Source organism: Sphingobacterium siyangense (assembly GCF_023277505.1).
Taxonomy (GTDB): Bacteria; Bacteroidota; Bacteroidia; order Sphingobacteriales; family Sphingobacteriaceae; genus Sphingobacterium; species Sphingobacterium siyangense.
In genome coordinates, this window is record NZ_CP080574.1 from 2824107 (window position 1) to 2939449 (window position 115343).

Below are 115343 nucleotides of genomic sequence, written 5' to 3' on the forward strand. Positions count from 1 at the left end.
AGCAATCTGCGGGCTGGAGTTCCCTTTGGCAACCAAGGATACGATTTCCATCTCGCGCTTGGAAAGTTTAGGAATATCAAATTGTGGAAGCTGTTTAGATAGGTCGATCTGACAATAATCATCACGCGTACCAATACCGGTAACGAGCACAATTTTATTATTACTTTGGGTGATGTGCTGTACATCAGTATGAATATTCAATGCAGAGGTTAACCGTCCCGAATCATCCTTAGCCAGATGTATAGCCTGATGATGAAACAGATGATAATTACCCTTGGAAACACGCATTCGAAAGCAGTAAGACGTTTTCAAAAACAGTTGATGTTCAAATCCAATTTCCTTCATTTTGACTAATGTGGCTTCCTCAGCTTTCAGGACAAACTCCAGATCCTCCGGATGTATTTGGTCTATGATCTCTTTGATTGTGGTTGGTTGAGTAGGTATGCCATGAATACTTTTCGTATGTTCAGAAACATGAGAAAGCGAATAGTCTGCTAGATTGATGACATAATGGTAGTACGGCCCAACTGCCAAAATATCCGATAGGTGATTCACAATACCATACGGTTTTTCTGATTGAAAATCATTTGACAATGCATCAGGATAACTTTCCCAAAGGTCGGCAAGGAGGTGATGATGTTTCTTAGGTTCCATAGGCTTTCAATCTATAGTCAATAAAGTGGCTTGATAAATAGGTTATTTATTCTTACTAAAATAAAAAAAATATTTTAATATACCTCAATTGGGGTATATAGCTATCAAATGCTTTGCTGTAAATTAGTATTCGATATGATATATTAGTTTAATGAAAACTGAACGTTTTAATGATCAGAATAAGAGGTTGACAGATTTTCGGACAGAGGTATTGGTTGTTTGTCCGAAATGTCGAAGGCAAGCTGTGGCAAGCGTAGATTATACGAACAAAAAATCAAGGTTGCAGTGTATATCCTGTGGTTATAACAAAGAAAAAACAACAGAGACACGGGTGTTTGGAATTAAAGGACATATCGAGGTGGCAGCACACGTTTATTTTAGTGCAGAACTGTGGTTGGTACATACCTTTAAAGATGATGTTGTTTGGGCCTATAATTACGCGCATCTTGATTATTTAGAAAGTTATATTTCGGCCAAAATACGGGAGCATAAAGAACGAAGTCATTTTACCTTGCTCGAAAAGTTGCCTAAATTTTACCATGATGCAAAAAACCGAAGCGCATTGTTGAAATTGATCAACAAGATGCGAAAGCGTTAACGCTAGCCTTGGATTTATGAAACGATTGAATGTAATTTTCTTTATATCATTATTTGGTTGGGTTTATTCGGCGTCAGCCCAAACTACTCAACCCAAAGATAGCGTCCTGTTGGCAAAGATCTATCTGCTCGATATTCAGAGATCCTTTTCTAAGAAACAAGAAAGACAACAAAAGATCGTTATGCTTAAAAGCTTAATCAACAAAGGAAAAACGTTGGACAAGGTCTTTCACCGAAGTCAATTATCCCACCTATCACGCTCATTTCAATTTATATTACATTCTTTGGTACTATACACATCTGATCTCAAAATTGCTGCTGATAGCCCTATGGAAAGGCAGTATCTCGATAAGAACATCCCATTACTGCTCAAACAGATCGATAATTTTCGTGCTTCCAATCAATAGGAGTCCATTTTACTATTTATCCTCCAATCTCTTTTCTTAGAAGTGATGCAGATGAACAGCTATTTTAAAAATACCCCATTTGGGGTATTTACCTGCATGTATGAAATATAGAACTTAGCATTGCTGTATTAACTAAAAAATTGATTATGAAAACTATTGCAAAGATGGCGTGCATATTCCTGTTTATAGGCTTTGTAGCTAAGAGCCATGCACAGAAGAAGGAAGAAACGGTCTACGCTTTTTGTTATTCCTATAAAGCTGGGGATAAACTGCTCTATGTATCCAATATCATAAACGGTATTATAAATAGTGATATCTATTACGATGTCAATCGAGATGATTTGCAGATTCAATTTACGGCAAAGCTAAAGACGGTCGTTAATGACTATTACAATTGGTCAAATGCGTATAGAGGCTTTCATGGCAGTACACGTACGGATGGCTATGACAAAATTGATGAAGAGCGTACAGAGATCATAGGCAAATTTAAGCAAGAAGGGTATACAATTCGTTATGTGAATACTTTCTCCTACCGGAAAGGAAAAATAGCTGATGGTCATTAAAAAATAAGTCAACTAAATCTTTTAACCATTTAAAAATCTAGATTATGAAAAAATATTTAATTATACTTCTCCTATTTGGCTGGGTGGGAGTAGTTTGGGGGCAAGTAAATATAGATTATGGTAATTATACAATAGATATTACGGCGACTCCTCCTATAAATTATGAATCCGAGATCGATTACAGAAATGGTAAAGATACAAATGGTACTTTAAAATTTAAGTATAATATTAGGATACCTGAAAAATTTAATTTAACCATTACAAAAAACTCCGTTTCACAGCCTATTTTATCTGTCCCACAGGCCTTCACTCCATCACCTCTAGTTCTTTTTCAGGGTACTATGGTTTTTGATAGAAATACCGAATACTTAGTTACAATAACTGACGCGAACGGAGATAATAAAAAAGTGTATAAGCTTAGAACAAAATCGGACTGGAGTTGGACAACTACTTTTGGTGCAAATGCAATTTTCTTTACGAATAGAAATAAATTTATATCGAAAGTAAGCAGTGATAACAATCTAATTGTTGAAGAAGTCCAAGATAAAAAGCAGATGGAATTTATGCCTGCAATTATGTTTACTTTTATGAATAATCATAAGGATGTATCATTTGGATTTACTGGTGCATTAGGGGTAAATCTTGAGGAAATTGCTGTTTTTACCGGGGTCTCAATCGGGGTTGGACAAAATATTATTCTTACAGCAGGCGCAGCTGGACATAAGCAGACACGTCCAAAATCAGATTATTATATCGGTCAAGTTATCGAGAGTTCCACTACCTCAGATAATCTGAATGAATCGCAATATCGTTTTAATCCCTTTTTTGGTATTTCTTTCCGAATTGCAAAAAATCCTTTTGGAAAAAAATCGGAATAAATTATCTAGTGAAAAATTTATACATGGTGTTATCTATCATTTCTTTAAATTATAAATATGCTATGAAAAATCTACTTATACTTTTTACTTTTTTCCTAGGATTAGGACTAACAAATGCCCAGGAATCGAAGCCTACGAAGCAAGAAACCATTCAATTTATTATTGATAACTTTCAGAAAGATCAACCGATTTATTATGAAAAAGTTAAAGACCAGGATAATGGTTCCTTACGTTTTATTTTTACTAAGGTGCTTATTGAAAATATTTCTTTCAAAGGTTGTGATCTTCAAATAGATGTCTCAGAAATGAGAAATAACTCTTATGAAAGAAAAGATTGGAATAAATATGAATATTTTATTTTTTCACATACAAGGTAATTATTCCATTGAATAAAATTGAGTCGGTGAATGCAACGGATAAAGCAATTGCGTTCAATTCCATAAATGCTACGCAAATTATTTCAGTTGAAACAGATTCCTATATTAAAAACAAGCTAAGCAACGAAATCAGTGACAAAGAAAGTAAAAAGGAAAGTTTGAGTACATGGAATCTTCCTTTTAACATTAAGGAGTCAACAAAACTAACGAAAGCCTTTAACCACCTCCGTAAACTCTGTGGAGCACCAGAACCTATTTCTTTTGATTAAAAGATAATTTACTTGAATAGATAAAGTAAAAGATCGCCGGTTTATGGCGCTTGATATTATTGACTTCTGATATTAACTCAAATGGCACGCAACATGAAAAACCTATTTATACTTTTCGCATTATTCCTAGGGATAGGCGCGACGAAAGCACAGACCGCAGACCAAACCATAGAATGGCTTCAGGCAAAAGTGCCCCCATTGCAAAGGGAAAGTGATTTTGGTGCAACCATTAAATTTAAAGATGAATTCTGCGAAGCAGCCTCTTCTATAACCACCTCTTTTCCAATAAGGGTTGTTGAAGTTCATGTATTTAAGTATTCCAACATAAAAAGTATATCCTATCTCCAAAAGGAGCTTGCGGGTAAATTATATTATAAAATAATTATTACTGGTAATTTTCAAGCAAACAAAATTGGTTTTAACAACGAGGTTACAGAAACAAAAAACGTTGAAACAACAGATTTCATTTTCAATGCTAGTGTGGAAAAAGAAGAAATCTTACGGATTGTTAAGGCTTTAAAACATTTAGCCACGCTAAAGGGAGCTAAACTTATCAATGATAATTTATTCTAGCAATAGAAGTACAATCAATTACTTTTTGCTCTTACTCATGCATTACACCATCCTACTATACCTACTGTTATCTTTCCTGAGTCTATCCGCTCAGGAACAGGTAACACTTTACAAGGGCAAGAAAGCGCGAATTACTCCCATCGTTGAAACACATGATAGTAAGGGCTTTGAGCCTTTCAAGATAGCTGAACGCGTAGAACTATTATTCTACACCAGTAATCGTTTATTATGGCGCCCTAACGCTGAAAAAAATCCCAACGGACTGGTGACCAATGGCCAGTTAAATATTCCAGCCGATAGCGTTGCTGGGCGGGTACAATTGGATTCTGCGCAATGTTCCGATTGGCAGTATACCTTGTATCAAAGTCAGCTCTGTGAGGAGCTTATGGTCGCGGGATGTTATGAACCCCGACATCTGCTTGTCTTTTACGGCCATGACGACAAGCCGTTTGGCTTTATCGAAATTTGTGTCAGCTGTGCGGGTGCCTGGGTCAGCGAAGGACTCCGGACTTTTGTTGTCTGCCCCGAACGAATGGCTGTTCTTGGGAGTATGGTGAATCAGATCGCTGAGAAGAACAACATCAGCTCTACAGCAACTAGAACAAAAAGTGCTGAACAAAAACGAAAGTTCAGGTAAACAAACCTTTACTGCTATAGGAAAATATAAGCATTAGGATCATGGAAAATAAAGAAAACCAACTGGTGACTTCATGGGACAATTACCCTGAGCTATTTTCTCCCGAAAAAGGAGTTGAACAGCAGCTCAGTTTGGTTGACTTAATAGCAGATTTTCTATTCACAGGAAATTATTATTACTATATCATTGATATTGTTGGCAAGGTGCTTTCAAACCAGCATCCGAATATCCTCAAAACACATGGACTAACTGATATGCCTAAAACATTAAATGAAATAGTCGAATTGGTTCATCCAGATGATATAGATTTTGTGATTCGGGCAGAGGAAGCGGCGCATCGATATATTCTTAGTGTCGGAATTCAGCACATTCAATCGTTGAAATGCTGCTATTGTTTTCGTATGCGTGTGTCAAACGGTACATACCGATTATTTCATCACCAGTCTATTTCTATTGTAGTGGACAGTAAATTCCGAATAGTCAAAAGCCTCAATATTCATACGGATATAGAGCATATTACCAGCGTCAATAATCATATTGTAACTGTAATGGGAATCCGAGGAAATAATGAATTCCATCAGATATTCATAAACGACACTAAAATGTTTAGCTCCCCAGTTACGAAACTCACTATAAGGGAGTGCGAAATTCTACGATATATTGCCAAAGGATTTTCGAGCGAAAAAATTGCCGAAACTCTGGGTATTACAACCAATACCTGTAGAACACATCGTAAAAATCTATTTCGAAAAATAGGCTGTCATAGCGTTGCAAGTTTAATTAAAAAATCAACAGAATTAGGGCTGTTGTAAAAGTTGTTTACATGGCCGAGAAACGTCAATATTTAAAAAATACCCCATTTGTGGTATTTACCTTTATTTATCAAATATGTAAGTTAGCTTTACTATTTAACTGAAAAATTAGCTATGAAAACAATTGCAAAGATGATGTTTATGTTTATGTTTATCGGTTTGGTAAACAAAATGCAGGCTCAGACAAAAGAAGAAACGGTAAAGTGGCTCAGAGAAAAGATGACGAAAGAATGTTTTCTGGAAAACGATAAACTGAATAGGAAAGTTAGAATATTAGCTGTGAAACTCGATGATAATTTTTTGATGATAGATGTGGAAATTAAAAAAGAAAAAGATGATAATTTTGGAAAGGCTGGCCGTGCTTTACATCAAGTTAGCGTGGATTTAACCCATTTAGATTTAGATTTTATTACACGATACGGAGGATTAGCTACGAATGGGAAGTATGTAGAAGTATCTGAAGGACCGTTGAATAAAGGTCTTTTAGCGTCTTATTATTTTTTTCGAATAAATCCCTCTTGTGAACCAGATATAATCAATAGGTTTAGAAGGTCTATTGAGCATTATCTTTCACTGATACCCGCAAGAAAAGGCAACGAAATATTTTAATTTAAGTTAATAAACATCAACCTTATATTTGCAGCATACCGCCGACATAATCCTTATATTTCAAAAAGCCCTTTTATATACTTACTTAATCAAAGATAAATTGAGATAACATAAAACGTGAGCGACACAAAGAGAAAATGATAGGTGATCTACCTCAATTTGAAAATTAATTAGAATTTAGTTTTTAGAGATTTAATAATTTTTGCACCTTAAATATAAGCTAATAACCTATAAACTTGAGTATTATGAAGTCTGCCATAACTCTTAATTTACTCTTATTTTATTGCCTTATCATACGTGATGTTGGTGAATACCTATATTATATTTCCGATCAATTTTTGCAGAATATTACTTATTAACTCATGAACAGTTCGCGTATTCAACTTTAAGAATGTATCTCACACGTTACCGAAGAGAGTATTTGGTTGTTTACACGCATTATCTAGTCATATTTTTAATTAAAAACTATTATTATGGATTGTCAAAATCAACAGAATGCTTTTAACGAAGCAATGGAAAAAATTCAGGTACAACTGAAAGAGGAGCTAGCAGAGATCGCTAGAAAAACAGAGGAAAGAACCGAGGAGCTGAACGATGAATTTAAAAATGAAAATGATCTTGCTCAGGGTGTTGGTGCAGTTGCGGGAACAGTAATAGGAGGTGTGCTAGGTGGTCCTGTGGGGGGACTCGCTGGAGGACAGATCGGCAGGCAGATTGGTAGTTTTTTCACCATTGAAATAGGTACCCAACAGCACAAAATATCTTTTGATTTGCCGGAGATCGATATGAAAAATCAAGATTGGATCTTCAAGGTCCCTTCTGTAACCATGAAAAATACTGATATAATCTTTGATTTACCTACGCTTGTGATGAAGACTGTTGAAGGGCCTCCAATCTGGAAAACAAAGGTTGAGATGAAAACCGTCTGTCACAAAACACCATTTGGTAAAGTATGTTTTGATCAGCCCCAAGTGGTCGGGTGGTGGGATAAGACTTACATTGATGTGCCGACATGGGAAAACCGAGAGACACGGATTGTACTTGGAGTTCCAGAGATTACAAACAACGAGCAGCGAATTGTTATTGGTGTCCCTGAAGTCATGATGAAAACTAAAGAAATTGTCTTTAACCTGCCTACAATAAAAATTATGTTTATAAAAGATGCAGGGAGGGAGCTAGCAGGAGAACTGGAGAAGATTGCTTTGGCGGCACAGGAAGACGCAGCAGAAAAACAAGGAAATATGAAGGAGAGAATGAAACTGGAATTAGCTGAACCTGCAAATGCGATGTTTGATTGCTACCGAACACAGCTTTCGGAAGAAAGGATAAAATTTGCTGATAATTATGATGTTGAAATTAAAAAATTGTCAGATGCTCTGTTGATTCTGAAAGCTAATAAAGTACCTGAAACCGACAATGACTATGTAAGCCAGAAAACTCAACTTGATGCACAAATCGCTAACCGGAATTTGGCCTTACTCAAATTTGATGAGGCAATACAGAAATTTGACAATGAACGTCAGGACGCTATAAATAAAATGATAGGTTTATAATTACTTTAAATTGCTTGAAGATGGCTACAATAAAATTTAAATCGAGTGGCGAAAGCGAGTTTGTTTTGGAAATCAACACAGAAACCTCGCGGGAGGGGGCACATTTCAACTGTTATGCAGGCGGAAACGATTACAGAACAGCTCAAGGTATTTACGAAGCAGACAAAGGTTATGTTATTGTCGAATACATGCCCATTATGACTAGCCAGTGGGGAGAAAGTGGTTATTCGACCATGCTTATGGCAAGGGACGGAAATATTGAAAAGATGGAAAAGATAACTGAAAATATCGATGAGCTGCTTAAATACGACTCGGAACAAAATAATGAAAAAACAAAGGATGAGCTCAACTGGGTCCGGAAGTATTTTTTTGATTATTATTCTAAAATTACCACTACAAATTCTCATTTTGAAATCAACGCTTATGGAAAGTCAAGAGAGATCAAGGTCCTCGGCGTAGTCGTCGACACTAAAACAGCAAATATTGAAGGACATTTCGTTTTCAAAGTAATGAAATTGATATCACCTGAGGAATTGACTTTGCTGACGACATTCTTTGGTGATTGTATTCGCAAAAATGAATCAGTAACTCATATTTTTATGGATTAGAAAAGGTTTAAAGGATATGCATCACAAAGTATTAGTGTGATTTTAACCAGTAAAGGCGGTTTAAATATTTATTACCGCCTTTATCTTCTGTTCATATTAAAGCACCTGTATTTTAAGAATATGATCATAAACTCTGTTTTAATAAACTTGGCAAATTAGTTTGCGCCACTTTGATCAAGTTTGATGTAACCAAATATTAATGAATTGATTTACAGGTTATTTTTATATATTTATAGTAGCCATTTAGATTAACCATGAAACAGGATCAACTTAAAGATTTTTTTACTGTTCATAAATTTTATACAGTAGACGAAGCCGAATCAGCGAACTCTTTTTATGAATTGTTGATGAATAGTGCTGATATTCCTATTATAGAATATGAGCTTGGACATCTATTTTTTTTCAATACGGAGAAAATTTTAGAACTTTTTACAATATGGAATAGCGATAAAATCAACGCCACTGTCAACGATTTTGTTGATTACGCTGCGGGGGAAATGCTCGAGTTAATTTGGATTCCTTCCGATCTATCTATTAAAAATTTCTTCAACGAGGATAAAAAAAATCCAGATAACGTGATTAGATTAAATGATGAACAAATCACATCTCTTCTCAAAACCTGGGTTCCCGTTCAGTATGATCATCTTCAGAAGCGAGACCATATTTTAGATATTTGGCGGAAATATAGAAAGGACAAGTACCTGGGATTAGATTCGATATTGGGAAAATATGATACAGAAGATACGATTTTCTTTGATAGTCTAGGTGGTGGTGGGTTTAAAAGTGGGAGCGCCAGAATAGACAATATTTATGGACAAATAAGAGAGAAAATTACTGATGCTGATAACATACCGTTTGAAACTAAACCTGAGACCAAAGCCTATGACATTCAAATTGAATATCCAAGTGAGCTATTATTAGGTGCTGTTTTTGATGTAGCTTTTATTTTAGATCAGGTTGAAACACCCGGAGGTAGAGGCGACGTAATGTTAGCTGACGATTGGGTGATTGATATTTTTGTGAACGCAATATCGGGGCTAGATATTGAAGGAACAAGCTTTCAATCTTTAAAAGTTAATTCCGAAAATATTAATAAACCATTCATTTTTAAATTTCTTTCGAAGACTATAGGTGAAGGTAAATTTAGTGTGATGGTGCTACATGACGGACGGCCGATTTTTCGTGAGGTATACACCGTTTTGATTGACAAAGAGGATGCAGATATTGTTTCTAATATCGAAGTTTCTTCCGGAAAAATATCTCCGTCAGCTCTAACAAGCCCAGATCTAACATTATTCATAAACGAGTGTTTCGAAAACGGTAGATTCAAATTAAAATATTTACTCTTTTCGCCAAACGAAGAATTGGATATATGCTATAAAACTTTTGAAACACCATATTTTCAGCAGAGCGATCCAGCGGCGTATTTTTTAGATTTTTTCAACGGTATAGATCGTATTCCTTTGGACTCAAAGGAGCAGCGCCTTGCTGCAGTTAAAAGAATGGAAGCAAAAGGAGCAAATCTTTACAAATCGCTAATTCCTGAACCATTAAGAACTTTATTTTGGGAGATCAAAGATGAGGTAAGTACTGTCGTTATCAATTCTGACGAACCATGGATTCCATGGGAACTGTGTTATCTGTATTCTGAACAAGAAGGGAAAAATAGTGAGAGCTTTTTTCTCTGCGAAAAATATGATGTTGCACGTTGGATTCAAAGTACACCATTTACTACTTCATCGCTAAGCTTAGAAAATATGGCGGGTATTTTTCCTTCGGATTCAGGACTCGCTTTAGTGGAAAAAGAAAAAAATGAAATTCAGAAAATCGTAGGAGATGGTAAACTTAGTTTAATACCTGCTAATTATAGGGATGTTGTCGATAGTTTCGAAAGAGGAGGATTTAGTGCCTGGCACTTTTCAGGACATGGGACAGATGCTAATACCACAAATGTTGATCATTATTCGATTCTTTTGGAGAGCAACGAGCCCATTAGTGCGTATGATATTACTGGATTGAAAAATCTAGGAAAATCTAATCCCATAGTTTTTTTTAATGCTTGCCAAGCAGGGAAAGGCGGAATGGGTCTTACAGGGTTGAATGGTTGGCCAAAGCAATTTATAGATAATAATGCGAGCGCATTTATTGGTGCATATTGGTCGATTCATGATGAAAGTGCCATGAAATTTGCCATTTCATTTTATCGTTTTTTATCGACTGGAATGACTATTGGTCAAGCATTTCGTCAGGCGCGGTTAGCTATTAAAGAAGAAGGTAACCCTACTTGGCTGGCTTATACACTTTATGCCGATCCATTTGCCCGTTGTAAAAGTTCATAATTTTTAACCTATAATCCACATATTATGCACAATCAATTAATTGTTCAATTTAAAGTTTCTCCTGAAATTATGAGGACGAGAAACATCGATGGGGTGAAGGCAATTGCCACTGGTAGTGATACAGTTTTAGAGTTTTTGGACTCTGAGGATCCACAGTCTAATGAGTGGGACCAGGCACATGCTTTATTTGATAAGGATGATAATATAGCGTTCGCTGAACCTGACGTAAATGTGAGTTTACAGATTCCACCAGAATCGTTGGCCAATGAAAATGAAATTGATGGAATAAAATATGATGAATTTATTGCCGAATGGCCATTCCCAAAGGAATCAAAAAATGTATGGCATTTGGCGGAAAACTATTCCCAACTAAAAGCTGCTAGAGATGCGGTGTATTCGTTGCCTAAGAAGGCTAAAATTAGAATAGTTCATCTTGATACGGGCTACGATGAAGATCACGATTCCTTTCCCAAGGAACTTGTCAATATATCATTAAGTAGGAATTTTGTTGATGGGGAAGATCTTTTCGATGCGAGAGATCGATTCACAGAAGGCATGTTGAAAAATCCGGGTCACGGTACAGGTACATTGAGTATTTTGGCAGGACGCAAAATGCCAATTGCCGGAATAAGTACATTTGACGACTATATTGGTCTCAGCGAAGCTATTGAAATTATACCTATTAGGATCGCGAAATCAGTCGTGCTCTTTAAATCTTCAAGTTTTGTTAAAGCGCTCGATTATATTGTCAACGAATTAAATAGCAAAGAAGAAACAAGAGTTCATGTTGTGACTATGAGCATGGGTGGATTAGCATCCAAAGCATGGGCAGACCTTGTGAATAAAGCCTATGACCAAGGTGTATTTATTGTTACTGCAGCGGGAAATAATTACAATAAACTTCCTACACGTAGGCTTGTCTTCCCGGCGAGGTTTAATCGCGTTGTAGCAGCCTGTGGAGCTACTTATGATTATTCTCCATACGCAAAGCCAGATGGAGAGGGAAGTTTTTCTTTAATGGAAGGCAATCATGGTCCTAAATCACTCATGAGGACCGCCATTGCAGCATTTACACCAAATGTCCCGTGGGCAATATGGAAGAAAAAAGATCTCTTCGGTATCCGAGGTAACGGTACTTCTTCTGCGACTCCGCAGATTGCATCTGCTGCTGCACTATATTATTGTAAACATTATGAAGCATTGGAAAGTCTTCCAGATCGCTATATGATCGTGGAGGCTATTCGAAATGCGCTGTTTTCGACAGCACTAAAAAAGATGGATAAATTTGAGGGATCCTATGAATACTACTTTGGGAATGGTATACTTCAGGCTGCGGAAGCCTTAAAAGTTCCTGTTCCAGAAGTTGGATTTCTAAGAAATAAAAAAGAAAAGAAAGATTCGGTCTTTTTGCCTTTTATCCGTTTGATTTTAGGGCTCAGATCGGGAGTAGCTACAAACGAAGAAATGTTAGAAGCAGAGCTCATGCAATTGGCGCTATCTGATCCCGAAATCCAGCGTGTTATTGATAATCCTGATACAGATGATATTTCCGAGCTTAGTAATGAGCAACGTATTGAATTTGCTGCTCTGATTCGTGAAAATCCTCGTTCCTCAAAAGCGTTAAAGAGTGCGGCTGACCGAATAATCAGTAAATTGGAGTAAGATAATATTGAAGGATAATAACTGAAAAAATGAGGCTGTCTCAAAAGGATAGTCTCTTTTGCTTTTCGTATCCAGTGGCGGTACGATCTTAATTGTGAGTTAGCTCGCGTAAATCTTTTTTCGGCGGCTGGTTAGCAATTCGATTTTCCCTTCCAAAGTAAGGTGATAGAAGTTTTCGAAGCTATCCTGATAGATTACCCATAATACCTATCGTCAGTTTCCATTACATCGTCATCAAACCATTCATCATTTAGAGGTACTTGTAAAGGTTATTTAAGTCTGCTACATCCTGACTTGTTTGAAAACAAGGGTGAAACTAAATCCTAAAATTCTCTTGGTCTTTATAAGGATCGGGTAGTGGTACAATCACAGTACCACGGAATAAATCTCCAGGATGTTCTTTATACCTGAGGTGGGTGAACTTTTCGCTCAAATTTTTCATGACAGGCAAAGCCCTTAGTATTCTAGCCCATCTGGAAACCCCGTAGCGCCAAGAAAAAAAGCTAGATGAACAATTGTTATATGGAAACATAAAATTACAACTATAGTTAAAGGCCTAATGGTCTTTAAATCAATTCTAAGTAAAATAATTTGAGTAAGGTATTTATCGTAGTATATACCGTATGCTAGCGTAAAAATAGATTGTGGAATTAAGGAAATCCCTAACAGAACCTTTGTCAGTTGGCTATCTTGTAGTGAACCAATATTATTCAATATTACTATATCCGTTACTGTGAAAAGTATCGAACTAACAACCAAACACAAAAATAAGCCCCTCTTTCGGACGGTGTTTTTTTTAGTTGTATTACCATATCTCTTCAGATATTTTTCCAATCCAAAGTCTTCACCTGTCAGTCCACGTATTCCACCGTACATCATTATTAAATATACGATTATGCACGGAAGCAAGGGCATCAATATGAAGATCGTTTCGGTATTCATTTCCATAATAGGTTAGCTATTTTTAAATATTATGCTAAACTTCCTTTTACAAACATGCCTGTTAAACAAATTTACTGTTTTATCAACGCTCGGTATTTTTATTTCATTGCTAATATTGGTGAGGATACGTTTAAATCGAAATCATTAGAGAAACTTACGGCACCCGGTTTTAAGCCTGGCGGGTACTGATTGATCCGAAGGAAAAGTTATATCCAGTTCATTGGAAATAGGATAAGGGTAATTTTGAATTAAATATCATATCTATCCGTTTAGAAATGAATTATTACCATCCATTATAGGAATTATAGAATTTACTAATCTCATTTGCCAAGATTATACAATTTTTAAAAACTAAGACCTTCTGATCTACTTCTTTTGTTCTTTTTTCTAGTATTTCATTATCAGAAATTGTTTCCGTTAAGTTACTATTTAAATCATAACTAAAGTTTACAGATTCCCTATAATCCTTAATTAATTGTTTTTCGGCATAAAATTTAAACTTTTTTGTAATCTCAGTATGCATAATTCCATTTATAGCACCAGAAAGAATGGTGGTTGTGGTTTCATCTCCTTTTAAAATTTCGTAAAACTTTTTAAAGCAAATTTCAATTTCATCATTGATATTTGTTAAGAAAGCCCCATATAGAAGATTTTTATTTTTTTTGGATAAATTTGTGTTTTTAAAGAATGAATCACACAATTTAAGTTCCTTTTCATATGTCTCTAGAATTATATGGAGTCTAGAATAATGTGGAAAATAACCTTTCAAGTCTTTTGCAATAATATTCTTTACTTCTTTTTGAGCCAAATATTTTAACTTTTCCTTGCTATGATCCAGTTGTTTGTAAATTAAATCTAATATTCTATTGAACTCGATTTCCTTCTTCTGTATTTTAATTTCATTTTTTTGTGCTATAAAAGTTTTAACAACATAAAATACTGTTCCAAATGTAAATATTAAGCTAGAGATACCCGTGATTACTTCAAAGGCAATTCCATTTTTTTCATTTACCCTATCTAAAAATAGTGCTACGAAGATTGAATAAATTATCGCGAAACAACAAAATAACAGCAGAATAGCAATTCCATCCGTTAAATAAAATTTTTTGTTCTTATTTTTTTTCTTTTTCATTGTGTATAAAGCCAAAAGGCAGAAGTTTTAAATTTTACAGAGTGATTAAAGTAGATAAGCCCTATCTTTATTTAAGTAATAGATCTAATTCTAATGATATATCACGTTTTATTTTTCCTAAAGAGTATTTATTTATTAACTTCTTTTCGAGAGGGACGCCAAGTGCTTCTAGAAGACTATCTTCTTCTTTTATTTTTTCCGAATAAAGATCAGGGAATTGGGTCATATGGGATCGTGAGACCTTTGGAGTATAGTATTTGAAACATTTTAGAAAATTAAAAATTTGCAATTTATGATTCTGATTATATCGTTCAAGAATTTTGAAATCTTTAATCGCATTTTCAGGATAATTTCTTGCATTTTTTAAAGTAATTTCTATCGATTCTTTGTTATCAGGAAGCAATGTGTTGACTTTAAAACAAAAAAAATCGTCAAAGGATTTTTCAAATGGATTAAAATGTGTTGAGATTTTGAAATCTTTTTCGCGTTTTAACTGTGCATTACAAGGTGTACAGCCAGGTATTAAGTTAAAAAATGAAAGTGCCAAATACGGATATCGTACTTGTGGATAAAAGTGATCGAGCTGATGAAGTGCAAGTTGTTTTTCTTCGCTATTTAAATCTTTAGTAAATTTAATAATATCTACACTTAATATATTGCAATATGGACAAATTTGTAATTCCAATTCTTTACAATTATCAATACATATATCTTTAGAACGATATTGAGTTGAATAATTAAATACCTCTGACACAATTTTTCCAAAGGGGGTAAGTTCTGCCTCATCATAACTTATGTATTTAGATAAAAAGATCTTTCCAAACTTCTTATCAATAATATTAGTTATAAAATGTAAAACTCTTGGTCGACTGCAGATTATTGCTTTTAATAATTTGCAATCTTTTGCTAATAGGAAATCCCAAAAATCTATTTGATTTTGAATGCCTAAATTTACAGCATTTTGACGTTCAGAATTAATTCTACCCAATAACGATTTTTTATAGGGCTCATAAATTTTTTCTCGTTTTCCATTTGAATTTATTCTAGTTTTAGCTTTCTTTTTAAAAGGGGTTAAAAAAGCGTAGTATCCTTTAGCCATCTCATCGAGATCTTGAGACGTACAATTATCAATTCTTTCCATTTAATATCCGCTGTATCTCAAACTTTATTATTTTGTCACCTATCTGATTTAATAGTTTCTGATCTGTGCTAGTCCAACTTTCTTGGCTATTTTTTGCTTTTTGAATTAAGTTCTGAATTTTAATGGAAGCAAAATTGCTTATCAGGTTCCCCTTAAGGAAAAAAGTATTTAGATATAATTCACCGACATTTCCACCAAATGTATTTTCATCTATGGTTTCCTTTTCTAATATTTGGCATCCACTTAAGCTATTTTCTATATAAATCAGGTGACTTTTCGTTAGATCTGAAACTAAAAAAGGTGAATGAGTAGTTAATATCAACTGTATTCTTTGCGCAAATATTTTAGGTAATATTTGCATTAGAGAATAGAGATATTCTATTTGCCATTTCGGATGAAAGTATAGATCACCTTCATCTATTGTTATTAGTATATTTTCTTTATTGATCTTTTTTTGAACAGAATAAAGTCGACTATAGAGATTTAAAAATGCTTTCTGTCCTGAACTAATGCCTCCCCACTCTATGCTAAAGTTAGGCGTAAAGCCTGAACTAGATCCTATATATTGAATTACAAAATCTACAATTTCTTCAGTAAAGGGAGCTTCGAATTTAATGTTACGATTTGTATAGCTTCCTTCATTATTTTTATCAATCTCATAGTACTTTTGTATACCTAAGTTTAAGAGAAATTTGGTTTTTTTTTCACATTTGGGATAATCATTTGATATGAAATAAGCGACCTTATTTGTAATAAATTCATGAATCTCATTTATTCTCATTTCCGACATCCTTTCAATATTCAAGAATTGTAATGTTTCCTTTATTGCTTCAATTCTCAATTCTATAGGATGCCCCGGAGTACCTGGCACTTTTCTTTCCTTTGGGAGCATATCATTAAGGACAAAATCCAAAAACACCAAAAATGACGTAAAATAACTTAGCGATCTGCTTGATTCGGTTAAGGTGATTTTTTTACGAAATTTCGAACAAAATTTGCTTAGTTCGTTAGTTCTATAAATACCTAATTGTACAATTTTTTTATCGAAAGCTCGACATTTATTTAATAGAATATTCCAAGTAGGTGCGATTAAAATCACTGATGTCGGATGAATGTCTACAAAAGGTTTCTTTTGATTTGTATTTAGAATATCATTATTTAAAAATCTTAACTGATTTAGAATCTCTTCTTTTACTTTAATAATAGAAAAATCTCCGTATTCATTTTGATACAAATTATTGGTGGACAAATTAAAAACTTTTTTTCCGAAATTATATCGTCTTCCATCAAAAGTATTTGTGAAAAATATAGCAGACATTGGAGTTTTTATATTATTATAGTCTCGCATTTTAATTCTCTTTCCATTTCTAACACTATAGTGGATTTCCATTTTATTTTGGATTACTGTAAATTCTTCATTTTCTTCAAAAATTAGAAAAAAGGATTGGGAAATCTTAGTATTACCTTCATCCATCATAAAATTTATTAATTCTAAAATATTAGTTTTTCCGGTGCCATTTTCTCCAACAATTGCTGTTACATTTATAATTGAATTTGGGAAAAAATCGGATATATAGTCTTCATTATTTTTAATAGAGAGTTCTCCAGATATACTATCAAATTTGATAGTATATCTAGAGGAAATGTTAAATCCTTGATAGCTAATGTTTCTAAAATTTGAAACCCATATATAGACCAATTGCATACTATGATTTTTGAAATTAGATAAATTTAAGATCTTAGTTTTTTATTGTGTTTTAGAATTGATAATTGTCTCGTTATGAATGATACAAGAACATAATTCTTTATTTTGAAATATTTCAATTTCTTTTGAATTCCGTGCCACTCGGTAATCAGATATTTTTATCGTTTGTATTTTTTTAATAAAATTTTAGTGGTAGATATTTGATTATTATAGTTAAACATAATTATTAAAACATTTTTTTTTCTAACGTACTCTAAAGTTTTATGGCTTTTATTTGTGCCATTGGTAGTAAAAATTACGTCCGGTTTAATTTCGCTTAAAAAATAAAATGACGGTTTATTTTTTAAAAATACCCTATCAGAATTCCGCAAATGCTTCTTAATATTTAATATTCTTTTATTTTCAGATTGAGAAGGCCTGTTGGCTCCCTTACTTTCTCTCACCCTTGTATCTGATTCCACACCACAGAATAAAATTTCACAATTATCCACACATTTCTTGAGAAATTCTTTGTGTCCCTTGTGAAATAAATCAAAGACTCCCGAAATATAACCTGTATTATACATTCCAATTGTTTAATTCATTAGCAAATACTTTGGAAGAAAGTGCTTCATGTGAATCCTTATAAACTCCAAAATAGATTTCAAGTGATATATCTTGTCTTGATAACAATTGGAATGCAGGTCTAATTGTTTTTATAACATCGTCTTCTGAGGGATTTGTTTTTCCTATTCCTAAAATTGGTATAAATATTTTTGAGTATTTTTGATTTTCGCAGTAAGTAAATACTTTTGCTAAGCCTTCTTTAACGCTATTTTCATAAAAAATTTTCTTATCATCTTCATTTTTCTCAATTGATATAAGATGAGCTATCGCTGATACCCCATATTTCTTTAAATTGGGATTATTATTAAAGATTACCTCCCCTAATTTCAGCGGGGTTGAATGCGTTTCTTTCCATTTATTTATAAATTTATCAATTGGATCTTCTAAGATAACATTGTTTTCGTTTTTTTTCATTGCCATCTTTCTTAACCTACCACTTATCGAATTTCCATTGCTGTTACCTAAACTTAATTCATTATTTTCCGAGCTGACAATTAGATCTATTTCACCATCTATATTCAATATTGAACCATTATAAATAAAAAAATTGACTGTTTTAAATTTGCCAATGTTTTTCACTGATTTTCCGTGATTGAAATTCTCATTGTTTTCTTTTATACTTTGTTCTCCAATTTTTATGGAAGTATTTGTAAAATTAAATGTGTTATTATTTCCTTTAGTTTCCTCAATAAATTTTGTTGTAAACTGGAATAAATCAGATATTTCACTACCTTCAATCTCTTTATAGATGTTCTTTAGTTTTGTCAATGATTGGTTGTTGCTTTGATCGGGATTTTTTAAGAATTTTTTAATTTCATTTTTAACTTTCACAAATGTGTCAACATATTCTTTTGATGTGTTGAGTTCTAAAATAAATGGTGCTAAATCATCATAATTCTCGCCATAAACAACTATTTGAATATTAAATTCTCTTAAAAAGTTTCTAATAGAGTCAATATCTGCCTCTTCTTTCCGCAAAAGAATATAATGCTTGTGAGAAGTGCTGATAAAATTCTCACGGAATCTTTTAATCGTGATTATTAGATCTTCATCTAATACACCATCTCTACTACATCCTATAAAAATTAATGATTTGCTTAACCATACCAGGTTTAGGATGTCACGATATGCACTAGAATTCATAATAGATTTGTACCCCTTAGTTCCAAAAACTAAGTGATTGGGGTCAGTATATATCCCATGTAGGTGAAATACAAACTTCTCATTTTCTGTAATACATCTTCTTAATCTTTCTGGCTGATTCCAAGATAACTCTTTTGTGTATCTTATTGTACCATTACTGATTAAGGTATCATAATTAGTTGTAATTAAAAAAGGAGGAGAGAGTGATTCTATGTTATCAATAAGAGTCGTATTATGAATTGTTGGCGTATGTAGTTCATGGTTTATCCACTGAGCGAAATTATTTGAAGGAAATTTAAAAATCTGTTCTAATTCACCGGCGGCATTTATAAGTTGATTTTTATCAATCAAATTTTTAATAGAATCAGTTTCCTGTTGTTCAATAAGGTTATGATCTTGCAAATATTTTATTGCATTGTTAATCAAACCGGACCAATTAGGCAGTCCTGCAACGGTACGAGACACCCCGGCACCGATAACTGGGATAATCTCCTTATTTTGAAATTTTTCTTTAATTTCTTCGATAAGAATATTCATTATAATATTGGCTTTTAATATGACGTAAGGGTTATTTATATCTCATGTTAGATTCGATATAAATAGATTAAAGTTTAAATCAAAAATAATATTTTATTATTGAATTAAAATAAAATTTATTGTTATTTTATTGATATTAAAATTCTGAAAAAAAATAAAAGCTAAAATATTTAGTTTTTATTTGTAGCTTCGCTTAGTATTTCATACCGAAACTATTCTTTATCATTTACTACTATAATGCGGTTGATTGAGATTAAAGTGGAAAGTTCAAAACAGTCTGTAAAAAGTATAAATATTTAAAAAACCAATCCAGCCCTGTGACAGAAATATGCTGTGGAAGTAATTTAAGTAAAGAATTTTTTATTGCGATTTAGCGAAAAAACTGTCTTTCAAAGAGTTTGTGAAAACGGTAGTAAAACAAACTCCTCAAAGTATCATTTTGTGACAAATAGGTCTATTATAAAAGTTATATTTGTAAGCATAAGTATTAAAATTGACAATGCAAAACAACTTTATTTATCTTGATAATAATGCGACTACTCCATTGGATCCAAGAGTCCTCGAGGAAATGATGCCGTATTTGACGGATATGTTTGGTAATGCATCGAGTAGCCATAGAATGGGTAAACAGTTGAATGCCGTTGTAGAAAAGGGTAGGAGACAAATGGCTGATCTTATTGACGCCAATGAGGAAGATATTTTCTTTACTGCTGGAGCGACTGAGGCTATAAACATGGCATTACAAGGTTTTCCAAGAATAGCCGGTCGAACAATGCATATTATAACTGTTCAAACAGAACATCCAGCTGTTTTGGATACCTGCGGATATCTTGAATCTACAGGTGTTGAAGTTACCTATCTTCCCGTCGATGGAGATGGACTAATAAATTTTGACAAATTAAGGGCAGCTTTTAAAAGTAATACTGCTTTAGTGAGTGTCATGCATGTGAACAATGAGACTGGTGTAATCCAAGATATTGAACGTATTGCAGAAATCGCTCATGGATATGGAGCTCTTTTTATGAGTGATGGCACACAGTCCGTCGGTAAGCTTCCCGTTGATGCAAGTTCATTTATCGATATTCTTACTTTTTCGGCCCACAAGTTTTATGGGCCGAAAGGAATTGGCGGTGTTTATTTTAACCCTCGACTAATTATGAAACCATTAATTTATGGTGGCGGTCACGAAGGCGGTGCCAGGAGTGGTACACTAAATGTTCCCGGAATTGTCGGTATGGGAAAGGCCGCGGAACTTGCAGCTTTGCAAATGAACCAAGACAAAGAACGTATAGGGAAATTACGTGATTCATTAGAAGAACAATTATTAACAATAGAAGGAGCGAAGCTGAATGGATCTAGAGAACAACGAATCTATACTACAAGCAATATTTGTTTCGATGGTGTTGACAACGAAGCCGTTTTACTTGGGTTAAAAGATATTTGTGTATCGAATGGCTCCGCATGTCACTCTTTTGTTATGGAACCTTCTCATGTGTTGCAAGTGATGGGCTTAACTAAGGACGAAGCTAATAACTCCATCCGATTTAGCTTAGGACGATTCAATACGGAAGAAGAAATTAAACAAACCGTAGATGCGGTTAAACAAATCATAACTCGATTGAGAGCAATGGCTTTCTAAATAGAGGTGTAAGAATTATTAATGGCAAAATTATCATTTTCAGGACACGAAACCTTTTCGTGTAAAATATATTGGCTAAAGAAGGGCTATGACTTTGTGCGTGCCGGAAAGAGCTTTACGGACGACGATGCCGTGGTGGATCTCGGTGTCGGAAAAAACATGGTTACTTCAATCCGCTTTTGGCTAAAAGCTTTTGGTATTATAGATGAAACGGATCAAACAACGGAATTTGCGAATTTTATATTTGGGGATGATGGTGTGGATCCATTTCTAGAAGATCCTTTGACATTATGGCTGCTGCATTATCGTTTATTGAAAGTTGAAAAAGCATCTATTTATCCAATGATCTTCAACACACTGCGACGTGAAAGATCAGAATTCACAAAAGAACGTTTATTAGGCTTTTTAAAGCGACAGATAGAGGATGCAAAGGCGTCATTTAGTGATAAAACTTTGGACTCCGATATAAAGGTTTTTTTTGGTAATTATACAAGATTTGGTAGCAATGATGTTGAAGACGCTTATAGCACAATTTTACAGGAATTGGGACTAATAGATCATTACGAGCGATTGGATAATCAAGACAGATTAATAGACGTATATATTTTTAATATGAAACCCAAAAGTATTCCTCTGGAAGCTCTTTTATATGTAATATTAGATAGGGAAGGCTATGGAAACTCAATTAGTATAAATCATTTAGCAAATGATTATAATTCCTTGGGTAATATATTTTTAATGACAGAGAGCATTATAATTGATTATTTACGTAGTATTCCAGTGGAATATGGAACTTATTCCGAAACTGCTGGAAATCCAGTTCTACAATTAGCTCCAGGGTTAGAGAAGTATCAAATATTAAAAAATTATTATAATTCGACGTATGCAAGTATATAGTTATTCTCCATCCGTCAACATTATTCGCGACAAGAATCGTGAATTGAATTATATAAAAACTTTAAATGGACAACGAGCATTTGAACAAATTGTTAGTTCAGCAAATTTAGGCTACAGGACATTTTCCATCGTAGGAGCATACGGAACTGGTAAATCAACATTCTTATGGGCATTAGCTAATGCCGTACAAAATGAAAATAAATATTTTGATCACTTTGACTATTTCATAAAAGGATATGAAAAGTATGTAACACTAGATTTCGTTGGTGAGTTTAAATCTTTACAAGATCTTTTTGGTGAGAAACTTCAATGTGAACCTAAAGACGTACTTGTTTCTTTAAGATTATATACCGAAAAGTTAAAGAAAGAAGAAACAGCTTTAATTATAAGAATTGATGAGTTTGGTAAGTTTTTAGAATATGCCGCTCAAAATAACCCAGAGAAAAGTTTCTATTTTATTCAGGAATTATCTGAGTTCGTTAATGATGATAGTGGTAACACAATTATGTTGACGACCTTGCATCAGGATTTTTCAGCATATGCCTATCATTTAAGTGAAGCACAGAGAAAGGAATGGTTGAAAGTTAAGGGACGGTTACAGGAAATACCATTTAATGTACCTTCAGAACAATTGCTATTAATTGCAGCTGAGCGACTTAAGGACAGAGTCAATCATAACGATGATCAACAACTTTTAGAGTTGGCTGATATAATAGCAAAATCTAATGCTTTCCCTTCGCAGGGGTATTTTTCTCTAGAAGTTATAAAAGCCTTATATCCAATTGAATTGCTGTCTGGAAGCGTTCTTACTATGGCGCTTCAACGTTATGGACAGAATGACCGATCCCTATTCACTTTTTTGGACGCAGAGGATTATAAGGGTATTCAATATTTTCTGAAGGATAATAATAGTACTTTTTATAGTCTTGAAGATGTATATGATTATTTAATTTATCATTATAGTCAGCATCTACTTGTTAAACAAAATGCAGATTTCCAGGTATGGCGTTTAATGCATGATAGCATCGAAAAAGCTGAGGGTATTTTTATAGGTGATCAATTGACTAAAAGCATCTCTCTTATTAAAGTTATTGGCTTACTACAATTGTTCTCTCGTAAATCAATGTCAATTGACATTGAATTTTTAACTGCGTATGCAAGGATAGTATTAGGATATGGTATTATATCTGATGAGATCAGACGTTTAACACAACTTAGTATAATACGTTATCGGGATAAAAGTAAGAAGTTTGTCCTTGTAGAAGAAACGGATGTTGATATCGATTGGGAGATTGAACATGCTAAAAAATTTATCTCGGAAATTAGGAGCATAGGATCATATTTGGCAGATCATATCAAACTTCCTGCCTTACTAGCGAAGAGATTGTTATTAGAAAAAGGAACTCCTCGATATTTTGACTTTAAGTTTTCTGATCAGCCGCTTTCTTTAAAACCTAGTGGAGAGATTGATGGATATATTAATCTTGTATTTTCTGATACGATCAATGATGCTCGGAAACTAAGTGCCTCACAGGAAGAAGCCATACTCTATATCGTTTACAAGAATTCTACAGAAATTCTATCCAATATCACACTAGTCGAGCAAATTAAATATGCACGTGCGAGATTTGTAGAAGATAGTATTGCGAAAAAGGAATTTACAATTCAATTGGACCAAACATTAGAACTTCTAACAGATATGGTTTTAGAAGCTCTTTCTCATATTGATCCAAATAAGGTAAGTATCTTTTACCAAGGAATAGATTATACAGGGAGAATCACAACATGGCGTGAACTCAATGGTCTATTGAGCGATATCGCTGACAAAACGTATTTCGGGACACCTATCTTTAAGAATGAAATGGTTAATAAGACAAAATTGTCTTCACCAATTCTGACGGCAAGGAAAGCGTTGTTTAACTACATATGCGAATATATGGGGGAGGAGGATTTCGGATTTAAATCTAATCTTTATCCGCCGGAGAAAACCATATATTATTCTTTGATAAAAAACAATGGATTTTATAATAAAGGAGAATTCGGTACCCACGAATTAAATCCACCAAGTTCTGAGGGGTTTCGCTTAGTTTGGGAGATGTTTTTAGAATTCTTAGAAGAAGCTAGAGTATCAAAGATTGGTCTTCAAGAACTTGTAGAACAACTATTGGACCGTCCTTTTAAGCTAAAAAAAGGATTGATTGATTTTGTTCTGCCTTTATTCTTACTTGTTAAACAATCTGACTTTTCTCTTTTCAATAAGGATGGTTTTATACCTCAATTAAACGCGAACATACTAGACTTAATAATCAAAAACCCTGCGGAGTTTTCAATAAAGTCATTTTCTGCGACTGGAATCCATTTGTCAGTATTTAACAAGTATCGCGAATTACTAAACCAGAATAAGGTTGAGAAGAGCTCTAATAGCGGATTTATTGAGATGATCAGGCCTTTCTTGTCATTTTATTTGCAACTTCCAGAGTATGCAAAAAAAACGAATAAATTGACTAAGGAAGTATTGAGCCTCCGAAAAGCCATCGCTGAATCTACTGATCCTGAAAAAACTTTCTTTGAGGATTTTCCAAGTGCGATGGGTTATTCTTTAAAGGAGTTGGACCAAAGCCCTCAAAAGTTAGAGCGTTTTTTCGTAGAGTTAAGGCAATCAATTACTGATATTCGTTCATCATATAATGGACTAATTCAACGATTCGAAGAGTTTTTGCTGGAAGAAATTGTAGGTGGTGACTCTATTTTGGAGTTTGTAGATTGGAAAAAAGTGATTCAAGACCGCTTCAAGGGGCTTAAGTCTTATTTAGTGTCACCTCACTTAAAAGTATTTTTACAGCGGCTTAACTCAAATTTGGATGATAAGACTACATTTTTAAGTTCTCTATCTCATGCCATTATTGGTAAACAATTAGAGGATATCAATGATGAAGAAGAAGTTGTTCTTTTTGTGAAATTTAAAGAGTGGATTCATGAATTGGAAAATTTTACAGAGATCGAAAGTAAAGTCGCTAGTGAATATGTACATGACGCAGTCAAAATTGAAATTACTAGTCTAAAGGAAGGGCTAAATAAACAGGTTTTGAGTATTCCAAAGTCTAAGCAAAAGGAAGTTGAAAAGAAAAAGTCAGAATTCAGCCAATACTTGACAAATGATCGAGAAATGAATATATTTATATTGGCAAAATTATTAAAAGACCAAATGGATTGATATGGCTGGTAATAGAAAGGTGAGACACGTTTTAGGTATTTCTGGTGGTAAAGATAGTGCTGCTTTAGCTATCTATATGAAGGATAATTATCCAGAACTAGATATTGAATATTATACTGCGGATACAGGGAAGGAGCTTGAGGAGACTTACCAGCTCATTAGAAATCTTGAAGCATACCTTGGGAAAAAGATTATCAAGCTAAAAGCATTTGATGACAGTGTCGAAACGCCATTTGATCATAAAATGAAAACTCTTGGGGGATTTCTTCCAAGTACAAAAAATCGTTGGTGTACCAAAACTCTAAAATTGGATGTATTCGAAGAGTTTGTAGGTGACGATCCAGTGATCTCATATGTAGGAATAAGAGGAGACGAGTATAGAGAAGGATATATCTCTAGTAAATCGACAATACAATCCATTTATCCTTTTAGAGGAAATATTTGGAGTTCTGATCTTGTCGATAAGATCCTAAATAATGCCAAAATCAATGATAGACTGATTTGGGCCGAAGAAAATATTGAGCAAGGGAAATTACTACGCTATTTAGAAGTTTTAGGGCGTCCTCTTGATGATTTTTTAACAAAGGATCAAAAACTTGAGCAGCTTATCAACTTAGGTATGGAGGAATATAATAAGCTTGCACTCTATGTCGCCAAAATTGAAAAGTATCCCATTGGAAATATGAAAGAGTCTTTTCCATTAATTGATAATAGAGATGTTCTTGTACTAAAGGATATATTCGCTCTATTGGAAAATAGTGGTGTCGGTATTCCAGCTTATTACAAGGACATTGAGTTTGAAGTTGATGGGGAAAAAGCTACTTACAATAGGAGTCGCTCAGGATGTTATTTTTGTTTTTTTCAACAAAAAATAGAATGGGTATGGCTTCTTGAACAACATCCAAAATTATTTGCGGAAGCTATGGAATATGAGCGGGGTGATTTCTCTTGGAGTCAAGAAGAATCATTAGAACAACTCAGTCGTCCAGAACGTGTTCTTGAAATCAAACGAGAGTATATAAAACGTACAAAAAGAATTCAGAAACAGTTTAAGAGTTCAAAATTAATGGATATTCTCATGGATAGTGTTGACGAGGAAATCGGCTGTGCAAGCTGCTTTATTTAGCTAGAGTTATGTCAGATAATAATCTAAAAGTAGACAATTTATCATTCAATGTTGATGCAGGTTTAATTGACAGACTTGGTCGAGAACTGGTGGGTAGGGCTGAAACAGCTGTATCGGAATTGATAAAAAATGCATATGATGCTGATGCGACTCTAGTTAATGTAAAATATATAGATTCAAATCTAATAGGAGGAACACTTATAATTGAAGATAATGGCGTTGGAATGACTTTAGATCAATTAAAAAAGGGGTTTATGACCATTTCTTCAACAGATAAAATACATAATCCACGATCTATAAGATTTCAAAGAAGTAAAGCAGGACGTAAAGGTATTGGACGTTTTGCGACTCAAAGGTTGGGGCATAAGCTTATCATTATTACTCAGACAATTGATAATGATGAAGCTATTAAAATATCTATTGATTGGGATGATTATAAAATTGATTCCCAACTGAATGATATAAAAAATAAAGTGGAGTATCTACCAAATTTTAAAACAGAAGGCACTACATTAATTATCGAGAACTTAAGAGATAGTTGGTCAGAAGCAGATATAAAAAGAGTTTATCGTTATGTTTCAGACTTATTACAACCCGATTATCTTTCTGACAAAAGCCAAATACTAGGTTTTGCGAAACAATCCGAGGAATCATTTAAGGTAACTTTTACGCAAACGTTAAATAATCAAGAAAGAATTATTGCTGACACGAAATCATTTTTATTCGATAAAGCTCTAGCAATCATTGAAGGATATGTCGATAAATCGCATGATGGATATTGTTCAATTGAAAGTACAAGCCTGGATATTGATAATGATATAATTTTAGTTCCGCGGAAACAGGATAACCCAAAATTTCATCATCTAAGCGAGGTGCATTTTAAAGCTTATTATTTTATTTATAATCGCGACCAATACTATTCTGGTATCTCAAAAATGGAACTAGCGAGTATTCAAAAAATATCAAATGAGCAAGGAGGTATTAGATTGTATCGAAATGGTTTTCGAGTACTCCCATATGGAGAACCAAATGATGATTGGTTAAATATAGATCGTCGATATTATAATGAATCTGGAACAAATGCTCCTTTTGGAAATAGAAATTTATTTGGTTTTGTTGAAATTATCGACCCTAAGGGTATTCTTTTTGAAGAAACGGCAAGTAGAGAAGGTTTAATAGAAAATGAATCATTCAGAGAGCTGTCCGACTTTCTTCACAAAGCATTGGAGGTTGCTAGAAATAAAATCAGATATGCCGTTGAAAAAAAGAAAAATGAAAATAATAGAAATGAGAATATTTCAAACGATAATATACAACAAAAGACAACTCTTGAAAAATTAATAGACTTAAAGAGAAATGTCGAAGAGCTTACCAATTTTTCCAATGCGGATAAAGATATTGTTGAAAACATTAAGAAAGATACACAGAAGATATTTGATGATTTAAAAGGTGATTTCTTAAAATTAATAGATGAATTGGGAATGTTAAGAGTTCTTGCTGGCTTAGGACTTACTATTGGAGAATTTACTCATGAAGTTGTGCAATTTACACCATCAATAATGGGTGATTTAAGTGTGTTGGGCGCGCAAAATCTTAATACAGTTGGTATTAATTCTCTTGACAATCTTAAAAGGACTATTCAACTATTTATATCATACACGTCTTATTTCAATTCAACTGTTTCCGAAAATGTTAGTAGAGAACTGAAGGTCCAATCCCTAGATAGTGTTGTTTCTAACTTCCATAAAGTGATAAAATCGGATCTAAAAAACTTAAATATTGAGTTTAATATTGAAGAATATGGCTTCGACCTTAACGCTGTTCCAATGCATACTTCCGAATGGACTTCAATTTTGTTTAATTTGTATACAAATTCAAAAAAGGCTATAAGAAGGAGCAAAGTTCGCGGTAGTATAAAAGTTGTAATAGGTAAAGAAGAGAACAAAGTATATCTTGAATTTTCGGATAACGGTGATGGTATCCCCAACGAAAATAAGCATAGAATCTTTTTGCCTTTTTTTACAACATCTTCGCCTGTTGGCTTCGATGCTCCAGAGGATGAGAAAGTTACTGGAACTGGATTAGGGTTGAAAATTGTCAAGGATATAATTGTTGGCTATGGTGGAACTATAGAACTAATTAATCCTGAAGAGGGATTTTCGACTTGTTTTAGAATAGAACTTCCAATGGCAACTTCAAAACAAATTGAAAAATATGGCGTATAAGTTTATATATGTGGACGATGCTCAACATGAGCTTGAACAAGGGATGATTCATGCATTAGAAGCAGATGGTGATATAAAAATTACATTTAGTGGTCCGAGAAATTGGGAAGATCTTATCGATTTTTTAAAATCAGAACTACCTCGACATGATGGAATCATATTAGACTTAAGGCTTGATGATATACCTTTTGATGGTAAGAATGCTAGTTATAAAGGTAGTACTGTAGCACAAGAGCTTAGAAATCTAACAAAAGAAAATGCATTACCTGATTTTCCAATTTTACTTTTTTCAGGTACTGATAAGCTAGAACATTATTTAGATCAAACAAGTAAGGACTTATTCGATAAAATAATTGATAAAACCAAAATTGAAAGTGAGGAATATCTTAATTATTCGGATTTCAGAAATATATTGAGATGGTTAGCCGATGGTTACAAGTTTTTATCGAACGTAGATAGGAATGATCTCCTTTTAGTCTTAGCTATAGAAGATATAAGTCTTTTAGATACGAGATTTGTTGAGACATATAATTCGATAAAAAATAAGCCAATACATATAACTGCACAATTCTTTCTTAAAGAGGTGCTTGGCCGCCCTTCATTTTTAATTAACGAAGAAATCCTAGCTTCTCGTTTAGGGGTGGATCGTTCTTCACAAAATTGGAGTGATGTTTTAGAATGCTTTTCGGATTGTGTGTATAAGGGAGCTTTTGCGGGAAAATATAACATGTGGTGGATGCCTAAAATTAATCGATTGTGGAAAGAGAGGATTTCTAATGAAATCAATATTAGAAATATTTCAGCTAATAAAAGAGTTAGTTTGCTCAAAGAAGTTCTGAACCTTTCAGAATTAATATCAATAAAAAAGTCAGCTAGAAGTAAAAGTGATTCTTTTTGGACTATATGCAAAGTTAGGAAAATCGCTATTGATACCATTGATGGATTCGTAATCTCTGGACAAGACAACAAATTCCCGTGGCAAGAATTAGAATATATTAGTATTGACGAGGCTCTTCGCCCGTCTAAAGGAATTAATATATCATCTTTGGAAATATCAAGATTAAGTGAATTAAAGGCAATAATTGAGAATAATGAAAAACGCATCCGTCGATAATAAGAGTATTGGTCGAGATCTATGCACATTAGCAAGGCTTTTATTAGAATATCAACTATGCAAAGATGTGTCACCATTAGACAATGCGGGACAATGTTGTATGTATTTACCGGATACCGCGGTTTGGGAATACGATTTAGGCAAAATTAGCTTTAAGATAGATGAGGTTGGGGGGAAAATTCCTTTCAATGCAAGTGATATTTACGCATCTCTTTCAATAGGTATCAAAGGAGCAAAAAATTTAAGCACCCCACCTGTTAGTGACCCTTTAACACATCTTGTTTTTGATCTAGAGATCGAGGGGCTCCGAGAAAATAAAGAAAAAAGTGATTTTGACAGTTTATATTCTTCATGGCATCTTGACAGACATATTTTTGGTAGCGAAGACGGTAAAACAAAATATTCTCACCCCATATACCATTTTACTTTTGGAGGAAACAAAATGGAGGACAAAGGTAATATTTTTGGAGATTGTCTGATCCTCCCATCACCTAGAATTAGTTATCCACCAATGGACGCGATTCTTGGTATAGATTTTATATTACAGAATTATATAAATAAGAACAAAATTTCTGGAATAATCTCTGACCCAACATATATAGATATCGTAATTAGAGCACAAGAACGTGTGCAGAAACCTTATTTTCTTGCAATAGCTTCATATTGGAATAATGAACTAATTAGTAATAGCAATTTTCATATAAATACGGATAAAAAATTTGGTCATAAAGATTTATTTCCGTTATTGTATTAGATTTTGAGTATATTGATTTTACAATTGCTAGCCTTGATAAAATTTTACTATTCAAAAACTAAAATACAAATTTAAGGGAATGTAACACCAACTGTGTCATAGGATTAAAACTTAAAATTTATTGGTATCTTTTGAAATGAGACTGTAACGTAAACTGTGTCAGAGGAATAATTCAATAAGATTATTTATATTCAATTATTCAAACGACACGGTCATGAAAGAAAAAGACCCATTCGACTTTGAACGCTTCAAGACAGAAGCCATGCAAGGTCTTTACGAAGGTAAAAGTTTGTCTCCCAACGATGGCGTCCTAGCGCCGTTAATGAAGCATCTGTTGGAATCAATGATGGATGGAGAACTGGAAAACCATTTGAACGAAGAGAAAGCGTCGGGCAATAGTAACCGGCGAAATGGTAAGACAAAAAAGACTGTCCGAGGCCTTAATACTGGGACATTTGAACTGGAAACAGGTCGTGATAGATCCGGCACGTTTGAGCCGAAAGTAGTACCTAAAAGACAATTAATCATTACTGAACAGCTTGAGGGACACGTATTGAGCATGTATGCCAAAGGAATGAGCACACGGGCGATAAGTGAGTTTATCCGCGAAATGTATGCAATGGAGATCTCTGCCACAGAAATATCACGTATTACCGAAAGTGTACTTCCAGCGGTAAATGAGTGGCGTAGCAGGCCTCTTGAAGCTGTTTATCCCTTTGTTTTCCTGGATTGCATGCACATTAAAGTTCGCCAGAATGGAACTGTTGAATCAAGAGCTATTTATAACATACTGGGAGTTGGCATGGATGGTAGAAAAGATCTGATCGGTCTTTATAGCTCAGAAAATGAGGGAGCTAAGTTCTGGCTTTCAGTTCTTACGGATCTAAAGCAACGTGGTGTTGAAGACATCCTTATAGCTTGTATTGATGGTCTAAAAGGGTTTCCCGAGGCCATAGAAGCTATTTTTCCAAAAACAAAGATCCAACTGTGTATTGTTCATCAGATCAGAACAAGCATGCGCTATGTAACCGAAAAAGATAAGAAGGTAGTAATGGAGGATCTAAAGCCAATCTATAAGGCCGTGAACGAAGAAATGGGATATGAAAACCTACTGTCTTTCGAAGAAAAATGGGGTAAGAAATACCCTCTTGCCGCCAAATCCTGGATCGATAATTGGACTAATCTTTCCACTTTCTTTGAGTACGAAGAACAGGTTCGCAAGATTATATACACCACAAATCCGATTGAGGGAATACACCGTCAGATACGAAAGATTACTAAGTCCAAGGGAGCGTTTAGCTCTGAACAGGCTTTATTGAAGCTGATGTATCTGATTATTAAGGACATTTCTAAAAAATGGACGATGCCAATACATAACTGGGGCTTGACTATATCCCAACTATATATTAGATTTGGGGATAGACTCAAACTCGAAAGAGGTTTTTAAGTTTTTAATCCAATGACACAGTTGGTGTTACACTCCCTTTGAAATTAAACCTCTAGCAAGTCTATAAAGCAGTTATCATTATTATCAAAAAAGGAAGGATCCAAATCCAATTTAGCTCGTATTATATCAAAACCTCCATTTGCATATTCTTCCAATAGCTTTCTTAATTGAAGTATCTCTTTTTCAACTTTTAGTTCATCATAATTTTCAAAGTCATTAAAGTCTATTTCCGAATTTGCTAGTACAGCCATAATCAAATAATCAGTAAGATCTGAAGGATGCCAAGACCTCATTTCAATAAATTTTTCTTTTTTAGCGTTTTTGTCTACGGGAATTCTATAATTACTTTTCAATCCTAAGAAAGAAGCGTAAATATAAATTTCATACTTAGTGGAAAAAAATTTTCCTTGTTTCCATGCAGTGGCTTCTGTTGCTGTTCCTGCTCTGCCCCCCTGCATCAAAGTGAATTTTGCTATTAATTGCTCATATTTGGTATCGTATTCTGGGGCACGATCTTTTATTCTTTTTAATAGTTCCATAATTAATTTAGTAAGTCAATTTCCGTAGATAAATTGTTTCTGTCAATCCTCTCATTTTCAGAAACAGAGGGGGTTATAGTATATACTTTCCCAATTCTAATTTCAGGATTGGTTAAAAGCTCGTTTCTCAATTCATGGTTTTTATAGAACTCCTTGCTCATTATTATACTTTGTTTATACACTTTGCTTATCGTTTTACAAAAACCAATAGTATAATCCTCACCGAAAACTGAGGTAGGAGCATCAGTGATGAGTGTATAGATTTCTCCTGAATTCCCTTTTGCTGATATGATAGCCATAATTGCGGACAATTTTACCAGGATTAGATTACTAGTATTCAATCCTAACAACGGATTTCCGTTACTATCATTAATTTCGGGCATGTAATTTCCATTCGGCAATTTTCTAAGTTTAATTTTACCTTTTGAAGATTTATTCCCAGCCGTCATGTTTTGATAATGCGAATTTGCTTCCTCCTCCAACGTTGTAATGAGATTATTGAAAACTCTATCTCTAGTGGTATCTGTAATTTGCTCAAAATCGTTTAAAATATTCTTCTTTTCAATTAACCAACTAGCAATTTCACCTGTTATCAAAGACTCTAAATTTTCGTTTATATTTTTTAATATCCCTTTTTTATGTGCAATCTTTTGAACAACAATATTTAAATCTTCTTTGAAATCCTTAGCTTTTTGATTTTGAATAGAATATTCTTTCAAAATATTTTCTGCTTCTTCCTTGGTAAGTGATGTATCTACGAGCAATTTTTGAATATCAGATTCAATAATAAGCAATTGATTGTTCAATTCTCGCACTTTTCTATTCATCTCACTACTTTTTAAAAGAGTATCATTTATATCGTCATCAATTTCATTTATTCTATTACTTAGTGATAATCCATTTTGATATAAGCGTTTGAAATCATCTGAAAAATTATGTAAAGTGAGAGGTCTTTGCTTTTCATTCTTTTGCATTTTACTGGGTAGATCCAGCAACTCATTGATCTTTAGCCATGCAGCTGAATTTTTTATTGCTTCACGGTCACAAACTAAGCAACGCTGTTTTTCTAACATCCATTCCAAATAATTTGGTTCTGGAACATTTATAGGCAACCGTGTCTGTAAATTAGAAATTACTTCATCTTCTATTTTTTCCTGAAGATCTCTTTCTGTCTCAAGTTTAAGCTTCGTTTTTTCATAGTGAGAGAATCTATTTGCATATTTTTTTTGTAAATTTTCAGTTCCCTTTAATACCCATTTATTACGAAACATTTTTCTATGAAAATTATTCTGTTCAAAACTTAGAGATTGGTTTAATTCTTCCAGTTGCGTTATATACCCATTTCTTCTTTCTTGTAAAATACTTACCTTTTGGGCATCCACTTGTTTGTTTAGAAGGTCTTCAGAACGTGATTCTGCTCTTGATAAATTATTATTGATTTCTTCTTCTTCTAATAATAACTCTTTAAGTTCCTCCTCAATATTTTTCTTATCTAGCTCTAACTTTGAACTCTTAACAGTATCCTTACTTAATCTTTTAAGTTCTCTGTCATATTCATTATTAGCTGCTTTCGCTGCTATACTCGCAATGTTTTTCAATGCATCATAACGACTTATATTTGATAATACATTGATTGCCTTAGTTAGTGTGTCATGCTTATTAAAATCGATAATTGATTCAACTTGCTCTCCTTGAAACCACAAGTAATCTTTAATTTGTGAAGGTAAAATATTATTTAGAATACTTTTTCTCCGTTCATCATCAGTTACCATTCTGGCATTTAAATATGACAATTCCTTTTCCAGCAATGTGAATTCGCTGTCGTTATTTTCCTGGATTATTCCCTCTTTAGATAAAACAGAATATCGTCGTTCAAGAATATACATACTGTCCCTATCCAAATTATGGAAAGTAATTTTTACTGAAGCATTAATTTTTCCATTTTGCGTATCTGCTTTTATTTTATCAGAGATAATTGCTGATCTGACAGTTCGAGTATTTTGGAATTCTTTTTTTTCAGAAACAAAAACCTGGTCATACATTACCCAATAAAAAGCATCGTATAATTTAGATTTTCCATAACCATTATCTCCAATAACAACGTTAATTCCTTCAGAAAAGGTTATGCAATTTTTCCCAGAATAACACATGAAATTTTCTAGTTCTATTTTCCTAATAATCATAATCTGGTCTATTTAATTTCTGATTGATTTTTCGTACGGTTATTGATTCACTTTCTTCATCAATATTTCCGACAATCGCAATCTTAATTATCTCCAACAATTTGACTTCTGTAGATTCGTGAAATCGTAATCCTTCAACCTTTTCAGGATTAATATAATTATTTTCAGTTAAGAGAGGGTCTTCTAGAAAGCTTTTGTAGATTTTTTCTTTTGTCATAAGGTAGTAAGTTCAGACTGAATTGTATAAATATTTAAATTGTAATAATTACATATTTCCTTAAAAATATCCTCTGTATAATAAGGATTTTTGGAAAGAGAAGCAAAATACATAACTCGTTCTAATTCTTTGCGAACCAACCCTCTTTCCAATTCATGATTTTCCCGATTTTTCGTTTCATAATCGGGAACTACAACTAAGTCATGTATTATTGCATGTTTCTTTTCGGAATGTTTCCTTAAAATTCTCCCTCTTCGTTGAATGAATTGTCTTGGATTTCCAGTGCTACTGCAAAAAATTGCCATTTCAGCTCTCGGAATATCCACACCTTCGTCCAAACATTTCATTGATGCAATTACACTAATCTCACCATTTTGAAATTGGTTTAGAATTTCGTCTCTGTCATGCATTCCACTGATAAACTGATTAACTAAAATATTTTCATCTATTTTTGCGATTTCTCTAGTATATTGGTTAATTAATCGTATGCTTGCTTGAGAAGTTATATCTTCATCTCCAAAAGACTCATATGTATCACCTTCAGGTACATAGACGAATGTATATTTAAGGTTACCCATATTCTTGAAATGTTCTTTTAAAATTTCAATTGTAGTAGAAAGTTTATTCGCTGCTTTATGTATAATTCTTTTTCTTTTCAGTAATAGACGCTCGATCATACTCTCCCTATCTGGCTTTTTTTCGTATGAATATAACTTAGAAAGTTGCTTACTAATTTTACCATATTCGATTAGTTCATCTTCACTTAATTTAACGATATGTGGAAAGTAGTAATACTCACATAATACTTTATCTCGAATTGCTTTCTCCATCGAAAAAGAGAAAACGTAAGGTTCTTTATCAGAGAAAAATTCTTCCATTGCAGCAGTTCCTTCCAAATCATATACTCGTTTTGGTGTTGCTGACAACCCAATTCTTTTATCTAGATGAAGACTACTTAGTTTATCTAACACAATTTGAGAAGCTATATTATGTCCTTCGTCAGCAATGAAAATAGTGTCAGATTTCAAACTCTTGATTAAGTTTTGAAATTTACCCTTTATAAATGATGCATAGGTACAAATAAGAATGAAAGAAAGAGGAATTCTTTTAGCGCTGGATATCAATGTGGTAACGGTGTTTTGCCATTCATTCTTAGACGAGATCTTATAAATTTCATTGAAATTGAAAGATTGCACTTCTTTTTCCCATTGTTCAACTAATGTTATCGTAGGAACAAGAATAAGCGCGCGATATACAGTACTTCCATTTTTTCTGTATTCATTCAACAAACAATTCAAAGAAGTTATTGTCTTCCCGGTACCAGTAGCCATTGCAAAAATTCCTTTATAATTATTTTCTACCCAATTTTCATAAGCTCTGACCTGATAATCTCTAGGGCCTTCCTCATAGGGAAAATGTGGCTTCGTGTTCAATGTATCAAATTGATTATTAGAATTGCCTAGATCTTGAATAAAAGGTTCGGCTTTATTCAATTTTATATTTATTTCTAAATCTTTAATAATTTTTTCGATTCTTTCTTTAAATCCTGTTGACGAAGTAGGATGGTTCATCGCCTCCTTTGCCAGTTCACATTCGGTTTCTAATAGCTCTGTTAAAGTCTTTTTCTTTGGAAATTTATTATAAATTGCTGTTTTAACTTTCTCAATTGGTATAATTCGAACCGTTTTAGATTGACCTGACCACGTTTTTTCAAACAAGTTGACCATCGCGTCTATCCTTCCGTTAGTCGTGTTATTTTGCCACGAATATTCACACCAAATATTTTCAACATTGTAGTTTAAAGCATATTGAGAAAAATTAAGAGAGCCACTGAATGCTGCTTTATCACCATTCTCATCAGTAAATATTCCAAATTTATGATGTACGATTCCAATTTTGTTTCTATTTGGGGCTACGGCGATTAGTTGTAGTCTATCAGAGGAAATCAGCCAAGAAAGACATTCGAAGAAATGCTTATTTCGTTTTGTTAATATTTTAGATAGGTTATTTAAATCCTTTAACATTTCTTCTTCGTATTCTTCATTGGTTTTCTCTGATTGGCCTTGTATTATCGAATTTTTATCTTTATCAGCGAGACTGTCGTTAATGATAAACCTCATTAACCCACCATTCATTATAAACGTAGAAAAACCTAGAGCTAGAGTGCTAAATCCTGTTGATCGAAAGTAACCAAGAGCCAAGTCAAATTGTATACTATTTGATAATGCATCAAACATAAAGCAACTGGGTTCGTCATCTTCGCCAGAAGTATATAATAATTTGAAATCAGTGTCTTTAAGCATTCTTTTGTTATGTTTATATATTTTGGTAGTCAGACTTCCTAATATCAGTCTCCGTTTTTATCAACAATTACTTAATTTTCAGTTATAGTGATAAGCTCTTTATGGCTTTTACTGGATACAGATTTGACTCTCCTTTGTAATCATATATTTCAATCTTTCCTTCTTGCTCTAGCTTGTTTATTAATTCATAGCTTGATCTGTAGTCATAACCGATTGACCCTAGGTGGTTTACAACAAAGTGCTTTAACCCTACAAAATTATCGCGGGTGGTTAAGGCCCAGTCTTGTGATTCTTTTAGCTTTTTTATCAAATCATTTTCAGAAATGACGTTGTATGTATCTAACGATATTGCAATATTTTCCTTTAGAATATCCTTCTCGTCTAGATTAAATTCTACACTCTCTAAAGTGTCATTGGCTTTATTTAAAATCTCCAATAAACCGTCACATAATACTTCTGCATTCCTTAAGTCATCGATCGAGAATAGATTATTATGTGCAACTTTATGTCTAAGCTTTTCGAGTTCTTCCCACTTTTGTTGGAAATTGTTTGACTTAAAGTTATCCTTGAAAAATTTGGTGTAGTTGCTTTCCAATTCTGTTTTTAATTTTTTTATGGCTTCGCTTGTTTCGTCAAGATCTAGCACTTTATTTAGAATGTCTTCTCTACTAATAAAACCAGATGATTGAGAATGAACTATTTTGCCGAGCTCTCCGAAGTCAATTAAATAAGCTCTATTATCTGTGTATTGAGAAAATAAAGTTTCATTGTTTTTTCTTAATGTGACTTTCTTTTTCATCTCACTATCGGCTGTTACATTCCACCAAGAAGGTCCCAGTTTAGTTATAAAAAATTTAAGTATATATTTCCTTAACGAATTCTCGACAACATTGATGTTAGGATATATATCCTGTGCTATCTTTGCTGAAATTTCATCAGATAAAATATAGGTGTGATCAAAACCATTAAGATGTAAATGTCTGAGAAGTTTAATCCTAATGTTTTCAACACACTCAAAAGAGCCTTTAAGTTTGATCACAAATGTATTTTTTATACTATGATCATCTTCATGTTCCTGAGTTGTTTGATTAATTCCCAAGGTAATACCGAGATCTTTGTCATGAATTTTATTCTTTCCACGCAATTCAGGACTTTTCCAGATTTCAGAATTTGACATTAGAGAATATGATAGATGTTCATCACTCTTAATTGTAGTCCCGCCTGTTGAGACTAGTGTCATAATTTCAAAAGTATAGGTTGTGCTTTTCATCTGTAAAATTTTTGAGGCCTATTGTACATTAATACTCTAATTTCTGTTCAAATTCGACGACGTTAAGACCAATCTGCCCATTGCGTAGGATGAGTGACTGGTTCACCGCTTTCATGACTGAATGCTGCAACTCATCGTGCGTATTTTGTATACTGATGAATAATTTGTCGAATTTCATTATTATTATCAATTTACTTTGGTAAGAAAGATCGATAAATTTCTTTTTCCTCTAATAGAAGGCTTAGGAACGTATTCAGTATAGCGTTCTTGACATGCGATTCCAAAAGGATCTTCAGCTTTTCCACAATTAAAAGCTGTTCTACCTAATCTTTCATAAATCATTGCGATATCATCTTCTGTGTAAAGTAAAAAATTTTCTGCCATTTGTATATATTCTAATTTATTGTTTGTGTTATAGTTACCTTTTAGATGGGTTTATAAAGCTTTAAAAAATGTAGGATTTTGCGATATAAGGTCTTCGTAAAAGATTTAAGTTTACGTATTAAATTATCTCCAGTGATTCACCGTTTATATCATTTGATTCTCTAATAACGGCAGCGATTTCATTGAATGCATCGCTCTGAATGAGTAGGGCGGCAGTATGTTCACGTTTGCTGCTAGACTACGATTTTGGAGGATGGTCAATACCTTGTACAATCCGTAAAATATAGCTAGCATGAAAACACCATAAATTGGAGGGACGAGAATAAGTAACTCTTCCGTGTCTACAAATAATAGGTTCATAATTTTTGGTCATTTTTATTAACTGGTTGTTCTCATATTGAATCTTATGAATCAGAGGTTAAATCTATATCGCCATAGATTTCTTTAAATGTTTTTAATACATCTAAACCTAGGCTTTCGATGAAGCATATTAGTTCCACGGCTAATAGATCTTTAGTCTTCTCATTTACTAGCTTACCTATTTTGTTTTCCGCCATACCAATCTTTTCTTCGACTTCATTTTGCTTAAGTGTATGCATTTTTAGAAATCTTATCTCATTGGGCAGATGCTGGAAATCTTCTAAAAAATTGCCTCTTGATCTATTTGGATAAATAGCTTCAATCGCATTTTTAAATTCATCATCGTCATTGCCTGATAATTTTATTGCGATGTAAATTATTTTATAAAATTCTTCTGGAGAAGATTTTGATGTGAGCTTATTGTTTAAGTCGTTCATTCTTGGCTTCAGTATGCCCGCCAATTGTCTAACTTTCTCTTTCACAACACCTAAATTCTTTAAATATTCTCCTAATAATGTTGCCATGTTATATTTTTATATATGACTTTAAGTTGTTTTTACTTTTTAAAGTCATATTATTTACTTATATTTGTTTCATAGTTATATGCGACATAGCATAAAGGAAAACCTTTATCAACGATGTCACTCGTTCGAAATCCGCCAGATTTACCCGCGAGTTGACCTTGAAGTCGCCCTATGTGCTGGATTTTTATACCTTTGTATATATCCAGTGGGCGTCTTCCTGTCAGACTTTTGTGGGTAACTCTTTGAACTTCGAGTAAGTTTAAGAGGAGGCTTCTGGCGGAGCCACGAGCAAAAGCATGGAAGACGACCTATTGGTTTTTATACCAATTTGAGTTCTTGAAGCTTTCTGAGTGTCATCGTTTCATAAACTTTTAAAATTATGATGAAACGAACTAAAACCACCAAAATGAACAACCAAGACACGATCCAGGATCGCAGTCCTCGGTTTGCAAACACTATTCCCATAAAGTACGCTATTCGCGCGCCAGTATAGTTAATTAAATCATTAAAAACCGAAACAGGAGAGAGCTGCTATCGCAGGTTTGTAACATGCCGATAGGATACAAATAAGTACTCCCTTGTTCAGGGTTTTCCGATCTGTCTGTTTTTACAACATTCCCTTTAGATCAGGTTAATAATAAATTTAAATGCTCTATTCAAGCGTCAACAACTTAAAATTAGCATTTAAAATTTATTGTTCCAAACAAATCAAAGGAATTTAAGCATAGTTTTCTATTGCTTACAGATCGGTTTTTTATCTTTCCCGACAGGAAGCGCCATAATGTCCCCCTAATCAATGCTTTGTAACCGTATCGGGGCGCTTTGCGGGATTTTGTCATTTCTTAATTTGTGAAACCTGCAAGGATCTAAAATTCCCTGCAATGACACCTCTTTAGAATGCAAATTTTTTGCAATGGAGGAAGCTACGTCCAATTAAAAAGGATAGGACATAGCTAAGTCATCTTTATGAACCTTAAAAATGAATCAAAAATATTCAAGTGTGCTAGCGCTAGAACTGGCCATATATCAAGCACATGAACCTGCTTATGATCCGATTAAAAAAATCATAGAATTTTGGAATAAGTACGACATCAATACCATTCAGAATACGATCAATATGCTATTGAAAAAATCTGCCGAGAGATCGTCTGGCGAGAATGTTCTGGAAATCTGCCACAAGCAGGTATTTGCTGTGGAGGTGATGGCGCTGCTAATTGCCTACTTCCATATACATAAAGACTTTATGGATATCAGTAAAATTGATATTTCAGACGCAGAAACAACAGGTTTTAGTTTGGATGAGCTGGAGATCACCAAGCGGATACACGAGTTTTTTGGACGTATAGCAGACTAACCTTTAACAATAAGCAGATGAAACACGGATCAAATCTGATGGTTGCCTTATTGGATAAGGTAGCATATTTGGCAGCTATAAAGGATGCCGCAAATAATAATTTAAAAAAAATGCAATACGCATGGGGTAAAACGCACCCCTTCGATTGTATTGTATATAGCTTGAGGCAGATGATGTCGGCATGTACCCCTGTGCCGATGCCAAAGAGTGTAAAGGGAATGTTTAGCATAAGGACAATTCTAATCCTGTTCCTTATGATGTTCAGTTTTCATATGTTTAGTTTATCAGCTCAGACGCCCCGCAAGGACAGCGGGGCGGAAGGGTTGTTATCTGTCAGCGGTACTGTCGTATCCTCCAGTGACGGAAAACCCATCCAAGGAGTGTCCATTCAAGTGCAAGGTGAAAAGGGTAGGGCTTCGTCAAAAAATGACGGCTCCTTTTCGTTAGCAGTCTCCAATCCCAAAGGTACAGTTTCATTCTCCCACATGGGATTCAGGCGATTAGAACTGCCTTATGTTGCTGGGGTATCATTGCAGGTGAAATTGAAACCGATAGAGAATCAATTGGACGAGGTGGAGGTGGTCTCTACAGGGTACCAAAAGATCCCCAAAGAAAGAGCGACGGGGAGTTTTGTACAGGTGGATAATTCATTGTTGAATCGCACTGTTTCTGGGAATGTATTAGATCGTATGAAGGGCGTCACTAGTGGTGTGCTGTTTGATGCGACTACCGGAACCGATAATGGTTTTAGTGTACGCGGGCGTAGTACAATTTTTGCCAATACCGACCCGCTGATCGTATTGGATAATTTTGCTTATGATGGTGATATCAGTACCATCAATCCCAATGATATTGAGCGAATTGATGTCCTTCGTGACGCCGCTGCTGCTTCGATATGGGGTGTACGTGCAGGGAATGGCGTCATTGTGATCACGACCAAATCTGGACGTTATCGCCAGCCGTTAAAAATTGCGCTGAATGCAAACCATACCATAGGAGAGAGGCCAAGGCTTTTTGATACCAAAGAGCTTGGAACGGCTGATGTAATTGATTTAGAAGTAGATCTATACAATAAAGGATTCTACGCTAATGCACTGGCATCTCCGAGTGCCTATCTGTCTCCGTTAGTTAAGTTGCTTGCTGATAGGGATGCTGGTTTTATAACTGCTGATGCAGCAGCAGAAAAGATTTCAACATTAAGAACCCAGGATATCCGCAATGATTATCTAAAGTATTACTATAGAAAAAGCCAGCTCTCCCAATATGCTGCAAGCCTGAATGGTGGTGGAGAAAATAACCGATATTTTGTTTCGGTCGGGCATGATCGCAATCAAGATATTCTTGTCTCCGATCATTCGAAACGCTGGACATTAAATACGCAGAATTCATACCGTATGCTTAACGGCCGACTGGAAGCCTCGCTAGGCCTAAACTATTCTTCGACTGAAAAGCAGACTAACAGCGGAAATATTCTTAATCCTACATATCTAAAACCCTATGTTTCCATCGCGGATAATATGGGAAGTGCTTTGCCTGCTAACACATACAAGCAAGAGTTCTTGGACACTGCAGGGCGGGGACATTTGCTCGACTGGACATGGAAACCCTTAGAAGAACTGGGGAATAAGAATAAGTACGATAAATTGGACAACTACGGGGCTAATTTAGATGTTTCCTTTAAACTCTTTGATAACTGGACAATAAGCGCCAAATATCAATATGGTAAAGGAAGCACGACGACCGAAAATTTATTGGTTGCTGATTCCTACTATACGCGAGACTTAATAAACAAATATTCAAAAGTTAACTATACGACAGGGGAAGTAATTCGGCCCATTCCATTAGGTGATATCCTTGAGAAGGATCTGCTCCAGTATACTTCTAAAAATTTTCGTCTGCAAAGCAATTTTGCAAAGTCCTGGAAGGAGCATGATTTCTCGGCTATCGCAGGTTTAGAAACAAAGGATTATCAGATGGAAACAAACTCAGGTACGCTATACGGTTATGATCGCGATTTAGCTTACATTGCACCGATTGACTATCAGGCCTATTACGTCAACAACATTACAAGATCTAGCGTTCAGATTCCCGGAAGCCCTACACAATATCGTAGCACGGATCGTTATTTTTCCGTTTTTGCAAATGCTATTTATAGTTTTCGCAAGCTTTATAGTCTATCGGGCAGTCTGCGTCGTGATGAGTCGAATCTGTTTGGCGTGAAAGCTAATCAAAAAGGGGTTCCGCTATGGTCTTTAGGAGCTAGCTGGAATATAAAAGGGGAAACATTCTTCCATGTTCCGTGGGTGGATATGCTCAAACTCCGCTTGACCAATGGCTATAATGGAAACGTAAATAAGGAAGTTTCAGCCTTTGTAACTGCTCAAGTTGGGGCTAGCAACCGTTTTGGTGCACCAACAGCGACGATAGTCAATCCACCCAATCCCTCTTTGCGATGGGAAAAGATCAATATGACGAATCTAGGGCTCGACTTTGCTCTTTTCAATAAACGTATTTCAGGCAATGTGGAGTATTATTTCAAAAAAGGTAAAGATATAATCGGTTATAGTCCATTAGCACCATCCGCTGGTACAACCTCGTTTTTAGGTAATTCGGCTGATATTTCAGGTAGGGGATTTGATCTAAATATTCATGCTATGCTGTTGCATACAAGAGATTTTAACTGGAGCCTGGACTTTCTTTGGAGTCGTACCTTGGACCGCATTGAATCTTATAAAGTGAACAGCACACCATTAGGTTTCCATGTAGGATATCCTTTTAATGGTTTATTCAGCTATCGGTGGGCAGGATTGGATCCCGAAAACGGTGATCCTAGAGGATATTGGAATGGAAATGCAAGCATAGACTGGGGGAAGATTAACTCGGCGGATAGCATTGGCAGAACGACGATTTACAATGGTTCAGCTACACCGGTACACTTTGGTAGCGTACGGCCGACAGTTAGCTATAAGAAGCTCCGACTTTCAATGAATTTTATTTACAAAATGGGTTACTATTTTAGATCACCATCCGTCAACTATCAATCTCTGTATGCATTAAGCGCCAGTAACGCTACCCATACGGATTATTTGCTCCGTTGGCAGAAGCCGGGAGATGAGCTGAAGGCAAATGTGCCCTCTGCCCTCTATCCGGCTAATTATGCAAGGGATAATTTTTATCTAAACTCCGAAGTGCTGGTTGAACCAGGAGATCATATCCGTTTACAGGACATACGTTTAGATTATAGTTTCAATTTGTTGAGGGGAAAGAAAGGATTGCCCGTAGACCTCTATCTCTATGCAAACAACATTGGTATTATTTGGCGTAAGAATAAGAAAAACCTCGATCCCGAAAGTTTATTGTTGCCTATAAGGAGAACGCTATCCCTAGGTTTTAAAACTAATTTTTAATGTTTGTTATGAAAAGATATTTAACCTTATTGATTGTGCTGTTTCATGTAGCATGCAATAAAACAGACTTTTTAGATGATAAACCCCGCTCATCACTTATAGTACCCAAAACGTTGGATGACTTTACTAAGTTATTAGATAACTTCAACATCATCAATCTTTCTGGAAATACCTTGGCGGAAGTCTCTTCCGATGATTATTATTTGCCGGATTTGAAGACATGGGAAGGTATTTATGTGGCTGAAGAAAGAAATGCATATGTATGGAAAGCAGATCTTTATGAAGGGGTAGAGCAGATAAGGGACTGGGAAGATCCCTATAAGCAGATTTTATATGCCAATATTATATTGGAAGGATTGGAAAAAAATACGGAGAAAGACCAAAGAAGAGCTGCATGGCTTAAAGGATGGGCTTTATTTGTTCGCGGTTTCGCACTTTTTAACCTGACACAGCAATTTGCTATGCCTTATGATCAATCTCGCTCAGATCAGATCTTGGGAGTGCCGATGCGTTTGGAATCTGATGTAACTATCAAAGCAGTTAGGGCAAGCCTAAAAGAAAATATGGATCAAGTGCTGTCGGATCTCAAACAAGCGGAATCCTTGCTGCCGGACAAAAGTCCAGGCTTGGATAGAAACCGACCGTATAAATCTGCAGCGAATGCGCTTCTGGCACGGGTCTACTTAGCTATTGGCTCTTATCAGGAAGCACTGAATTATTCCACTAAATCATTGGGTTTGTATGATAAACTAATGGACTTTAGTTTGTTAAGTTCAACTGCCACGACTCCAATTGTACAGTACAATGATGAGGTTATCTATTCCTGCTATCCGTCCGCTGTCAGTTCACCTATTTTCGGAACATACCGAAGTGCAACGACGACATTGATCGACAGTGGCTTGTATTCTACTTACCACGATGACGACTTCCGTAAGTCAGTATTTTTTACAATTTCTACGATTTACAAAAAGCCGATGTACAAAGGAACGTATACGGGCACTACTCGACCTTTTACTGGCCTAGCTACCGATGAACAATATCTCATCAAAGCAGAGTGCCAAATACGGACTGGTGACTTTGAGGCCGGAATAGCCACTTTAAATAAATTACTGCTAAAAAGATATAAAACCGGATATAAACCTGTGGCTGCTGAGAGTAGGGATATAGCTTTGGTGATACTTAAGGCTGAGCGAAGGAAAGAGTTAGTATTTAGGGGATTGAGATGGCAGGATATACGTAGGTATAACAGGGAAGGTGACAAGATTACCCTGACAAGGAAAATTGGTGATAGGGAATATAGGCTCGAGCCAGGCAGTCCTTTATACGCACTGCCAATACCCGATAATGAAATTAGGATAAATGGTATGCAACAAAATATAAGATAATATGAAAAACGTCAATATAATAGTTTTAATCCTACTACTGTTTTGTGTGATAAAAAGCAACCGTGTGTTTGGAGATACTGAACGTAAAAATACAAGGATTACGGTTGAACTTGCCGATGGGCAGGAAATAGAAGAACTGCAACTGATCTTATTCAAAGAAGAATATATCGGTCCAGTCTCTTTTTCTAGTGAAGCTTTCGATCGCCATGTAGAAAGATCAAAAGGTAATCAATTTGTATTTCATTTAGATTTAAAAGGCTGTCAGTATTTTCAATTGAATTTAAATCAGGAAGACATTAGTGATGGACTTATTTTAGCAAAAAATATCGTAGAGCGTGGAGACGATGTTCATATAAAGATTGGTAAGAATAACCTTTCCTTTAAAGGAAAGGGGCATCAAAAAATGGAATTTTTAGCTGGTTCAGAAAAGGAATTTTCAGAGCTTAAAGACTCAGTAATGAAGTCTGTACCCTCGCCAGACGTTTATAATAAACAGATTGGATACCTATTGGTAAATTTTAAAAATTGGGCTGTCGTAAAACAAATAATGGTTGATAAAATAGAGGATAGAGATCTTAAATTCTCGGCAAATGCGCAACGTTATTTAAAAGCAGAGATATTAGGAAAAATAGATTACAACCTATACAATGGAGCTAACGCTACGCTGGCTCACAATAGGTTCTCTGCTTTAGAAATCGATACAATACAACAATTTTTAAAAGACAGCGATTTATATTATGGAAATTACGTCAATAAAGATGAATATTTAATCAGTACAAGTAGGATAGAAGCTGATGTTCAATATTATCGGTTTAGCTATCGACTAGAGAAACTTCATTTGAGGAATAATTCATTGACCTTGAGTGACTATTTAGAGAATATATCGACAAAGGGGGCAAGTTGGGAAAAAATGATGTGTTATTATACGTTACATACTTATGATCAAATGCTTGATCCTCAACGGCAGATTAGTGCAATATTGGCTTATATGAAAGATCCTAAGTATATTACTCGATTGCAAGGCTTGATTGATAATCAATACAAACAAAAAGATTTTGAGTTGTTTGATAAACAAGGGAATATAGTTAAGCTTTCTTCGCTTAGCGGCAAGCCGGTTTTTCTTGACTTTTGGTTTATAGGCTGTTCGGCTTGTGCTGATTATTTTTCAAGAAGTGTAGCAAAAGCAGAAACGGAGTTTGGAAAAGATGTTATGTTTATTTCTATCTGTGTTGAGAAAGATAAAAACAGATGGATGAAAGCTATAAAGAGTAATCAATATACATCAAGTAAGGTCTTGAACTTATATACCGGCGTGCGTGCCTGGAAACATCCTGTTATATCCGAGTTTGCGGTACTTAGTGCTCCGCGTCCGTTTTTGTTGGACAGCAACGCAAAAATTATTACTGTGAATCCTATTGATTTGGGAAGATCGAATTACGAAAAGTTGCGAGAGACGTTAAAAAAAGCATTGGGTAAATAGAAAAGTTGGAGGTCTCCTAATTGAATGGAGACCTCCATATGTTGGCCTAGTCTACGGTGTAGATAAGTCAACAAGGTGTTGATTTTGTGATTCAGAAGGTATATTTACCTGCGAATCATTGTATGATCCGTCGGGATTTGGTGTTGCTCCAGGTTTTAGATTGCTTGTACAAAAATCACCTGAAGGACGACACTCCCAAGTTGTACCTTCATCGGCTGGATTTACAATGCGCCAGTCGTTGGTACCATATTTTCCAACCATTGTAGTTTGTTTGGTTGCTAGTTTTGACGCTTTTTGCGCTTGAGCATATTGAGCCATCCCAGCTCCAGCTGCTATAGTTGCTACACCCAGTAGCAATTTCCCATATTTTTTAATTCTTACCATGGGTTTAAATTTTAGAATGTTTAACTTTTGTTCTTACCAGAGCAAAGATTCCCGCAATCAGCCAAATACTGTTAAAGACGATATGCGCTTCCCAGCCCATGGATTCGATCACACCCCCACAATCACAAAGCTTGTTCTCTGCAAACTTGACCATCAAACTGAGATAGATGATAAAAACAGCCATCAAAAGGGTCGATGTCCACAGTGCAAAGCGCTTGATCCGATATACAGGGATAACGAGCAGGATAGCCAGCACAATCTCTAGCGAGGGAATGCCATAGCCGATCAATTTCGCATACTGACCCAGATGGGGGATCTTACTATTTCCTCTGATAAAGGTAGATAGGTTCATAAACTTGGCCCATCCCGTGTACATGTATAGAAAGGCATAGCTATAAATGATCACATCATGTAAGCGACGGTAGATCCAGCGTGCACCCGAGCGGATTGAACTACCGCGTTTTGGGGAGCTTGCCGGCTGATCCTGTGGATACACTGTGTTATTGAAGCGCTTTTCCATAAGCTTGTTTATGTGGGTGTTGAATCTGTTTTGTTTTCTGCGGAGCCAACAGCATATCACTGCCGGATTTCCTGCTTGGATTTACATTCACCGACATCGCGGGAATAGGGCAAATTTTCTTTTGTGCTGTTTCATAACTTTGTTTTTTATTGGGCTTTTCGGATCAAGCTTCACCTGTACATATTACTTTCTTCGATTAAGCTGAATGGCATTGATTTGCTTTCTCCGAGCTGCTATTACAAAGTTCAAGCACAATCTATTGTCCATGTTGGGATTTTGAAGACTAAGTTTTTTGTTTACAACGACAATAGTTTTTGACGGGATGCCCAAAAAATTGGGCTATTAGCAATCATGATCCCGCAAAAGGCGGCGGAGCAGCTCGCTGCTGATTCCCATAAAACGGGCGAGTTCATGATGCTTCACATAACTTCTAAGATCGGGGTATTTGTCAAAGACAAAGTCGTATTTATCCTGATTGTTCAACGACAACAGCTTATGCCGATAGTCCAGATAGGTCTGCTGCTTGTCCCTGAGATTGGCATACAGGTGAAAGACTTTTGAGTTGCGCGCATTAATTTCTTCCAGTTGCCGGAGCGAGGTCCGGTAGGTGTGGCAATCACTCAGCGCGATAAACTGATAGCGGTGTTTATGATTGGGGATCATCAATGATTCGCCAGAAATGGCGTAGCGTACCGGACAGGTCTTCTCATATTTCCCAAAGATGCCATCAACGATCAAGTAGAGCTCGCCCCAGTCGTTGATGAGTCGTTCTCCTGGGCTAAAACGCTCTTCTTCAAATACAGCAGATAATTCAGGGATTTCAGCCTGCCATTGGGGATCAATGTCCCTAAAAAAGGGATCGAGCAGGTATTCTTTACTTTTCTTCATAATTAAGTATTTGGCAGTAATTGTTCGTTTAAAATAGGCCGACAATTTATTAAACTCAGCTGGCGATGTCAATTTTTGGGAAATAAAGGGTTTAATTAGGGATGAACGCTGCTATTGCAGGGACAAATTTAGCTTTTACCGTTTAATTGCTGCGCAAAATCCCTTTTATCCCAGAGAAAGACTTTATTTCCCATTTATTTTTTGTTTAAAAGGCAATTTTCATCTTTGTCACGCTGGCCGGCAAATGGAATAAGAAATGCTCTTAAAGGGGCAACGGGAATGACCTGACCCGGATGGTTACAGGTCGACAACAAAGGATAAAAATGGAAATAGAAACCGAAGTTGCGGAACCCATCGTCTTTGTCGGAAGCTCCATTATGGAATTCTTCTCCGAAGACCCGCCACTGATTGATCTGGGCGATGACAAATGTTGGCCCGAATCATTTTAAGCAGGTGGATATGCTAATCCTGCAGCAGGAAGGCCTACAGGCCTTCCTGATCTTAAAGTCTTCTATTTTAACTCCTTTAGATCAATCTTATGAATACCCAACAGACCAAAAACCTACACCGTCTCCTATGGCTGGCCAATGTACAGCAGTTTTTCCCGGATAAAGCACCTGAACAGTTATGGAAAAATTATACGAGCTGGCTTAAAAACAGAGATCAGTTTCAACGTCTATATAAACGCTATCCTCTTCATCAATTGCCTGATTTCGGTCCTTTGCCAATGGACATAAAACCTGAAGGGGGTATACTCATTTCCTTTCATTATGGCCCTTACAGATTATTACCTAAGTTTCTGGTCAAGTGCGGTTATCAGATTACGCTGCTTGCCGCGGCAGCTATTCTGGAGCGCGAAGCTGAATACTATGATGCCGAGCTCCGTAATGCGGGGCTGTCTAGCGAAATGCTGCAATGTATTGATGCCAATAACTCCTATTCGCTCAGAAAGATTTTGTCGGCAGTAAAGGAAAAACGGCTTGTACTTGTTTTTATGGATGCCAATGAAGGGCAGCGTATCGCTCACAGCGATAGCAATAAATTGCCCGTCCCTTTTGCTGCGCACTATTTCTGCTGGCGGACCAATATTTTAAAGCTCGCGACAAGATTCCGTATCCCGGTATACTGTACCTATATGGAACGCTGCAAAGAGGAGATACCCTGGGCTTTCCATCCATTTGTGCCTATTTTGACCGATACGAAACAACCTACTGCAGCGGAACTGATGTATGCTTTTTCAAGGCTTCAGCTCAGCTTTCAGCAGATGATGAACCAAGGGTGGATATATTGGGAGAATTGGGCTTTTATCCATCAGTACAATGGCGATAAAGCGAATACTAGCCGCGGGATAGCAGCGTCGGGAAGCTGGGTCTTACCCCTGGAATATCAACAGCAAAAATATCTGTTCGACACTCGGAATAGACAGTTTTTTCAGATTAAAGCTTGATTTCTTTAAAGTTAATTGTTAATTTAGAGGGAATAAAATGTTAATATATGAAACCTAACCCTACTTTAAATGCGATTCATAATAGTTTATGGATGCGATCGGCTATGGCCGCAGGGCTGATGATAATCGGTCTAACACTGATTAATGCCACAAAAATTCATCGTTTTACACCATTAAGCTACAGTGTGTTCTTATTTCCTTATTTGATTTATTTTTTACTGCTCTATTTAGGATATCGGACTGCCCTAGGAAAGCAGCGCCATCGCTGGCTCGGCTATGGGCTAATAATTCTTGCTGTTCTAACAGTCTATACCGTCGTTAAATTTTACTTTTATGGTCTGGTACCACAATTTATGGATGGTTTTTCGGCGCCATGGTTGCCCGCGCATAAACCGGTGCTGATCAGTAAGATCATTGGTGGACTGTTGTTTTTTGTCGCAATATACCTGACCGACTACCTCACTTGGGAAAGGTACTACACCGGCCTTAAATTTCGGCAGGCAGAAATGCAGATTAAAAATATATCGAATGTGCAATTGCTGTCGGGCCATTTTCTGGGCAACGTCTATGATCTGTTGCAGCCCAGGAGCAAGCGCATACGCAGCAGGAGCCTGGTGTTCTTCCAGTACGTTGGTAATAAAATCGCAAACCCAACGGTATTGGTACCTCTTGCGGAGGAATGGGCATACACGAAAATATTGATCTCTTATTCCAGCAACAGAAATTTTAAGATCGAAGGGGAGGAGCTTATGGATAAAAAGCTCTTGAACAGATCTGTCCCCACGCTCACCATCATGACCTGGATAGAGAATGCGGTGAAGTATAGCGCCGATGATCCACATGAATGGATCGAAGTAAAATGGATTAAGGTATCGGAAGGTATACAGCTGCAGATCCATAACCGTGTTGCGGCAGCTGATGTGAAAAAAGGAACGGGCAAGGGGCTGGAACTGGTCAACAGATTATTTGAATCGATGGAAAATCAGCTCATTGAGCTCGAGTATACGGTGGTATATCAGGAATATTTTATAGTGAAACTGACTTTCAAAAACCAATAATATGGCAAAATACGATGTGGTCATTATTGACGACAATGCATACGATATCCGTATGGCGGAAAGTGCATTTAGGGAAATCAGCCAGGTGGGAGATATCAGGAGTTTTACCAAGGCGATAGACGGCTTTAATAGTATTATTGATAATACGCCAGATGTGCTGCTATTGGATGTGGAGATGCCGCAGATGTCAGGACTGGATTTGTACCAGACGCTGCCCGGGGAGAAGCGCCCGCCCGTCATTTTGTATACCAAGTCTGCTCAATATGCGTACGAAGGGATTAAGATTGCCGTGGCCGACTACCTGATAAAACCGGTAAGCTTCTCGGATCTTTACCTGGCATTCAAGCGCGCCTTGGACCAGAAAAGTATCCACATTAAGATGGATTTCAATATTGAGCCCAGCGGAAAATGGTTTAGTTTCAAAAATATGGACAGGCTGGTCAAATTTCGCGATATTGTGGCGGTATCTTCCTGTAAAAACTATGCGGTATTTCATTTGCGGCAGTCAGCAGAAGATTTCAATTACCGACTGACGATGGATGAGGCGGAGGCCATGCTTCCTCAAAGTACTTTTGTGCGGGTACACCGCGGTTTTATTGTCAATGTCAATTTCGCTACTACCGTTGTCGATCGTAAGATTTCTCTCCCAGACCGTACCGATCTGGAGATCAGTGTAAGTGATATGGGGCTGATACGCTTACGTCAATATTGTTGATTGACCTATTTTTATGAACTTTTTATAAACCCTAAATAAATATGTATGCGTAAAAATCAGTACCTCAGGGGCTTTTCCATAAGTCCTGGGCATTCCTTTGCCCAAAAATTGATCTTGCTGGAACTATTGGTAGTCAAGCGTCAGCTTGCCAATTATCTCGACCTGCGGGAGCAGCTGGAAGCGGAAAATGTACTATTGCGTGATGCCGAATATGTCAAATCGCATGTCGGCATCTCTACCGAGACGCTCTATCGGCTGCAGCGGGACGGTTATATCTGCATCGCGAAGCGCGAGCGTAACAAACGCTTTTACCGTGATGTGGATGTAGAACGCCTGCGCAAGAGCTACCGCGGCCTTTAAACAGCTCGGTCAATCGATTTTTACCTGAATACGCATTACTTTCTTCGGGCGTCTCTCTAAATGGAGAGGCGTTTTTTTATCAATTTTTTTGCATCACGTAGTTTGTGAGCTCCACACCGTTTCGGCTGACCTGCTGCTCTTGGATGACCCGATATCCACGGCGCTCAAAAAAGGGCTTTGCCGTAATCGAAGCATGGGTTGTAAATAGATCGCTTGCGGCAGCATTTTCCAGTTTATTGCACAGTGCAGTGGCGATACCCTGTCCCTGATAGTCTTTGTGCACGTAAAGGCGGTCGAGGTAGCCTGCTGTAGTGATATCGCCAAATCCTACAAGCTGATTATTCACCACTGCAACGAAGGTATGGTGTGCCAAAAAGGATTCGTTCCAGGCCTGCAGGTCAAGCTGACCCGTTGCCCACACATCCAATTGCTCCTGGCTGTAATCTGCGGCATTGACCGTATGCACCGTATCGTAGAATAACTGACTGATCTGTGCCAGATCGGAGGGCTGATAGTGTCGTATTTCCATTGTTCTTTTTTAAGGGTTTCAAATTTAAGATTATTTGAACGATTGCCCAATTTTCTTCTCCCGTGCTCCCAACCAGCTCCTGCCTTTACAGCAATTTTCATCGAATTGGCATCGGGATTTCATCGGGATAATCCGATCAGCACCCGATGAAATCTCGATGAAAATACGATCAAAGGAGGTAGTTAATAAAGCATTAACTACCTGCAAATCCAAATAATACCATTATCCTAAGATGGCGAAGTCGTAGATAAATCCCTTGATTTTTTTAAACAGTCTGTATAATTTCTGCTAAACTCCTACGGCTTTTGGGGCGAAAGGCCAATTGATTGGCATTATCATCTGCCTTTTTACTTTTGATTTTCTTTGTCCTTTTAATCTTTATATCGATACTAAAACGTATGAGGACAGGTCTATGATCGGTCAGTTTTCCGATGCCTGTCGGTCAACGGTCGGTGTAACTTTGTGTGTCTATTTGCCATTGATTTAAAGTGTTTTATGTTTGTTATGTCAATCAAGTGTACCGGTACGAAACAGGATTGATTTTAACAAATGGGAACTATTGTAAACGGAGCAAATGGAGGCTTTAAGGGTAAAGCCGGCTCAGTAATCGGAAGTAGTTGGAAGAGCATCAACTACATCAAAGGGCTTTATAAAAAGAGATCGAAGCCCGCCTCAGAGGCACAGCTCATCCAGCAGGAAAAGTTCAGGACGCTGATGCGTTTTCTGCTACCGATCAATGTCTTTCTGAAAATCGGATTTGGCGGTAAAAACACCGAGAAAGTGACCCCGATGAATGCCGCATTTCAATTCAACCTCAAAAGAGCGATCACAGGGGCCTATCCCGATTTTTCGCTGGATTATTCCAACATCAGTATTTCGGATGGTGGCTTATATGGCGGTGGTACCGTCTCAGCCTCCTTTGACTCGGGTGAACTTATCTTTACCTGGTCGACAGGTGCCAGCGAAACGTTCGAAACCTTTGCGGATGACTTGGTCTACGTGCTGGCTTATCATCCCGAAAAAGATGAGTTTATTTCAACGCCGGCACCGAGCACGCGATCGTTGGGTGTGGTAACCTTTTTGGTGCCCGACCATCTGGCGAGCGGTTCAGTGCATACCTGGCTATTTTTATCCAATCGGTCCAAGACCCGGGTATCTAAAAGTGTGTATCTAGGCGAGATACAACTTATCTAATCAATTGTGGGCTGGGCCGATCGGGCTCAGCTCCTTTTTAACATTTTATTATGGCAAAAAAGACAATCAGCCCCGGGCAGCAGCGGGTGCGTGCGGCCTTTAAAGTGGGGGTGGCTTTTTTGAGGCCCTTAAATGGATTGGTCAAAAAGGGATTTTCCGAGACGGCCAAACGGAAAAATAGCCTAGCAGGGGGATTGGCCCTCGGCTATTTGCTAAAGATAGCCATCAGGTATGAAAATGGTGAACCCGTAGTAGATCCTGCTTTGGTACGCCTCAGTGAAGGGTCTCTGCCCGGTCTATATGGCATTAGCATAAATCATTATGCCGATTCTATTGAACTGACGCATGAGGTACGGTATTCGAGATTTCTTGAATCGGATGACCGGCTTATACTCTGTGCCTATCAGGTGGAGAAAGGCTATGCGTACGTCAATGAGCAAACTTGGCAACGCCGGGAAGGGCGCGTAATTGTGCCGATTCCGGAAGGATTCCGAGAGGATGGATTCCATCTTTATCTCTTGCTGTCAGACAGGAAGGGCGCAAAGTATTCGAGGTCAAAGTATCTAGGTTATTCAACGTTATGAAAACAAAACATATCCTGCTGCTCCAACGCAAATATGGAGTACAGGGAACTAATGGAACAATCACCTATCAGGGTGAAGAAATCTGCCATACAATCGAGCTGCCCGATCGAAATAATATTCCACGGATAAGCTGTATCCCTATTGGGCAGTATAAACTGGAAAAGAGGCGTTACCCCAAGCATGGCGAGCAGATTGGCATCCCGATGGTGCTTGGTCGGGAAGCAATTCTGATCCATGCGGCCAACAATGCTTTAAAAGAGCTGCAGGGCTGCATTGCCCCGGTAACGGTACTAACGGGGGAAGGGAGAGGAGATTACAGCGGCAAGGCCTTGGCAAAACTTAAGGCACTGGTGTACAGTCTTTGGGATATGGGGGATGAAGTGTATTTGAATATTCGATAGCAATTCTTTGTCCTCCTATATTGCTCGAATAAAGAAGAGGGAAGGATTGGATGAGGGTCTACCGCTCTATTCCTTGGTGCAATTGCTTTTGTCCAATGGCTATATGAATTCAAACTCACTTCGTTCAGACAAGAATTCATTTTTAACGCCTTTGGACTTCATCAATTTGCAGTCGGAATATTAGGCTTTGACCGTTCATCCAATCTATTATAGATAATTATGAAAAAGATATTAAACAAAATAGGAAAGGTGCTGCAGGTGGTTCTTGCGGCTCCCGTAAAATGGCCCGGAAAGGCGGGGAACATCTTGAAATATATCGCTGTGGGTCTGGGGATATTGGAAACAGTTATGGAAGAGGAGAAGCCGCCGCCTGAAAGTTCTACCGATGATGCCATTGGGCAAAAATCAAGCGACGAATCTTCCGCATTTTCGGATTCTCCGATCGAAAATTCCAAGGTGCAAAAGTTGCCCAAAGAAAGGAGTGCGCCTCATGAAAATCAATGATATCCGCATCTCGGCCCTGGGTGGCACGATATGCTCCATCTGGGCAAGTATCTCGCTGGGTGATGTGCTGCAAACGGCATTGACAGCCGCTTTAGGCACCTTGATCAGTTTTGCTACAAGTAGATTATTGGCGAAGTTAGGCAAACGAAAGCGGTGAACGAATGTAAATTAGGCGTATCTAGGGGTGCGCCTAACTTTTGTAAGGCTTCGACATATTGTACTGCTATCAATTTTGGTATTCGTTCGTGATCAGATGGAAACGAATTTTTGCATTATTACTGGCAGGTAGGCGGCAAAATTCAGCAGTTTATGAGGAAAAGAAATAAAGTTAACGATATAAGCTTGGGTTTTTACCAATAAATTTTTGTCTATATTTGAGTGACGGTGATCAATTATAATAACCAAGTGAAAGCGAAACAACTTATTCTTCTATGCATTTTTGCGATAGCTTACTGTACACCATTACAGGCAAGCAAAATAGATTCCTTACTGCAAGTCTTGGATAAAGCTATAAATAATCGGACAGTTTATTTAGATACCAAGATTCGTCAGATTGATTCAATCAAAGATCGGTTGAGAAATCACTCAGCAGCCAAAGATCGCTATGAGATCCAAAATCAGCTAATTTTTGAATATCAAACCTTAAACTGTGATTCTTCGCTCGCCTATATCGGTCGCAATATCGCAATAGCCAAACAATTGAACGATCAGAAGCTCATGACCGAAAGCCAAGTCAAATTGGCTTTTGTTCTTTCCATCTCTGGATTGTTTACCCAGGCATGGGAGGTACTAAAGCAAATCGATTATGATGGGCTGCCTCAGCACCTCAAGGTCATCTACCACTGGAGCTATATCCGTTATTATGAAAACTTGATCAAATATACTGACCACGATAATTACAATAGGCAGTACGAAAGCGAAATCGCCAAATCTCGGAATAGCCTCATGGGACTGCTTGACCCAAAATCGGATATGTACCTCAAGGAGAAAGCATTTAAACTCAAAGCAGCCGGTATGTTTAAAGAGTCTAGGGATATTCAGTTGCATTTATTTAAAAAGGAAAAGAGTGATACACACGGTTATGGAATGGCTGCCATGGGTCTTGCTATGATTGCTAGAGAACTCGGCGAAAGGCAGCTGGTAGAAGAATACCTGATCATGGCTGCAATAACAGATGTACGCCTGGCGATTAAGGAAAACGAGTCGTTATTGACTTTGGCGATTTACTTGAACAAAAAAGGTGATGTAAACAGAGCTTTTACCTATATTCAGGCTGCCCTGGACGATGCCAATTACTACAATTCGCGCTTCCGCAATACCGTGATTGCACGTACGCAGCCTATTATCGAAGCAACCTATCTGGCCAAAATCGATCAACAACGGAAAAACCTACGTCTGTATGCGATCGTAATCAGCATATTTGCGATTATTTTGATCCTCACACTCTATTTCTTATTTAAACAGATGAGGATCGTATCCCGTGCTCGAAAGAAACTCAATATGACCAATGAGCAACTGACGCTCGTCAACCATAAACTGGACGAGGCCAACCTCGTGCGTGAACGTTATATCGGCTATTACCTCAATCAGTGTGCGGTGTACCTAGACAAATTAGATGATTTCAGGAAAAATGTGTACCGTAAAGTCAAAAGCCGTCAGCTCGAGGACCTGCAGCAACTTACCTCCTCCAATGCATCACTTGAAAAATATGCGCAAGATCTTTATACTGATTTTGACCGTACGTTTCTAGAGGTATATCCCAATTTTGTCGATGAATTTAATAGCCTGCTCCGGCCAGATGAACAGTACCAGCTGAAAAAGGATAAACTCAATACCGAGCTCCGCATTTTTGCGCTGATTCGATTGGGAATATCTGATGTGAACCAGATCGCTATATTTCTACGTTATTCGATGCAAACCATCTATAACTATAAAAGCAAAGTAAAGAGTAAGGCGATCAATGATGCTGAACATTTCGAAGAAAAAGTACGAAAACTGGGTGCAGTATCCCCAAATCAATTCTAAATCATTTACCAAAATACTTTACTTGCTTATTTGTAAATTTTTGTTTTTCAGTGTTTTAGTTTGATTTCTATGTTTTAATCGTTTACTAAGAGCCCTACTTGCAGCTGCAAGTAGGGCTCTTGCGTTATACATTTGTTTCCAAGGGAATGCCGATAGAACCAATACCAATTTGATAAATCTATATTTACGTTTTACCTATCGTCAACCTGATACAATTTTAATCTTATGGGAAATTATTCTAGAAAAATCTTTTTGGCAGGATTCATCGTTCTCGTCTCTTTGGGAACAGCTCTCCGGACTGTTGCACAACAAATTTCGCCTTTTAAGGATGGCGATCGCGTGGTCTTTTTGGGAAATAGTATTACCGATGGTGGGCACTACCACGCCTATATCTGGCTGTATTACCTCACACGTTTTCCCGAAATGAAATTGAAGGTATTCAACGCCGGAATCGGGGGCGATCGCGTGGTGGATATGCTCAGAAGATTGGATGGCGATGTTTTCAGCAAGCAGCCTACGGTATTGATCACGACTTTCGGTATGAACGATTCAGGCTATTTTGAATATAACGGTGATCAGCCGGAGATTTTCGCTGATACCAAGGTAAAAGAGTCATACGATAGCTATAAAGAAATGGAAAAAAGATACAAAGGGTTGGTCGATACCCGTCTGGTATTGCTTGGAAGCACGCCTTATGATGAAAATGTGGTGATCAAGGATAATAAGCCCTTTAAAAATAAAAATAAGGCTATGAAACGCATTGTAGATTTTCAGCGTGAATCGGCCAAAAGCAATGGCTGGGAATTCTATGATTTTAATCAGTCCATCAGCGCAATCAATGCGAATTTTCAGCAAAAGGATCCAACCTTCACCATATCGGGTAGCGACCGCGTGCACCCGGATAATAATGGGCATATGGTCATGGCTTATTTATTTTTAAAAGCACAGGGATTTGCTGGTCAAGGGGTAGCTACAGTGGGCATTGACGCCTCGAAGCAAGGTGTGACAGAAGCAAAGAACTGTACGGTTGAAAATGTCAAAAAAGCTGGAAATAACCTCAGTTTTGATTATCTAGCGGCGGCATTGCCTTATCCTATGGATACAGTCGCTAGAGGCTGGGGGGCTAAATATAGTCAGCACGATGCCGTTAAGATCGTCCCTTTTATGGATGAAATGAATCAGGAAGTCTTGCAGGTAAAGGGACTTAAAGGAAACTACACCTTATGGATTGACGATCAGGAAATTGGTGAATGGTCTGCTGCGGATCTCGACAAAGGGATCAATCTGGCCAATCAGACACGGACACCACAATATCAGCAGGCCTTGAAAGTGATGTTCCTCAATGAAGAACGCTGGGAGATTGAACGCCGCTTCCGTGATCTGGCCTGGGTGCAGTATAATTTTTTTCTCCCAAAAGGATTGTTGAATGCCGACAATCGAAAGGCAATCGAGGTTATGGACCAACATGTGGCCACAGATGGTTGGTTGCGTGCAAAAAGAGATCTCTATGCCAAAGCGATGTATCCTGAAGTACGCGCGGCCTGGCAAAGCCAAATTGATGATCTACAGCAGCGCATGAATGAAGTAAATCAACCTGTTAAGCGTTCTGTGCGTCTTGTGCAGCTGAAAAAATAATGGCATGACCGGGTTGAAAAAAATAGCAGTTATTTTGCTCATTGTGTTGGTGTCAGCAGCTGGACTAAAGGGACAACAGCAAGCTTATTTTGTCGATGGTTATCACGGCGGGGTTTACGGACACTACCCATTTTGGGTAACGACATTTATGCTCGACCATCTGGAAGCGTCACCAAGCTGGCGAATTGGACTTGAGATCGAACCGGAGACCTGGGATACGGTCAAGGTTAAGGATCCTGCTGGCTATGCACGCATGAAGGAATGGGCGAAGGATTCACGTCTGGATTTCACAAATCCGACCTATGCGCAACCTTATCTGTATAATATCTCTGGTGAAAGTATTATTCGCCAATTTGCTTATGGTATGGCTAAATATCACGCGCATTTTCCAGAAATCAACTTTACAACTTATGCTGTGGAAGAGCCTTGTTTTACAAGCAGTCTACCCCAGATCCTTCGGCAATTCGGATTTCAGTATGCGGTACTTAAAACGCCAAATACCTGCTGGGGAGGCTACATCAGGGCACATGGTGGTCAATTTCTGAATTGGGAAGGGCCTGATGGTACGGCAATCCTTACGGTACCCCGTTATGCAAACGAGGCTTTTGAAAAAAACTCCACCTGGCAGACTACGGCTTGGGCCAATACAGTAGACTATTGGAAGAGTTGCTATGAAGCTGGAATTATGAATCCAGTCGGTATGTGCTATCAGGATGCAGGTTGGAAAAATGGTCCGTGGATGGGAACGGGCGAGCAGGTGAAAAATAAGGTGCTTTACACCACCTGGACGGAATATTTTCGGTCGGTCCCGGCTGGACGAGCTGTGCCCAGCTGGAAAATGGGGCAGGAGGACATTTTGGTTAATTTAATGTGGGGGAGCCAAGTGCTGCAACGTATTGCACAACAGGTGCGCAAAGCGGAAAACAGCATACTGCAAGCTGAAAAAATCGGTGCCATGGCTTTTATGGATCATGGTTTTGTACCAGATCATAAACGCCTTGACGAAGCTTGGCGAACCTTGATGATGGCCCAGCACCACGACTCGTGGATTGTGCCTTACAATAAGTTGCATCAGGACCAGACTTGGGCGCAGGCGATCGAGAAGTGGACAAACAATACCCTGAACATTGCGGACCAATTGATCCAGCAGGCAAATGCTTCTTATGCCTCTTCCACGCGGAGTACCAATTCGGAATTGGGCTATATCCGGGTTTATAATACGCTAGCCCGGCACCGAAAGGAATGGGTACAGGTGCGCTTACCTGCAGATGTGGATGATGTCACCGTGTGGACAGGAAAACAGCAGGTATTGCCTGTGCAGTGCCGTCAAACGGATCAGGGTAAGGTCGTGGAATTTGAAGCAGAGGTGAATGGCTTCGGTTATGCTACCTATCAGCTTAAGCCCGCTCAACCCATTAAGCCGGGACAATCTAAATCGCGTGAACGGCGAAAAATCGTCCGCTTTGATACCGAAGGCAATTGTATTCTCGAAAATGAATTGTACAAGATTGTGCTGGATAAAAAGCAGGGTGGAACAATCAAGAGTCTGATTGCCAAATATGCAAATCATAAGGAATTCGCTGCACAAGACGGGGCTTATCGGATGGGAGAAATCGCAGGGCATTTTTATGAGCAGGAGAAATTTTATTCTTCCAAGGAAAGCCCTGTAGTGTTTACTATTGTACAGGATGATGGGCTGAAAACAACGGTGGAGGTAAAAGGGAATATCAATGGGCATCCCTTTGTTCAGTTGCTGTCTCTAGTGGCAGGTCAACAACGCATCGATATGAACCTGACCATCGATTGGAAAGACAATGTGGGAATCGGTGAATATAAGCAACAAAAGAAATGGACTGATAACAGACGTGCTTTTACGGACGATCGCTATAAGTTGAAAGTCATGTTTCCTTCAACTTTGAAACAGGGGAAAATAGCCAAAAATGCACCTTTTGACGTCACCGAAAGTAGCTTAGAGGATACTTTTTTTGGCCAGTGGGATCAGATTAAGAACAACGTTGTGTTGAACTGGGTAGATCTCTATGATGAAAATAGCCAATATGGACTCGCCGTACTGACCGACCATACGGGATCATACGTCCATGGTAAAGCGTATCCATTGAGTCTGACGGCACAATACTCGGGTTTGGGATTGTGGGGGATGGATTATAAGATCACTGAACCATTACACATGCGCTATGCATTGATACCACATGAAAATAACTGGAATACAGCGCGTATCGCAGATCGAAGCAATGCCTGGAACGAACCCTTGCTGGCTTTCTATCATCCCCATTTGGAACTTAGCGATCGTCAACTGATCACAATCTCGGATAATAACCTGGAAATCTCGGCCTTGCAGCTGGACCATGGACAACTTAGCTTACGCCTCTTTAATACGGGCAATAAACAGGCCACATCATCTGTCGCCATAAACTCTCCTGCGGCTTCGCTGCAGGAAGTTCTGCTAAATGGTGAGCAAAAGGGGAATATTCCCCTGAGTAGGATAGATGACAAGAGGAAGGCTTTTGTGGTGCAGCTGCCAAAATTCGGAATCAGAACCTTTCAGATTAATAAATAGAACCTAAGAAACGATAAATCAATATGAACAAATTATATGGACTGCTATCTTGTTTTGTTATCGCGCTAATCCTGTCTTCGACATCGTGTGCTAGTCGCCGATATCATCCTGTTCCCAGTTTAGCAGACTATGTCAATCCATTTATTGGTGCGAGTACAAGTGTGGGCGCCGCAGGCACGTATCATGGTTTGGGAAAGACTTTTCCGGGGGCGACGACACCCTATGGCATGGTACAGGTGAGCCCTAACACGATTACAGGCGGTGATAACAGTCCTGGGTATAGTTACGAGCATCGCAGTATGGAAGGTTTTGCTTTCACGCAGATGAGTGGAGTAGGCTGGTATGGCGATCTCGGAAATTTTCTGGTGATGCCTACCACCGGTAGGTTGCATACCATTGCGGGTAAGGAGGATGGTACCGTGACCGGTTATAGGTCTCCCTACAACAAGTCCACTGAGATCGCCCAGGCTGGCTACTATGCGGTTGATCTCGAACGGTATAACATACGGGTGGAGGCTACCGCTGCCCCACATAGCGGTATGCTTCGTTTTACCTTTCCGCAAAATAAGGAATCACGTATCCAGATCGACCTGGCACGTCGCGTTGGCGGCACTGCAATACAGCAATATGTCCGGAAAGTCGATGACTATAGTATTCAGGGATGGATGCACTGTGCGCCGGAGGGCGGTGGCTGGGGCGATGGCGACGGTAAGGCAGATTATACCGTTTACTTTTATGCACGCTTTGATAAACCCTTAAAAAAATATGGTATCTGGTCGGCAGAAATCCCCGACAACTGGACGCGTAAGCGTGAGGATGTACAGTCCATCCCTTACCAAAATCGAATAGCCGAAGCGAAGGTATGGCCCGGAAAAAACGAAATGGAAGGCAAACACCTTGGCGTTTTCTCCGAATTTGAAACCCGACAGGGCGAGCAGGTCAATCTACAGGTCGGTATTTCCTTCGTCGATATGCAGGGCGCTGAAAATAATTTTAAAAAGGAAATCGCAGGCAAGAATTTCGATCAAGTCCGTCATGAAGCCAAAGAAATGTGGAATACACAGCTGTCAAAGATCGCTGTCAATGGTGGTACAGAGGATCAGAAAACGATCTTTTACACAGCATTGTACCATACCATGATTGATCCACGCATCTTTACGGACGTAGACGGACGTTATACGGGTGGTGACAATAGAATACACCGTAATGAGGGCTTTACCAAAAGGACCATTTTTAGTGGGTGGGATGTTTTTCGGTCACAATTTCCGTTGCAAACATTGATTAACCCCAGCTTAGTAAATGATGAGCTCAATTCATTGATCAGTCTGGCTGATGAATCTGGAAAGGGTTATTTTGAACGCTGGGAATTATTAAATGCGTATTCAGGCTGCATGATCGGTAATCCTGCGCTATCGGTACTGGCAGATGCCCATGCGAAAGGAATACGCAATTACGACGCACACAAAGCATTAACTTTTGCAATCAATACCTCCAAAAGATTTGGGAATGATTCTTTAGGTTACAGCCCCGGAGCATTAAGCATCTCAAATACGCTTGAATATGCATACACCGACTGGTGCATAGCACAACTGGCAAAAGGATTGAACAAGAGGGATACGGAACACGTTTATTTGGCCAAAAGTCAAGCTTATCGGAAGATATTCGATCCGGAAAAAGGCTGGTTCAGACCCCGAAAAAGCGATGGATCATGGGAAGAGTGGCCCGAAAATGCGCGAACCAAAGAATGGTATGGTACGATTGAAAGTAACCCATACCAGCAGGGGTGGTTTGTGCCACATGATATTCCAGGCATGATCCAGTTGATGGGCGGTAAAGAAAAGACCTTAGCTGATCTAACGGATTTTTTTGAGAAGACACCTGAAAATATGCGCTGGAACGATTATTATAATCACGCCAATGAGCCCGTGCATTTAGTTCCGTTTTTGTTCAATCATCTGGATGCGCCTTACCTTACCCAAAAATGGACCCGTTACATCTGCGACAAAGCGTATAGTAATACCGTAGAGGGAATTGTGGGAAATGAGGATGTAGGACAGATGTCGGCCTGGTATGTGCTGGCCGCCTCGGGGATACATCCCTCTTGTCCGGGGTCAACACGCTTTGAAATAACAAGTCCCATATTCCAGGAATTGTCTTTTCAGCTGGATCCTAATTATTTCTCGGGTAAAAGGTTTCGCATTGTCGCTCACGATAATTCGGCGGATAATATATATATCCAGCGGGCAGTCCTAAACGGAAAGCCTTATGCTAAAAATTACATTGACTTTAAAGATATGGTGGCTGGGGCAACTTTGGAACTCTATATGGGGCCTAATCCAAACAAAGACTGGGGGATCAAATGAAAAAAAGACTAGTATATATACTGCTATTCCTACAGCTTGCTCTTGTTGGCTATGGTCAAGTACGCGAGATTTCGCTCAATAGTGATAATCCTTCGATTCGTTGGGAAATAAAGCCGCAATCGGATCTGCCTTATTCAGGGCAGGAAATAGCACAACCCAATTTTCGGGTGAAAGACCCTGTGCGCGGTATTGTTCCGGGGGTCGTCTTCACAGCTTATGTGGATCAAGGACTGGTACCAGATCCCAATTTTTCAGACAACATCTACCGCGTGGATGAACAGTTATTCAACCGTCCGTTCTGGTACCGTACTTCCTTTCGCCTGCCTGCAGACTATAAAAAAGGGCAACGTGTGTGGATTCATTTTGACAATACCAACCGTTATGCCGATTTTTTCTGCAATGGCGTGAAATTATCGGGTACAGCTGGCTCTACCAAAGATGTCAGTGGCCATATGTTGCGCAGCAAATTTGATATCACAGATCTCGTGCGTGAGGGGCAGGAAAATGCAATCGCGGTGTTGATTACCGATGCCGACCAGAAAAAAACACGTACGGCAAAAGAACCTTTTGGCGTAACGTCAAGCCCCACGTACTTGGCTGCGGCTGGCTGGGACTGGATGCCTTATGTGCCGGGACGTTTGGCTGGGATTACTGGCAATGTATCGCTGCGCTTTGCTGGCGACGTCAGTATGGAAGATCCTTGGATGCGGTCCGACTTAGAAAGCAACGAGTTTGCCTACCTGGACTTTTCGACCGATCTAAAAAATGCAGGCGATCAGGCCAAAGAAATAACCCTGGAAGGAATCGTTATGCCCGGGGATATCCGATTTTCTAAAAAAGTGAGGGTCGAGGCACATAGCACCCAAAAGGTGTACATCACCCGCAAGGAAGTGAAGGAATTTTTGATCAAACAGCCGCTGCTATGGTGGCCAAATGGTTATGGCGATCCGAATCTGTACAGCTGTTCGCTTACCGCAAAAATTGGTGATGAGATCTCGGATCAGAAGCAGATCCAGTTTGGGATCCGTAAATATGAGTACCATTATGTACGTAATAAGGCGGGATGGCCAGTGCTGAATTTTTATGTCAACGGAAAAAAGATCTATCTCAAAGGTGGGAATTGGGGAATGAGCGAATACTTGCTCCGCTGCCAAGGGGAAGAGTACGGTCTCAAGATCAAGTTGCATAAGGATATGAACTATAATATGATCCGCTTGTGGACGGGCTCGATCACGGACGATGCTTTCTATGATTATTGCGATCGCTATGGGATGATGGTATGGGACGATTTTTGGCTTTATGTGGCGTATAACGATGTGGCCAATGATGATGATTTTAAAGCAAATGCGCTCGATAAAGTAAAACTACTGCGAAATCATGCCAGCATAGCGATCTGGTGCGGCGCCAATGAAACGCGTCCAAAACCTGAATTGGATAATTACCTGCGTGCTATTGTGGCGTCGGAAGACCACAATGATCGGCTGTATAAGTCCAGTTCCAATCAGGATGGTCTTTCGGGAAGCGGATGGTGGGGCAACCAGCCACCGCGGCACCATTTTGAAACTTCGGGAAGCAACCTAGCCTGGAACGATCCGCCTTACCCTTATAGCAGCGACTACGGTTATGGCCTACGTACGGAAATCGGAACGGCTACTTTTCCCAATTATGAAAGTATCGTGAAGTTTATCCCAAAGGACAAGCTCTGGCCATTACCTACGGACGAACAGCTCAAAACGGAAGATGACAATGTGTGGAATAGGCATTTTTTTGGTAAGGAAGCTTCGAACGCCAGTCCCATACAGTATAAAGATGCGGTCAACAACCAGTATGGGGAATCTACGAATTTAGCCGCATTTGCTGAAAAGGCACAATACCTTAACCTGGAAGTGATGAAGGGCATGTATGAAGCCTGGAACGACAAGCTCTGGAACGATGCAGCAGGTATGCTGATCTGGATGAGCCAGTCGGCCTACCCTTCATTTGTATGGCAGACCTATGACTATTATTACGATGCTACGGGTGCCTACTGGGGGGCGAAAAAGGCCTGCGAACCGGTACATGTACAATGGAATGCATCCAACAACAGTGTTAAGGTGATCAATACGAGCCTAAAGAACCTTGATTCGGTATGGATTTCGGCGCAGATCTTCGACATGGGCGGTCAGGAGATCAAAAAATATGGCCTGCAAACCAGTGCTACCGTACAGTCTAATATGGCGATGGAGGTCTTCCGTCTAAATTTTGGCGGCGAACAAGGAGCTACAGCCTTGTCGGATCTACACTTCATCAAGCTTACCCTGAAGGATAGAAAGGGCGTTTTGCTGTCTGAAAACTTTTATTGGCGAAATGGCCGAAAAGAGCTGGATTATACAAGCTTAACTAGTTTGCCGAAAGCCAAGCTTGAATTTGACTATAAAAAAGAAGCGGGGAGCGAAGGTATTATGCTTCGCATTGTTAACCGTGGAAAGTCAGTATCATTTGGTAATCGCTTACGCCTGGTGGATGCAGCAACTAATGAACGCATTTTGCCGCTCATGATTTCGGATAATTATTTTACCCTGATGCCGGGCGAGGAAAAGCATGTTCGGCTTACGGAATCCCATGCACAACAATTAAAAAATGTGAAGCTGCTATGGAAGCAATATGGTCATGCCGAAAAGGAAACATTGAAACTAAAGAACATTTTTTAAGATGATAGAAATTTAAATAACTGATTATGAAACAAAGATTATGTATTTATCTGACAGTGATTTTTGCGATGCTAAGCCAGGCGCAAGCGCAGCAGGTGGACCTGGTAAAGTACGTGAATACCCTTCAGGGAACCGATTCTGAATGGAGTCTGTCCTATGGAAATACTTATCCTACGGTAGGACTGCCATTTGCGGTGCATTTCTTTTCGGCACAAACGGGGAAAAATGGGGATGGCTGGAAATATCAATACAAAGCAAACAGCATACGCGGATTTCAGCAGGTTCACCAATGCAGTCCCTGGATGGGCGATTATATGGTTTTTTCGTTGATGCCGGGACTTGGGAAGTTGGAGGTCAATGAGGAACGTCGCGCGTTATCCTTTAAACATGAAAATGAGATCGCTAAGCCGCATTATTATGCCGTGAATTTTGATAACGGCATCAAGGCTGAACTGAGTCCAGTGGAAAGAGGGGCGCATATGCGCTTTAGCTTCCCGAAAAAGGAAAAAGCGTTCTTGCTATTGGATGGCTTTTTGGGCGATAGCGAGATTAAGATAATTCCTGAGGAACGCAAGATTGTCGGGTATGTGCATAATGGGCGTTTTGTGCCCGAGCATATGAAAAATTATTTTGTGCTTACCTTCGATCAGGATTTTAAAGCTTACGGCACCTGGGAAAATGTCAAGAGCACAATCCAGGCCGGGCAGCGCTATGATGCCGGGAAAGGTAAAGGTGGATATCTGGAATTCCGCCCTGGGGCAAAAGTGGAAGTGAAGATTGCTTCATCCTATATCAGTCCGCAGCAGGCAGATCTTAATTTTAAACGCGAACTGGGCGGACACAATACTTTTGAGGTGAGTAAAAAGAAAGCTTTTGATACTTGGAATGCATTGCTGAACCGCGTGCGCGTAGAAGGGGGGACGGAAGCGGAGATGGCAACATTTTATTCCTGCATGTTCAGGGCCAATTTATTTTCACGTAAGTTCTATGAAATGGATCCGGAGGGCAGTCCCTATTATTTCAGCCCTTATGATGGTAAGATTCATAAAGGGTACATGTTTACGGATAATGGTTTTTGGGATACTTTTCGTGGTCAATTTCCGTTAAGCAATCTCCTGCATCCAATCATGCAGGGACGTTATATGCAGTCCCTGCTGGATGCGCAAAAGCAGGCCGGATTTTTTCCGACCTGGTCCAATCCTGGAATGTCGGGCGTGATGATTGGCAATCATGCCATCTCGTTATTGGCAGATGCATGGGTGAAGGGGATCCGAACCTTCGATGCCGACAGTGCTTTGGCAGCCTATTACCATGAGGCGACCAATAAAGGATTGTGGGGTGGATCAAATGGGCGCGAAGGGTGGAAGGAGTATTTTACCAAGGGGTATGTTCCTTATGGCGATATTCACGAAAGTACGGCAAAGACATTGGAATATGCCTACGATGACTTTTGTGCTTATCAGCTGGCAAAGGCGACGGGCAACAAATTCTATGAAAATATCTTTGCCCGGCAGATGTACAACTATAGGAATGTATTTGATCCTCAGGTAAACTTTATGCGCGGCCGACTGGACAATGGGCAATGGCGTGAACCCTTTGATCCTGTAGAATGGGGTGGACCTTTTACCGAAGCAAATGCCTGGCAATATACCTGGTCGGTGATGCACGATGTGAATGGCTTGATCAACCTGATCGGTGGGGTGGATAAGTTTAATGCAAAACTGGATACGTTCTTCACCATGGAGCAACGTGTCAACTACGGTAGCTATAAGCAGGAAATCCATGAAATGCGTGAAATGTTGTTGTCAAAAATGGGGCAGTATGCGCATGGCAACCAGCCGACGCAGCACGTCCCGTATCTGTATAATTTCAGCGGTCAACCCTGGAAAGCACAAAAATATGCTCGTATGGTGACATCGCGCCTTTATAATGCGACGGAAAAGGGGTATCCGGGTGATGAGGACCAAGGGCAGATGTCTTCCTGGTATGTACTGAGTGCTATGGGGATCTATAGTGTCTGTCCCGGAACCGATGAATATGTGTTTGGGAGTCCAGTATTCAAAAAAGTGACCATCAGTCTCGATAATGGGAAAACATTTACCATCAAGGCGGATAACAATAGTCTGGAACATGTCTATATTCAATCAGCTACACTCAATGGAGCAGCCTACGACAAAAATTTTATTCGTTATGAAGATCTGCTGAAAGGGGGCGAGCTTCATTTTGTCATGGGGGATAAACCCAATTATGAAAGGGGGATTTCTACGGCTTCGAGGCCATTTTCCCTGAGTTCGATCGATTAGATCTTTTGAAAAAATTAATGTCAGCGGGCTAGGCTCGCTGACATCATGATAGCATAACCAATTATTTTACTGTTTTACAAAAAATTATGAACAAAAGCCAATTGACATTTTGCGCACTGGCCTTCCTGGTCTTTGCGGCTTGTAGTAAACAGGGATTTTTAGATCAGACGCAATCATCAGATCTGAATGAAGAGGTCGTTTTTTCAGATAGTACGTATACCATTAACTTCCTGTCGGGAATATATGGTGATATTGGATTTGCGACTTGGCCTAAGCGCTTTGGTGGGGGTGGGCTTGATGCCAGTACAGATGAAGCGGAAGGCGCTGGACTCGGCAGTATCAATACCTTTATCCAGTTTGCCACGGGTACCGTCAACTCCAATATTATCACCAATGATGCCTGGGCAAAACCCTATACTAATATTCGTAGGGCAAATATTATGCTTAAAAACCTTCATAGGGCACGCTTTGGTACGAATATTAAGGTGCGGGTAAAAGCCGAAACCCGCTTTCTAAGAGCTTATTATTACTTTATTTTATTGGAACATTATGGTGGTGTGCCACTGATGGGAGACAGTGTTTACGCAGCAAGTGATGTTATCCCAGCTAAGCGTAATACGTTCGATGAATGTGTGAGCTATATTGCAGCTGAATGCGATGCTGCCGCACAGGATCTCCCATGGGAACATGCAGGCGAAGATTATGGACGGATCAGTAAAGCAGCTTGTTATGGGTTGAAATCTCGCTTACTGCTTTATGCAGCGAGCCCGCTATTCAATGGCAGCCCAGTGACAACAGAGGGGGCGTTGAAGGATGTCGTTGCCTATTCCGTCGTGGATGAAACACGCTGGCAGCGGGCCGAAGCGGCAGCAGCGCAGGTCATTGAATCTGGACATTACAGTTTGTATGTCAACAACGATCCCGAACCTGGATTTGGCTTCTATCAGCTGTTTCAACTGCGCAAAAACTCAGAATATATCCTCGCCAGAATGCAAGATTCCAACCGGGATCTTGAAGGTATCTGGAATCCGCCAACTTTTGGCGTAAGCAACCCCGGCGCTTATCCGTATCTGGAAACGGTGGATGCTTTTGGGATGCGTAATGGTTTGCCTATTAACGATCCCAATGCTGGATATGATCCGAAAAACCCCTATAAAAACCGCGATCCCCGCTTAGCGAATACCGTAACCAGAGATCAGTCGATGGTCTTCCACCGGGATGGATTGGCCCGGAGACCAGTCAATATCTATATCGATAAGACCAATCCAAACAATGTGACTTCGGGGCAGGATGCCATTTACCGTGGCACGCCTACGGGGTATTATACCTATAAAATGGTCAATCGGGATGTAGCCGCGGATTGGTTCAATACCTACACGCCGCGCTGTCTGCCAATTATCCGATATGCGGAAATTTTGTTGAACTATGCTGAAGCACGCAACGAATCGCTCGGGATCCCGGATCTGAAGGTCTATGCAGCGGTGGAGGCTATCCGAGAAAGGGCAGGGTTGGATCCTTTTGTATTGCCGACTGGCCTAAACAAGGTCGCCATGCGTGAGATAATCCGGAATGAGCGACAAAAAGAACTGGCCTTTGAAGGACATCGTTTTTTTGACGTACGCCGTTGGAAGTTGGCTGAATCATTGGAAAATAAACAGCTGCACGGGACTGAACCCGTTCGTACAACAGCGGGAACAATCTACAATACCATCAACGTACGAAAACGTGTCTTTGACAAACGCATGTACCTCTGGCCCATCCCGCAATCTGAAGTAGCGAAGTCCTTAGACTTGATTCAAAATCCAGGATATTAAAAAAACTAAACGGATGAAAATATACAAGATACGCTCATGGTCCTTGATGCTGGTCCTATGTATGGGAATAAACTCCTGTAAAGATGAGCTCGGCAATATCCGCAAGGAGGAGGTGGAAAAAGATATTACTGGAAACTGGAAAGTAATACAGCTGACCCGAAATGGTGAAAACCTGAGTAAGCGTTTGAAATTGGAAGATTTTAAGATCGATTTCAATGCAGATGGAACCTATACCATTGCTGATAATCTACCTTTTGTAGTCAGCGGCTCGGGAAAGTACCGTCTGGATGATCCACAGTATCCCTTTAGTGTTGTGCTTAGTCCAACCGAGGGTAAAGAGGAGGTGGTCCTCAAATTTCAATTCCCTGTAGTCAAGGGCAAACGCCAGCTCAGCTTAGTGATGAGCCTGGGTTGCAGCAGCAACACCTATCAATATGATTGTGAACGTTTGAACGGTGGAATATGAAATATCTGGATATTCTATGTGGCCTTTAAAGAACAAATTATTTATACATGAAAAAGAACACACATTATTCAACATATATCTACTGGGCAATGGGGCTATTTTTGGCCATATTCTTAGCTCAATGCGGTCTTAAAGCCATCTCAGTAGCTGTGCCTACATCTGCAAAAGCAAATGAAAGGGTGACGTTCACAATGAAGTGCGGGGCCGAGCCCCGTATCCAGGGGGGAGGTAATTATAGCACCCAGCTAGTCGCGGGTATAATGGTACCCAAGGGATGGAATGCGCGTAAAAACCTGACCATGTCCTTTACCAGTCCAAAGGGAGATGGCACCATGCGTATTATTCCGGACAGCGAACTCGAACCTGTATCGGGACTGAGCTGGCATCAGGCGGCCAAGAAAATGTTCGGTATAGGCCCCAATCTGGTGGATGATATGGAATGGATTGTTTTTAGAAGTACGCAGGCCTATTCCTTTGTCAATAACGAAGATATCGATTTTACGGTGAAGGCCGAATGTAACGTGGGAGCCGAAAATATGTTGCTGTCTTTGGGATTCTATATCGGTTCTTCAATCGAAAATCTGCGTCCGGAGGATACAGATTATAAAAAGTTTACATTCTCAAATGCTTTCGAGGTAACCGATGGTGAGGGCGATCTGATCGATTTTATCAACCCACAGTTGGGTACGGTACAACCGGTCAAAAGTCTGGACAACGATATCATTACATTGACTTTTGATGGTGGGGTTACCAATACGGTGCTGGATCATGAGCCTGCCATCTATCTACATGTCAAGGCAATGGATGAGTCAGGAAAGCTAATTGCTGAAATCAGGAAACAGACAGCAGATACCAAACTGACGGACGTCGGTGGTAAAAAGTACCTTATTGATATCTGGCCACGTGGATTTTTTAAGGTCGATAAAGATATACATATCGCCCGGCTGGAATATTTCTATACGGACATTACGGGAACCAAAAGTGTCGGTTATGGCAATACGGATGAGCCTTTTAAATATACCTTCCGCTGTGAGTGATTGTTAACCTAATAAACGAATGACAAATGTTTAACCATTATATAAAATTAAGTGTTGTCGGTGTACTGTTGGTGATTGCCAATAAACAGACCGCACAGGCCAGCTGGTATCCACGGCTCCGCGAGACAGCCTCAGGGAATGAGAAGCGGGCGATAGGGAAATTTCCGAAAATTGTGGATGAATATGGTAAGCCGATTTCAGGTGCTAAGGTCTATGACGCCGGGCGGCAGCTTGTCGGTGAGACTGATGAAAATGGAGTTTTATCTTTGACAGACAATGCGATACATGAAGCCCTGTGGGTGGAGTATCCGGGATATTATAGAAAGAAGATAAAGGGAGGTTCCGAAAAATCGGTGTCGCTGGTGCCGGCCGTACTCCAGCACGCAGACTCCTTGCATATTGGCTATGACAAAAAGAAAAGCTCGGAGCTCCTGGGAGCCGTTTCGGTAGTCTACAACAGTCAGATCAAAGATGTGCTAACACCCTTATATTTGAATGCGCTCACAGGCCGCCTGCCGGGCCTATTCACGCAGGAAGTCAGCGGGTTTCGGTCGCCGAGCATGACAGCAATCACCGCTAATGATCTGGCGGGATCACTTCCCTCGGATGCCGTGAAATATCGTTCCAGCATCGGTGACAATACCGAAATTGGCTTTAATCTAAGGGGACAAAGTCCGGTAACCATGATCGACGGTGTACAGCGGGATATCTATTCCATAGATCCCGAAAACATCGAATCGGTGACCGTGGTCAAAGATGCACTTTCCAGCATTTTATTGGGACAACGGAGTTCCAGAGGGATATTGCAGGTAACGACGAAAAAGGGACAGGCAGGACCACCAAGGATCAGCTTTACAGCACAAACAGGAATCCAGCAATCGCTTAAAATGCCACAGCCGTTGAACGCCTATCAGTATGCCTATCTCTACAACGAAGCACTTCTCAATGCAGGGCGGCAACCTGTGTATAGTTCGGACGATTTTAAGGCCTTTAGGGATGGAACCAATCCACTGTTTTTCCCGGATGTCAACTGGTACGATGCCGTCGTAAGGGACAATAACCCGACCACCAAATATAACCTTGGTGTGAAGGGTGGAATCAAAAATGCACGGTATGCCCTTTCGCTAAATTACCTGAACCAATATGGTTTATTTAAATCGGATGATAAGTTTGACTATGAGACCAACGTACAGCATAAACGTTATCTCATCAATAGTGCCATTGATGTGGATGTAACTGATGACTTAACAATTGGACTACAGTTTTTTGGAAAGATACAGGATGGCAGACAGCCGGGGGCAAAAACAGGAACGATCTTATCGACCTTGTACAATACACCGAATAACGCGTATCCAATTTTTAATCCCGACCAATCTTATGGTGGTTCCTCCGTGTACCGGAGCAATTTGTACCAGCTTGCGACGGGATCAGGTTATCTGTTGGACAATACGAGGGACCTGCTGGCTAATCTGGATTTTAATTACAAGCTTGACAAATTTGTTCCCGGACTGTACGCAAAGGGTAAGCTAAATGTTTCATCAACTTCGTCGAGCCTCATTGACCGCAATCGCCAACAGCCGGTGTATGACTTAAGCTATAACGAGCAAAAAGAGCTCGTGTATGTACGGTATGGAACGATAGCTGACCAGCCTAATTCATTTGCGACCACATCGACAGCAAACTTTTTCTATTTCCAGGGGGCACTGGGGTATGATAGACAACTGAGTGGGAAACATCGTGTCGGCGCCAAATTGTTTATGGACAGGCAAACGGCCAATTATCAGTTTGACTTACCTGCGATCTACACCAACTTTGCAGCGACAGCAAACTATGTTTATCAGGATAAGTACTTTGCTGAAGTAGCCTTAAATTATTCAGGATTCAATCGTTTTATGCCGGGAAACCAATATGGCCTGTTTTATGCTTTTGGGTTGGGCTGGGATATGATGCAGGAAGACTTTCTGAAGGAAAAAGCGGATTGGCTTTCTCAACTGAAATGGCGCGCTACGTTTGGGCGGACGGGAAATACCAACGAAGCCGCCCTAGGTTATTACAGCTGGCGAGCTTCTTATGGACAGGACGGAGCGAACGGCTATGATTTCGGCTCAGAATACGCTTACACTAATAGCTTGATTGAAAAAGGGCTTGCCAACATTGAAGGAACCTGGGAAAAGGGAAATAAATTTAACATCGGTTTGGATGCTGCCTTTTGGCATTCAAGACTGAAATTGACAGCCGACTATTTTAGAGATACTTATTTTGACTTATTGCAACAGCGCGGATCGACCATTGACTTGATCGGTATTGGGTATCCCAATGAAAATATTGGTAAAAACCGTTATGAGGGGCAGGAAATCACTTTGACCTATCAAAATAATTTCGGTGAGTTTAACTATTTCATTACCGCTAATGCCTCACGGATGAAGACCCAAGTGCTGTATATGAACGAGGTCTTTCAGCAATATAATTGGAACAGGCGCACGGGGATGCCCATAGGCCAGACATTTGGTTACCGTGCGGATGGGCTAATCCAAACGCAGGAAGAAGCCGATAATGCACCTTTGTTATCGGGAAATAAGGTGTATCCTGGTGATGTAAAACTGGTGGACCTGAATGGAGACGGTATTATCAACCAGTACGATCAAACGGCCATTGGCAATACAAAACCACTCGTATATTTTGGCCCTACCTTAGGATTCAATGTCGCAGGCTTTGATTTTAGTGTATTGCTTCAGGGGGTATTAAACCGTAGTTACCAACAAACGGATTATTCCTTTGGGAATACTGGCGACGGACAGGGATTTGATTATATGCTGGGACGTTGGACACCGGAGACCGGTACTGCTGCAACTTATCCAAGGCTGACGCTGGGACCCGATCCGACCAATACACAAAATATTTCGAGCTACTGGACCCGTTCCGGCGAATATCTTCGGGTAAGGAATCTGGATGTCGGCTATACATTGCCCTTCAATTGGACAAAGCGCGCAAAGCTATCTTCGGTACGCGTCTTTGCAAACGCACAAAACCTGTTCACTTTTACCCCCTATGGCCGCTTGGATCCAGAAATCTCATCAGGTACAGCCTATCCAGCACAGCGGATCATAAGCTTTGGTGTAAACGTGAAATTATAAACCTTAGAAATCGACAATGATGAAATATTCCTATTCAAACCACATACATGCTGCGGAGCGTGAGGTATCTTGCAGAGCGTCTGAAATAAAACCTATTTCTAATATGGACCTGGGCTTCCGCATGGCCTTTAAATTACCAATCATTCTTATGAAATATGATCAGTTAAAATGGTTGCTTGTAGTCGGAGTTTCGATCGGGATCTTCTCCTGTAAAAGCGACCTAGAGGAAGAGCCTATCGAGCTGCAGACACTGGACCAGGTGTTTGACCGACGGGATTCGGCCGGTGTAAATGCAAACCGGTTTCTGACCGATTGCTACCGTTATCTGCCCAGCCTAGGAAATCGGGTCGGTGGAGATTTCCTGGACGCAGCCACGGATGATGCCGTTTCCTCCAATCCGACCAACACATCGGTACAGCAGTTGGCAACAGGTTCTTATACTTCGGATAATTATCAGGACAACCTTTGGGCATCTTGGTATCAGGGGATTCGAAAGACAAGCATTTTTATTCAAAATATCGATCGTGTACCAGTAAAGGGACAACTCGAAAATGGTACGCCCATGCCGCGGGTATGGAAAGCCGAAGCAAAATTTATGCGTGCCTTATTTTATTTTGAATTGGTCAAACGTTATGGCGGAGTGCCGCTGATGGGTGATAAGGTATACCAGCTGAACGATGATATTGAGTTACCGCGGGCAAGTTTCGAAGAATGTGTCAACTATATCGTAGGAGAATGTGATGCAATAAAAGATAGTTTACGTACTGATCCATTTAATCTTGCTTTTTATGGAAGGCCGACCAAGGCGGCTGCCATGGCATTAAAATCCCGGGTGCTCCTGTATGCTGCCAGTCCATTGTTCAACGGTGGAAATAGCAATGGGCAGAATGATCTCTCTGGGTATACCGCATTTTCAGCTTTGCGGTGGCAGTTGGCGGAGAATGCGGCCAAAGATCTGATGGACCTCAATCTCTTTAAGCTTGAACCACTGTTTAAAGATGTCTTTATCACACGCAACAATGAACGGATCTTTGCGAAGCAAGGTGGCAATAACACCAGCTTTGAAAATAACAATGGTCCCGTGGGCTATGCCAACGGGGTGAACAATGGCCGAACTAGTCCCACCCAGGAACTTGTAGACGCCTTTGGAATGAGCAACGGACTGAAAATTACGGACGCAAATTCAGGTTATGATCCAAATGATCCTTATGCTGGACGAGACAGCCGCTTCTACGCAACTGTTTTTTATAATGGGGCACCTTGGTTAAACCGGGCTGTACAAACCTTTGAGGGTGGATCCGATAAACCGGGCGGATCCAAACAGCAAACAAAAACGGGCTATTACCTCCGTAAATTTATGGGGAATTTTGAATCCCTGGCAAATTATAGTAATGTAAACCATGACTTTATTCTATTCCGTTATGCTGAAATATTGTTGAATTATGCTGAGGCACGAAATGAACGTCTGGACAGACCTGATGTCAATGTTTATCGTGCTGTTGAACAAATACGACAACGAGCAGGACTAAATCCATATCAGCTTCCTGAAGCATTGTCCAAAGCAGAAATGCGGAAACTGATCCACCTCGAACGGAGAAAAGAACTGGCTTTTGAAGAGCATCGCTTTTATGATGTTCGACGATGGAAAATAGCGGAAGAGGAATTTAACAAGGAGCTTCATGCCACCGTCATTTATCAAACGGGAACCGGGGTGATCAGGCAATCAGTTCCTATTCTGAAAATGACATTTGAAGCAAAAATGTATCTGGCTCCAATTCCATTCTCGGAAGTGATCAAAAACCCAAAAATGGTACAAAATCCAGGCTGGTAATTAGTCTATTTACGCAAACCGAAGCGGGCAGTGTGAATGGCTTTAATCATGAATAAATAAATATAAACGGATGAAAAATAGCATATATCTGTTAACAATAATGGTTTTGACGCCATTTATACTATTGGCGCAATCCATGGTGAATGGTATTGTCAAAAATAGTTCGGGTCCCTTGTTGGGGGTATCAGTGCAGGAGAAAGGCGGTGGAGCCACACAAACAGATCAAAATGGACGATTTAAATTGGCCTTACGTGGTACTAAGGTTTTGGTATTTACAAGTATAGGATATAATACCCAGCAACGTGATGTAAAGCAGGGGGAAAATATCGAAGTGATTATGCAATCAAGTAGCCAGGATATTGATGAAGTGGTGGTGGTGGGGTTTGGTACGACCAAAAAACTTACAAGTACAGGTGCAGTCAGTTCAATAAAAGGGGCGGATATCCGTCAGGTGCCAACGTCGAGTGTACAGAATGCATTGGCTGGAAGATTACCGGGATTTGTTTCGGTACAACGCTCCGGACAACCCGGTAAAGATGCTTCGGATTTTTATATCCGCGGTGTCAGTTCATTGAATCCAGAAGGAAACCAGCCCCTGATTATTGTTGATGATATTGAATATACATATGAACAACTTTCGCAGATCAACGTCAATGAAATCGAAAGTATTTCGATCTTAAAGGATGCATCGACGACGGCTGTTTTCGGTATCAAGGGGGCAAATGGTGTATTAGTTGTCAAAACGCGGCGGGGTGAATCGGGGCGGCCAAAGATCAATGCGCGTATCGAGTCAGGTATGCAGAGCCCAGTCACAAAATTGAAGTTTTTGAATGCCTATGAAAGTGCGCTCTTATGGAATGAAGCGATAGCAAATACGCTGGGCGACAATTCCAATCAACCTTTTAGTGAAGCAGATTTAGCACATTTCCGTTCCGGGGATGATCCTTATGGCCATCCGGATATCAATTGGTATGACCGGATCTTTAAACCGTCGAGCCAACAGTACAATACAAATATTGATATCACTGGTGGCGGCGAAAGTATTAAATATTTTGTATCAGGTGGGGCTTTCTCCCAAAATGGAAACCTTTACAATTTTGAGAATGAAGGTGACAAGGTCAACAATAACTATTATTATCGTCGTTTCAACTTGCGATCGAATCTAGATGTACAAGCAACGAAGACGCTCAAATTACGATTGGATTTCCGGGCAAACTTCAATCGTATCAATTCACCGCGGGCGGGAAATGTCGTTGGTGAGGTGTTCAATTTTAATAAGATAAGACCATGGTCGGCACCTTTTATAAACCCAGATGGTTCGTTCGCCTATGCCAGTGATACGCAGGAGTTGCTACCGACGATCAATGCACGCCTGGCAGCGTCTGGATATAGCTTGGATCGACGTAACGATATCAATATTTTATTTGGCGGGACTCAGGAACTGAATGCTTGGTTGAAGGGGCTTTCATTTTCTACCCGTGTAGCCTATGCCAGCGTGGAGTCGAATGGTCGAGAGCAGGCCCGCGATGAGATACCTGTGTATCGTTATGACCCGAGTTCGAACGGTTACCAGCTGAAAGGTGGGGCACCTTATGTGCTGGGCAATTATACCTTGCGGGCCTACCAGGGGGATTACAACAGTCGGGTGAATGTACAGGCCAATTTCAATTATGCGCGAACTTTTGGGGATCATGGGGTGACAGCACTCCTGCTGTATAATCGGGAATCCTATAAAACAAAGGGGGATAAGAAAACCAACTGGATTCCACAGAATTTTGAGGGCTATACCTTTCGCGCAGGGTACAACTTTAAAGAAAAGTTCTTATTGGATGCAACAGCAGCATACAATGGCTCGGATCGTTTTCAGGCGGCACAGCGTTATGGCCTTTTTCCGGCGGTGTCGGCAGGATACAATCTAGCAAAGGAATCGTTTTTCAAAGATGCATTTAACTTTGTAGAGTTATTCAAATTGCGGGCTTCCTATGGAATCGTGGGTTCTGACAAGGTCGCCGGTGACCGTTATCTTTACCAGCAGGTATACAACGAGGGTGGAAGCTATTCTTTTGGTGAAACCCATCAGCCTTCACTTATTATCACGGAAGGAAATCTGGGAAATAATAATGTCACTTGGGAAAAACAAAAGTCATTTGATGTAGGGCTTGATGTCAATCTATGGAAAAACAAATTTTCCATGACCTTTGACTATTTTAATAACCTGCGGTACGATCAGCTCGTCACTTCACAGTCACTTTTCCAGCACATCGGTGTAGGGGTCTCACCATCAAATATTGCGAAGGTACGGAACAGGGGTGTGGAGTTGGAACTGAATGTTAACAACAATATCGGTGCATTTAATTATAATATTAAAGGTGTATTGACGTATTTCAAAAATAAGATTTTGTTTCAGGATGAACCGGCACCAGCTTATCCTTGGTTGCGGCTGACAGGGCAGCAGATCAATCAACCATTGGGTTATCTGTACGATGGTTTTTATACCGAAGAAAATATCGGTGCAAGCCCAAAACCATCGGGAGGGTATGAGGTGCAGCCCGGCGATCTGCGGTATAAGGACCTCAATAACGATGGCGTGATTGATGACTATGATCGGACTGTGATCGGTAAACCCAATATACCGAATACCAGCTTTGGACTTACCTTGGGGGGAAGTTACAAAGGATTTAGTTTCAATGTGCTGCTACAGGGAACTACCGGGTACAGTTTTAGCGTTCAGGGAAGCGGTATTGAGCCCTTCCAGAGCCAGTTTCAACCGATCCATCAAGAGCGATGGACTGCGGAAACGGCCTCTACAGCTAAATTTCCACGCTTAACCACTAATCCGACAACGATTAATAGCCCGTCAACCTATATGTCTGACTTCTGGCTTATTGATGCGACCTATTTACGTTTGAAGACAATTGAACTGGGGTATCAATTACCCAATAAATGGCTGCCATTTAGGATTAACAATGCACGTTTATATCTGAGTGGGTATAATCTGCTGACCTGGACGAATTATTCCTTGTATCAGCAGGATCCTGAGGTGACGTCCAACAGTGCGGGCGATGCGTATCAGAATCAACGTGTTGTAAATCTCGGTATACAGATCGGACTTTAATCAGCCAGTGATGAGTTTTAAATAGTACAATTACAGGTTTAAATAATAAGCAGGGCCAAATCATTTGATCCTGCTTATTATTTTGAAGAAATTTGGACGATCCGTATCACTAGCTCAGTTTTTTGAGCAGTTAGATTATCGGTGGTAATTGATTGTACGGCGACAACGCATCGTTGGAGTTAGTATTCAGGAAATTGGCGAACTTGAATTGGCACTGATTGCAAATGCCAACTTGGAGCATGGCGGATAGCGGACTTTTACGTTACAAAGCGTAGTTAGAACATCAGGGGAATCCAGTTTGAATTTATAGTGGATTTCAACGATTCAAAACCCAAGAACAAGCGTCGTTAAATCGCTTATCCTAAGTTTCAATGTGAGGGTTACTTCTTTCGGCCGATTGAGGCTGCAGAATGGATATGTTGCCGTAAACAGGCGGCCGTTAGCGAGACAGTATCTTTGAGCAAATCGGCAACGGTACCTGTAAACACCACATTTCCGCCATACTTGCCCGCTCCGGGCCCAATATCGATAATCCAGTCTGCTTGGGCGATAACATCGAGGTTATGCTCGATAACGATCAATGTATTGCGGTTATCCACCAGGTTATTGATAAAGTTTAATAGCTTTTCGGTATCGTTTGGATGTAAGCCTGTGCTGGGTTCATCCAGCACGATAATCTTGTTGGAATTCTTAAGTTCTTTGGTCAGTTTGAGCCGTTGTCTTTCCCCACCCGAAAAACTGTCCGACCGTTGCCCCAAAGTAAGATAGCCCAGCCCCAGTTGGAGTAACATATCAAAAGACTGACGGTATAGTTTGTCCGGGAAAAAATCATAGGCTTCTGCTACAGTCATATCCATCACCGCAACAATATTTTTATCATGGTAATGATATGTTAAGACCGCTGGCTTAAAGCCAGAGCCGTCGCAGACCTCGCAGGTCTGTTCAATATCATCCATAAAGGCCAGATCAATTTTTTCGATACCGATACCTTTGCAGTTTTCACAGGCGCCGAGGCTATTTCGGCTAAAAAGCTTATCGGATACCTGATTTGCTTTTGAAAACAGGGTGCGTATCGCATCCGATAAACCCAGGTAGGTCAACAGATTGGAGCGTGCACCTGTTGAAAATAACGACTGGTCGATGATGGTGGCTTCGGGATAAAATTGGGGCAGCACTTTGTTGATCAGTGTACTCTTGCCCGAACCCGCCACGCCAGTAACCACGGTCATCACCTTTTGGGGAATGCTCACCTGGATGTCTTTCAGATTATGCAGATTAGCATGCTCGATTTCCAGGTAGCCCTTTGCCGATCGTGGTTTATGATTAATTTGAGGCCGTTTGGCAAAGTACAGGCCTGTTTTTCCTGTTGATGTTTTTAGTCCCGCAACCGTGCCGTTATAGACAATCTCGCCGCCGTTTTTTCCAGACGCTGGCCCCATATCGATTACATGGTCGGCTATGCGGATCAGATCGGGGTCGTGCTCAACAAGTAACACGGTATTGCCCTTATCGCGCAGCTGTTTAATAATTGCAGCGATATTTTGTAAATCAATGGGATGAAGTCCGATGCTGGGCTCGTCAAAAATATAGAGTAAATCCGTCAGGCTGCTCCCCAGGTTTCGGACCATTTTGATGCGTTGGCTTTCTCCGCCCGACAGCGTATCTGTCCTTCTGTCCAGGGTCAAATACTGTAAGCCGATGTTGACGATATGTTTAAGCTTATGTTTCAGTTCGGTCAGAATAACATCAAAAGCGTTGGATGGTAAAGAAGCAACAAATGCCAACAGCTCATCGATCGAAAGGGCCGTACAGTCGGCAATGTTTTTGCCCGCTATCTTACAGGACAGAATTGTATCATTCACCCGTTTTCCCTTACATACGGGACAAGTTTTGGTAACGATAATGGTATTTAAAGCCTCTTTTCGGCTCATGATTTCCTTAGACTGCTTTTTGAGGAATGCTTTTTCAATACGGGGGATAATGCCTTCATATTGGACCGTTTTTCCCCATTCCGGATCAGGATGTTTGGGTTTGTGTTCGGCTGCATACAAAAGGAGCTCCCATTCCTGTGGCGTATAGTCGTTCAGTTTTTTATTGTTGTCGAAATAGCCTGATTGGGTGTAGCGTGTCAGGCGCCAGCCCCCCGGTTGAAAGGTCGGAAATCGGATAGCCCCTTCGTTCAACGATTTTTGTCTGTCGATAAGGGAACCCACATCAATGGTCTGCACAATACCCAGCCCTTCACATGCCTTGCACATGCCCAAAGGATTATTGAATGAAAAAGCGCTTGAATAGCCTACAAAGGGTGTCCCCATGCGCGAGAAAAGCAGGCGCAGGGAAGCATATATGTCGGTAGCCGTTCCTACGGTCGAGCGTGCGTTACCGCCCAACCTTTTTTGATTGATAATAATAGGGACATTCAGGTTGTCGATTTTGTCCACATCGGGAACGCCGATGTGCTGCAGCCGGTTTCGGATAAAACTGCCCTGTGTTTCGCTGAACTGCCTTTGGGCTTCAGCACCTATCGTTTCAAAGACCAAAGACGACTTGCCCGATCCAGAGACCCCTGTAAAAACAGTAATCTTTTTCTTGGCGATCTGGAGAGAAATATTTTTGAGATTATTTTGTCGGGCATGTATGATGTGAATATGTTCCATAATCATTAACTTTGGTAATTATTAACTAAGTTAACTATTTTATTGGCGATGAACAAAACCGAACAGAAATTTTATGAAGTGTTTACCGATTTACAATGCTTCATCTTGGCAAATATGAATAGGGGCGACATCAATGGCGTTACGGCGACCCACTATAATATGATCGAATATATTTACCGCCACGATCATTGTATCGTCAAGCAGATTGCGCAGGCGTTTAATATAAGTCCGCCTGCTGTTTCCAAGCAGCTCAAATTTTTGATAGCGCATGATCTGGTCGAACAGCAACAGTCTGCTACCGACCGCAGGATTTTCAACCTAAGTGTAACGGAAAAAGGCCGTTTTATCATCGATAATTCGGAGAATTTTAGGGAAGCAGTGGCCAAAGAAGCTGCAAAAAGCTTGACGGAAGAGGATTTAAATAAGCTGACTGAATTGCTTAATAAGGTGTTGATGGCCTGCTCAACCCCCACATGCTGAGAAAATCATGAATCATTAACATCGTCTTTTTAACTTGCGTTTCAAGTATAGTCCCTTTTGAAGCGCTCTGTAGGTCAGGTATATTTTATGCTGTTTTAACTATTTTTTTTAACCACATCGACCATATGATCTAAATCAAATGGCTTTTCAATAAAGTCGTCGGCTTTACATTCTGCGGCGGTTTTTGCAATATCGCTATCTGTCGATGTCAGGACAGATGGAAGCTCTTCGGTATCTGGATCAGCTTTGAGTTCCTTGATCACTTCGGATCCTTTTTTACTTCCTTTAATATGGTCGTCCACAATAAGAATGTCGGGATCAATATCTGCAAGCTTTTCAATTGGTTCGGTCGTAAGCGATGGAATCACATCAAAACCCTCATCAACTAAGACCTCATCCATGATATTCAAGATATCTTCATTATCTTGAATAACTACAGCCTTCTTTTTTGTCATTTCTTTTGAAATTTATCGGATAAATATAGAAAAAAAAGCGAGTACAAAAAACAGGGGAACGCGCAATTTTCAGTTAGGAGAAACAGAACAAAAGACATGCTATCAGTGAGCTGATGGCAATGTAGGCTAGTAGTGGGCTTACGCCGTCATTTTTGCCTAATTTTTTAACAAAAAAAACAGATAACATGAATGTTATCTGCTGAACTTAACTTAATGAAGTTTTTAAACTTCCTACTTAATTATGCTATTCGCACATTAACTGCGTTAATGCCCTTTTTACCGTTCTCTAGATCGAATGTTACAGTATCGTTTTCACGTACATGATTGATTAAACCTGACGAGTGTACGAAAACATCTTGACCGCCATCTGTTGGTGTAATAAAACCAAAACCTTTGGTGTCATTAAAGAATTTTACTGTTCCTTGTTGCATTGTATATATGTATTAAATTATGTATTTATTAGAACGCTTTTGCAGCATACCTCTCCTTTAACCATACGCGTTGGTAAAGGATAAATCGATCTGTCAACAAAAAATGAAGTTTGTAATTTTTCGTATTGACACTATCAATCTGAAAAAAGGTAATTAACTTCATATGTTGATAACAAAATAGCAGCTGGAAAAACGAAGACTGAGAAGAAAGAGTAAACTCAAAAGTGTCAGAAGAAGTAATGGCAGAAGCCTGATTATTATTCAAATGTAGTTATAAATTATTGAAAAACAAAGTTTTTTATTTTCTTCTGCCAATGTCAGTAAGCGCTAGAGGGGAAAGAGTTGCCGTCGATGCGGAGCAGATGTTTTGCTGGCAGAGCCATTTCAACTTGATGATCGCAATGATTTAGTAGAGAAAGCGATCTAAGCTTAGTTTTGATTTTAAGGTTGAATCAAGCTACTAGGCGATTGAATGAGTTGGAAAAGCAGAAATAGGAAGCGGACCAAACTTAAGGATAGTTTGGTCCGCTAGGTTAAAAAAATATCATGCTTTAATAATTCTTACGCATGTTTCACAGTAATCCTCTTTGTTATGCATTAGCTCACCTACTTTATGAAACAATACATGCTGCTGATTGTGCATGGGATGATGTATTAATCAAGCGCTATGAATGGCTTAGCTGTAACTTTCCGATGAAAGGGCGATTATCAATCGTCAGAATAGCTTCTTTAATGGAATAGCATAGCTGGTAGCTTTCGCTCAGCGCTTTTTTGCTAGCTTCTATTTTGTCGTTTTCAACTTTATCGACAATCCAGGTTGGGTTTAACGGATCTGAACTAAATTTGGTGATTAATACGGTAAATCCTTCTTTCTGAGCACTGATTAAAGTGTCTTTTGTGATGTCTACTATTTTCATAGTGAGATAATATACGAAAAAAATACGAAAGAGGATGTACTAAGTTTAAATGATAACCTGGTCCACTTGCGGACAATTTTAATAGAAATGTAGCTTCTTTTATGGATCCGGCGCTAAAATTGAAAAGTTTAGAGCCGGGAATATCCGCTGTGATGCAGATTGCAAAAAAAAATAAATGTAACTAAACTTTTTATCTTAATCTTATTTTCCATTGAGATGGTCGCGCACAAAATCTAGCCAATTCGAAGGATCAATGGTTTTATCAATATATACGTCAGGTTGTAATCCGATGTCGTCTACAGGGAAGTCTGGAATACGATAACTTTTAGATAATCCATAGTACAGTTCAATATCGCCACAGGGTGATGTAACGATATTTACATTCGAGATATCAAGCATCCCTTTGGTTGTTCTACCGTACAATTTTACCTTTTTACTTTGCATGGCGGTCAATAGAAATTGCTCTGTCGTGCTCCCGTTATTTTCATTGATAACGATCCCTATGTTTTTGGGATAAGGCTGAATGGTATCCATCTTGGTTATGTTTACTTTTTTATTGAATAGATCGACATACTCACCTTTATTGGCCAGCAATTTTTCGTAGTAGTTTTTGAACGTTTTTTTAGACTCCTCGTCAAAATCGGGGTTTTGACTCAGCTCCAACATGCGTTGATTATTTAAATCTGTCGAATAAAATAATGCACCTACGGTTCTAATCGGCTGCGTGTATAAGAAGGGGATAAGGCTACTATAACTCGCATCACTTCCGCCTGGATTATTTCTGACATCAATAATAAAATTTTCGGTCGATAAGATGGTTGTTCGGTTGGCCAATATAAGGCTGTCAATTGCTTTTTTTTCGGATATTTCAAAATCAGGAATTCGGAGGTAAACCGTGTTTTCATTTATTTTTTCGAATAATGGCTTTGTGGCGTTTAATGGATTTAAGTCCTTTTCAATAGGCTGCTTATTTTGTTCGGTAACCTTTTCGGCCTTCTTTGTTTTTCCAATATAATTTACGCCGATATGTCCATTACGAAAGAAACGGATCCATTGATTGAGTAATGTAGCACATTCCTGATTATTGGACAAGTGTTTAACTTTTTCGAGATACATTTTATTGTGAAATTCATAGGCATCCTTGCCCTTCTTGCTGATGGTATATTGAAAACCGGCATCATTTTCTTCAAACGTTTTTTTTACCCACAAAAAATTGGATTCACAATTGCAGTTTTGAGCGAAATTTAGGATAGGTAAACTTAGCAATAGCCATAAAAATAGGACGCGTGTGTTCAGGTGCATAATCAAAATTGTTAATAATTGTCGATTGCACAAATATAGACTAAAAATGGAAAATACCTTCGTAACCGAACAAAAGAGTATTCAGGATGTCAAGGCCCCATTTTTTAGCTATGATGGTATTAGAAAGTTTCTTCTCCTTACTCATCCCTCAGGCTGACAGCCGGGTTGATCAAGGCTGCTTTGATCGCATGATAGCTGATCGTGAGCAACGCTATTATTAGCGTACCCATGCCGGCAGCAATGAAGATATCCCAGGTGATTTTAATACGGTAAGTATAGGCGCTGAGCATGTCATCGGCGATATAATAGGCTATCGGAAATGCGATCAGGCATGAGAAAAGGACCAGTAGCACAAAATCTTGAGACAGCATCCTCATGATCTTAAAAGTAGAGGCTCCCAGTACTTTGTGGATACCGATTTCCTTCGTCCGGTTCTCGGCTATATAGGCTATCAGGCCATATAAGCCAAGGCATGAAATAAAAATTGTCAATAGTGCAAAAAGACTCGAAAGTGTACCCAATTGTTGAAAATCTTTAAATTTTTCGGCGTACTTGCTGTCTACAAAGGAATATTCAAAAGGATAGTCGGGATTATATTCTTTAAAAATCTGCTCCATGGCAGCAAGTGCTTCTGATGTTTTCATATGATCGTTTATGCGTATGTTCGTAACCTGAGTACCTGCATAAGCGCCCTGAATGACCATTGGAGTAATGGGACTGAAAGGCGATTCCTGAATAAAATCCTTGATGACTCCGACGATATGCCAATTCCTGCCATCGACAACCGTTTTGCCGATCGGATCATCAAAATTAAATGCCTTGGCGGCGGATTCATTAATAATCATCGCGGCAGAATCAGTTGGAAATTTAGCTAAATCAAAATCCCGCCCTGCAACTAATTGCAGCTCTGCCGTGTTGACCAAATTTTCATCGGCACCAATTCTGGCAAAAATGGTGTTATTATCTTTGGGCTTCCCTGCCCAGTCCATGTAGTTGCTGCTTCTGTTCTCCGTAAGGGGGGACGAAGTCCTTGAAATCTGTGTGGCAATACCGGAAGACAATAATTTATTTTTTATGAGTAATCTATTTTTGCTGATTTCTCCCTGATCGATAATACTAACCAACCTTTCCTTGTTATATCCGATTTCTCTATTTTGAGCGTATCTGATTTGGCGCTGAATAGATAATGTTGTTATGGTCAGGATGATAGCAATACAGAATTGGGAAATGACGAGGATTTTCCGAGGGTTAAATTTCTGTTGAACATGAAGATATTTGCCTTTCAGTACTTTCGTCGGCAGGAAGGAAGACAGATAAAACGCAGGATAGCTCCCTGAAAGAATTCCGGTCACTAAAATAAATCCTGCAAACATTGCCCAGAAAAGGAGATCGTCAAATTGGATAGATAGCTTTCTGGAGACCAGATCATTAAAGTAGGGGAGCGCTATCAGTGTAATCAACAGGGATAATAGGCCAGAAATGCATGAAATCACCATGGATTCAGTCAGGAACTGGCCGACTAACATGTTTTTATTTGCACCGACGACTTTTCTGACACCTACTTCCTTCGCCCGTTTTTCGCTCTGAGCCGTACTTAGATTCATGAAATTTATGCAGGCAATAATAAGAATAAAACAAGCAATGGCGATAAATGATCGTACCATGCCAATTCGTTGCGAGCTCGGCTTTCCCTGCTCAGTAAAGTTGCTATAAAGCCATTTATCGCCGATAGGTTGAATAAAATTGGCTACTTTTGTATCGGTATGCTTTCTTAGGAAATATTTTATATTTGTTTCAAATTGATCGACATTCGCACTTTTATGCAGTTGTATGTAGGTCTGAACGGAATTATTTCCCCAATAGTCGTCTGAATAGCCTATTTTCTCCATTAATGTCCACGGTACGAGATAAGTGCTTCCTTTCATAAACGAATTATCTGGCAAGTCCTGAATAATCGCAGACACAGTTGAAATTTGGGAGCTGTCCACTCGGATGGTCTTGTTGATCGGGTCGGAATGCCCAAATAATCTTTCAGCCAAAGATTTCGTGAGAACGATCTGGTTGGGATTTTTTAATGCTTCGAGGGGATTGCCCGCTATAACTTTGTAATCAAATATTTTTAAGAATGTGCTGTCTACGAAAGCACCTTGTTCTTTTGCAAGTTTTTTTTCTTGATGGGTTAAAAGAAATCCAGTGCCCTTATCCACTCTTGTAATCTCATTTATCTCAGGAAAGTCGGTTTTTAAAGCCGCAGCCATTGGCTTAGGCGTATAAAAATGTTCGACGGCTTCGCCTTCCCACACATCTTTCATCCCGACTGCATAGATCTGATCGGTATTAGAATAAAAGCGGTCAAAGCTAAATTCGCTTTTTACCCATAGCATGATCAATATGGCAGCTGTCATTCCAGAAGCTAATCCTACAATGTTTATCGCTGTAAAACCTTTATTCTTTACTAAATGACGAAAGGCAGTTTGAAAATAATTCGTAAGCATATTAAATTGTTATGGATTAACGTTTACTAATTCATTGCCAATAAAATAAAGTGCTGAAAATAAGTGGTTAAAGCGTTTTTTATCATCAAATGCATGTTCGAAATCGAACGATCTTTGTTCGAATGCGGACAATTGAGGAAAGATTATTAAACCTATTGATAAACTCAAAATTTTACTAACATACAGGAGCATCTTCATTGCGTTATTTTACAGGTTTTATTAGAAATCCATCATAAATTGACTTTCCTAAAAATATAACCTAATTTTGACTGATCAACAATAACTAAACCAGCAGATGAGTGTTACACATGTCCGACAACTGTTTACCCAACTTTACGAAGAAAATTGGGTGAAGTTGTATGTGCATGTTTTCCGGATGCTAGACGATCGTGACGAAGCCCGTGACATTGTACAGGAAATTTTTACCAATCTCTGGGACCGCATGGAGCGGCTCGAAATTGAACATTCTTATCAGGCGTATCTTTTTCGTTCGGCCCGTAATCTGGTCATCAATCGTATCGCCAGCCAGGATGTGGGCCGAAAATATGAACATTACCTGGAGCATGCCGCATCAACTCCTGAAATTATGCCCGACGAGTTGCTGCGGGAGAAAGAATTGGCCCGGCAGATCGATCAAGCGATTGAAAAGCTGCCCCGCAAAATGGCTTTGATCTTCAAAAAAAGTCGTTTCGAGCAGCGGAGTTATCGGGAGATCGCCGCAGAACTTGATATCTCTGAACAGACGGTCAAAAAGCAGATTTACAATGCGTTGACGGTTTTGAGAAAAAAAATACGAACTATTTTCATTTTTTTCTACCACTAAAGGGGCACTTTCCTGTCTTCTAAACGGTAAACAGGATAGAACCTATGAAACAACGATTATCGAAACAATTACTGCAGAAGTATCAGCAGGGGAATTGCAGCGCCGAGGAAATTGCACTTGTCGAAAGTTGGTACAATCAGCTCAGTCGGAAAAATAACGAAAAAGACATCCCGGAACTGGATCTCGCTGCCGAAGACGGCTATTTCCAACAGCATATTTTTGAGCCCGAATTAAGGGCTAATCGCCACCGGAGTGCCTATTTGAAGGTGGCTGCCAGCATTGTATTCTTTTTGATGGCCGGTGCAGCGCTGTACTTCTTTTCCCAGCCCCAACAATCGCCACAGCCACTGCCTTTTAGTGTCGGTCAATTCCAGGCCGATCTACTGATCGGCAATGAAGTGGTTAGCCTGGACGAAAAGAAACCGTTTAGCCCGGCCTACATGGCGCAGGGGAAGGGGGATAACCTGGCGGTCAAGACCAAAAAGGGGCAAGAATTCAAAATGGAACTTCCCGATGGAACCACCGTATGGCTAAATGCAGACAGCAAACTGGAAATAGGACCGGGATACGACCTCAAGGAACGCTCGGTATTCCTGACGGGTGAAGCCTATTTTAAAGTGGCAAAAAATAAAGCCAAACCTTTTATTGTTCATGTCGGCAACACCAGCATTGAAGCCTTGGGAACCGCTTTCAACGTGAAGTTATACGCAAACGATAGCCAGCTCTTAACCACACAGCTCGACGAAGGTAAAATACGGGTCAGCAATGCGGGTCTTCAGGAGATTCTGCTACCGGGACAGTCGATCGAACTGAATGTGCTGAACGGTGCCTTCCAGCGAAAGCAGCAAAATATACAACAGGATGCTGCCAATTGGAAAGACGGTTACTTTGAATTTGACCAGACACCGCTTCCCGAGATTTTGGCCGATCTTTCCCGTTGGTACAATTTCACCTATAGCCTGGCGCCCGTCTATAAAAACAAAGTCCTTAGCGGGAAAATCAGCAAAAAAGAGTCCTTTGAAGAAGTACTCAAAATATTACGGTTCGCCGGCATAAACTATACCATCGACAAGGATCGACTTGTACTTGTTCCCTAACCAAACCCAAACAAACGCATTTTCAATCTAAATACCCTATGAAACAATCCGTAAAAACACTGCTATTGATGCTGATGCATGTCAATGGCTATGCCTTTAGCCAGCAGGGAGACAAGGCATCTGACCATGTTCAATTTAAACAGCTCGTTAAAGCCATTGAGCAGCGCAGCGATTACCGCTTTGTGTATGATCCCCATGAAATTAACCCCGACCTGAATATTGATGTCAATTTAAACAATGCCAATATCCCCGAGCTACTTAAACAGGCATTCTCGGCTAAGGGCATCCGCTATCAAATTGTCAAAAACACCATCGTGCTCCAGGGGAAGGGGGTAGCAAAGCCGCTCCAGATGACCATCTCCGGTCGGGTCAACAATGGGGCTGGTACAGCGCTTGAAGGGGTTAGTGTACGGGTTAAAAATAAGGTAGCCAGTACAGTGACCGATGCTAACGGTCGTTTTAGTTTAAATGGCCTGCAGCAGGATGATATCTTACTTTTGAGTTATGTGGGTTACCGCAGCAAGGAAGTCAAGGTCGCGGGCAAGGGCATCATGGACATCAGTCTTGAAGTAGATCCCGGTAACCTGGATGAAGTGGTGGTGATCGGTTACGGTACGTCTTCGATACGCAAAAATACGGGTTCGGTATCCAGTGTAACCGGCAGGGAAATAGAGACCCAACCGGTACTCGATCCCCTGGCTGCATTGCAGGGCCGCGTTGCCGGACTTAGTATCGCTTCTAATTCGGGCTTGCCGGGCAGTTCTTTTCAGGTGCAACTGCGGGGTGTCAACTCCCTGAGTAATGGCAGCAGCCCCCTTTACATTATCGACGGTATTCCATTTTCGGACGAAAGCATGAATCAGTTTACCGCGGCCAATGGCAATCAAAGCCCGCTCAGCCTAATCAATCCAAGGGATATTGAACGCATCGATGTGCTTAAAGATGCCGATGCGACAGCCATTTATGGCTCCCGGGGTGGGAATGGGGTGATCCTGATCACAACAAAAAAAGGAAATAAGGGCGGACTTAAAATAGACTTTAATGCCAATGTGGGCTCCGGTAAGGCCATCCGCAACTTGAAGATGCTCAATACGGAGCAATATTTGGAAATCCGGAAGGAAGGCTTTAAAAACGATAACTGGACAGCGACAGCAGATAATGCGCCGGATCTGCTCACCTGGGATCAGTCCGCCTACAGCGACTGGCAAAGGGAGTTTTATGGTGCATCGGCCCCTTTTTCAACCTATCAGCTGTCATTTTCAGGCGGAAATGAATATACCCAATACCTGGCCAGTACCAATTTCAATCGTCAGGGTGATCCCTTGCCCGGTAATAAAAATTATCAGCGTGGTGGTGCGTTGTTGAACTTGTCTACGCAGTCCAAAGATCAGCGATTTAAACTAAACAGCAGTTTCAACCTCAACCTGGACCGTAACAATACCGTGCCTACAGATATCGCACAGTTTTACAACCTGGCGCCCAATTATCCTTTATATGATGAAAAGGGAGACTATTATTGGTTTCAGCAGAGCTTACAGAACCCCGCCGCCTATATGGAGCGCTCGAGTGTTTCGAAATCAAAATCCCTGCTGGCCAACTTTTCTGCCGAATACGCGATCTTACCCGAACTGGTCGCAAAAGTCAATGTGGGCTACAACCTCAAAAGCATGGACCAGACGCGCTTGCTGCCCAATGCGGGATTTAATCCATTGACGAGCACGGGTTCCATGGCCTCTTACGGGAATTCGGATTATCAGTCCTATATCATTGAACCGCAATTAAACTACAGCAAAACAATTGGTAAACATGATTTTAAACTGCTTTTAGGCGGAACCTGGCAGCAGAGGGTCAGCGAAGGGAAATACTTCGATGGCAGCAGTTACCCGAGTGATTCGCAGCTAAACAATATCGGTGCTGCAGGTATCCTTGTGAACCGCAACAATCAGTATGCAGATTATCGTTACCAGTCTGCATTTGCACGTATCAATTATGCCTATGCCGATAAATATCTGTTGAATTTCAGTTACCGAAGAGATGGTTCGTCCCGCTTCGGTCCCAACAATAAGTACGGTAATTTTGGGTCGATCGGTGCAGCCTGGGTATTTAGTAGTGAAGAATTTTTACAGGATCAGTCTATCTTGAGCTTCGGGAAGCTTCGTGCGAGCTGGGGAGTGACGGGCAACGACCAGATCGGCGATTACCAATATCTGGATACCTGGGGCACAGGATTTGCCTACCAAGGCATCACGGGGCTTTATCCGACACGGGTGTTTAACCCCAATTTTGGATGGGAAGAAATTAAAAAGAAAGAACTGGGGCTCGACCTTGGTTTTTTCAGGGACCGTATCTTCCTTACTGCCAATTATTACAACAATAGATCGGATAATCAGCTGATCAATATCGTGCTCGCACCGCAGACGGGCTATAATTCTTATTTTGGTAATACCCCCGCACTGATCGAAAATAAGGGCTTGGAGTTAGAGCTGAGCAGCGTGAATATCCAAAAGGAAAAGTTCAGCTGGAAAACCAATTTCAATATCACTTTTCCATCCAATACCCTGCTGGAATATCCGGGGCTTGCAAGTAGCAGTGATGCGAGGCGATACATCATTGGCGAGTCTACCCGTATCGTCCGTGGATTTCAGTTTACGGGAGTGGACCCGCAAACTGGGGTTGCTCAATTCCGGGATGTGGATGGTGACGGGAAAATTACGGATTTCAACGATTACGTAACCTTGGGATCCCTGCTGCCCAAGTACTATGGTGGTATCGGCAATAATCTGAATTATGGCGATGTGAGCCTTGGATTCCTATTTCAGTTTGTCAAACAGGAGGGACCATCCATTGGTTACGGCCCACAGGCAACAACCATTGGCGGATTGGGCAATCTGGATGAATATATGTTGAGCCGTTGGCAGCAGCCCGGAGATGTGACCGATGTGCCACGCGCTACCGCCAATAGCGCCAACGAAGCCAACGTGGCCTTCCGCAATTACTACCGCTATTCTTCGGCCGTATGGGACGATGCTTCTTTTATCCGTTTGAAAAATATATCGCTTAGTTATGATATTTCCAAATGGACCAAGAAGATCAATATCAGCCGGGCGCTGGTACAGTTCAATGCCCAGAACCTCTTTACCTGGACAAGCTTCAGGGGAATGGATCCCGAGATGCCTGGTTTTGACCGTACCTATCTCTCGGATGTCAATCCCTTTGGTTCGGTACGGAACAGCGCCACACCATCCATGCGTACCTATACATTTGCGGTTCAGCTCACTTTTTAATGATCATAACACTAAAGACTTATCCCATGAACAAATATATCATCTACAGCCTTTTTGCGACACCACTGCTAAACATCTCCTGCAATAAATTTTTGGACGTGGACCCACCCAAGACGGAAGTGGCGGCAGCGTCGGCTTTCAGTGATGAAAAGACGGCCACAGCAACCGTAGGTGGGCTCTATACCAGCATGAACAATTACAACAACCAATTCGCCAGTGGATTGATGAGCATTGTATTGTCCAGTCTGGCCGACGATTATAACTCGGCTTTTACAAGCTACGACGAGTACAAATACAATAAACTGAGCCCGGCGACTTCTTACCTCGATAGGCTCTGGTCGCAACCCTATAGCTATATCAACCACAGCAATAAGATTATCGAGGGTGTTGAAGCCTCGGCGCTCAGCAGTACGGTAAAGGCACAGCTTTCGGCCGAGGCCCGTTTTACGCGGGTATTCAATTACTTTTACCTGAGCAACCTCTTCAATAAAGTGCCCCTCATCACCGATACCAAAGATCTGGAAGCCAACAACCGAAAAGGTCCGGCCTCCAGGGACGAGCTCTATGCGTTTATGGTGGACGATCTGCAGAAAGCTGCTGTCGATATTGCGGATGCCTATCAGGGCAATGAGCGTACCCGCCCCAATAGAAAAGCGGTTGATGCGCTATTGGCCAGGGTCTATCTGTATCATGGCGACTGGGCCAATGCCGAAGCAATGGCCGACAAAGTTATCGCCGATAATCGGTACGAACTGTCGCGCGACCTCAATACCGTTTTTTTGAAAACGAGCAAAGAGGCGATCTGGCAGCTGCAGAGCGTTAATCTTTCTACTGCCGGGGTCAACACCTGGGAAGGTTTCAGCATCGTTCCGGCAGTAGCTACAGCTCGGAGTTACTATCAGGTGTATGATGCCACGGTAGCGGCCTATGAAGAGAACGATTTACGCAAAACGATGTGGTTAAAGCCTTATGTGGTAAGTAATAAGACGCTTTATATGCCGTATAAGTATAAGCTGCGCACGGGCGCACCTGTGACCGAATACAATACTGTGCTGCGCCTTGCCGAGCAGTATCTGATCCGTGCAGAAGCGCGGCTAAACCAGAATAAGTTGCCGGCGGCACTACAGGATATCAATCAGATACGCGAACGTGCAGGCCTTGCTGCGCTGCCACAAACAATGGACAAGGCGGGCATTGCCCTGGCCCTCGAAAAAGAACGCCAGCTGGAGCTGCTCGGTGAATGGGGACATCGTTGGTTTGACCTGGTGCGCACAAACAGGGCCCTGCCTGTACTTTCAAAGGTCAAAACAGACTTTAGTGAAAGCGATATTAAAATACCGATCGCCAGTGCTATTTTAATTACCAATGCTAACCTCCAACAGAATGATTAAGCTATTCAAATACGCATTGCTGCTGTGCCTGCTACAGGCAAACCTGCTGTTGCAGGCACAAGTGAGCATTTTGCCGCACAAAGCAACGGCCGGTGATACCGTGACCATCAGCTTTGATCCAAGTAAATCTGCTGCTTCCCAGACGGAAGGGCCATTTTTCGTGGATTTCAACTATTCAAATTTTTACGAGTTCCCGAGCCGCATGCCCATGCAACAAGAAGGTGGAGTCTGGCGTGTGCGTTTTAAACTGCCCCCCTACGCCAACTTTTCCTGCTTTACGATCGCCGACAAAGACAAGAAATTCGTACAGCAGGCAAGCGATAGCAGTCAGTATGAGATCTACGTCTATAAGCAGGGGAAACTGATTGCCGGCAATTACCTTGGGAAATCATACAGTGTACCGGTTCAGGATAAAACCTCGGATCATATCCTTGCTACCCAGGAATATTACCTCAAAAAAGAGCTGAGTCTGTATCCCGACAATTACGAGGCACGGCTCCGGCTGATTGTGCTACAGATGAAAAACGCTGGTCCGGCCCAGCAGGGGCGGCTGTTGAACAAAGGCTTGGCCGTAGTGGAAAAGAAATTCAGAAGCAATCCGCTCTTTGAAGGAAACCTCAACAAGGTGACCATGGGCTATCTGATACTTGGCCAGAACCAAAAAGTGGATTCGATCCGCCAGGTGGTGATCAACGAGTTTCCCAACAAGAAGATCGGGATTAGTTATCGGCTCAATAAGCTGTTCCGCGAGCAGGATTCTACTGCCGTGGTCGCGAAAATAGGGCAGCTTCTTTCGTTAAAAACAGCCGATAATGAAGCGGCCTATGCCAGCGCTTACGAATATCTTTTTACCTACTATGTGCAGCACGGCGACAGCATACAGGCCAAGAAATACCTGCCGCTGATTACCCGTTGGGAGCAGGATCCCTACAAATGGCGTGCATACAATCAGTATGTGCAGCTGCTCTTGAATCATAAGCTGATGCTGGAGGAGGCATCCAAACTCAATTTGTATCTACTCGACAGTGTTGCGGCCTATCCCGTGAGTTTAATACGCTATTTCCCCGAAACGGGCTATCTGGTGGCCCATGATCCAGCCAAGGCCGACAAGCTTGCTGCGGTAAAAGCAGAAATTATGGCCAATCAGGGACTTATCGCCGCTCAGTTAAACCAGCCCGAAGCGGCCCGAGACTGGTTTGCCAAAAGCATCCCTACACTCAAATCGGCGGTATTGCTCCGGTCAGTGGCCATGCAGTATCAGCAGTGGAATGATCCAAACAGCGCTCTACCCGTATTGGAGGCAGCCTATCGGTATGCTCCTTTTGACCCAGCGATCAGGCAGCTTCTCGACAAAGTGATCCTTAAAAACGGAATGGACAATGCTGCCGAACGGCAGGCTTATTTTAGCAAGCTTGACAAGCAATGGAAACAAGGGTATTACCAGGAGTTTCAGAAAATCATCGGCAATACGCCATTTCCAGAAGACATCAGCATCGTCGATATGGACAAAAAACCTTTGCTCAAAGCGGATCTCCAGGACAAGATTGTCATCATTGATTTTTGGGCAACCTGGTGTAAGCCCTGCATCGCTTCATTTCCCTATTTGCATCAGGTGTACAAAAAATATGCGGATGATCCGCAGGTGAAGTTCGTGATGCTCAATTCGGGCAGTGGAAACAGCTGGGACGATGCGTACAAATGGGCAAAGGCCAATCCCGAATTTGACTTTCCATTTTATTACAACCAAGATAAAAAGCTCAGTAGTAAACTGGATATCACATCCATTCCGACAACATTGATCCTGGACAAAAAAGGGAACATCCGTTTTCGAAAGGTGGGATTTGAAGGTGAAAAGCTACTGCAGAGCCTCGATGCCATGATCGAATACCTGAAAGAACTGGAGCACTAATTTGTTGGATTCCATGTAGCTGTTCGCAAATGTGCTGTTTCATTGAGATAGTAATACGACAACATCAATGAAACAGCAATTGCTTATATCATATCGATCACAACCCCATAAATTTAAAAGGTTGTACTTTTTTTAGGTGTTCATTGCTCAATCCAGTATAGGTTTTGTTTTGTTCCACATCAAGTTTAAGAACCTGACCTTTTTCGCTCAGATCCAGATCTTTTAGATTGATCCAAAAAGTACCCGGTGTGGTTACTGTTTCAAAATAGTAAACCAAATCTTTATGATCTGCAACAGAACGCCAACGTGTCGTCGAGATATTGGGTTCTTCCTTGGAGGAAATTCCATAAGGAACAGAACAGTTGCGAATTACGCTAAACACACTTGCAACGGATTTCCTCACGTCATCGGTCTGTGGAATTGCATCAATATAAAAGGAAGCACGCACAAATCGGTCTGCCGCACGGTTGGTACCAGGCAACATGATGGTACCTGGAATTCCCCGCCAATAATTATTGAGTGCCAGCTGCTCTTCAAAGATCGGCGAGTTTGTCATCACGACGTATTTCGGGTCGTGGTGTATCACAAGCTTTCCGTTGATATATTCAAATATGGCGTTGTCGCCAGATTTATCGGATAATGATAAATGGAGTGTCGTAAACCGTTGTGTACCCGGAATATAGTCGCTGACTAAGACGAAAGGTTCGCTTTTAAGAGCATCTACCGCCTCTGCTACCGAAGCATAGTTATCTAATATATACTGTGCCCAAGCGGCAATGGTCAATCCGGGCTTCTGTCCTTTTGGATCGAATTTAGGATATTGGGATTCGGCTAGCCAAAGGACATTGGCTACAAGGCCAGCCTCATTCAAGCCATCTGTAGTGGCGATGTCCCAGGCACTCGCAATGACACTGCCATATTTTGAAGTCCATTTGACGGAAAGGGGACCCACTTCTCCATTTCGTTTCATCCCTTTTGGAAACACCCATAGATTAACGGGTATTTCATCCCGCCAGTCCATACTTCGGGCGGTAAGGACAGTTTGATTGGGCCCTTTATATACAACGCGTGTGCATGCATCGGTTTTGCGATAGACAAAACAAAAAAACAGCACTAAAACAATTAAGATTCTTTTCATTTTCTTAAATTTATATAATTAAAATATATTCCTATGTTGGTCCATAATCCCGTAGCTCAATTCGCCTGCTGCTACATTTAACTTATTTAAGTCTATTTTTGTTAATTAGGATAATTATCATTGCCATGATAACTAATTTTCCCCTCTTTTTGTTTGTCCTAACCGTCAAATTTTGGGTAGCTTAATATTAAATTAACACTGGAGAATAATAATCTTCGTAATTGTACTCTTGGCTGCCATTCGCGACGATAATAGGGCATGCCGAAGAAAATATAATCCTTTATTCGCCCGCTACAGCTTAAGTATATTTAATTTCATGTGGCTGGTCCTGAATGTGGAAGCACTCAATGGGATAGAAAACAGCAGTGGGATAAGAATTCTTAAGCAAATGAGCGATACAGCGTGGTTTTAAAGGAGGTGTGCAATTTCAACAAGGGGTTCTTTTGCCCCTAGGCGAATAAATTTAATAAAAAAATCGAAGTTTGAAAAGTATTGTCTTGGTAGTCACTTTGTTAATTTAGCTTAATTTTTGTTAAATCGAATCTTCCTGTAAGCTAACATAGTTAAATAATTCGTTATTTAGGTATAAAAGGAAACAGGATGATGTCCGATTTTAAAAAAAATATACACCTGGCAAATCGCGCCGGATTTGGGATGAGCCTAAAGCAGATTACCGTTTTTGAACAGCATTCTACCGCAGTCCTCTGGAAGCAATATGCCCAGGAACATGAATTTCATCCCATCAGTTTCAATACGGAGCAGACCAACGTCAACTACACGGCGCTTTCCAAGTTGAATGCCGCAGACAAAAAGCAGGTACAACAGCTCAATCGAAAGCGTAATATTGAGATCAACCTTAATTTCCTGAATGAAATGGTGCATAGCGAAGATCAGCTCAGGGAGAAGATGGCCTTTTTTTGGCACGGCCATTTTGCAAGCCGGGTTATCAACGCCAATTTTAGCGCCCATATCCTCAACGAAATCAGAAAAAATGCGCTTGGAAATTTCCGGGATCTGCTGTTCGCCGTTTCCAAAACTCCGGCTATGCTCAATTTTCTCAACAACCAGCAGAATAAAAAAGACCATCCCAATGAAAACTTTGCCCGGGAAGTGATGGAGCTCTTTACGATGGGGCGTGGCAACTATACGGAATCGGATGTGAAGGAAGCTGCGCGTGCATTTACGGGCTGGTCATACGATAAGGATGGCCAGTTCTTGGTGCGTAAAAAGTTTCATGACTCGGGCAGCAAAACATTTTTGGGGAAAACCGGAAGTTTCGACGGCAATGCTATCCTGGATATTATCTTGGAGCGGCCCGCTACGGCCCGTTTTATCACCGAAAAGCTCTACCGTTTTCTGGTCAACGAACAAGTGGATCAGGATATCGTCGACACGCTGAGTAAAGATTTCTTCGATTCAGGATATGATATCAGTCGGTTGCTAGACCGAGTATTTACTTCAGCCTGGTTTTACGACTCCAAAAATGTAGGCAACAAAATAAAGTCACCGGTGGAACTCATGGCCGGTATTATGCGCATGCTGCCCATGGAGATCGCGAACCCTGAAAACCTGATTGTTTATCAAAAATTACTGGGGCAGGTGCTTTTGTATCCGCCGAATGTGGCGGGATGGCCATCGGGAAAAGCCTGGATTGACAGCTCTACCTTGTTGCTCCGGATGCAGATACCGCAGATATGGACCGGCCTGCGGCCGCTGGACCTTGATGCGCAGAATGACGACGACCTTGATATGGGGATGAAGCAGTCGCGGGCCATGGCTAAAGCCTATAAAAACCCCAAAATTTCCATTGACTGGGCTGGTGTCGAGGCTGTATTTGCCGACCGGGATCCCTTTGAGCTCCTGCTGCTGCAGCAACCTTCCTTTGGTAAGGCACTGCGCGATAGCTACGCTGGCGGAAGCCGCCGTAGGACTATTATTGAAGTAATGAGTATCCCCGAATATCAACTCTGTTAATCGTAAATAGGAAGCCATGATCATCAAAAGACGCCAATTTCTCAAAGCAGGTTCACTTGCAACAGCATCGCTGCTGCTGCCCAATTTCTTAAAAGCCATGTCCTTGCCCGAAGCACTGGAAAGGGGACATAAGGTGTTGGTCATCTTGCAGCTCAGTGGTGGCAATGATGGGCTAAATACCATTGTTCCGATGCGCAATGATATCTATTTTCGGGAACGGCAGACGATTGCGGTCGATAATGCACTAACGCTCACAGATGAAGCGGGCATTCATCCGGCTTTACCTTTTTTTAAGACACTTTATGATCGTGGCGAACTGGCTGTACTCAACAATGTCGGCTATCCCGATCCCAATAAATCGCATTTCCGCAGCATGGATATATGGCATAGTGCGAGCCGAAGCGACGAATACCTGGAGAGCGGCTGGATAGGCCGCTACCTCGACCAGGCCTGTTACGATTGCGGTCATCCGACGCAGGCTCTCGAAGTGAATGATATGCTGAGCCTTGCCCTCAAAGGAAAACAGAAAAAAGCGTTCGCGTTTAAAGACCCCAAGAAGCTTTATCAGACCAGCCGTGAAGAATACTTTAATACACTCTATCAGGAACATAAGCATCAACATGAAGAGGAAACGGTAGCCTATCTGTATCAGACCCTGGGTGATACAATCAACAATGCCGACTATATTTTTGAACAGAGTAAAGCCAGGAAGACCGCGGCAGCGTACCCCGATTCGGTGCTTGGAAAGGATCTGAAGACGGTATCCTCGTTGATTAAATCAGATATCAATACACAGGTATATTATCTGCAGATCGGTAGTTTTGATACGCATATCAATCAGCAGCAGCGGCAGGACAGCCTATTCCACACCATCAACGATGCCGTGGAGGCTTTTGTGGACGACCTCAAGAAAAATGGCCTTTTTCAGCATGTCATGCTGATGACCTTTTCGGAGTTTGGTCGCAGGGTGGCCCAGAATGCCAGCAATGGTACTGACCATGGTACAGCCAACCAACTTTTTTTTCTATCCGGAGGCTTGAAAAAACAGGGCCTGCTCAACGCGCTGCCCGACCTGACCCAACTCAATGAGGGGGACCTCCAGTATACGGAAGATTTTCGAAAAGTATATGCTACATTATTGAAAAAATGGCTCGATGCAGATTCAGCCAAAATATTGGGTTGGAAAAATGGGATTTATGATTTTATTTAAAAAGCGCAGACTTATGGATAGGTATTTATACGTTTTTTTTTCTGATAAGCAGTTTTTTACCTGAATTGTGTGATGGGCTTTGATTTTCAGGATTTATTAGAGATATTAGTTCTATAAACTTAAAATTTGAGTCCATTACACAACCTTTCGGAAGAAACATTGATTCTTTTGCTTAAGAAAAAGAACCAGCAGGCCTTTAGCTATCTCTACGATAACTATGCGGACGCCTTGTATGGCGTAGTTTGCCGGATTGTAACTTCTGTTGAGCACGCAGAGGAAGTTATTCAGGATGTTTTTGTTAAGATCTGGAAACATGTTGATCATTTCGATGCAGAAAAAGGAAGGTTATATACATGGATGATCAATATTGCGCGTAACGCCGCACTGGACTACCGTAAATCAAAGGGTGCAAAGAATGAATTGAAAAACCAACCGCTCTCCAATATCGTAAATAGAGAAGAGGAGCTAGATGGAAGTCAGAATGAACGGAATGCACGGGTAGATTTTATTGGATTTAAGAATGTTTTAGATAACTTAAAGCCCGAATGCCGCATTTTGATTGAAATGGCCTACTATGAAGGATACACCCAACAGGAAATCGCGCAACAGCTCGATATTCCTTTGGGGACCATAAAAACACGGACTAAAGCTGCGTTTTTACTCTTAAAAAAAATATTAAAAGAATATCGTTAATTTTGGATATCGAAGCTTACATATCATCTGGGATTATTGAATCGTATGTATTAGGACTCGCTTCCGAAGAGGAAGTCAGTATCCTGAACTGTATTCGTAAAAATAATTCCGCAGTGGATGAAGCAGTAATCGAAGCTGAAAAAATGCTCGAGAACTTGGCTGAGATCCAGGCGGTGGCAATGCCTATTTCCCTGAAGGAAAAGATCTGGGCTAGGCTTGAAGATGAAAACCTCGTTGGGAAGAATGATGCAGCAGATCTTCCTCCCACGGTGATTACTTCATCGGATGAATATGATACGTCACTACCAAATTCCAGCACTGAAGAGCAGACGGCTCAGATGGCATCGCTAAGATCTTATGGGTGGGCAATCGCAGCAAGTGTTTTGCTTGCGCTTAGTGCTGGTGCAAATCTATTCTTTTATCAGCAGCAACAACAGGATAGACAGATGCTTGCTCAAACTAATACACAACTAAATTCGGAGCAAACTGCGTTAGCTGTATTGCAGGACAAATGGGCACTCATTCAGAATCCGGCCATTAAAACGATTTCTTTAAAAGGGGTTGAGACCAAACCAGATTTGCACGCACTAGTTTACTGGGACCAGCAATCTAAAGCAGTATACTTGAGTCTTGAACATATGCCCGTTCCTCCCAAGGGTAAACAGTATCAGCTCTGGGCCATGGTAGACGGACAGCCGGTCAGTGCTGGTGTATTTCCGGTGGCTGCCAGCAATCAGATGGCCAGTAAAATGCTTGATGTTGCCAAAGCGCAGGCCTTCGCCATTACGTTGGAGGATGAAGGTGGGAAACCTAGCCCTACGCTAACTGAGCTCTGCGTGATGGGAAATATTTAGCACCTTATTCTCTTAAATTTTTTACTGTGGGTCATGTTTTAATAGCACGAAAAAGCCCCAATTTGTAAACCAAACCGGGGCCGTTTTCACAGGTAGATTAAGACTTTTGTTAAGCTTTGATAAATAAACCTGCAATATTAAGTACAGCTTCTGCGGTTAATGGCTCATCAAAAGATTGTGTTGCTGCACTAGTTGAGATTTTGCCCATGGAGCCAGACAGCGAAGTTATGTCAACGCCTGCTTGCTTTACATTATCTTCACCTGCATAAATAGGATCTACGACGGCACCGATACCCGTATCGTTGGATCCCGTAATCCAAGGCTTTTGATTTGCAGCACCACCGCCGCGTGCGCGGCGCATCTGCCGGATATGGGAGGCATGCCTGGCTTCGACAGAGTGAATCTGTAATGCTGCAGTAAGAACAACGCGGTTGCCAAGCAAGATGCCTGCCTGTCCCTTATATGCTCTCACTCCGGTATCTTCAAATGCCTGAGCAACCGCTAAAAATGTATCATAATCGCTAAAGACATTTCCAAATGTGCCGCCAGCGGTGAAATCAAATGTCGGCTTTGAAACAGCCTTACTGCCCAATACCTGTTTTAGAAAGTTCACGTGAGCTACCTCATGATCCCGTATGGTCGTAATGGCTCCAAGCGGTTTGCCCGAGGGGATGAGTCCAGCTTTTGCAACTCCCATGGTATAATATTCTGCTTCTAAATATTCGAGGGTCAATGCATAATTTAGGACACCATTTACGTCCGTTGGAGCTGTGGCACCATAAGCTTTTTTGAAAAGTTCACTAACGAAAAAGGGTAGTGCTGCCAGCGTTACTTTTTTACTCATGGAAGCTAGATTTTTAATTGCTTCACGACGTGGGCTGATGCGATCGCTGAACTCAGGATCTACAGCATTTATTTGTTCAAAAACGTTTAAAAGATTCATGATAATTGAGTTTTGGGTGATTAATAAGTGGGTAGATCCGATACATCGATTTTCGATTTGATAAACGGTGCCGCAGCGCTCAGTACGACACTGGGGCTTTTGGCAACATCAAGACCATTGGAATCGACAACTTCCATATTGGCAAAACTGCCATTGTCTATCATGTCACGTACCCAAGCAGCATGCCGCGCTTCGACCGAAACGATCTTGCCTGCCAATAACAGGTAATTAGGATCTTTAATAAGCCATCCTGCACCGTTATATGCTGAAACGCCCAGATCCTCAAACGTTTTGGCCGTTGCCAGGACATTTTCCCGGCTATTGAAATTAATACCCGAAAGATTTAAATCAAGGCTGGAGATTGCTTTGGCACCCAGTGCAACTTTAAAAAATTCGCGATGGGCAATCTCATGATCACGGATATCGGTAAAGAATGCCTTTTCCATATCTGTCATGCCAGCGTAGGGGTTATTGACCAATTGAATATAAAAGGCGGCTTCAAGCTGTTCGAGTGCGTATGCGTAGTTGAGAATAGCAATATCGCCACTTCCAAAATATAGACCCTTACCACCATTATCCATATCGTCATCATGATCTTTTTTACAACTGGACATACCAAGGATGGCTAATGATGCAGCGCTAGCGCCTGCAAATTTTAGGAAATCCCTTCTGCGAAGATCCCTTTTTTCAATTTCGCTATTGGAATGCAATAGTGAATCATTGTGGGGCTTTGTTGTCTTTTCCATAACAAAAGTCTTTAAGTTTTATAATTTTCTGTACTTATAACCATTTACGACTTTTTGGATAGCTTGGATTTCATCATTCTATTTTTTTTTAATTTTTTTTTTTTTTGGATGTTTTAGCTGTTGTAAATAACGATCGTTTCACATGTAAGCCGATCGCTTATTACGGTACTGCTCGGGATAGCAGCGCACAAAAAAACTGATGCAGACTTGCATCAGTTTTTGCTAAGAACCATTTATGCCATACCATTTACTTCTTGGCTAGCAAGGGCAAATATTTTCCATAACCCTTGGCTTTCATTTCTTCTTTAGGCACAAATTGGAGAGAGGCACTATTGATGCAATAGCGCAGTCCCCCTTTGTCAGCAGGGCCGTCATCAAAGACATGTCCTAAGTGAGCGTCGCCAGTTTTACTACGTACTTCCGTGCGGCGCATGCCGTGAGAATTATCCGCGAATTCTTCGACTAAATCTGGATTGATCGGTTTGGAAAAGCTGGGCCATCCACAACCTGATTCAAACTTGTCGGTCGAGACAAATAGTGGTTCACCGGTAGTAATATCCACATAAATGCCATCTCTGAACTCATCATTGTATGCATTATCAAAGGCACGCTCGGTTGCCTGATGCTGCGTGACATCATATTGCAGTGGTGTAAGTTCTTTTTTTAATGTGCTTTGGTCTTTTCTTTTATAAGTTTGCTGCGAGGCTGAATCTTTGGCGGGAGAAGGATTGGCTTTTCGTGCCAACTCGAATAATTCCGGATCAATATGGCAGTAGCCGCCTGGATTTTTGTCGAGATATTTTTGATGGTATGTCTCAGCGTCGTAGTAATTTTGTAAGGGTTCCAGTTCAACAACTATTTTTGCCGGATATTTTTTGGCCAGTTCGGCAAGGCTTTCCTTGATAACCGGAATGGCTGAATCGCTTGTATAGTATATGCCGGTACGATATTGTGTTCCGATATCGTTTCCTTGCTTATTGAGCGAGGTCGGGTCAATAGTCTTTAGGAATAAATCTACGAGCAGCTTTAAGTCAACGACTTGTGGATCGTAAGTGACTTTGACAGTCTCGGCAAAGCCCGTTTTTCCTGTGGAAACCTGCTCATAGCTTGGGTTTTTTAGATTGCCATTGGCATAACCAACTTCGGTAGCGGTCACTCCACGGACCTGCTTAAGAAAATGCTCCGTACCCCAAAAACATCCCCCTGCAAAATAAATAACCTGATCTTTCTCGCCAGTAGGGTTCATAGCTTGTTTTTTAATTATTTTGGAATCATTAGTTTTCTGTGAAAAGCCAAATTTGCTGAGCATAAATAAGCCTAATCCTAGTAATAATAATAAAAATACCTGTTTCATAGCGTTTCTCCATTCTTGTTTTTTAATATACGATGTAAAGATCCAGATCGGTTTTAATCAATTTAAAATTGAGGATCTTTGCTTCGTTATTGATAAGATATGTCTAGAGATGGAATTCCATAAACATCGATAGAGAATTTTTAGACAGCGGTACTTTTTTACCTGAAGCAGACAATACAATACAGTTGCCGAAAGAAATCTATTGTTAAACTTAATTGGACGGTTATTGTTTCCTATTCGAGGTAATGCCCTTGGCGGATTAGCAGTGCCCGGTATTTATTGAATACACTAGATTTGGATACAAAGCCCAGATATTTTTGCTCAGGTCCAAGCACCGGAAGGATCCAGGTGTCTTCTTTGTTCATTTTTGACATCACAGATTCCATACTTTCATGAATAACAACGATATCATTGGGCTTTTGAGCCAATTTTTCAAATGCTGTATCCAGACCATCCAATTCGCTAAGTAGAATCGAGAATAAATATTCGCTGTTGACTAGTCCGATGAATTTGCCATCATGGCTCACAATGGGAAATATATTTCTTTTGCTATGAATAATATCGTGCTGCCTAGATTTAGGGGTTTCATCAGGACGCAGAATCACAAAGTTCGTTTCCAAAACGTATTTGATGCGCATCATGCTTAATACGGAACGATCTTTATCTTCATAAGAGATCAAATCACCTGATTCTGCGAGCACCTTGGTATAGATCGAATGCTTGAGCATTGTTCTATTGATGAGGTAAGATATCGAACAGACAAGCATCAAAGGGACCATCAATGTGTAGCCACCGGTCACCTCTGCAATAAGGAACATACCGGTCAAAGGCGCATGCATAATGCCGCTCAGGGCGCCGGCCATACCAGCTACAACAAAATTAGGAACGTTCAGCTCTGCAAGCCCTGTCAGATTGATCCCATAAGAAAATGCAAACCCCAAGAGTCCTCCCATTACCAAGCTTGGACCAAAAACGCCACCATTGCCACCTCCATTAAGAGTAAAGAGTGCGGCAAATGATTTTCCGAAGAGTGTCAATAGCGTGTATCCAAAAACAACGAAGCCGATATTATGGTATTCGGAGAATAAACTATTTTTGACAATTGCGTTGAACTGCCCATTCAAAATTTGCTGTATGGTCAGATAGCCCTCGCCGTATAGCGCAGGAAATATTAGGATCATCAGTCCCAAAGCAACACCGCTCACCCATACCTTGTTATAAGGATTTTTGATTTTCCGAAACCATTGGTTTACAATAACAGATACGCGCGCAAAATATACGGTGTATAAGCCTATCAGTACAGCCATTAGCAGGTAGAAGAATAAGGCGGATACCTGCCAGTAGGAATTAAAGTTCGTAAATAGGGGTTCACTGTAGAGCAGCCGCGAAACCACTGATGCCATTGCAGAGGAAATTAGCAGTGGAATAAAAACAGGAATGGAAAATTCGGGTAGCAGAATTTCAATGGCAAAGATCATTCCTGCCAAAGGACTATTAAATGCACCAGCAATACCTGCAGCTGCACCGCAGGCCAGTAGCATGGTCACTTCTTTATATTGTAATCCAAAAAAACGCGCAATGTTTGAACCAATAGAAGATCCGCCCAAGGCAACGGGAGCCTCCAAACCACAGGAACCTCCAAATCCGACAGTGATCGCTGAAGTCACCACCTGTGAATAAATATTACTGGGATCCAGTCGGCTTCCTTTTCGGCTGATCGCATAAATAATCGGCGTTATACCATGTTCTATCTTTTTGCCTTTGATAAATTTTCGGACAAATAATACACTCAGCAGAATACCGATCAACGGAAAAACCAGATACAAAGAATACTTTAGTTTCCAGTCAATATCGTTCTGGATACTTGTCGCAATAAAATGAGTCAGTCTTTTTAAAACGGATGCCATGAGCCCGCCAACAATACCGACCAAAAAGGCCAAGATGATGATAAAGTTCCGATTCGAAACTTTTCTCATACGCCATTGGTTGATATGGTCTATTTTTTTATAGAAAGTCTTTTTAAAATTTCCCATTTTTGAAATATTCAGCACACTAACTTACGGACAGATGAAGTAGCGTGCGCCAATATAGTCATTATTGCAAGCAAATAATTTGTATCGTCTTATAGTAGGTATTAATACTAACGTATTGTTACATAAATAGGCTTATACACGACTTTTTTTGCCGAACACCGACAATACCAAATAACCTAAAATTCCCGCCAGCAGTGAGGTCAGCAGAATCGATAACTTCGCTTCATTGATATGCAGCGCGTCGCTGAAGGACAGGATGGAAATAAATATAGACATCGTAAAGCCAATTCCAGCCAATAAGCCTACACCCAGGATATGTTTGAATGAGCTTCCTTCCGGGAGACTACTAATCCCCAGTTTAGAGCAGACAAAAGTCATGATTAAGATACCCAACGGCTTGCCTAGTAATAAGCCAAGGCTAATACCCAGGCCCATCGGAGCGACCAATCCTGTAAGCATCTCGCTTTCAATGCTGATATTGGTATTGGCAAATGCAAATAGGGGTATAATAAAAAAATTGACAGGCTTGACAAGCGCATGCTCCAGACGTTCTAAGGGCGACTCAACATCTGAATCATTGGTCGGGATAGTCATCGCCACCATCACACCAGCAATAGTTGCATGTATACCCGAATGATGAATAAAATACCAGATAAATACACCTGGTATCAGATACAGATAGGGGTTTTGTATATTCATGCGGTTCATGACAAACAGAATAACCATACCGATACCTGCATACAGTAAGTAGGTGGTTTCAATACCTGAAGAATAGAAAAAAGCAATCACCAAAATGGCGATCAGATCGTCCACGATAGCCAAAGCGGCCAAAAATACCTTTAAGCTTGCTGGAATCCGTTTACCTAGCATACCGATTACGGCCAATGCAAAGGCGATATCTGTCGCCATGGGTATGCCCCAGCCACCTGCTGTCGCCTGCCCTGAATTGAAGCTTAAAAAGATGAGCGCGGGTATAATGGCTCCACCTATAGCGCAGAGGATCGGGAGCGATGCTTGTTTGGGCGAGGAGAGTTCGCCTTCCACGATCTCACGCTTGATCTCCAGTCCCACGAGCAGAAAAAAGATAGCCATTAATCCATCATTGATCCAAAGCAGTGTGCTATATTTTAAATGTACAGTGTCAGAATCGAAACCAACGGGTGTATCCAAAAATGATTGCAGCCCAGGACCAGCTGCGGTATTGGCTACGATGAGGGATAAAATGACGCAGATAAATAATAAAATGCCGCCAGCGTTACTTGACTTGAAAAAATTTTTGAATACGGTAAGATTAATCAATTGGCTCATCGTGTTGCGTGTTCTTTTTGGACCATAGGTCCATGTTCGGAAATTGAAATTTGGAATTGTCGAATACAGGGTCTTTCTTGGACCTTTGCTGCTCTCGATAGTCTGTATAGATGGCGACAACTTTTTTGTGAAGCAGGAGTATTGCAATCAGGTTGAGCCAAGCCATGAGACCGACACCAATGTCGCCCAGGGTCCAGGCAGATTTGGCTGTACTGATACATCCGACATAGGTAGATCCTAATATGAGCAGTCGCAGAATCCAGATAAGTACGGTTTTATGTTGTTTTTTTCGGCTAACGAAGCTGATATTGGTTTCGGCAATATAGTAATAAGCCATAATAGTCGTGAACGCAAAAAAGGCCAATGCCAGCGCGACGAAAGCATTTCCAATGTTGGGGAAATGATGGGACACAGCCTGTTGGGTGAAAGCTGGTCCCATTTCCGTTGCCGGAAGATGTTGAACGAGAAATCCTCCGGCTGGATTTTCAACATTGTACTGGCCGGTAAAGAGAATCATTAAAGCTGTGGCGGTACATACAAACATGGTATCCACATACACCGAAAATCCTTGGACCAGGCCTTGCTTGATCGGATGGGATACTTCTGCAGCGGCTGCTGCATGTGGTGCTGTGCCCTGGCCGGCCTCGTTGCTGTAGATACCCCGTTTAACACCCCACGAAATTGCCATGCCGGCGATAGCGCCGAAAGTAGCTTCCATGTTCAAAGCCGATTTTACAATCAAGGCGATAACGCCAGGGATCTCCGTGAAGTTGAGGGCAATAATAACTAAAGCCATCAGAATATAGGCGCCCGCCATAAACGGCACAACATATTCGGCAACGGTGCTGATCCGCTTTACTCCACCGATGATAATAATCGCCAGTAGCCCGGCAATAGCCAATCCGGTGATACTCGGCGACACATGGAAAGCGGACTCTACCGCTGCGCTGATACTGTTGCTCTGCACACCGGGCAATAAAAATCCGGTACTGATGATCGTCACGATTGCAAAGGTCCAGGCAAAAGTCTTGGATCGTAATCCTTTCAGGATGTAGAATGCAGGTCCGCCCCGATATTCGCCATCGTTTACCTCCTTGTACATCTGACCAAGGGTAGCTTCGACAATGGCCGACGCACTACCTAAAAACGCAATTACCCACATCCAAAAAATAGCGCCCGGCCCGCCCATAGCAATCGCTGTAGCGACGCCAGCGATATTGCCTGTGCCAACGCGCCCCGAAATAGCAAGCGAAAAGGCCTGAAACGAAGAGATGCCTTTGTCGGAACTGCTTCCATTAAATAGCAATCGCACCATTTCTCTTATCTGCATAAGCTGCGGGCAGCGAAATCGTACCGTAAAGTAGATGCCCGTCAGCAGACAGAGGTAGACAAGAGCATCACTCCAGATGATATCATAAATTTTATTGATTATTACGTCCATGTTGTATAATTGAATTCGTAGGCTGGCTAAAAGTAGGGAAAACCAGCCAAGGCTGCTTTAAATATCGAATAGATTTTGTTTATCTATTATGAATGTGTTATATGTATTATTTATATACGTGTAGGATTGTGTGTTTAAGGTGTTTTCGTGTTTGAAATTTTTCCTTTAATGATCAATTTATGTCGGACAATTTTTTTTACGGATCACCAAAATCCACCGGTGGGAGTATAAAGACGAGTACTTTTGCACTTTCTCGCCCGGATAAGCAATTGCAGGAAGGAGATATTTTGGTAGTTTATGGTTACAACCATCATATCAAAGCGTTCCCCCTAATGCTATCTTTAATGATTTCGACACTGTTTTTGGAAAGCGTTTTTTAACAAACAATTAGGCAAACTAATTGTTGAAATTATAATCATTGGTATATTAATTTGTGATTATAACAATAAATAAATATATTAAGCCCTACGCCTTACAGTTTTAATAAAATATAACACTATGAACAATTTAGAATTGAACGACGTCCAGCAACATTGGAATAATTTTATTTCCTCAGCCATTGCCTGGGCACCACGTATTATTACTGCCGTAATTTCTGCTCTACTGATATATTTGATTGGATCATGGATCATTCGACTGGTCAAGCGCATGATTGATAAGGCTTTCGAACGCCGGCAGATGGATGTCTCCTTGCAGCGGTTTTTAAGTAATCTGATCAGCTGGATTTTAAATATATTGTTATTTATCGTTGTAGTCACACAGTTGGGCGTTCAAACCTCAGCATTTGTTGCCATTATTGGAGCTGCAGGTTTAGCCATAGGTTTGGCCCTGCAGGGATCTTTATCCAATTTTGCCGGTGGAATACTGATCTTATTATTGAAACCTTTCCGGGTAGGGGATTATATTACGTCTAGTTCAAATGTTTCGGGTACGGTCACCGAAATTGATATTTTCAATACCAAATTAAATACGCCTCAAAATCAGCAAGTGGTAGTTCCCAATGGGGTATTGTCTAATAGCAGCATTACAAATTTTACCCAGTTGGGCACACGCCGTACTTGGTTCGATATTGGTGTGGCTTACAACGCTGACTTAAAACAGGCGAAAGAAATTCTGATGGAAGTGGCTCGAAATAATGAATATGCTTTTAAGGAGCCAGCTCCGCAGGTTGTGGTAACCGAACTTGGCGACAGCGCAATTAATCTTTCGGTGCGTGTCACCACGTCAAACGAAAACTTTTGGACCATGCAGGAACAGTTGATTATTAATTGTAAAGAGGCATTGGATCAAGCTGGTATTGAAATACCATTTCCACAAAGGGATATCCATATTCGCAGTAATGCGTGATTTGTGCGTAATAATGCATACGATAAACGTAATAATTGGTCGAAAGACCATATTGTAAACCAAATTTAATTCAAGTGATCTTGTCAAAATCGACATTTAATAAAGGAATCATTATTCCAAGCCTGCTCTTCATTATAGGGGTTTGCCTGCTAGCTGTGTTTTTTCCAACGTTGACGGTAAGTATTCTAGATACAATAAAACAGCTTATCTTTGTGAACCTCAATTGGGTATATGTCTGGGCTGTGACACTTTTTGTCATTTTCCTGGTTTACCTCATGTTTAGCAAGTTTGGTAATATCAAGCTCGGAAGTAACGACAGTAAGCCAGAATATACCTTCTTTTCTTGGATTTCTATGTTATTTGCTGCAGGTATGGGAATCGGATTGATGTATTTCAGTGTCGCAGAGCCGATGCAACATTTTTCGACCGAGGCTTTTGCCGGTAATCACTATATTAATCGAGCCAAAAATGCGCAGCTGTATACTTTTTTTCATTGGGGTATACATGCTTGGGCAATTTATGGTGTGGTCGGTTTGGCATTATCATATTTTGCATACCGCTATCGGCTTCCGCTTTCACTTCGTAGTTGCTTCTATCCTTTATTGAAAAACAAAATCAATGGAAAATGGGGTAATGCGATTGATGTATTTGCACTTTGCAGTACATTTTTCGGTATCACGACCACGTTGGGGTTCGGAGTGGTTCAAGTAAATGCTGGCTTGCAGACCCTGGGTCTAGTACCCGATAATAATTTTACCTATCAGATCATGATTGTTGGCGTGTTAACGATGTTGTCTGTTTTATCTGCCACCTCAGGGGTCGATAAAGGTGTAAAGATATTAAGTAATATTAATATACTAACTGTTATTATCTTGTTGCTATTTGTTCTTTTCCTTGGACCTACGGTTTACCTTATTGGCAGTTTTACAGAAGGAATAGGCAATTATGTAAACAATTTCTTTAGTTTGACTTTTGATACACATGTTTATGACGAGGCAACATTACCCTGGTTTTATAACTGGACGATTCTATACTGGGCCTGGTGGATATCATGGTCTCCCTATGTGGGGCTGTTTATTGCTAAAATCTCCAAAGGGCGGACCATTCGTGAATTTATTGCTGCGGTACTTATTATTCCGACCATATTTAATTTTATTTGGATGTCTGTTTTTGGAAATAGTGCCATGTGGTTTGATATTAATATCGCTAAAGGCGCTTTGAGTTCTTTAGCAGATAATCCAGATGCCTTGATGTTTCGATTTTTAGACTACTTGCCTTTATCGGAAATTGTCAGTTATCTGGTTATCCTTATTATTATTATCTTTTTTGTGACCTCGGCTGATTCGGGTATATTTGTTATGAATAGTATTGCTACTAAAAATGCTCCAAAGTCTCCAAAATGGCAAATGGTTTTTTGGGGCGCTTTGTTGGCCATCTTAGCGCTCATGTTGTTGAACACGGGTGGACTGCAGGCATTACAAACTATGACACTTATAACAGCATTGCCATTTTCAATTATCATGTTGCTTTTTTGCGTCAGTTTGGTAAAAGCATTGACGATTGACCGAAGTTATTATGAGCGTGATTTTTCGGTGAGTACTGTGCCTTGGTCGGGCGAATTTTGGAAAGATCGCCTGCAACAGATTGTTTCTTTTAAAAGCCGTGAGTCGGTTGATGAATTTATGAGGAGTACAGTGAAGGCAGCGTTCGAAGATTTGCAGGCTGAGTTTAAGGAGAATGGTATTGAATCAAAGATTCATGAGTTGGATAAACCAAATCGGATAGCGATTGAAATTCGTCACGACCTAATCAACAATTTTATATACGGGGTAAAGAACCAGTTTAAAGTGGTGTCGGATTATGTCGTCGAAGAAGAAAATCTCCCTGATATAGCCGATAAGAAAACTTATTTTCCGAAAT

At 40.1% G+C, this 115343-nt stretch carries 90 protein-coding genes (2 of these 90 cut by a window edge); 59 read left to right on the forward strand and 31 right to left on the reverse strand.

The genetic code is table 11. The annotated features are described in order from the left end of the window. Positions 1–654, reverse strand: the 5' portion of a protein-coding gene (locus tag K2F45_RS11420; RefSeq protein ID WP_201670957.1) for a LuxR C-terminal-related transcriptional regulator. It extends 156 nt beyond the left edge of the window; the window shows 654 of its 810 coding nt (coding positions 1–654); its start codon is at positions 652–654; its stop codon lies off the left edge, out of view. A gap of 151 nt (positions 655–805) precedes the next feature. Here K2F45_RS11420 and K2F45_RS11425 point away from each other — a divergent pair, with 151 nt between their 5' ends. The 14 genes from K2F45_RS11425 to K2F45_RS11490 all read left to right on the forward strand — a co-directional run bounded on the left by K2F45_RS11425 (position 806) and on the right by K2F45_RS11490 (position 12538). After that, the gene (locus tag K2F45_RS11425) at positions 806–1252 is read left to right on the forward strand and encodes a hypothetical protein (protein ID WP_201670959.1); all 447 of its coding nucleotides are present in this window, start codon (positions 806–808) and stop codon (positions 1250–1252) included. Between the two features lie 16 nt (positions 1253–1268). Then, a complete protein-coding gene (locus K2F45_RS11430; protein WP_201670960.1) occupies positions 1269–1658 on the forward strand; it encodes a hypothetical protein in 390 nt (129 codons plus the stop codon). Between the two features lie 146 nt (positions 1659–1804). Continuing rightward, entirely contained in the window at positions 1805–2221 is a 417-nt protein-coding gene (locus tag K2F45_RS11435; protein WP_248933605.1) for a hypothetical protein, read from the forward strand. 44 nt (positions 2222–2265) lie between these two features. Continuing rightward, the gene (locus tag K2F45_RS11440) at positions 2266–3099 is read left to right on the forward strand and encodes a hypothetical protein (protein WP_248933606.1); all 834 of its coding nucleotides are present in this window, start codon (positions 2266–2268) and stop codon (positions 3097–3099) included. 62 nt (positions 3100–3161) lie between these two features. Next, positions 3162–3476, forward strand: a complete 315-nt coding sequence (locus tag K2F45_RS11445; RefSeq protein ID WP_248933607.1) for a hypothetical protein — start codon at positions 3162–3164, stop codon at positions 3474–3476. Positions 3477–3502: 26 nt separating this feature from the next. Next, positions 3503–3745: a hypothetical protein gene (locus tag K2F45_RS11450; protein ID WP_248933608.1), complete on the forward strand. Its 243-nt coding sequence runs from the start codon at positions 3503–3505 to the stop codon at positions 3743–3745. A 93-nt stretch (positions 3746–3838) separates the two neighbouring features. Beyond that, positions 3839–4318, forward strand: a complete 480-nt coding sequence (locus K2F45_RS11455) for a hypothetical protein (protein WP_201670968.1) — start codon at positions 3839–3841, stop codon at positions 4316–4318. Further along, entirely contained in the window at positions 4302–4955 is a 654-nt protein-coding gene (locus tag K2F45_RS11460) for a hypothetical protein (RefSeq protein ID WP_201670970.1), read from the forward strand. Before K2F45_RS11455 ends, K2F45_RS11460 begins: the two co-directional genes overlap by 17 nt. 41 nt (positions 4956–4996) lie before the next feature. Further along, on the forward strand, positions 4997–5767 hold the full coding sequence (locus K2F45_RS11465; RefSeq protein ID WP_201670971.1) for a helix-turn-helix transcriptional regulator: 771 nt from the start codon (positions 4997–4999) through the stop codon (positions 5765–5767). Positions 5768–5881: 114 nt separating this feature from the next. Beyond that, the gene (locus tag K2F45_RS11470) at positions 5882–6376 is read left to right on the forward strand and encodes a hypothetical protein (RefSeq protein ID WP_248933609.1); all 495 of its coding nucleotides are present in this window, start codon (positions 5882–5884) and stop codon (positions 6374–6376) included. Between the two features lie 512 nt (positions 6377–6888). After that, positions 6889–7929, forward strand: a complete 1041-nt coding sequence (locus K2F45_RS11475; RefSeq protein ID WP_201670973.1) for a hypothetical protein — start codon at positions 6889–6891, stop codon at positions 7927–7929. 20 nt (positions 7930–7949) lie between these two features. Next, positions 7950–8537, forward strand: a complete 588-nt coding sequence (locus K2F45_RS11480; RefSeq protein ID WP_201670974.1) for a hypothetical protein — start codon at positions 7950–7952, stop codon at positions 8535–8537. A 254-nt stretch (positions 8538–8791) separates the two neighbouring features. Next, the gene (locus tag K2F45_RS11485) at positions 8792–10876 is read left to right on the forward strand and encodes a CHAT domain-containing protein (protein ID WP_248933610.1); all 2085 of its coding nucleotides are present in this window, start codon (positions 8792–8794) and stop codon (positions 10874–10876) included. Between the two features lie 24 nt (positions 10877–10900). Then, entirely contained in the window at positions 10901–12538 is a 1638-nt protein-coding gene (locus K2F45_RS11490; protein ID WP_248933611.1) for a S8 family peptidase, read from the forward strand. 1225 nt (positions 12539–13763) lie between these two features. Here the strand turns inward: K2F45_RS11490 and K2F45_RS11495 are convergent. The 5 genes from K2F45_RS11495 to K2F45_RS11515 all read right to left on the reverse strand — a co-directional run bounded on the left by K2F45_RS11495 (position 13764) and on the right by K2F45_RS11515 (position 19744). After that, positions 13764–14612, reverse strand: a complete 849-nt coding sequence (locus K2F45_RS11495; protein ID WP_248933612.1) for a hypothetical protein — start codon at positions 14610–14612, stop codon at positions 13764–13766. 67 nt (positions 14613–14679) lie between these two features. After that, positions 14680–15753: a hypothetical protein gene (locus K2F45_RS11500; RefSeq protein WP_248933613.1), complete on the reverse strand. Its 1074-nt coding sequence runs from the start codon at positions 15751–15753 to the stop codon at positions 14680–14682. Further along, entirely contained in the window at positions 15740–17458 is a 1719-nt protein-coding gene (locus tag K2F45_RS11505; protein WP_248933614.1) for an AAA family ATPase, read from the reverse strand. The genes K2F45_RS11500 and K2F45_RS11505 overlap by 14 nt, the downstream gene beginning before the upstream one ends. Before the next feature lie 158 nt (positions 17459–17616). Beyond that, on the reverse strand, positions 17617–18024 hold the full coding sequence (locus K2F45_RS11510) for an adenylyltransferase/cytidyltransferase family protein (RefSeq protein ID WP_248933615.1): 408 nt from the start codon (positions 18022–18024) through the stop codon (positions 17617–17619). Further along, the gene (locus tag K2F45_RS11515) at positions 18017–19744 is read right to left on the reverse strand and encodes an SIR2 family protein (protein WP_248933616.1); all 1728 of its coding nucleotides are present in this window, start codon (positions 19742–19744) and stop codon (positions 18017–18019) included. The genes K2F45_RS11510 and K2F45_RS11515 overlap by 8 nt, the downstream gene beginning before the upstream one ends. Before the next feature lie 499 nt (positions 19745–20243). On the opposite strand from K2F45_RS11515, the gene K2F45_RS11520 reads away from it, so the two are divergent. The 8 genes from K2F45_RS11520 to K2F45_RS11555 all read left to right on the forward strand — a co-directional run bounded on the left by K2F45_RS11520 (position 20244) and on the right by K2F45_RS11555 (position 32160). After that, on the forward strand, positions 20244–21383 hold the full coding sequence (locus K2F45_RS11520; RefSeq protein WP_248933617.1) for a cysteine desulfurase family protein: 1140 nt from the start codon (positions 20244–20246) through the stop codon (positions 21381–21383). 21 nt (positions 21384–21404) lie between these two features. Next, positions 21405–22280: a DUF4007 family protein gene (locus tag K2F45_RS11525; RefSeq protein WP_248933618.1), complete on the forward strand. Its 876-nt coding sequence runs from the start codon at positions 21405–21407 to the stop codon at positions 22278–22280. After that, positions 22267–25494: a hypothetical protein gene (locus K2F45_RS11530; RefSeq protein WP_248933619.1), complete on the forward strand. Its 3228-nt coding sequence runs from the start codon at positions 22267–22269 to the stop codon at positions 25492–25494. The genes K2F45_RS11525 and K2F45_RS11530 overlap by 14 nt, the downstream gene beginning before the upstream one ends. A gap of 1 nt (position 25495) precedes the next feature. Further along, complete coding sequence (locus K2F45_RS11535; RefSeq protein ID WP_248933620.1) at positions 25496–26620, forward strand: phosphoadenosine phosphosulfate reductase family protein; 1125 nt, start codon at positions 25496–25498, stop codon at positions 26618–26620. An 8-nt stretch (positions 26621–26628) separates the two neighbouring features. Next, on the forward strand, positions 26629–28845 hold the full coding sequence (locus tag K2F45_RS11540) for a sensor histidine kinase (protein ID WP_248933621.1): 2217 nt from the start codon (positions 26629–26631) through the stop codon (positions 28843–28845). After that, positions 28835–29959 carry a hypothetical protein gene (locus tag K2F45_RS11545; RefSeq protein ID WP_248933622.1) on the forward strand — a complete coding sequence of 375 codons (1125 nt, stop codon included), beginning with the start codon at positions 28835–28837 and terminating at the stop codon, positions 29957–29959. Before K2F45_RS11540 ends, K2F45_RS11545 begins: the two co-directional genes overlap by 11 nt. Further along, a complete protein-coding gene (locus K2F45_RS11550) occupies positions 29937–30713 on the forward strand; it encodes a hypothetical protein (RefSeq protein WP_248933623.1) in 777 nt (258 codons plus the stop codon). The genes K2F45_RS11545 and K2F45_RS11550 overlap by 23 nt, the downstream gene beginning before the upstream one ends. Positions 30714–30927: 214 nt before the next feature. Then, positions 30928–32160 (forward strand): IS256 family transposase, encoded by a 1233-nt coding sequence (locus K2F45_RS11555; protein ID WP_248931832.1) that lies wholly within the window; start codon positions 30928–30930, stop codon positions 32158–32160. 44 nt (positions 32161–32204) lie between these two features. Here K2F45_RS11555 and K2F45_RS11560 read toward each other — a convergent pair whose 3' ends face one another. From K2F45_RS11560 to K2F45_RS11595, 8 genes are all read right to left on the reverse strand, one after another. Next, a complete protein-coding gene (locus tag K2F45_RS11560; RefSeq protein WP_248933624.1) occupies positions 32205–32699 on the reverse strand; it encodes a hypothetical protein in 495 nt (164 codons plus the stop codon). 2 nt (positions 32700–32701) lie between these two features. Next, positions 32702–34882, reverse strand: coding sequence for an AAA family ATPase (locus K2F45_RS11565; RefSeq protein WP_248933625.1), 2181 nt, complete (start codon positions 34880–34882; stop codon positions 32702–32704). Then, a complete protein-coding gene (locus K2F45_RS11570) occupies positions 34872–35099 on the reverse strand; it encodes a hypothetical protein (RefSeq protein WP_248933626.1) in 228 nt (75 codons plus the stop codon). Before K2F45_RS11570 ends, K2F45_RS11565 begins: the two co-directional genes overlap by 11 nt. Next, complete coding sequence (locus K2F45_RS11575; RefSeq protein WP_248933627.1) at positions 35096–37402, reverse strand: DEAD/DEAH box helicase family protein; 2307 nt, start codon at positions 37400–37402, stop codon at positions 35096–35098. Before K2F45_RS11575 ends, K2F45_RS11570 begins: the two co-directional genes overlap by 4 nt. 82 nt (positions 37403–37484) lie before the next feature. Continuing rightward, positions 37485–38672, reverse strand: coding sequence for a HEPN domain-containing protein (locus tag K2F45_RS11580; RefSeq protein ID WP_248933628.1), 1188 nt, complete (start codon positions 38670–38672; stop codon positions 37485–37487). Between the two features lie 28 nt (positions 38673–38700). Then, entirely contained in the window at positions 38701–38850 is a 150-nt protein-coding gene (locus tag K2F45_RS11585) for a hypothetical protein (RefSeq protein WP_248933629.1), read from the reverse strand. Between the two features lie 8 nt (positions 38851–38858). After that, on the reverse strand, positions 38859–39056 hold the full coding sequence (locus K2F45_RS11590) for a hypothetical protein (protein WP_248933630.1): 198 nt from the start codon (positions 39054–39056) through the stop codon (positions 38859–38861). Between the two features lie 404 nt (positions 39057–39460). Continuing rightward, positions 39461–39940 (reverse strand): hypothetical protein, encoded by a 480-nt coding sequence (locus tag K2F45_RS11595; RefSeq protein WP_248933631.1) that lies wholly within the window; start codon positions 39938–39940, stop codon positions 39461–39463. A gap of 979 nt (positions 39941–40919) precedes the next feature. Here K2F45_RS11595 and K2F45_RS11600 point away from each other — a divergent pair. The 4 genes from K2F45_RS11600 to K2F45_RS11615 are packed head-to-tail and all read left to right on the forward strand — an operon-like array spanning position 40920 to position 47566. Then, the gene (locus K2F45_RS11600) at positions 40920–41294 is read left to right on the forward strand and encodes a hypothetical protein (RefSeq protein ID WP_248933632.1); all 375 of its coding nucleotides are present in this window, start codon (positions 40920–40922) and stop codon (positions 41292–41294) included. Positions 41295–41311: 17 nt separating this feature from the next. Next, complete coding sequence (locus K2F45_RS11605) at positions 41312–44701, forward strand: SusC/RagA family TonB-linked outer membrane protein (protein ID WP_248933633.1); 3390 nt, start codon at positions 41312–41314, stop codon at positions 44699–44701. A gap of 8 nt (positions 44702–44709) precedes the next feature. Next, positions 44710–46086, forward strand: coding sequence for a RagB/SusD family nutrient uptake outer membrane protein (locus tag K2F45_RS11610; RefSeq protein ID WP_248933634.1), 1377 nt, complete (start codon positions 44710–44712; stop codon positions 46084–46086). A 1-nt stretch (position 46087) separates the two neighbouring features. Beyond that, positions 46088–47566 carry a TlpA family protein disulfide reductase gene (locus K2F45_RS11615; RefSeq protein ID WP_248933635.1) on the forward strand — a complete coding sequence of 493 codons (1479 nt, stop codon included), beginning with the start codon at positions 46088–46090 and terminating at the stop codon, positions 47564–47566. 51 nt (positions 47567–47617) lie between these two features. On the opposite strand, the gene K2F45_RS11620 is transcribed toward K2F45_RS11615, so the two are convergent. From K2F45_RS11620 to K2F45_RS11630, 3 genes are all read right to left on the reverse strand, one after another. Next, positions 47618–47950 carry a hypothetical protein gene (locus K2F45_RS11620; RefSeq protein WP_248933636.1) on the reverse strand — a complete coding sequence of 111 codons (333 nt, stop codon included), beginning with the start codon at positions 47948–47950 and terminating at the stop codon, positions 47618–47620. 4 nt (positions 47951–47954) lie between these two features. Beyond that, on the reverse strand, positions 47955–48470 hold the full coding sequence (locus K2F45_RS11625; RefSeq protein ID WP_248933637.1) for a MauE/DoxX family redox-associated membrane protein: 516 nt from the start codon (positions 48468–48470) through the stop codon (positions 47955–47957). Between the two features lie 342 nt (positions 48471–48812). Next, a complete protein-coding gene (locus K2F45_RS11630) occupies positions 48813–49430 on the reverse strand; it encodes a cyclic nucleotide-binding domain-containing protein (RefSeq protein WP_248933638.1) in 618 nt (205 codons plus the stop codon). A 466-nt stretch (positions 49431–49896) separates the two neighbouring features. Between K2F45_RS11630 and K2F45_RS11635 the strand changes: the two genes are divergently transcribed. From K2F45_RS11635 to K2F45_RS11650, 4 genes are read left to right on the forward strand one after another with little or no spacing between them, the layout of a single operon-like run. Beyond that, a complete protein-coding gene (locus K2F45_RS11635) occupies positions 49897–50805 on the forward strand; it encodes a lysophospholipid acyltransferase family protein (protein WP_248933639.1) in 909 nt (302 codons plus the stop codon). Between the two features lie 47 nt (positions 50806–50852). Then, a complete protein-coding gene (locus tag K2F45_RS11640) occupies positions 50853–51863 on the forward strand; it encodes a LytS family sensor histidine kinase (RefSeq protein WP_248933640.1) in 1011 nt (336 codons plus the stop codon). 1 nt (position 51864) lies between these two features. Next, entirely contained in the window at positions 51865–52578 is a 714-nt protein-coding gene (locus K2F45_RS11645) for a LytR/AlgR family response regulator transcription factor (protein WP_075992346.1), read from the forward strand. 45 nt (positions 52579–52623) lie between these two features. Next, entirely contained in the window at positions 52624–52938 is a 315-nt protein-coding gene (locus tag K2F45_RS11650; RefSeq protein ID WP_075992347.1) for a MerR family transcriptional regulator, read from the forward strand. Between the two features lie 79 nt (positions 52939–53017). Here the strand turns inward: K2F45_RS11650 and K2F45_RS11655 are convergent, their stop codons facing one another. Further along, positions 53018–53467, reverse strand: a complete 450-nt coding sequence (locus tag K2F45_RS11655; RefSeq protein WP_248933641.1) for a GNAT family N-acetyltransferase — start codon at positions 53465–53467, stop codon at positions 53018–53020. A 549-nt stretch (positions 53468–54016) separates the two neighbouring features. Between K2F45_RS11655 and K2F45_RS11660 the strand changes: the two genes are divergently transcribed. From K2F45_RS11660 to K2F45_RS11740, 17 genes are all read left to right on the forward strand, one after another. Next, positions 54017–54661, forward strand: a complete 645-nt coding sequence (locus K2F45_RS11660; protein ID WP_075992350.1) for a DUF6266 family protein — start codon at positions 54017–54019, stop codon at positions 54659–54661. A gap of 50 nt (positions 54662–54711) precedes the next feature. Beyond that, on the forward strand, positions 54712–55245 hold the full coding sequence (locus tag K2F45_RS11665; protein ID WP_248933642.1) for a DUF6266 family protein: 534 nt from the start codon (positions 54712–54714) through the stop codon (positions 55243–55245). Next, positions 55242–55646, forward strand: a complete 405-nt coding sequence (locus K2F45_RS11670; protein WP_120336133.1) for a DUF5675 family protein — start codon at positions 55242–55244, stop codon at positions 55644–55646. The genes K2F45_RS11665 and K2F45_RS11670 overlap by 4 nt, the downstream gene beginning before the upstream one ends. 219 nt (positions 55647–55865) lie before the next feature. After that, positions 55866–56150, forward strand: a complete 285-nt coding sequence (locus K2F45_RS11675) for a hypothetical protein (RefSeq protein ID WP_248933643.1) — start codon at positions 55866–55868, stop codon at positions 56148–56150. Continuing rightward, complete coding sequence (locus K2F45_RS11680; protein ID WP_248933644.1) at positions 56137–56307, forward strand: hypothetical protein; 171 nt, start codon at positions 56137–56139, stop codon at positions 56305–56307. Before K2F45_RS11675 ends, K2F45_RS11680 begins: the two co-directional genes overlap by 14 nt. Before the next feature lie 227 nt (positions 56308–56534). Further along, the gene (locus K2F45_RS11685; protein WP_248933645.1) at positions 56535–58175 is read left to right on the forward strand and encodes a DUF6377 domain-containing protein; all 1641 of its coding nucleotides are present in this window, start codon (positions 56535–56537) and stop codon (positions 58173–58175) included. 225 nt (positions 58176–58400) lie between these two features. Then, entirely contained in the window at positions 58401–59810 is a 1410-nt protein-coding gene (locus K2F45_RS11690) for an SGNH/GDSL hydrolase family protein (protein WP_248933646.1), read from the forward strand. A 4-nt stretch (positions 59811–59814) separates the two neighbouring features. Beyond that, positions 59815–62388 carry a glycoside hydrolase family 38 N-terminal domain-containing protein gene (locus tag K2F45_RS11695; RefSeq protein ID WP_248933647.1) on the forward strand — a complete coding sequence of 858 codons (2574 nt, stop codon included), beginning with the start codon at positions 59815–59817 and terminating at the stop codon, positions 62386–62388. Between the two features lie 23 nt (positions 62389–62411). After that, entirely contained in the window at positions 62412–64751 is a 2340-nt protein-coding gene (locus tag K2F45_RS11700) for a GH92 family glycosyl hydrolase (RefSeq protein WP_248933648.1), read from the forward strand. Then, positions 64748–67441, forward strand: a complete 2694-nt coding sequence (locus K2F45_RS11705; RefSeq protein ID WP_248933649.1) for a glycoside hydrolase family 2 protein — start codon at positions 64748–64750, stop codon at positions 67439–67441. The genes K2F45_RS11700 and K2F45_RS11705 overlap by 4 nt, the downstream gene beginning before the upstream one ends. A 26-nt stretch (positions 67442–67467) precedes the next feature. Further along, positions 67468–69744 carry a GH92 family glycosyl hydrolase gene (locus tag K2F45_RS11710; RefSeq protein ID WP_248933650.1) on the forward strand — a complete coding sequence of 759 codons (2277 nt, stop codon included), beginning with the start codon at positions 67468–67470 and terminating at the stop codon, positions 69742–69744. Between the two features lie 86 nt (positions 69745–69830). Further along, positions 69831–71558, forward strand: a complete 1728-nt coding sequence (locus K2F45_RS11715) for a RagB/SusD family nutrient uptake outer membrane protein (protein ID WP_248933651.1) — start codon at positions 69831–69833, stop codon at positions 71556–71558. Between the two features lie 13 nt (positions 71559–71571). Beyond that, positions 71572–72024: a DUF5004 domain-containing protein gene (locus K2F45_RS11720; protein ID WP_248933652.1), complete on the forward strand. Its 453-nt coding sequence runs from the start codon at positions 71572–71574 to the stop codon at positions 72022–72024. A gap of 47 nt (positions 72025–72071) precedes the next feature. Next, positions 72072–73061 carry a DUF4961 domain-containing protein gene (locus K2F45_RS11725; protein WP_088161354.1) on the forward strand — a complete coding sequence of 330 codons (990 nt, stop codon included), beginning with the start codon at positions 72072–72074 and terminating at the stop codon, positions 73059–73061. A gap of 26 nt (positions 73062–73087) precedes the next feature. Beyond that, positions 73088–76195 carry a SusC/RagA family TonB-linked outer membrane protein gene (locus K2F45_RS11730; protein ID WP_248933653.1) on the forward strand — a complete coding sequence of 1036 codons (3108 nt, stop codon included), beginning with the start codon at positions 73088–73090 and terminating at the stop codon, positions 76193–76195. A gap of 16 nt (positions 76196–76211) precedes the next feature. Continuing rightward, positions 76212–78026 (forward strand): RagB/SusD family nutrient uptake outer membrane protein, encoded by a 1815-nt coding sequence (locus K2F45_RS11735; protein ID WP_248933654.1) that lies wholly within the window; start codon positions 76212–76214, stop codon positions 78024–78026. 70 nt (positions 78027–78096) lie between these two features. Continuing rightward, the gene (locus K2F45_RS11740) at positions 78097–81141 is read left to right on the forward strand and encodes a SusC/RagA family TonB-linked outer membrane protein (RefSeq protein WP_248933655.1); all 3045 of its coding nucleotides are present in this window, start codon (positions 78097–78099) and stop codon (positions 81139–81141) included. 380 nt (positions 81142–81521) lie between these two features. Here K2F45_RS11740 and K2F45_RS11745 read toward each other — a convergent pair whose 3' ends face one another. Then, complete coding sequence (locus K2F45_RS11745; RefSeq protein WP_248933656.1) at positions 81522–83798, reverse strand: ATP-binding cassette domain-containing protein; 2277 nt, start codon at positions 83796–83798, stop codon at positions 81522–81524. Between the two features lie 48 nt (positions 83799–83846). On the opposite strand from K2F45_RS11745, the gene K2F45_RS11750 reads away from it, so the two are divergent. Beyond that, a complete protein-coding gene (locus K2F45_RS11750; protein ID WP_145328443.1) occupies positions 83847–84278 on the forward strand; it encodes a MarR family winged helix-turn-helix transcriptional regulator in 432 nt (143 codons plus the stop codon). A 95-nt stretch (positions 84279–84373) separates the two neighbouring features. Here K2F45_RS11750 and K2F45_RS11755 read toward each other — a convergent pair whose 3' ends face one another. From K2F45_RS11755 to K2F45_RS11775, 5 genes are all read right to left on the reverse strand, one after another. Then, complete coding sequence (locus K2F45_RS11755) at positions 84374–84733, reverse strand: response regulator (protein WP_248933657.1); 360 nt, start codon at positions 84731–84733, stop codon at positions 84374–84376. Between the two features lie 239 nt (positions 84734–84972). Next, positions 84973–85164, reverse strand: coding sequence for a cold-shock protein (locus tag K2F45_RS11760; RefSeq protein ID WP_070566563.1), 192 nt, complete (start codon positions 85162–85164; stop codon positions 84973–84975). A gap of 665 nt (positions 85165–85829) precedes the next feature. Further along, positions 85830–86081 (reverse strand): hypothetical protein, encoded by a 252-nt coding sequence (locus K2F45_RS11765; protein WP_075992363.1) that lies wholly within the window; start codon positions 86079–86081, stop codon positions 85830–85832. Positions 86082–86282: 201 nt separating this feature from the next. Next, positions 86283–87383, reverse strand: coding sequence for a S41 family peptidase (locus K2F45_RS11770; RefSeq protein WP_248933658.1), 1101 nt, complete (start codon positions 87381–87383; stop codon positions 86283–86285). A gap of 137 nt (positions 87384–87520) precedes the next feature. Next, positions 87521–89878: an ABC transporter permease gene (locus K2F45_RS11775; RefSeq protein ID WP_248933659.1), complete on the reverse strand. Its 2358-nt coding sequence runs from the start codon at positions 89876–89878 to the stop codon at positions 87521–87523. Positions 89879–90173: 295 nt separating this feature from the next. Between K2F45_RS11775 and K2F45_RS11780 the strand changes: the two genes are divergently transcribed. The 5 genes from K2F45_RS11780 to K2F45_RS11800 are packed head-to-tail and all read left to right on the forward strand — an operon-like array spanning position 90174 to position 98382. Continuing rightward, positions 90174–90701: an RNA polymerase sigma-70 factor gene (locus K2F45_RS11780; protein ID WP_248933660.1), complete on the forward strand. Its 528-nt coding sequence runs from the start codon at positions 90174–90176 to the stop codon at positions 90699–90701. A gap of 44 nt (positions 90702–90745) precedes the next feature. Continuing rightward, on the forward strand, positions 90746–91798 hold the full coding sequence (locus K2F45_RS11785; RefSeq protein WP_248933661.1) for a FecR family protein: 1053 nt from the start codon (positions 90746–90748) through the stop codon (positions 91796–91798). 38 nt (positions 91799–91836) lie between these two features. Then, positions 91837–95082: a TonB-dependent receptor gene (locus K2F45_RS11790; RefSeq protein WP_248933662.1), complete on the forward strand. Its 3246-nt coding sequence runs from the start codon at positions 91837–91839 to the stop codon at positions 95080–95082. Beyond that, entirely contained in the window at positions 95082–96473 is a 1392-nt protein-coding gene (locus tag K2F45_RS11795; RefSeq protein WP_248933663.1) for a RagB/SusD family nutrient uptake outer membrane protein, read from the forward strand. Before K2F45_RS11790 ends, K2F45_RS11795 begins: the two co-directional genes overlap by 1 nt. Next, positions 96466–98382 (forward strand): TlpA disulfide reductase family protein, encoded by a 1917-nt coding sequence (locus tag K2F45_RS11800; RefSeq protein ID WP_248933664.1) that lies wholly within the window; start codon positions 96466–96468, stop codon positions 98380–98382. The genes K2F45_RS11795 and K2F45_RS11800 overlap by 8 nt, the downstream gene beginning before the upstream one ends. A 97-nt stretch (positions 98383–98479) precedes the next feature. Here K2F45_RS11800 and K2F45_RS11805 read toward each other — a convergent pair whose 3' ends face one another. After that, positions 98480–99520, reverse strand: a complete 1041-nt coding sequence (locus K2F45_RS11805; protein WP_075992369.1) for a linear amide C-N hydrolase — start codon at positions 99518–99520, stop codon at positions 98480–98482. 600 nt (positions 99521–100120) lie between these two features. Between K2F45_RS11805 and K2F45_RS11810 the strand changes: the two genes are divergently transcribed. The 4 genes from K2F45_RS11810 to K2F45_RS11825 all read left to right on the forward strand — a co-directional run bounded on the left by K2F45_RS11810 (position 100121) and on the right by K2F45_RS11825 (position 104251). Further along, positions 100121–101494, forward strand: coding sequence for a DUF1800 domain-containing protein (locus tag K2F45_RS11810; RefSeq protein ID WP_248933665.1), 1374 nt, complete (start codon positions 100121–100123; stop codon positions 101492–101494). A 16-nt stretch (positions 101495–101510) separates the two neighbouring features. Then, entirely contained in the window at positions 101511–102704 is a 1194-nt protein-coding gene (locus K2F45_RS11815; RefSeq protein ID WP_248933666.1) for a DUF1501 domain-containing protein, read from the forward strand. Positions 102705–102830: 126 nt separating this feature from the next. Further along, positions 102831–103397: an RNA polymerase sigma factor gene (locus K2F45_RS11820; protein ID WP_120336112.1), complete on the forward strand. Its 567-nt coding sequence runs from the start codon at positions 102831–102833 to the stop codon at positions 103395–103397. Between the two features lie 2 nt (positions 103398–103399). Then, a complete protein-coding gene (locus K2F45_RS11825) occupies positions 103400–104251 on the forward strand; it encodes an anti-sigma factor (RefSeq protein WP_248933667.1) in 852 nt (283 codons plus the stop codon). 109 nt (positions 104252–104360) lie between these two features. Here K2F45_RS11825 and K2F45_RS11830 read toward each other — a convergent pair whose 3' ends face one another. From K2F45_RS11830 to K2F45_RS11855, 6 genes are all read right to left on the reverse strand, one after another. Further along, complete coding sequence (locus K2F45_RS11830) at positions 104361–105194, reverse strand: ferritin-like domain-containing protein (RefSeq protein WP_201671054.1); 834 nt, start codon at positions 105192–105194, stop codon at positions 104361–104363. A 20-nt stretch (positions 105195–105214) separates the two neighbouring features. Further along, positions 105215–105940, reverse strand: a complete 726-nt coding sequence (locus K2F45_RS11835; protein WP_075992375.1) for a ferritin-like domain-containing protein — start codon at positions 105938–105940, stop codon at positions 105215–105217. Between the two features lie 247 nt (positions 105941–106187). Further along, a complete protein-coding gene (gene msrB, locus K2F45_RS27560; protein ID WP_248933668.1) occupies positions 106188–107186 on the reverse strand; it encodes a peptide-methionine (R)-S-oxide reductase MsrB in 999 nt (332 codons plus the stop codon). A gap of 341 nt (positions 107187–107527) precedes the next feature. Further along, positions 107528–109327, reverse strand: coding sequence for a chloride channel protein (locus tag K2F45_RS11845; RefSeq protein WP_248933669.1), 1800 nt, complete (start codon positions 109325–109327; stop codon positions 107528–107530). Between the two features lie 132 nt (positions 109328–109459). Next, complete coding sequence (gene nhaA, locus K2F45_RS11850; protein ID WP_248933670.1) at positions 109460–110635, reverse strand: Na+/H+ antiporter NhaA; 1176 nt, start codon at positions 110633–110635, stop codon at positions 109460–109462. Continuing rightward, positions 110619–112076, reverse strand: a complete 1458-nt coding sequence (locus tag K2F45_RS11855; protein WP_248933671.1) for an alanine/glycine:cation symporter family protein — start codon at positions 112074–112076, stop codon at positions 110619–110621. The genes nhaA and K2F45_RS11855 overlap by 17 nt, the downstream gene beginning before the upstream one ends. 498 nt (positions 112077–112574) lie before the next feature. On the opposite strand from K2F45_RS11855, the gene K2F45_RS11860 reads away from it, so the two are divergent. Next, positions 112575–113423, forward strand: a complete 849-nt coding sequence (locus tag K2F45_RS11860) for a mechanosensitive ion channel family protein (RefSeq protein ID WP_248933672.1) — start codon at positions 112575–112577, stop codon at positions 113421–113423. Between the two features lie 74 nt (positions 113424–113497). After that, positions 113498–115343, forward strand: partial view of a BCCT family transporter gene (locus K2F45_RS11865; RefSeq protein ID WP_248933673.1) — the 5' portion only. 161 nt of this gene lie beyond the right edge of the window; the window shows 1846 of its 2007 coding nt (coding positions 1–1846); it begins with the start codon at positions 113498–113500; the stop codon falls past the right edge of the window.

What these genes read in the sequence shown, in the direction of transcription:
- K2F45_RS11540 (WP_248933621.1), top strand. Translation starts at nt 26,629, where the DNA reads ATGTCAGATAATAATCTAAAAGTAGACAATTTATCATTCAATGTTGAT.
- K2F45_RS11525 (WP_248933618.1), top strand. Translation starts at nt 21,405, where the DNA reads ATGGCAAAATTATCATTTTCAGGACACGAAACCTTTTCGTGTAAAATA.
- K2F45_RS11805 (WP_075992369.1), bottom strand. Translation starts at nt 99,520, where the DNA reads ATGAAAAGAATCTTAATTGTTTTAGTGCTGTTTTTTTGTTTTGTCTAT.
- K2F45_RS11770 (WP_248933658.1), bottom strand. Translation starts at nt 87,383, where the DNA reads ATGCACCTGAACACACGCGTCCTATTTTTATGGCTATTGCTAAGTTTA.
- K2F45_RS11590 (WP_248933630.1), bottom strand. Translation starts at nt 39,056, where the DNA reads ATGGCAGAAAATTTTTTACTTTACACAGAAGATGATATCGCAATGATT.
- K2F45_RS11855 (WP_248933671.1), bottom strand. Translation starts at nt 112,076, where the DNA reads ATGGACGTAATAATCAATAAAATTTATGATATCATCTGGAGTGATGCT.
- K2F45_RS11745 (WP_248933656.1), bottom strand. Translation starts at nt 83,798, where the DNA reads ATGGAACATATTCACATCATACATGCCCGACAAAATAATCTCAAAAAT.
- K2F45_RS11860 (WP_248933672.1), top strand. Translation starts at nt 112,575, where the DNA reads ATGAACAATTTAGAATTGAACGACGTCCAGCAACATTGGAATAATTTT.
- K2F45_RS11605 (WP_248933633.1), top strand. Translation starts at nt 41,312, where the DNA reads ATGAAACACGGATCAAATCTGATGGTTGCCTTATTGGATAAGGTAGCA.
- K2F45_RS11720 (WP_248933652.1), top strand. Translation starts at nt 71,572, where the DNA reads ATGAAAATATACAAGATACGCTCATGGTCCTTGATGCTGGTCCTATGT.
- K2F45_RS11815 (WP_248933666.1), top strand. Translation starts at nt 101,511, where the DNA reads ATGATCATCAAAAGACGCCAATTTCTCAAAGCAGGTTCACTTGCAACA.
- K2F45_RS11765 (WP_075992363.1), bottom strand. Translation starts at nt 86,081, where the DNA reads ATGAAAATAGTAGACATCACAAAAGACACTTTAATCAGTGCTCAGAAA.
- K2F45_RS11635 (WP_248933639.1), top strand. Translation starts at nt 49,897, where the DNA reads ATGAATACCCAACAGACCAAAAACCTACACCGTCTCCTATGGCTGGCC.
- K2F45_RS11785 (WP_248933661.1), top strand. Translation starts at nt 90,746, where the DNA reads ATGAAACAACGATTATCGAAACAATTACTGCAGAAGTATCAGCAGGGG.
- K2F45_RS11665 (WP_248933642.1), top strand. Translation starts at nt 54,712, where the DNA reads ATGGCAAAAAAGACAATCAGCCCCGGGCAGCAGCGGGTGCGTGCGGCC.
- K2F45_RS11615 (WP_248933635.1), top strand. Translation starts at nt 46,088, where the DNA reads ATGAAAAACGTCAATATAATAGTTTTAATCCTACTACTGTTTTGTGTG.
- K2F45_RS11445 (WP_248933607.1), top strand. Translation starts at nt 3,162, where the DNA reads ATGAAAAATCTACTTATACTTTTTACTTTTTTCCTAGGATTAGGACTA.
- K2F45_RS11505 (WP_248933614.1), bottom strand. Translation starts at nt 17,458, where the DNA reads ATGCAATTGGTCTATATATGGGTTTCAAATTTTAGAAACATTAGCTAT.
- K2F45_RS11715 (WP_248933651.1), top strand. Translation starts at nt 69,831, where the DNA reads ATGAACAAAAGCCAATTGACATTTTGCGCACTGGCCTTCCTGGTCTTT.
- K2F45_RS11495 (WP_248933612.1), bottom strand. Translation starts at nt 14,612, where the DNA reads ATGAAAAAGAAAAAAAATAAGAACAAAAAATTTTATTTAACGGATGGA.
- K2F45_RS11640 (WP_248933640.1), top strand. Translation starts at nt 50,853, where the DNA reads ATGAAACCTAACCCTACTTTAAATGCGATTCATAATAGTTTATGGATG.
- K2F45_RS11675 (WP_248933643.1), top strand. Translation starts at nt 55,866, where the DNA reads ATGAAAAAGATATTAAACAAAATAGGAAAGGTGCTGCAGGTGGTTCTT.
- K2F45_RS11730 (WP_248933653.1), top strand. Translation starts at nt 73,088, where the DNA reads ATGTTTAACCATTATATAAAATTAAGTGTTGTCGGTGTACTGTTGGTG.
- K2F45_RS11610 (WP_248933634.1), top strand. Translation starts at nt 44,710, where the DNA reads ATGAAAAGATATTTAACCTTATTGATTGTGCTGTTTCATGTAGCATGC.
- K2F45_RS11790 (WP_248933662.1), top strand. Translation starts at nt 91,837, where the DNA reads ATGAAACAATCCGTAAAAACACTGCTATTGATGCTGATGCATGTCAAT.
- K2F45_RS11760 (WP_070566563.1), bottom strand. Translation starts at nt 85,164, where the DNA reads ATGCAACAAGGAACAGTAAAATTCTTTAATGACACCAAAGGTTTTGGT.
- K2F45_RS11440 (WP_248933606.1), top strand. Translation starts at nt 2,266, where the DNA reads ATGAAAAAATATTTAATTATACTTCTCCTATTTGGCTGGGTGGGAGTA.
- K2F45_RS11625 (WP_248933637.1), bottom strand. Translation starts at nt 48,470, where the DNA reads ATGGAAAAGCGCTTCAATAACACAGTGTATCCACAGGATCAGCCGGCA.
- K2F45_RS11795 (WP_248933663.1), top strand. Translation starts at nt 95,082, where the DNA reads ATGATCATAACACTAAAGACTTATCCCATGAACAAATATATCATCTAC.
- K2F45_RS11650 (WP_075992347.1), top strand. Translation starts at nt 52,624, where the DNA reads ATGCGTAAAAATCAGTACCTCAGGGGCTTTTCCATAAGTCCTGGGCAT.
- K2F45_RS11660 (WP_075992350.1), top strand. Translation starts at nt 54,017, where the DNA reads ATGGGAACTATTGTAAACGGAGCAAATGGAGGCTTTAAGGGTAAAGCC.
- K2F45_RS11670 (WP_120336133.1), top strand. Translation starts at nt 55,242, where the DNA reads ATGAAAACAAAACATATCCTGCTGCTCCAACGCAAATATGGAGTACAG.
- K2F45_RS11510 (WP_248933615.1), bottom strand. Translation starts at nt 18,024, where the DNA reads ATGTATAATACAGGTTATATTTCGGGAGTCTTTGATTTATTTCACAAG.
- K2F45_RS11520 (WP_248933617.1), top strand. Translation starts at nt 20,244, where the DNA reads ATGCAAAACAACTTTATTTATCTTGATAATAATGCGACTACTCCATTG.
- K2F45_RS11475 (WP_201670973.1), top strand. Translation starts at nt 6,889, where the DNA reads ATGGAAAAAATTCAGGTACAACTGAAAGAGGAGCTAGCAGAGATCGCT.
- K2F45_RS11515 (WP_248933616.1), bottom strand. Translation starts at nt 19,744, where the DNA reads ATGAATATTCTTATCGAAGAAATTAAAGAAAAATTTCAAAATAAGGAG.
- K2F45_RS11460 (WP_201670970.1), top strand. Translation starts at nt 4,302, where the DNA reads ATGATAATTTATTCTAGCAATAGAAGTACAATCAATTACTTTTTGCTC.
- K2F45_RS11490 (WP_248933611.1), top strand. Translation starts at nt 10,901, where the DNA reads ATGCACAATCAATTAATTGTTCAATTTAAAGTTTCTCCTGAAATTATG.
- K2F45_RS11845 (WP_248933669.1), bottom strand. Translation starts at nt 109,327, where the DNA reads ATGGGAAATTTTAAAAAGACTTTCTATAAAAAAATAGACCATATCAAC.
- K2F45_RS11580 (WP_248933628.1), bottom strand. Translation starts at nt 38,672, where the DNA reads ATGAAAAGCACAACCTATACTTTTGAAATTATGACACTAGTCTCAACA.
- K2F45_RS11830 (WP_201671054.1), bottom strand. Translation starts at nt 105,194, where the DNA reads ATGAATCTTTTAAACGTTTTTGAACAAATAAATGCTGTAGATCCTGAG.
- K2F45_RS11560 (WP_248933624.1), bottom strand. Translation starts at nt 32,699, where the DNA reads ATGGAACTATTAAAAAGAATAAAAGATCGTGCCCCAGAATACGATACC.
- K2F45_RS11700 (WP_248933648.1), top strand. Translation starts at nt 62,412, where the DNA reads ATGAACAAATTATATGGACTGCTATCTTGTTTTGTTATCGCGCTAATC.
- K2F45_RS11620 (WP_248933636.1), bottom strand. Translation starts at nt 47,950, where the DNA reads ATGGTAAGAATTAAAAAATATGGGAAATTGCTACTGGGTGTAGCAACT.
- K2F45_RS11740 (WP_248933655.1), top strand. Translation starts at nt 78,097, where the DNA reads ATGAAAAATAGCATATATCTGTTAACAATAATGGTTTTGACGCCATTT.
- K2F45_RS11775 (WP_248933659.1), bottom strand. Translation starts at nt 89,878, where the DNA reads ATGCTTACGAATTATTTTCAAACTGCCTTTCGTCATTTAGTAAAGAAT.
- K2F45_RS11470 (WP_248933609.1), top strand. Translation starts at nt 5,882, where the DNA reads ATGAAAACAATTGCAAAGATGATGTTTATGTTTATGTTTATCGGTTTG.
- K2F45_RS11705 (WP_248933649.1), top strand. Translation starts at nt 64,748, where the DNA reads ATGAAAAAAAGACTAGTATATATACTGCTATTCCTACAGCTTGCTCTT.
- K2F45_RS11555 (WP_248931832.1), top strand. Translation starts at nt 30,928, where the DNA reads ATGAAAGAAAAAGACCCATTCGACTTTGAACGCTTCAAGACAGAAGCC.
- K2F45_RS11430 (WP_201670960.1), top strand. Translation starts at nt 1,269, where the DNA reads ATGAAACGATTGAATGTAATTTTCTTTATATCATTATTTGGTTGGGTT.
- K2F45_RS11645 (WP_075992346.1), top strand. Translation starts at nt 51,865, where the DNA reads ATGGCAAAATACGATGTGGTCATTATTGACGACAATGCATACGATATC.
- K2F45_RS11595 (WP_248933631.1), bottom strand. Translation starts at nt 39,940, where the DNA reads ATGGCAACATTATTAGGAGAATATTTAAAGAATTTAGGTGTTGTGAAA.
- K2F45_RS11600 (WP_248933632.1), top strand. Translation starts at nt 40,920, where the DNA reads ATGAATCAAAAATATTCAAGTGTGCTAGCGCTAGAACTGGCCATATAT.
- K2F45_RS11655 (WP_248933641.1), bottom strand. Translation starts at nt 53,467, where the DNA reads ATGGAAATACGACACTATCAGCCCTCCGATCTGGCACAGATCAGTCAG.
- K2F45_RS11680 (WP_248933644.1), top strand. Translation starts at nt 56,137, where the DNA reads ATGAAAATCAATGATATCCGCATCTCGGCCCTGGGTGGCACGATATGC.
- K2F45_RS11455 (WP_201670968.1), top strand. Translation starts at nt 3,839, where the DNA reads ATGAAAAACCTATTTATACTTTTCGCATTATTCCTAGGGATAGGCGCG.
- nhaA (WP_248933670.1), bottom strand. Translation starts at nt 110,635, where the DNA reads ATGAGCCAATTGATTAATCTTACCGTATTCAAAAATTTTTTCAAGTCA.
- K2F45_RS11575 (WP_248933627.1), bottom strand. Translation starts at nt 37,402, where the DNA reads ATGCTTAAAGACACTGATTTCAAATTATTATATACTTCTGGCGAAGAT.
- K2F45_RS11725 (WP_088161354.1), top strand. Translation starts at nt 72,072, where the DNA reads ATGAAAAAGAACACACATTATTCAACATATATCTACTGGGCAATGGGG.
- K2F45_RS11550 (WP_248933623.1), top strand. Translation starts at nt 29,937, where the DNA reads ATGAAAAACGCATCCGTCGATAATAAGAGTATTGGTCGAGATCTATGC.
- K2F45_RS11565 (WP_248933625.1), bottom strand. Translation starts at nt 34,882, where the DNA reads ATGATTATTAGGAAAATAGAACTAGAAAATTTCATGTGTTATTCTGGG.
- K2F45_RS11570 (WP_248933626.1), bottom strand. Translation starts at nt 35,099, where the DNA reads ATGACAAAAGAAAAAATCTACAAAAGCTTTCTAGAAGACCCTCTCTTA.
- K2F45_RS11755 (WP_248933657.1), bottom strand. Translation starts at nt 84,733, where the DNA reads ATGACAAAAAAGAAGGCTGTAGTTATTCAAGATAATGAAGATATCTTG.
- K2F45_RS11780 (WP_248933660.1), top strand. Translation starts at nt 90,174, where the DNA reads ATGAGTGTTACACATGTCCGACAACTGTTTACCCAACTTTACGAAGAA.
- K2F45_RS11485 (WP_248933610.1), top strand. Translation starts at nt 8,792, where the DNA reads ATGAAACAGGATCAACTTAAAGATTTTTTTACTGTTCATAAATTTTAT.
- K2F45_RS11810 (WP_248933665.1), top strand. Translation starts at nt 100,121, where the DNA reads ATGATGTCCGATTTTAAAAAAAATATACACCTGGCAAATCGCGCCGGA.
- K2F45_RS11735 (WP_248933654.1), top strand. Translation starts at nt 76,212, where the DNA reads ATGATGAAATATTCCTATTCAAACCACATACATGCTGCGGAGCGTGAG.
- K2F45_RS11425 (WP_201670959.1), top strand. Translation starts at nt 806, where the DNA reads ATGAAAACTGAACGTTTTAATGATCAGAATAAGAGGTTGACAGATTTT.
- msrB (WP_248933668.1), bottom strand. Translation starts at nt 107,186, where the DNA reads ATGAACCCTACTGGCGAGAAAGATCAGGTTATTTATTTTGCAGGGGGA.
- K2F45_RS11800 (WP_248933664.1), top strand. Translation starts at nt 96,466, where the DNA reads ATGATTAAGCTATTCAAATACGCATTGCTGCTGTGCCTGCTACAGGCA.
- K2F45_RS11480 (WP_201670974.1), top strand. Translation starts at nt 7,950, where the DNA reads ATGGCTACAATAAAATTTAAATCGAGTGGCGAAAGCGAGTTTGTTTTG.
- K2F45_RS11530 (WP_248933619.1), top strand. Translation starts at nt 22,267, where the DNA reads ATGCAAGTATATAGTTATTCTCCATCCGTCAACATTATTCGCGACAAG.
- K2F45_RS11465 (WP_201670971.1), top strand. Translation starts at nt 4,997, where the DNA reads ATGGAAAATAAAGAAAACCAACTGGTGACTTCATGGGACAATTACCCT.
- K2F45_RS11835 (WP_075992375.1), bottom strand. Translation starts at nt 105,940, where the DNA reads ATGGAAAAGACAACAAAGCCCCACAATGATTCACTATTGCATTCCAAT.
- K2F45_RS11535 (WP_248933620.1), top strand. Translation starts at nt 25,496, where the DNA reads ATGGCTGGTAATAGAAAGGTGAGACACGTTTTAGGTATTTCTGGTGGT.
- K2F45_RS11545 (WP_248933622.1), top strand. Translation starts at nt 28,835, where the DNA reads ATGGCGTATAAGTTTATATATGTGGACGATGCTCAACATGAGCTTGAA.
- K2F45_RS11710 (WP_248933650.1), top strand. Translation starts at nt 67,468, where the DNA reads ATGAAACAAAGATTATGTATTTATCTGACAGTGATTTTTGCGATGCTA.
- K2F45_RS11690 (WP_248933646.1), top strand. Translation starts at nt 58,401, where the DNA reads ATGGGAAATTATTCTAGAAAAATCTTTTTGGCAGGATTCATCGTTCTC.
- K2F45_RS11585 (WP_248933629.1), bottom strand. Translation starts at nt 38,850, where the DNA reads ATGAAATTCGACAAATTATTCATCAGTATACAAAATACGCACGATGAG.
- K2F45_RS11435 (WP_248933605.1), top strand. Translation starts at nt 1,805, where the DNA reads ATGAAAACTATTGCAAAGATGGCGTGCATATTCCTGTTTATAGGCTTT.
- K2F45_RS11500 (WP_248933613.1), bottom strand. Translation starts at nt 15,753, where the DNA reads ATGGAAAGAATTGATAATTGTACGTCTCAAGATCTCGATGAGATGGCT.
- K2F45_RS11750 (WP_145328443.1), top strand. Translation starts at nt 83,847, where the DNA reads ATGAACAAAACCGAACAGAAATTTTATGAAGTGTTTACCGATTTACAA.
- K2F45_RS11695 (WP_248933647.1), top strand. Translation starts at nt 59,815, where the DNA reads ATGACCGGGTTGAAAAAAATAGCAGTTATTTTGCTCATTGTGTTGGTG.